The following is a 109390-nucleotide window of genomic DNA, read 5'->3' as shown; positions in this document are numbered from 1 at the left end:
AGGCGCCTGATATCTCTGCAATCCGCGAAGAGTTTATCGAACGGATTGGCCTTGCAACGCAGGCCGACAATCTGCCGCGGATCGCCGGGCGGATCTTCGGTATGATGTTGTTTGATGGCGAAACGGTATCTTTTGGCGATCTTGCCGACCGCCTTGATGTAAGCCGCGCAAGCATCAGCACCAGCGTGCGCTTGCTTGAACTCAAGGGTTTGATCCGACGCACCGCGAAATCAGGTGATCGTCAGGATTATTTCGAGTTGATGCCTGATCCATATACATCGATGATCGAAACGGCACGCAAACGCACACAAACGACCAGAAGTGATATTGCGCAGACGTTGTCGGCCCTGCCGCCCACACATGATGCCAAGCACCGTTTGCAGGGCTGTGCCGCCTTTTACGACGCGCTGGATGCGGGTCTGGACGTCGCCATTCAGAAAATATCGACATCTTCGAACTAACCCATTGGCCCTTTGGGTCGCCAAGGAACCAGCATCATGACCAACACCGCCAACAAGGCACCGGTCGAAACGCCAGCCGCCGCGCCGCAAGACACCGCGCTTAGGTTTGAAGCGGATAGGGGCGCGGCGCGCTCGACTTGGATCGCCCTTGCCCTGGTGATTGCCATCGTTGGCTGGATGGGCAGCGGGTTTGTTCTGCCCTCTGACGACGAAACGGCGACCTTCACGCGCGAGGATCCTGCGCCCTTGGCCGTTGCTGTTGCCATGTCACAGGCCGAGGAGGTGACGCAGTTCTATCGCGCTGAAGGGCAGGCGCTCGCGGATCGTGATACCGGGTTGGTCGCGGAAACCTCCGGTGATATTGCCGAAGTTCTGGTGCGCAGGGGCAGGACGTTGCGGCCGGTGATGTCATCGCCCGTTTCGATCCAGCAGCGAACCAAGCCGAGGTGAACCGTGCTGCCCAAGACCTTGCCACGGCCCAACGTGAATTTGACAATGCATCGGCGCTTTTGGATCGCGGGGTCGCCACCAATGACCGCGTAACACAAGCCCGGGCGGCACTGGCGGCAGCGCAGGCACAGGTGATCGAGGTGCAGCAGGATACCAACGCGCTTGAAATCACCGCGCCATTCGGTGGTCGTATCGAAACGCTTGACCTTGACGTGGGAGAGTATGTCAGCGCTGGCACACAGGTCGCGCGGCTGGTTGATATCACGCCCCTGACTGTCGAAATTCAGGTGCCCCAGCAGTCATTGACCTTGCTTGAGGTCGGACAGCCGGCATCGGTTGAATTTATCACTGGTGAAAAACGCGAGGGTATCGTCACCTTCGTCGGATCGGCCGCGGCCGCGGAAACGCGCACATTTCTGGCCGAGATCGAAGTCGACAACGCCGATGGCGCGATTCCATCGGGTATTTCTGCCCAGGTCGTCATTCCCACAGGGACGGTCACGGCGCATTTCCTTCCGCCGTCGATCGTGTCTTTGAATACCCAGGGTGATCTGGGGATCAAGACCGTTGACAGTGACGCGACGGTCGCGTTTTTCCCGATCGAAGTTGTCGATGCGCAGATTGACGGCGTATGGGTCACGGGCCTGCCCGACAGCGTTGATGTCATCACGGTGGGGCAGGGGTTTGTCAGCGAAGGCGAGGTCGCAGCCCCGCGTCCTGCGGAGATGAACTGATGAACGCCCTCATTGACGCAGCTTTTTCGCGTTCGCGGGTGGTTGTCATGGCTTTGATCATGGTGATGTCGGTCGGTGCCTATGCCTATATCTCTATCCCCAAGGAATCGACGCCGGAAATCCCGCTGCCGCTGTTCTATGTCTCGACGGGTCTGGACGGGATTAGCCCCGGCGATGCCGAACGCTTGCTGCTGGCCCCGCTTGAGTCCGAGTTTTCATCCATCGCCGGTCTCGACAGTCTGAAGTCGGATGCCGCCGAAGGCTTTGCCAGTCTCCAGCTTGAATTCAGCGCCGGCTCTGATACGCAACTCGCGCTTGATAAGGTCCGCGAGGCGGTGGACCGCGCCGAGGGCGAGCTGCCTGATGACGCCTATGACGTGACCGTGACAGAAATCAACACGGCCCTGTTCCCGATTGTCACCGCGATCTTGTCGGGGCCCGTGCCCGAACGCACATTGAATGCTTTGGCCGAAGACCTGCAGGAAGGAATCGAAGGTTTGCCGGGGGTTTTGGAGGCCGACATCGGCGGCGCGCGCACCGAGTTTCTGGAGGTGCTGATCGATCCGACGGTGTTCGAGACCTACAATCTGTCGTTTGACGAACTTATCGGGCAAATCCAGCGCAACAACCGGTTGATCGCCGCGGGTGCGATTGAAACCGGTTCGGGGCGTATTGTTCTCAAGGTGCCGGGGTTGATCGAAGGGCTTGAGGATGTGATGGCGATGCCCGTCAAGGTGCGCGGCAATGCGGTCGTGACCTTTGGCGATGTCGCCACGGTGCGCCGTGCCTTTGAAGACCCAAATTCATTTGCGCGCATCAACGGCCAACCCGCCCTGGCGCTTGAGGTTACGAAACGGTCCGGGGCGAACATCATCGAAACTGTCGCCGAGGTCAAAGCGCTGGTCGCCCAAATGCAGGTAGACTGGCCTGAAAACGTTAAAGTCACGTTTCTGCAGGACCAAAGCAAACAGGTCAAAGACCTGCTAAGTGACCTTGAAGCGAACGTGATCGCCGCAGTGATCTTAGTGATGATCGTCATCGTTCTGGCCCTTGGGACACGGTCGGCGATTCTGGTCGGGCTGGCCATTCCCGGTGCGTTTCTGGCTGGCGTCATTGCCCTTTGGGTGATGGGCTACACGATGAATATCGTTGTGTTGTTTTCCCTTATCCTGGTTGTCGGGATGCTGGTGGATGGGGCGATTGTCACCACCGAACTGGCAGACCGAAAACTGCAAGAGGGCGCCGCACCCAAAGACGCGTATTCCTTTGCCGCCAAGCGCATGGCCTGGCCGATCATCGCCTCCACCGCGACAACGCTTAGCGTATTTTTCCCGCTTTTGTTCTGGTCGGGCATGGTCGGCGAATTTATGAAGTTCCTGCCCATCACCGTGATCCTGACCCTGTTTGCATCACTCTTTATGGCGCTGATCTTTATTCCCGTTGTGGGCGGCTTGATCGGCAAGCGGCAACCCCAATCTGCTGGCGCCAAAGCCGCGCTGCATGCTGCCGAAATCGGCGATCCGCGCGACATGGGCGGTTTTACCGGCCGATATGTGCGCCTGCTGGAATGGGCGATCACGCGCCCGATGGCCACGCTGTTGCTGGCGCTGGCGCTGCTGCTGGGCGGCTTTGGCCTTTATGGCCAATTCGGCAAGGGGGTTACGTTTTTCCCGTCCGTCGAACCCGACTTTATGCAGGTTCAGGTGCGCGCCCGTGACAACTTTTCGATTTTTGAACGTGATGCGTTGGTGCGGGCCGTCGAAGACCGGCTGTTGGGCTACGACGAAATCGCCAGTATTTATGCCCGTTCCATGATGAGTGCGGGGCAGGGCGACGAAGAAACCATCGGTACGCTGCAACTTGAACTGACACCTTGGGATACCCGCCGCACGGCGGCTGAAATCGGCGAGGATATTCGGGCCGATGTTACCGATATCGCCGGAATTGACATACAGGTTCAGACTGAAAGCGGTGGGCCGTCCAGCGGCAAGCCCGTCAACTTGGAAATCACTGGACGCGACCCGCAGGCGCAGCAAGACGCGGTGCGGCAGGTCCGCGATCTGATGGACACGATTGGCGGCTTTACAGATGTGACCGATACGCGCCCCGTTCCGGGTGTGGAGGTATCCATTATCGTCAACCGGGCCGAGGCTGCACGCTTTGGGGCTGACGTCAGCCTGCTGGGACAGGCCGTGCAATTGCTGACCCAAGGCATCACGGTGGCCGATTATCGCCCCGATGACACCGACGGCGCGCTTGATATCCGCGTGCGCTTCCCGCGCGAAGATCGGTCGCTATCTGAGCTGGGCAGCTTGCGGGTGCCGACAGCGGCGGGCCTTGTGCCGATCTCGAATTTTGTGACCTTTGCGCCCACGGATCGCACCGGTGTGATCCGCCGCGTCGATGAAAAGCGCGTCACATCGATCGAGGCGAATGTGGCCCCAGGTTTGCTGGTCAATGATCAGGTGATCGCGCTGCGCACGGCCCTTGAAAACGCCGACCTGCCGGATGGTGTGGCCTATAGTTTTGGTGGCGAGGCCGAGGACCAGCAAGAAAGCATGGTCTTTCTGATTGGCGCATTTGTATCGGCGGTTTTCCTGATGTTCGTGATCCTTGTGGTGCAATTCAACAACTTTTATCAGGCGTTTATCGTGATGAGCGCGATTGTCTTTTCAATCGCTGGCGTGCTGCTGGGCCTGATCGTAACGGGCCGCCCGTTCGGGATTGTGATGGGAGGCTTGGGCGTCATTGCCTTGGCCGGGATCGTCGTGAACAACAACATCATCCTGATCGATACCTACAACAATTTGAAAAAGCTGGGACAGTCGCCGCTCGAAGCGGCCTTGCGCACGGGTGCGCAGCGTCTTCGGCCTGTGGTGCTGACTTCGGTGACGACGGCCTTGGGGTTGATGCCAATGGTGATCGGTTTGAACCTGAACTTCTTTACGCGCGACATTGTTTATGGTGCCCCCTCGACCCAGTGGTGGACCGAATTGTCAGCGGCAATCGCGGGCGGATTGGTCATTGCTACTGTGCTGACTTTGGTCGTGACGCCGGCGATGTTGATGCTGGGGGAACGGCGGCGCAATCGTGCGGGCGTCACAGCCTAGCGCGGCCTCTTTAACTCTGCCCGACTGGCGGATAGGGTCGCGCAAAAGCTGCAGGAAAGTGCCCATATGCCGCCGATCGTCGAGGTGCGAAACCTCAGGAAAACCTATGACAACGGGTTTGAAGCCCTGAAATCCGTCGACCTGGATATCACTGAGGGCGAGATTATCGCGCTGCTTGGGCCCAACGGCGCGGGTAAGACGACGTTGATATCCACGATTTGCGGAATTACGCGGCCAACCAGCGGCACCGTCACGGTGGGCGGACACGATATCTTGACTGCTTATCGGGGCGCGCGAAATCTGATCGGTTTGGTGCCGCAGGAAATCACCCTTGAACCGTTTGAAAAGGTGATCAACACCGTCCGGTTTTCGCGCGGATTGTTTGGCAAGGCGGCTGATGATGCCTACCTCGAAAAATTGCTGCGCCAATTGTCCCTATGGGACAAGAAAGACAGCAAGGTCATGGCCCTTTCGGGGGGATGAAGCGCCGCGTTTTGATCGCCAAGGCCCTGTCGCACGAACCACGCGTCCTGTTTCTGGACGAACCCACGGCAGGCGTCGATGTGGAGCTGCGCAAGGACATGTGGGAGATTGTCGCCGAGCTTAAGAAGACCGGCGTGACGATCATTCTCACAACCCATTACATCGAGGAAGCCGAGGCGATTGCCGACCGGATCGGCGTGATCAACAAAGGTGAAATTCTGTTGGTCGAGGACAAGGATGCCTTGATGGCGCGGATGGGTCAAAAGCACCTGCGCATTGATTTGACCGAACCGCTTGATGGGGTGCCTGCCGCGCTGGCCAAACACGCGATAAAGCTGACTGACGGCGGGAAAACCCTGATCTATGCCTATGATACCTCTCAGGAACGCACGGGCATTACCGCCCTGTTGCAAGACATGCAAAAGGCGGGGCTGCATCTGGTCGATTTGCAGACGCAGCAAAGTACTCTCGAGGATATTTTTGTTGGTCTGGTAAAGGAAGCGCCATGAACTTTCGGGCCGTAAAATCTATCTACGTGTATGAAATGGCGCGATTTTTTCGCACATTGATGCAAAGCTTCATTTCGCCTGTGATTTCTACTGCCTTGTATTTCGTCGTGTTCGGCGCAGCGATCGGCAGCCGGATTGATCAGGTCGAAGGGATCAGTTATGGCGCGTTTATTGTGCCCGGGTTGATCATGCTGAGCGTGATGACCCAAGCCACATCAAACGCTTCATTTGGCATCTATTTCCCGAAATTCATCGGCACCATCTATGAGCTGTTGTCTGCGCCGGTGAACTTTCTCGAGATCACGATTGGCTATGTTGGGGCGGCCGCGACCAAGGCCTTGTTCATCGGGTTGATCATTCTTGGCACGGCGTTCTTGTTTGTCGATCTTAGCATCGCGCACCCTTTCGCGATGATCGCGTTTCTGGTGCTGACCTGCCTGTCGTTCAGCTTGCTGGGCTTTATCATCGGCATCTGGGCGCAGAACTTTGAGCAGTTGCAACTGATCCCGCTGCTGATCATCACCCCTCTCGTGTTTCTGGGGGGGTCGTTTTATTCGGTCAGCATGCTGCCGCCGGTCTGGCAGATCATCACCATGTTCAATCCGGTCGTCTACCTGATTTCGGGATTTCGCTGGGCGTTCTTTGGCACGGCGGATGTTTCGATCGGCCTGAGCCTTGGGGCGATCGGGTTGTTTACAACGCTGTGTCTGGCGGTGATCTGGTGGATTTTCCGCACCGGTTGGCGGATCCGCCAATGACGCGCCGGACGGCAAAGAATATGCATTGTGGGGCGGCTTGCGTCCCTTGTCGCGGGGCGAGTGACCGCCTAAGTGAGGCCCTATGAAACGTTATATCCCATTCGTGAAATCGCCGCCTTTCGTGGCTGTAATCCGCTTGCAGGGGCAAATCGCAACTGGCCCGCGTGGGTTGAACGATACGACCCTTGCGCCCGCGATTGAAAAAGCATTCGCCAGGGGCAAGCCCGCAGCCGTCGCGCTTGAGATCAACTCGCCCGGCGGGTCGGCTGTGCAATCGTCACTGATCGTCGCACGTATTCGGCGGCTGGCAATGGAAAAAGACATCCCCGTATTCGCCTTCGTCGAGGATGTCGCGGCGTCGGGCGGCTATTGGCTGGCAACGGCGGCTGACGAGATTTTCGTGGACCGCGGATCAATCGTTGGATCAATCGGCGTGATTTCAGCGGGTTTTGGGCTGACTGGCGCGATTGACAAAATTGGTGTCGAACGGCGTGTGCACACGGCCGGGAAATCCAAAAGCATGATGGACCCGTTCAAGCCGGAAAAACCCGCAGACGTGAAGCGCCTGAAAGGTCTGCTTGATGATCTGCACGTCTATTTCATTGATCACGTAAAACTACGGCGCGGCGCGCGGCTTGTTGATAACCCGGATCATTTTACCGGTGAAATCTGGGTGGGCGACAAGGCCGTTGAACAAGGTCTGGCCGACCAGATCGGTCATCTTGTGCCGGTCCTAAAGGAACGCTTTGGCGACAAGGTGAAACTGCGGCGTTATGGTGTAAGACGGTCGTTGTTTTCGCGTTTCGGGGCGCAGTTGATTGACGACACCCTGTCCTCGGTCGAAGAACGCGCGGCCTTTGCGCAGTTTGGCCTGTGACGTGATTTTCAAGATCGTCAGCCTCTTTCTGGTTGGCATGGCTGTGTTAGCCATGTTCGGCAAGATCAGGTTTCCCGGGCAGGGACGGCTGGCGGCGGCCAAATGCAAGGGCTGCGGACGCTACCGGATCGGCAAGGGACCATGTTCCTGCGGGAGGGGCCGCAAATGATCATGGACTGGGTGTATACCGGCCTTGGGCTGGTGATCCTTCTGCTTGCCGGTGACAGCCTCGTGAAGGGGGCTGTAAACATGTCTCTGCGGCTGGGTGTGCCTGCGTTGATCGTTTCCTTGACGGTTGTGGCCTTTGGCACGTCAGCACCGGAGTTGCTCATTTCGATCCAGGCGATCATTGAAGATGTGCCGGGGCTGGCCCTTGGGAATGTCGTGGGATCGAATACCGCAAACATCCTGCTGGTCTTGGGTGTGCCGGCCTTGCTGGCGGTGATGCACACCAGCGAATGTGACACCCGCAATAGCTACTTGCAGATGATTGCCGCGTCATTCCTGTTTATCGCGCTGGCGTATCGCGGCGTTTTCGATTGGGTTGCCGGGATCGTGCTGTTGGCTGCCTTGACGGCGATGCTGACGCATGCGGCGCGCGCCGCGCAAAACCACCGCAGGGCCGATCGCGCCGCCGCGGATGATCTTGAAGATGTGGAGGGCGCAGATCCTGATCTGCCCTGGGCCAAGATTATGTTCTATCTGGTTCTGGGTTTGATCGGTTTGCCGCTGGGCGCGAACCTCTTGGTGCATGGGTCCACCAATATCGCGCGCGATTTCGGTATTTCGGAAACGGTGATTGGCCTGACGCTGGTGGCCGTTGGCACATCGCTGCCGGAACTGGCGACAACCGTGATGGCGGCCCTGCGCCGTCAGGCAGATGTGGCGCTTGGGAACGTGATCGGCTCGAATATGTTTAACCTCTTGGGCATCATTGGTATCGCGTCGCTGGTTGGCCCGATCACCGTGGATTCGCAGTTCCTGCGTTTTGATCTGTGGGTGATGCTGGCCGCCTCGCTGATCCTGATCCCGTTTGTTTTCTTTCGGGTGGATATCAACCGCATCTGGGGTATCGCGCTCAGCGTGCTTTACGTCACTTATCTGTTGGTGGTGCTGTGATGCGGGCGCTTGTCACAGGTGCGGGTGCGCGCCTTGGGCGGGCGATGGCGCTTTATCTTGCGGAGCGTGGCTATGATGTTGCGGTGCATTATCATACCTCGGCGAAAGACGCAGATGCCGTGGTTGCTGAAATTCGCGCCTATGGGCGGCAAGCCGCTGCAGTGCAGGCTGATCTGCTGGACGAAGATGCGACAGCGGGTCTTGTTGAAGCTGCCGCCAGCGTCTTGGGTGGTTCGCTGACCTGTCTGATCAACAACGCGTCGATTTTTGAAGATGACTCGATTGAAACCGCAACGCAGGAAAGCTGGAATCGCCACATCGGATCGAACCTGCGCGCGCCATTTGTCTTGACGCAGAAATTTGCCGCGCAAGCGCCCCACGCTGTTGCGGATGAGAATGGTGAACCCATCGCGCAGGCGCTGATCGTCAACATGATTGATCAGCGGGTGCGTAATCTGCGGCCCGACTATGCCAGCTATACAATCGCCAAGTCCGGCCTTTGGGTCATGACCCAGACCACGGCGCAGGCACTGGCCCCCGCGTGCGGGTGAACGCGATCGGGCCGGGGCCGACATTGCAGGGCGCGCATCAGACGACGGCGCAGTTTCAGGCAGAGCGGTCCAAGACCCTGCTGAAGCGGGGCGTAGGACTGACTGACATTACCGGTGCGCTTGGGTACTTCCTTGATTCACCGGCGATCACCGGGCAAATGCTGGCGGTAGACGGCGGACAGCACCTTTCCGGATAACCCCCTTGTCGCCCGAGATTGAGTGACCCAGCGACAAGTTGTGCACCGGAGCCGCTGTATGTCGTAAAACCTTTACAAAAGCTTAATGTTTTCAGTCTCTTGTCAGGCCGCATTTAAAATATCCTTGTGAATCATATAGTTATGATAGTGCCCAAAAAATAGGCAAGGTAACGAAGTCATAATTAAACAAGGGAAAATTCTCGCCGAAACAGTTTTGCCCCCGTAGTTATCCACACAGAAAGTGGATAGGTTTCCACTTGCCCTCGCTGCGATATGGTTGCAGCCCAACGTAAGAATCAGAAACACTCTCATGAGCGACAAAACGATCAGTGAAACGCCGGACGTCCTGACAGGCCATACCCTGATTCAGTCCTATCTGCGCACGCTGGATTCCTCGCCGGGGTGTACCGGATGCTCGACCATGAAAGTCGTGTTTTGTATGTGGGCAAGGCGCGCAATCTGCGCGCGCGGGTCAGCAACTATGCGCGCCTGACCGGACACAGCCAGCGCATCCAGCGCATGATCACTGAAACCCATGCGATGATGTTCTTGACCACGGTGACCGAAACCGAGGCGCTGTTGCTGGAACAGAACCTGATCAAGCAACTCAAGCCAAAATACAACGTGCTGTTGCGCGACGACAAGTCGTTCCCCAATATCCTTGTGACGGGGGATCACGCCTATCCCCAGATCAAGAAACATCGCGGCGCGAAAAAGGAAAAGGGTGATTATTATGGTCCCTTCGCCAGTGCGGGTGCGGTGAACCGGACGCTGAACCAGTTGCAGCGCGCCTTTTTGTTGCGCACGTGCACGGACAGCGATTTTGAAAGCCGTACGCGCCCTTGCCTGTTGCATCAGATCAAGCGCTGCGCGGCCCCATGTGCGGACAAGATATCGCAAGAGGATTATGGCCAGTTGGTGAAGGACGCACAGCGCTTCCTTGATGGTAAATCGACTGAAATGCAGGCCCAGCTTGCCGCCGATATGGCCGCCGCATCCGAGGAGATGGAGTTCGAGCGCGCCGCCGCCCTGCGCGACCGTATCCGCGCCCTGGCTCAGGTGCAGACCGCCCAGGGCATCAACCCCCAAGGCGTGCCCGAGGCCGATGTCATCGCCCTGCATACAGATGGCGGGCAGGCCTGTGTGCAGGTGTTCTTCATCCGCGCCAATCAAAACTGGGGTAACCGCGACTATTATCCGCGCATCAGCGGTGACGAGGATTTGGCCGAGGTCATGCAGGCCTTTGTCGGGCAGTTTTATTCTGATCGCGAACCGCCACGTATGTTGCTGCTGTCGCATGGATTGGACGACACGGATTTGATGTCTGCCGCCCTGTCGGAAAAGGCCAGGCGCAAGGTTGAGATCATCGTGCCTCAACGCGGCGAAAAGGCTGAAATCGTCTATGGTGCCGCGCGCAACGCCCGCGAAAGCCTTGCTCGCAAGATGTCAGAAACCGCCACCCAGGGAAAATTGCTGCAAGGCCTGGCCGATGCGTTTGATCTGATGGCCGCGCCCCGCCGGATCGAGGTTTATGACAACAGCCATATTCAGGGATCCCACGCGGTCGGGGCGATGATTGTCGCGGGGCCGGACGGGTTCGAGAAAAATCAATACCGCAAGTTTGACATCAAAGGCGAAGGGATCACTCCGGGCGATGATTTCGGCATGATGAAAGAGGTGCTGACGCGCCGTTTCAAACGCCTGCTGAAAGAAGACCCCGACCGGCAGTCCGGCACCTGGCCCGATTTGTTGTTGATCGACGGCGGTGCGGGGCAGGTAAGTGCGGTGCGCGAGATCATGACAGAACTGGGCGTCGGCGATGTGCCGATGGTTGGTGTGGCCAAGGGTCTTGATCGTGATGCGGGCAAAGAGGAATTTCACCGCACCGGCAAACGCATCATGGCCCTGCGTCATAATGATCCGGTCCTGTATTTCGTCCAGCGTCTGCGGGACGAGGCGCACCGCTTTGCCATTGGCGCGCACCGTGCCAAACGCAGCAAGGCATTTGGCGCGACTCCGCTTGATGATGTGCCCGGTGTCGGGGCGACCCGCAAACGAGCGTTACTGGCCCATTTTGGGAGCGCCAAGGCCGTGTCGCGCGCCGGTCTTGCCGATCTCAAGGCCGTCAACGGAATTTCCGACAACATGGCGCAGGGTATCTATGACTATTTTCATGAAAAAGGGTAGGTGGTGCGCAGGGCCAATCGGCGGTAGGACTATGACATGACTTGGAACCTGCCAAATATCCTGACCCTGTTGCGCTTGCTAGCGGCCCCGGGTGTTGCGATCATGTTCTTGTATTTCACGCGCCCCTGGGCGGATTGGTTCGCTTTGGTCCTGTTTGTCGTGGCGGCTACGACCGACTGGATCGACGGCTATCTGGCCCGAGCGTGGAACCAGCAAACCAAATTCGGTGCCATGCTTGATCCGATCGCCGACAAGGCGATGGTGGTGATCGCCCTGTTGGTAATTACCGGCTTTTCGGGAATGGACCCGTGGATTTTGCTGCCCGCGACCTTGATCATGTTCCGCGAGACCTTTGTCAGTGGCCTGCGCGAATTCCTGGGCGATACTGCGGGTACCTTGGCCGTGACAAAATTGGCAAAGTGGAAAACAGCGGCGCAGATGACAGCGATTGCCGTGCTGTTTTCAACCGGTGCGTTTGATACCTATTTCCAGATATCCACCGAGGGCATGGATGATGCGATGATCATCGCCGTGCTCGAAGGGATTGAGCCGGACTTGCAAGGTATCTTGTGGAAGCTGAATGGTGCTTTTTATAGCTGGTGGATTGGCATCGTGTTGCTTTGGGCGGCGATGGTTCTGACGGTGCTGACCGGCTTTGATTACTTTCGTAAATCGCTGCCCTATCTGAGAGAGACCGCATGATTGACGTTGTCTATTTCGCATGGGTCCGTGAACGGATTGGCTTGCCCCGCGAACAGGTGGCTACGCGGGCCGCAACCGTGAATGACCTGATCGCTGAACTGCGCGCGCGCGAGGAACGTTATGAGTTGGCGTTTTCGGATATCAGTGCGCTACGGGTTGCCCTGGACCAGACCTTGACTGATTTCGACGCGCCCTTGGCTGGCGTGCGCGAAGTAGCGTTTTTCCCACCGATGACGGGTGGCTGATGGACATTCGCGTTCAAGACGGGGCGTTTGACGGCGGGGCCGAACTTAATGCGTTTACCGCCCGCGCGTCCGGTGCCGGTGCCATCGTCAGCTTTAGCGGGTTGGTGCGTGATGTAACGGACGGTTTGGTTGCGATGACCATCGAACACTATCCGGGCATGACCGAAAAGGCGCTGGAAGATATCGCGCAGCAGGCCGCGACGCGCTGGGCGCTTGCGGATGTGATGGTGATTCATCGCTATGGGCGGCTAGCGGTAGGTGAACCGATCATGATGGTAGCGACCGCCGCACCGCATCGCGCGGATGCCTTTTCGGCGGCAGAGTTTCTGATGGACTACCTGAAATCGCGCGCGCCCTTCTGGAAGAAGGAAGAAACCGACAACGGGGCCGATTGGGTCACGGCCAAAGACGCGGACGAGGATGCATTGAAGCGTTGGTAGCTATCGTGCCAGCGCTTTGCATGACGCGTATTGTGGGCAAGTGACCAAATGGTCGTTGATCAGCCCACAGGCTTGCAGCCAGGCATAGACAATCGTCGGGCCGCAGAACTTGAAGCCCGCTTTTTTCAAATCCTTGGACATCTGGGTGGAAAGGGGGGTGGCCGCCGGAACCTCGGCCATAGTCGCCCAAGTGTTTTGGATCGGTTTGCCATCGGTATAGGCCCAGCACCACGCCGCGAAATCATCCATCTCCAGATAGGCGCGGGCATTGGAGATCGTCGCTTCGATCTTGCCGCGGTGGCGGATGATTCCGGGGTTATCAAGGCAAGCCAGCACTTCGGGCTCGCCCCACTGCGCGATTGTTTCGGGGTCGAAGCCGGCAAATGCCTCGCGAAAGTTGTCGCGCTTTTTCAGGATCGTGATCCAGCTTAGACCCGCCTGAAACCCGTCCAGAATCAGCTTTTCCCACAGGGCGCGGCTGTCGTATTCTGGCACGCCCCATTCGGTATCGTGATAGTCGGTATAGATTTTCTCGCTACCAGCCCAGCCACAACGCTCGCTCATATCGCCCTCCTGCAATCTGCCTACAATTCATCGCAAATCGTGATCCTTTACCAGCCGTTAAGTGCGGGGCGGGGATAACAGTGGCCGACCAGGGGACAACTGCAATGGCCACGTTTGATCTTTCACCGGGTGCGTTGGACGCACAAATGCCGATGGATCCGCTGCAATACGCTGTGGCCAGTCGTGACCGCGACGTGCTCTCGATCGTGCGTAATGCCCTTGAACGGGGCAACACCATGTTGGCGTTTCAACCTGTCGTGCGTGCGGACGATGCCAAACAAGTCGCATTTTATGAAGGGTTGATCAGGGTTCTGGACGAGGGTGGGCGCATCGTGCCAGCCGGGCAATTCATGGGCCAGATCGCCGAAAACGCGCTGGGCCGTGATGTGGATTGTGAAACGCTGCGCCACGGGTTGGACATGCTGCAAGCCAATCCCACACTGCGCTTATCGCTGAATGTCTCGGCCCGCTCGATCGGGGATGCGGCCTGGCGCCGCCGCCTTGACCAGCGGCTTGACCGTGATCCTGCGGTGGCGCACCGTTTGATCCTCGAGGTGGGTGAAACCTCGGCGATGCAACTGCATGAAATGGTCATTCGCTTTATGGAAGAAATGCAGCCCTGTGGCGTGGCCTTTGCGCTGGATGACTTTGGTGGCGGCATGACGGCGTTTCGCCACCTCAAGGATTTCTTCTTCGATATGGTGAAACTTGATCGCTGCTTTGTCAGCGGCATCAACCACTCTCCCGACAATCAGGTTTTGGCCGAGGCGCTGATCACAGTCGCGCATCAGTTTGAAATGTTCGCCGTGGCCCAAGGCGTTGAAACCGCGGCTGAAGCCGAGTTTCTTTCGTCCTTTGGTGTCGATTGCCTTCAGGGCTATCACATCGGTGTCCCGAAGTTTACGCTTTGACGCCTGCGCATGGCGGGTGCACGCCGATGCCGCTGTGAATCACGTTGCCCTGACGTCGCCCACGCCATATGAAAGTTTGCAACGGCGGGTGTGGGGCCCGCACGCTGTGTTGTGCATGCCTCCTCGTCGCCCCTTTGGGTCGCATTCAGGAGGAGTCATCCATGACCAACGTAGTTATCGCATCCGCAGCACGCACCGCCGTGGGCAGTTTTGGTGGGGCGTTTGCCAATACCCCCGCCCATGATCTGGGCACCGCAGTTCTGGCCGAGGTCGTGGCGCGCGCCGGCGTTGACCCATCCGAGGTCAGCGAGACAATTTTGGGTCAGGTGTTGACCGCCGCACAGGGCCAGAACCCGGCGCGCCAGGCACATATCAACGCAGGCTTCCCACAGGAAAGCGCGGCCTGGTCGATCAATCAGGTGTGCGGGTCCGGTCTGCGTGCTGTTGCGCTGGGCGCGCAGCATATCATGCTGGGAGATGCCAACATCGTCGCGGCCGGCGGTCAGGAAAACATGACGCTATCACCGCATGCGCAAAACATGCGCGCCGGTCAAAAGATGGGCGATATGAAGCTGATCGATACCATGATCAAGGACGGCCTTTGGGATGCGTTCAACAACTATCACATGGGCCAAACCGCTGAAAATGTTGCTGAGAAGTGGCAAATTTCCCGCGAGATGCAGGACGAATTCGCGGTTGCATCGCAAAACAAGGCCGAAGCTGCGCAGAAGGCAGGCAGGTTCGCTGATGAAATTGCGGCCTTTACCGTGAAGACTCGCAAGGGTGATATCGTGGTCGATCAGGACGAATACATCCGCCACGGCGCCAATATCGACGCGATGGCCAAAATGCGGCCTGCCTTCGCCAAAGAGGGGACCGTCACAGCAGCCAACGCATCCGGCCTGAACGATGGGGCTGCGGCCACATTGCTGATGTCCGCCGAGGAGGCCGAAAAGCGCGGCATCGAACCCTTGGCGCGGATCGCATCCTACGCGACAGCCGGTTTGGACCCGTCCATCATGGGTGTCGGCCCGATCTATGCATCGCGCAAGGCGCTGGACAAGGCCGGTTGGGCCGTCGGTGACCTTGATCTGGTCGAGGCCAATGAAGCCTTTGCGGCGCAGGCCTGTGCCGTCAACAAAGACATGGGCTGGGATCCGGCTATCGTGAACGTGAACGGCGGCGCGATCGCCATCGGCCACCCGATTGGCGCGTCGGGCTGCCGTGTGTTGAACACCTTGCTGTTCGAGATGAAGCGCCGCGATGCCAAGAAGGGCCTCGCAACGCTGTGTATCGGTGGCGGGATGGGCGTCGCCCTTTGTGTCGAACGCCCCTAACCACCGGGAGGACGCGGGGCCAAGTTTGGGAGGACTTGGCCCCGCAAACTCGTTTTTATCTACGCAATAAAGTTGCGCCCAAAGAATTCAACACATAACATCATTACGAACAGAATTGAGGAGAATACCATATGTCACGCGTTGCACTTGTCACCGGGGGATCGCGCGGAATCGGCGCGGCGATCTCAAAATCACTGGCCGCCGCGGGCTACACCGTCGCTGCGACCTACGCCGGGAACGATGAAAAAGCCGCCGCATTCACCAAGGAGACAGGTATCAAAACCTACAAATGGGATGTGGGCAATTACGAGGCCTGTCAGGCCGGAATCGCGCAGGTCGAGGCTGATCTTGGCCCGGTCGAAGTCTTGGTGAACAACGCTGGCATCACCCGCGATGCGCCGTTCCACCGTATGACCCCGCAGCAGTGGCAAGAGGTGATCGACACCAATCTTTCGGGCCTGTTCAATATGACCCACAATGTCTGGGGCGGTATGCGGGACCGCAAATTCGGGCGGGTGATCTCGATCAGTTCGATCAACGGTCAGAAAGGCCAGTTCGCCCAGGCAAACTATGCTGCTGCGAAGTCCGGCGATATCGGATTCTCCAAGGCCTTGGCCCAGGAAGGCGCGCGCGCAGGCATCACCGTCAATGTGATTTGCCCGGGCTACATCAACACCGAAATGATGAGCACGATCCCCGAAAAGGTGATGAACGAGGTGATCTTGCCGCAGATTCCGGTTGGTCGTCTTGGCGAACCTGATGAAATTGCGCGCGCGGTTGTCTTTTTGGCCTCCGACGACGCGGCCTTTATCACGGGCTCGACGATATCCGCAAACGGTGGCCAATACATGGCCTGATCGCCGCGGCGCTGTCGTTGAAAAGGTCGGCCCGGTTGGGCCGGCCTTTTTTGCTACCACCAGTGAAACATCTGGCGGATGAAGGCGCCGCGTGCGGCATGCGCTTTGGCATAGGCGTTGCGGGTGCGGTGACTGGATGTAATCTCGATCATTCTAGGCTCCTCGGGTTGTGTTTCACTTGCCCTAACATGGGCTGTGACCGCGTCGCTGACAAACGAGACTTCCTTTGTCTTCAGTTAAGTTATACTAAACTGACTATGGCTGATCGGCTTCCCCCTCTGACGGCTCTGCGCGCTTTTGATGCGGCCGCGCGACACATGTCCTTTGCCCGTGCCGCGGATGAATTGGGGGTCACGCCTGCCGCCCTGTCCTTTCAGATCAAATCCCTTGAGGCGCATCTGGGTCGGCCCGTATTTCGGCGTTTGAACCGCGCGGTTGAACTGACCGAAGCAGGGCGCACGCTTGCCCCGGGGCTTTCGGATGGTTTTTCAACCCTTTCAGCGGCTTGGCGCGCGACCAAGCGGTTAAGTGACGAAAGCACCCTCACGGTCACCGCGGGCCCGGCCTTTACCTCAAAATGGCTCGCTCCGCGTATCTACGATTTTGCGCAAACCCACCCCGAGATTGAATTGCGGGTCGCTGCAACATTGCGCCTGATTGATTTTGATCGCGACGAGGTTGATGCAGCGATCCGGTTTGGGCTTGACGAGGGCAAGACCTACTTTTCCGAACCCCTGATCCGCGAGTGGATGACACCGATGATGACGCCAGAGCTGGCCGCACAAATCAAACGGCCCCAAGATTTGCGCGACGCACAGTTGATCCATGACGATTCGACCGCCTTTTTCCAGCAACCGGCCGATTGGGCAGCCTGGGGCCGGGCTGTCGGTGTGGATATTGACGCAAGCCACGGTGCCCGGTTTTCGCAGGCGGACCACGCGCTTGACGCGGCGTTTTCCGGGGCAGGCGTGGTGCTGGGGCGCGTGTCATTGGCGACTCGCGCATTGGAATCGGGGCGGTTGGTCGCGCCGTTTGAAATCGGTTTGCTGACCAAGGCACAGTTTCGGTTTGTCTGCCCGAAAGGCCACGAAAGCCGCCCGCAAGTGGCCGCGTTTCGCGCATGGGTCAAGGCCGAAATCAAGTCGTCCGAAGTCTTCGAGAAAGGTCGCACCCTGATCAAAGCCGAGGATGTCGCATGACGCGCCGCCGCGCCACAGGCTTTGGGTTTTCAGCGGTTTTACTGTGGTCCTTGCTGGCCTTGTTCACCGTTGGGTCGGCCCCCGTGCCGCCGTTTCTGCTAAGCGCATTAAGTTTTGCGATCGCTGGCGCCATCGGTTTGCTGTGGTTGTTTGCAACAGGTGGTTTGCGCCAGATTACGCAGGTTCCGCTGTATGTATACGCCTTTGGCACCTTGGGTCTGTTCGGATATCACGCGCTATATTTTTCGGCGCTTCGCCTTGCCCCGCTGCCGAAGCTGGCTTGATCGCGTATCTCTGGCCGTTGTTCATCGTGCTTTTTTCGGGGTTTTTGCCGGGGGAAAGACTGGGCGTGGGGCATGTGATTGGTGCGTTTGTGGCTTTTGCCGGAGCGGCGGTTATTGTCGGCGCCGAGGTGCGCAGTTTTGAAGCAGACGCCGCGCTTGGCTATGGGCTGGCGTTGTTGTGCGCGTTGACCTGGTCAACCTATTCGGTCGGGTCGCGCCGGTTCGGGGCCGTGCCAACCGGCAGTGTAGCCGTCTTTTGCGTTGCCAGTGCGCTGCTGTCGCTGATTGCACATATCACATTTGAAACAACGGTCTGGCCCGTGAACACGCTTGGCTGGTTAGCCGTGTTGGGGCTGGGGCTTGGGCCGGTGGGCCTTGCGTTTTTTGTCTGGGACATCGGCGTCAAGCAGGGCGATATTCAACTGCTTGGCGTGGCGTCTTATGCGGCGCCTGTCTTGTCAACGATGGTTTTGGTATTGGCAGGGGTGGCGACAGCGCAATGGACACTGGTGGTGGCCGCGCTATTGATTACGGCAGGTGCGGCGCTGGCTGCAAATGCCAGCGCCAAGACATCAACAGGTTAGACGGTGCTAAGCCGCGAAATTTCTTCCTTCAGGTGGAGTTTTTCTTTCTTCATCCGCGCGATTTCAAGATCGTCTGTTGCTGGGCTTCGCTGGGCCAATTCGACGGCCTCGGACAGGGTTTCATGTTTCCGCTTCAGCTCCTGCAAGTGCGAACTCAAGGTCATGGTCGTCCTCCTGTGTTTGGGTTGTGAGCACGGGTATTGCACCACAGATTTCAGGCGCTGTCACGCTGCACGGCAGCAATTCGCCTAACCATATTCTGGCGCAGGATTCCTTGCCAAATTGTTAACCAGACAAGGGCGGAAGGGGTGCGCCGTCGCGCAAAATAGCGCTCAGGTCGGGGGTAAATTCTTTGCGACCGGATCCACCGGTTTCATTGGTATGCATGACAATCGGCGCGGCCATGCGAAACGGGGCGCGCGCGCCCTTGGTGGCTTGCACAATCACCAGATGCGCGTTGCGATCTTGCTGCGGTGTGAAGGCGCGTACGGTGATCGCGCCGAGGCGTGCATCACAGGCGCGCAACAAGTCGGGCAAGCGGTCAATACGTTGGATGATCGTCAGGCAGCCGCGGGGGCGCAGACGGCGCGTCGCCACATCAACCCAGATCGCCAGATCGGTTTCGCCGCGCAGCGCTGTGTCGCGCCCCTTATCCACCGAAGCATGACCAACACCGGGTCGATAATATGGCGGGTTCGCCAGCACATGGTCAAAGCTGCGATTGCGCAGCGCGACGGGCATTTCAGACAGGTTTCCCGTAACAATTTCGGCCTGGGCACCGTTGGATGCAACATTCGCCCGTGCCAGCTCCGCGTAGTCGGGCTGAAGCTCCAGACCGGTTATGTCCAGATCCGGCACGCGCACGCCAAGGCAAAGCAGCGCCGTCCCGACACCACATCCCAGTTCAAGCACATGATCGCCAGCCTTGGCCGGTGTCGCGGCTGCAAGCAGGACTGCATCGACGCCTGCGCGAAATCCGTCTGCAGGTTGTGCAATCGTCAGGCGCCCGCCAAGAAAGGCATCATGCGTCAGACCGCCTGTCATTGCCCAAGGTCGATTCCGTTGTCGCGCATCGCCGCCACGGCCATGAAGTGATCGCGGTCCGCCACCATCAAGCGGCGCGGCAAAATGCCCAAGCTGCCGTCAAGGATGCTCATGTTTACGTCTAATTCGAAGACGTCTATACCTTCGCCGTCTAACAGGGCTTTGGCAAAGGCGATGACCGTGGGGTCGTTGGTGCGCAAAAGTTCTTTCATCCTCTCGATCTAAGGGTAAATCTGCCCCAAGTCGAGCAACTGACGGACCCGTGATGAGCCTTGATACCGCCGCCAGCAAACCGCACGAACGCCTTGCCGCCGCATTGGCCGGGGAGATGGAGGCCGTTAATGCCCTGATCCGCGAACGCATGGCATCCGAACATGCGCCGCGCATTCCCGAAGTGACGGCGCATCTCGTCGAAGCGGGGGGAAAACGCCTGCGCCCGATGATGACTTTGGCGGCCGCGAAAATGTGCGGCTATGATGGCCCCTATCACATTCATCTGGCTGCAACGGTCGAGTTTATTCACACCGCTACCCTGCTGCATGATGATGTCGTTGACGAAAGCAGCCAGCGGCGCGGGCGGCCCACGGCGAACCTGTTGTGGGACAATACCAGTAGCGTGTTGGTTGGTGACTATCTTTTTGCCCGTTCTTTCCAACTGATGGTCGAAACGGGGTCGTTGCGGGTGCTTGATATTCTGGCCAATGCATCCGCCACAATCGCCGAGGGCGAAGTATTGCAGTTGACCGCTGCTAGTAATCTGGCCACGACCGAGGCGATTTATTTGCAGGTTGTGCGCGGCAAGACGGCGGCGTTGTTTTCCGCCGCGATGGAAGTCGGCGGCGTGATCGCCGATGTGTCCGAAGACCGCGTGAAAGCGCTTTATGCCTTTGGCGATGCACTGGGTGTGGCGTTTCAGATTGTCGATGATCTGTTGGATTATCGCGGCACCGATGCGATCGGTAAGAACGTTGGCGATGATTTCCGCGAGCGCAAGCTGACCTTGCCGGTCATCAAAGCAGTCGCTTTGGCAGACGCCGAAGAACGCGCTTTTTGGGAGCGCACGATTGCCAAAGGCAAACAGGCTGACGGAGATCTTGAAACGGCAATGGCCATCCTTGCCCGCCACGACACTCTTGAAGCCACCCGTGTCGCGGCAATGGCCTGGAGCGAAAAGGCGAAAGCAGCACTTGCGCCGCTTCCCGATCACCCGATCAAGGCGATGCTGGTCGATCTGGCTGATTACGTGGTTGCGCGGGTCAGCTGAGCAGCAGCGCAGGCGCAACCCACCAGCCCATTTCCGACACCTGAATGGCGCGCGCGATTGATACCGCGCGATCCATATCCGCAACCAGCCCGATGCATGTGGCACCCGAGCCCGACATCGTTGCGAACTCAACGCCGGGTGTCTTGCGCAGGCGGGCCAGAACGGCCGCGATTTCAGGCGCGATTTTTTCGGCGGCGGGCTGCATGTCATTACGCTGCTGGGCCAGCCAGGCGGTGAATTCCGCGAATTTCATGCCTGTGGGCAGGGGCGGCATGGCCGGGTTCTCTTTAAATTTCAGGGCGCTGAATACACGGTCCGTTGGCACCGAAACGTTCGGATTGACCATGACCATCGCGCAGCTTGGCAAACGTGGCACATCTGACAGCACCTCGCCGATGCCGGTGACGCGCGTGGCTGCGGGCGCGCGCAGGCACACCGGCACATCTGCGCCAAGGGCAAGCGCAAGCGGATCGCGCGCGTCGGGAACAGGCAGGTTCCACATCCGGGCCAGCAGTCGCAGGGCGGCGGCGGCATCGGAGGATCCGCTGCCGATACCGGCGGCATGGGGAAGGTTCTTGTCCAGATGCAGCGCGGCGCCGACGGGCACGTTGTGGCGCGCCCGCAGGGCCTGCGCGGCTTGCAGCACTAGATTGCTGTCGTCGCAGGGAATGCCCGTGGAAAACGGCCCCGACACATCAAGCGACAGGTTACGGGACGGGCGTGCAATCAGGCGGTCCTGATGGCTCGCAAACACGACCAGACTGTCAAGCAGGTGATACCCGTCTGCCTGTTGCCCTGTCACATGCAGGGTCAGATTGACCTTGGCGGGTGCGTATTCCTCAGCCGTCGTCATTTGCAACATGGATCGGGTCGGCACCTTCTTCGATCAGGACGGCGTCAAGCCCGACGTCCAGCTTGCGGCGGATCCTGTCGGCTTCTTCGCTTTCGGGGTCGAACGACAGCGCGCGCTGCCATTGAAAACGGGCCTCTACGACGCGGCCAACGGCCCAGAACACATCGCCCAAATGATCGTTTATGATCGGGTCAACGGGTTCCAATTCGGCGGCGCGTTCCATTGGCGCGACGGCTTCTTCGAAACGGCCAAGACGATACAGCACCCAGCCAAGACTGTCGGTGATCGCACCGCTATCAGGGCGGGCTGCAACGGCTTTTTCGATCATTGCCAGCGCCTCGTCGAGGTTCACCTGTTCTTCGACCATCGTATAGCCAAGGTAATTCAGGATATTGGGGTTGTCCGGTTGCAGCGCGAGGGCGGCGCGCAAGTCGGCTTCGGCGGCGGGCCAGTTGCCCAGCCGTTCATAGGTGATCCCGCGTGTATAAAGTGGCCACCAGCGATCCGCGTGATCGGCGCCATAAAGCGCGAGGGCTTCGGTATAGGCGGTGTTGGCGTCCTGATATCGCCCGTCCGAGCGCAGGGTATCGCCAAGAGTGGTTTTGACAAAAGGCTGGTCGGGATAGCTGCGCGAGAGTTGCTGCAGGACTTCGACGGCGGCGTCGACCTTGCTGTCGCGGCGCAGCACTTCGGCGCGCCCCAGTTCGGCAGCGAAAAAGGCGCTGTCGCCCTGCGGAACGCGGGCATAAGTGGCGCTGGCCAACTCGTAACGACCCAGCCCCTCAAGCAACTGTGCCGACAGGATCAGGGAATCGGAATTTGTCGGGTTCAGGTAGTCTGCAAGGCGGGCGTAAAACAGGGTGTAGCCATCGGCCGATTCACCCTGTAGCGCACCCGCGACCGAAAACATGACTTCGCCAATCCCCTGCGTCGGGGTTGTGACGGCGGTGTAGCGCAATGGCTCTCCCGCCGCGAGGAGGGCGCGCATATCGGCAACGGCCGGGTCAAGCTGCGGGCCGAATGTATCGTCCAGCAGGGTGATGGCATCGGCGTTCCGGTCAAGCTGGCTGAGGATGGTTGCGTGGATCAATGTGATCCGGCGGGTGCGTTGCAAGCCTTGCTGTGGGGGCAGGGAAAAGATCGCATCGGCCCCCTCGAAATCGCCGACCGAGGCCAGCGCAAGCGCCTTGTGATAAAGCCCGAACGCGCGCAGACCCTGTGATTGGGTCACTTCGTCAAAGGCGGTCAGGGCAGCGCGCATATCGCCCTGGCCGACAAAAGCCCAAGCCTGCGCGATCCCGTCCACAAGCGGCCCGACGGAGCGGCCCGATTCCAACTGGGCGAAAACATCGTTCCAACGGTTGTCTTGGGCGGCTGCGGCCATTTCGACCATATGCGCGATCTGGCTGCTAAAACCGGCATCGATCATCTGCTGGGACAAGGCGCGCGCGGCCTGGATATTGCCCAGGCCCAGCTGCGATGCCATCGCGTTTTCCATCAACAGCGGGTTGCCCGGATCGGCTGCAAGCGCGGCCATGAAATATTCCGCGGCGGGAAGATAGTCACTGGCGATTCCGGCCTGACGCGCGGCCAGATATGCGCCGGGGTTTGGCTCGGCCTTGAGGGCGGGGGCCAATGTCACGGCGGTTGAAATCAGGAGGGCGTGGATCGTTCTGCGCGGCACGTGGCATTTCCTAAATCTGGGTGTTCGCGCAGAACCTAGTGCCCAGGCTCTGGCGGGGCAATGCGTTGGTGCGAATTTGGCAGGAAGTCGCGTATGAGCGGCGCGTTCTGGCCGCCCATCCTATGACTTTCAGCTACATATTCGGGTAGTTCGGCCCGTCACCACCCTGCGGGACCGTCCAGTTGATGTTCTGGCTGGGGTCTTTGATATCGCAGGTCTTGCAGTGGACGCAGTTCTGAAAATTGATGACGAATTTGTCGTCGACCACTTCGTAAACGCCAGCGGGGCAGTAGCGCTGGGCGGGTTCCGCGTATTTCGGCATGTTCACGGCCATCGGCACTGACGGGTCTTTCAGGTGCAGGTGCGCTGGCTGGCTTTCTTCGTGGTTCGTCATTGAAAACGACACGTTGGTCAGCCGGTCAAACGACAATTTGCCATCGGGTTTTGGGTAATCAATGGGTGTGTGTTTGCTGGCGTCTTCGGTTGCATCTGCATCGGTCTTGCCATGCTTGAGCGTGCCCAGCAGCGACAGGCCGAACAGGTTGTTTGTCCACATGTCAAACCCGCCCAGACCAAGCGAGGCCAGCAGGCCGTATTTTGACCAGAGCGGTTTGACGTTGCGCACCTGTTTGAGGTCTTTGCCAATCGCACCTTCGTGGATTTCGGTGTCGTAGGCATCGAGCGTGTCACCACCGCGCCCGTCCTGAATGGCGGCAAAAGCGGCCTCGGCTGCGGCCTTGCCTGACAGCATGGCGTTATGGTTGCCCTTGATGCGCGGCACGTTGACCATGCCGGCCGAACAGCCCAGAAGCGCGCCGCCCGGAAAGACGGTTTTGGGCAGGGATTGATAGCCCCCTTCGGTGATCGCGCGCGCGCCGTAAGCTACGCGCTTGCCGCCCTTCAGCAGCTCGGCCACCATCGGGTGATGCTTGAAGTGCTGGAACTCCATGTAGGGGAACAGGTAAGGGTTTTTGTAGTTCAGGTGGACAACAAAGCCCAGGTAGACCTGATTGTTTTCAAGGTGATAGATAAACGATCCGCCACCGGCTTTGCCACCCAGCGGCCAGCCCATCGTGTGCGTGACGGTGCCTTCGCGGTGCTTGTCCGGGTCAATCTCCCAGATTTCTTTCATGCCAAGGCCGTATTTCTGCGGCTGGCTGTCTTTGGCAAGGTCGTATTTCGCGATCACCTCCTTGGACAGGCTTCCGCGCACGCCCTCGGACAGGAACACATACTTGCCGTTCAATACCATGCCGGGTTCATAGGATTCGCCCGGGGTGCCATCATGGTTCTTGCCAAATTCGCCCGCAACCACGCCTTTGACTTCGCCATCGTCGCCATAGATCAATTCGGAACAGGCCATGCCGGGGAAAATTTCAACGCCCATGTCTTCGGCCTGTTCGGCCATCCAGCGACAGACATTGCCCATCGAAACGATGTAATTGCCGTGGTTGTTCATCAGCGGCGGCATGACGAAATTGGGGATACGGATATGGCCCGCTTCGCCCATCATATAGAAATTGTCGGCTTTAACGGGGGTGTTGAGCGGCGCACCCTTGGCTTTCCAATCGGGAATCAGCGCATCAAGCCCGCAAGGATCAAGCACCGCGCCTGACAGGATGTGCGCGCCCACTTCGGAGCCTTTTTCAAGGACAACGACATTGATGTCGGCGTCCAGCTGTTTCAGGCGGATCGCGGCGGACAGACCGGCCGGGCCAGCGCCCACGATCACCACATCATAATCCATCGCTTCGCGTGTCATCTCGGCCATTTGGGCATCCTCCCGATCACAGGGTAATTATCTTTCGTCTGTGGTTATAGGAGAGTGTAAAAAGGGGCAATCGCGACACGACGTTAAAATGTCGTGGCGCGACGTTGTTACGCCATTGCGGGCTGGAACCCGTGTGCCTGGGTTGCGCGGCGGCGCATATAGGCCCAGGCCGCGCCAATCACGATGATCGAGGCATAACCGTCAATCGCATAATGGTAGCCGGAATAGATCGACATGAACAGGATCGCCGCCACAAAGACTGCACCCACCGGGATCAGCAGGCGGCTGCGTTCGCCCATATAAAGCGCGGTCACAAAGGCCATCGCGACGTGGACCGAAGGGAAGGCTGAAATCCCCGAGCCAATCGCCTGTCCACGCTCAACATAAACGTTCCAAAGGCTTTCTTGCAGGTTGCCGATCCACGTGGCTTTCAAGCCGCTGTCGACCAGTGCCGGGGCCAGATCGGCAAAGCGGTCGCCGCCGATCAGGCGGTCGTAATAGACGGGTCCGGCGGACATGCCGGCCAGCGCGATGATATTGCCCAAAACAACCCACCCCACGACATAAAGCACCAAAAAGCGGTTCACGCGGGCGGTATTGCCGTCAATCGCGGCGATGATCACCGGCAGGGCCATCGCGGGCAGGCCCCAGACCGACACATAGACCCAGACCAGTTGATTGGCCGCAAAGCTTTCGGCCAGCGCATGGGTCAAAACCCACGGATCCTGCCCAAAATGCAGGGCCTGATCAATCTGCGCGAAATACGGATCGGCATAGAATGGTACGATATAGGGCAGCGATGTCTTGATCAGGGTAAAGGCGGCCTGAATGAACATGCTGGCGATCATTGCAGTGGCAACCACGCGCGCGCGGCCCAGCATGACCTTTGGGCCAACAACGAGTGTCGTCAAGCCAGCCAATAGCGCCAAACCCAGTGCAAATTGCCCCATCACGATGAAAAACACCTGTGATGATGACATCAGATGGCCCATAATCGACACCCCGTCGTCGCGGAAAACCATGACGATGGCGATAGCACTTACGAAGTAAATCAGCGCAAAGCGCAAGAAATTCTGCATCGGTTCAGCCTGTTTTCGTATTGCGCTTTGCGGTTTGCCGCTATTTGTGCGCCTATTGACAATCGATCTGTGGTTCACGTTATGGACCTAGTGTAAGAATGTTTCTCAATTAGGGCAGATTTCAGGCACCGATATGGAAAAGATACCGATGACCCGCGCAGGGTTCGACAAGCTGGACAGCGAACTTAAGCATCTCAAGTCAGTTGAGCGGCCAGCGATTATCCGTGCGATTTCCGAAGCGCGTGAACATGGCGACCTGTCCGAAAACGCCGAATACCATTCTGCAAAGGAAAAGCAGTCCTTCATCGAAGGGCGGGTGAAAGAACTCGAGGGCGTGATTTCGCTCGCCGATGTGATTGATCCGACCAAGATGTCTGGTTCGATCAAGTTCGGCGCGACGATTCATTTGGTTGATGAGGACACCGATGAGGAAAAGACCTATCAGATCGTGGGCGAATACGAGGCCGATATCGAAAACGGCAAGCTGAACATCAAGTCGCCCTTGGCCCGCGCCATGATCGGCAAGGAGGAGGGCGATAGTGTCGAAGTGCGCACCCCCGGCGGTGATCGCAGCTATGAGATTTTGAAGATCAGCTATATCTAATCGGGTTTGGGGGCTCTTGATTATGGCCAATAGCCAACAAAAAGCAGATGCAGCACTGGGCGCGACGGCGACCCCTGAACGGGCACGTTTTACCGCGGGCGAAATGATTGCGCTTGGGCTAAGCGTGCTGTGGCTGCTGATTGCAGGTATCTATTTCATGTCGATCCCCGCGACTGATCCGGCTGTTGTTGGGGGTGGTCTGGATAGCCTGCGTTTCGTGATAAACCTGATGGCGGTTTTCCTACCCGTGGCGATGATCTGGGTTGCGGCAGCGGCTGCCCGTTCCGCCCGTATCGTGCGCGAGGAATCGCGCCGGCTGCAGGCTGCGATCGACGGGATGCGCCAGACCTATGTGGCGGATCGTCAGGCGCGCGGTGCGGGCATGGAACCTTCGGTTGAGCGCAAGTTGAACGAAATAGCCAAGGCCACGCAAAAGACCGAAACCGCGCTGGCCACTTTCACAACCTCGCGCGATGCGGCGCGCCCTCGCGTCGCGGCGGCCCCGGCCAAGCCCGATGATGGGCCCGATGATCAGGCCGCCCTGGCGCTTGGCACATCTGCCGATGAAATGGCCCCACCTATCGCGCGGCCAGACCTGATCCGTGCCCTGAATTTCCCCGATACCGAAAGCGACGAAGTGGGGTTCGCCGCCCTGCGCCGCGCGCTCAAGGACCGTCAGGCCCGGCAATTGGTGCAGGCCAGCCAGGATATTCTGACCCTGCTGTCGCAAGACGGAATTTACATGGACGACCTGCGCCCCGACCGTGCGCGCCCTGAAATCTGGCGCCGTTTTGCCAAGGGTGATCGCGGTCGCGCGGTGGCTGCCCTGGGGGGGGTGCGTGACCGGTCATGCCTTGCCCTGACTGCGGGGCGGATGCGCGAAGACGCGATTTTCCGCGATGCCGCGCACCATTTTCTGCGCAAATTTGACCAGACCCTGATCACATTCGAGGCCGATGCGACCGACGAAGATATCGCCGCCCTCTCCGAGACCCGCACATCGCGGGCGTTCATGTTGCTGGGCCGCGTGACGGGCGCGTTTGACTAGCACAGATCGCGCACCATCGTCGTCGCGCTGTCAAATCGAAACACATGGCGCAGCACCCCCAGGTCTTGCGTCTTGATCGCGACAAACCCCTGTCGTTCATAAAGCGCGCGCGCCCGCGGATTGGTGTCGATCACATCCAGGCGCACTTCGCTATGGCCGCGGGAGCGCGCCTTGTCGGCAATCGCGTCAAGCAGGGCCGTGCCCACACCTTGGCCGCGCGCAGCTGGTGCTACAAAAATACCGTCCATCAGGAAGCGATCATTTTCGGTGTCCCGTTCAAGGAGCGCCAATAAGGCAACCCGCCACATCGCCCCGACCCAGCCGTAGACCCGCGCCAGATCGCCCATCCCGCCGCCGACCAGCGCACCGGTATGGGTCTTGAACCCCGCAACGCCCAGTAAATCGCCGTTGGCGGTGTGGGCGCAGATCGCATGGGCGGGATCAAGAACAGCCTCGAAGAACTGCAAGGCGCGGTCGCGTGGTCCCATGACACGACCCAGCTTCTGGCCAAAGGCCTCCCAGTAAAGGGCGGCGATCTGGGCGCGGTCCCGTTCGGGAAAGCCGGACGAGATAATCATGCGCAACGTCCCAGCGCGGCGGCGAGGGTCGCGTGGTGCCCGTGGCCCAGGATCCAGCCCTCGACGGGGGCGTTGACATCCAGCATCAGCGCCAGTTCGGACGGGGACACATTGGCAAAGGCCGTTGCCATTGTCGTAACCTGCACCGCGTCCTTTATCGGGTGATCCGTTATACGCGCCGCGACCTGGGGCGCCAAAAGCGAGGGCCAGATTTCGACGAAGGCGATGGGGGTGCGCAAGGGCTCGAATGGCCAAACAGATACCGGAAGGGCGGCACGCAGGCGCGCCAAGACGGGCAAGCCCATCAGGGTCTGTGACCCGACGGCCCCCGCGCCGGCAAGCTGCCACAGTGTAAAGGCTGTGGGTTCCCGCAGTTCGATGACGCGTTTTTCGGCAAAAGGGTTGGCGGTGCGATCCCGGCCCTTGCGCGGCAAATGCGCAATGTCGCGCTTGAGCGGGTTGAACCAGAACGGGCCAACCCCTTGAAACCTTGCGTTGATCCCAGCGGCCACGTCAAAGCGATTGTTGGCCTTTGGCATGTCGGTGATCCGCCCCGCCAGCCAGTCCCACAGCAAGAGAGGATCATCGCTGTTGGTGAGCGCGCGGGCAAATCCTTGGGGATAGCCGAACGGGAAATCAAAGCCGACACAGGTGCGGCGCCCAGCGGCAATTTCGGCCAATAGGGTGTCGTGCAGCCAGCTTTCGGCCAGTTGGCGGTTGCGCATATAAACCGGTGCGTCCGCGGTTTGGCCGCGCCGCGCCGTCGCGATCCAGATGGCGTCTTTCTTTGGTTTGGGGCCGCGATCATTGCCGCCTGACCAGTCAACCATGATGAAACAGTCGAAATCGCTCATACCAGGGTGTTCGCCAGCGCAAGGTCTTGGGGCGTGTTGATGTTGAAAAATGCATCAGGGGTCGTGTCTGGAAAGCGCAGGGTTGCAGCCCCCTGATCCAGGGCCCAACCGCCAAGGCGGCGCTGCCCCGCCATGATGTCGGTGCGCAAACGGTCACGCAGCACCACGGGCCAGATCGCACAGGTCGGGTGACGCCCCGTGGCGGTTTCAGCAATGGCGATCGGGCATCGGCCGCCGCCAGCAAAAGCTGCGGCACAAGATCGGGGGGCAGGAAGGGCGTGTCGGCAGGGACACTGACCACCTGGTCGGCGCCTTGCGCTGCGGCCCAATCAAGCGCAGCAAGGATGCCCGCCAAGGGGCCAACACATCCGTCGATACTGTCGGGAAGGATGGGCAGGCCGAAGGGGGCAAAGGGCGCGCCATCGCCGTTCACGTTCAACGCAAGCTGCGCGACCTGCGGCACGAAACGATCCACCACATGCGCCAGCATGGGCCGCCCGCCAAGCAGCAACAACGGCTTGGTCCGCCCGCCCATCCGGCGCGCCTGTCCACCTGCAAGGATCACGCCAAGGGGTTGCTGCATTTTCGTCCCGTCTGGCCGATTGCCAATCACCGCACGCGGGCCTATCCCGATGCGCAAACAGATTAGGCGCTTGTTATGTTCAAGACCACCGAGAAATCAACCTATTGGGAAGGACTGCGCAACGGGCTGCCTTTCGTTTTCGTTGTCGGGCCTTTTGCAATGCTGTTTGGCGTTGTCGCCAGCGAGGCAGGGATGGGGTTGGCCCAGGTCATGGGGTTCACGGTGATGGTCATTGCGGGCGCGGCACAGTTTGCCGCCCTCCAGATGATCGTTGAGGATGCGGCGCTGGGTATGGTGTTGCTGGCTGCTTTGGCCGTCAACCTGCGCATGGCGATGTATTCGGCCGCCCTTGTTCCCTATCTGGGCAGTGCGCCGCTGTGGCAGCGGGCGTTGATCTCCTATGTAAATTTTGATCAAACCTACGCCGCCAGCGTTGCCAAATACGAGGTCCGCCCACTTTGGTCGGTGACCCAGCGGGTGCAGTTCTTCTGTGGGCTGGCCACGCCGATCGTGCCTGTCTGGATTGCCATGACACTTGTCGGGGCCTTGATCGGCCAGGCGATCCCGCCGGAATGGGCGCTCGATTTCGCGGTGCCGATTACGTTTCTGGGGCTGGTTGGTCCGGCTCTCAAGACGCCTGCGCACATTGCCGCGGCATTGGTATCATCTCTCGTGGCGCTTGCGCTGGCGGGCTTACCATCCGGCACCGGCCTGTTGATCGCGGCGCTGGCGGCGATGATCACCGGTGCGGTCATTGAAACGCGCACGGGGCGGGCCGTGCCATGACCTATTCAAACGCTGAAATATGGATGGTGATCGTGGTCTTGGCGGTTGGCACGTTCTTGATCAGATTCTCGTTTCTTGGGTTTATCGGTGACCGCCCCTTGCCCGACTGGATATTGCGGATGCTGCGCTACACCCCTGTCGCGGTGTTGCCCGCGATGGTCGCACCGCTGGTCTTTTTACCGAACGCTACCACCGGAGAGGTGGAGCCAGTGCGCCTTGTCGCCGCCCTTGTGACGCTTGGGATCGGCTATTGGCGCAAATCGTTCTTCGCGGCCATTGGCAGCGGTGCGGCAGCATTATACTTGGGTCTATGGCTTACTGGCCAGCTCTGATAGCAGCGTCGATTTCGGCGGCGGCGAAGGATTTGTCATCGGCATCGTCTTCGCGATATTCGGTTGTGACAACACCGGGAAGTTCAGCAAACTGATCGTGCAGGTTGTTGGGGAAGAACGACACGGTAAAATCTTCGAAACCGGGCAGTTCGCGCAGGATTTTTGCTGTTGCACGCGTGCAGTTTGCCTTGGGCACGGCACCATATGCCATCACGGCACGCAAGGCCATTTCAGCAACTTCGGGCGACACTTCGATGGTTTGCTGGACCGTGTAATAGGTCACGCGCGAATGATAGGACAAGTAGAACTGTTCGATCCGCGGCGTCACGCCAAAGATCACATCGTTGCGTTCGGGAATGGAGGGATGGGCAAAGGTTCCGGCCGGGTCCCAAAGCACACGCTGGCTAGCATTGATCATCACAGCGGTGTGTGCGCCATTGCCTGTCCCGGTGTTTTTCATTGTGATCAGGGTCAGGGTTGCTGGCCCGGGTTTGCGATAGACGTTGCGCTCCATAAGCTCATCGGGCGCCCAAACGGACTCACCGACGCAGGCGGCCAGCAAAAGAGGGAAAAACAATACAATAAGATAACGCCGCATTAGGTTTCCCCCAACAAAAGTAAAGAATTAGCCATTTACCAAGTAAATGAAAATCAACAGAAAAACGATCGCAATCATCGTGCGCGTCACCATTTTGACGAAACCGTCAAAGGTTTTCTCCTGAACCGAGATATCCATTTCGCCGTGCTTGTGTTCAGCCATCGTGCCGTTCCTTTGTAAATGCCTGCGTTCAAATAGACGATTCAGACGGGGCTGTCACGCTTCACCTGCATCTTGCGCCGATTTGTCGAGGTCATGCGCCAGACGAAAGCCGATCCTGTTTGGCTCGGCCCGATCCACATGTTTGGGGAGGGCGCGCAGCATCACGTTCAACTGGCTGACGTGCTGGATCAGTTGCGTTTTTACGCCGGTGGGGTCGCTGCCGTAAAAGGTGACAATGTCGGGGTCGAAAAACCCCATGCCTTCAATACGGATCACGCCCGCATCGCCACCGGTGAATCCCATCGCGATTTCATGCTGCGCATCCAGCTGTTCTTCGAAATTCTTGATGTAGATAATCAACCGCTCATAGGCCCATTGCGCCGCACTTTTGGCCGCCGTCGGTTTCTTGATTGAGGCGGGCATGTCTTCAACGCTGGGTGCGCATTTGTCCGGGTCGGTGTGAACCTCGTGCACCCGGGGCAGGGCGTCGTTTTCGGCGGCTTCGGCAGCGGTGGCGATGACGTCGTCCATTGTGGTCCTTTCGTGTCAAAGCGGCAGGGCGGTCGTTTCCTTTATTTCCTCCATAACGAAACTTGCGGACACATCCGATAAAGAAATCCGTGATGTAAGGCGTTTATAGAAGGCATCATAGGCCGGCACATCGGCGACACGCACCCGCAAGACGTAGTCCAGATCGCCGGTCATCCGGTAAGCGCTGACCACTTCCGGCATAGCCCGCACCGTGCGGTGAAAGGTATCAAGCCAGTTTGCGTCGTGGCTGTGGGTGCGGATCATCACCAGCACGTGCAGGGGGCAACCGATCTTGACCGCATCAAGTAAGGCCACGCGTGCCGCAATAATGCCTGCCTGCTCCATCACCTTGATGCGCCGCCAGCAGGCATTGCGCGACAGGCCAGCCCTATCGCTGATCTCGTCCACGCTTAGGGTGGCGTCCCGTTGCAGCAAGCCGAGTATTTTTGTGTCTATGCTGTCGATTTTCTGGGTCATGTTGGGATAATGTCCCAATATGTAGTGAAATAGCAATCATATTTGGGACCGCAGTGGGTGTCGCTTGGGCTAGGGTCATCGAAACCAACAGGAGCACCCATGTCAGATAGCAGCCAAACCCCCGACCGCAGCACCGTATTTGCGAGCCTGTTTATGGATCATCCCGCATCCGTCGATGAAACCTATCTGCAGCATATGCGTTTTGCCTTCACGTTTGCGTTCTGGCTTGCGACAGCGGCCGGTGCAGCCTTGGTTCATGCGTTCATACCGGCTTTGTGCGAAACAACTGCCAGCCGTATCCTGAAACGCCTGCACGCACGGATCGAAAACCGCCACGCCCATTAGGCCGTGCGCGCATTCGGCCGCGCAAGCCCTTGTTGCAGGGCAACCACGCAAACCTCGTCAAAGGCGCTGCCGATATCCCCCTCTATGGTCTCAAACACCTTGGCCAGCGGCATCGCCGTGCGATAGGGGCGTTCGGCTGACAGTGCATCAAACACGTCTGCCGTGGTCAGAATGCGCGTTTCAAGGCAGATTTGATCGCCCCGCAACCCATAGGGGTAACCTTTGCCATCCAGCCGTTCGTGATGCGCGCGCCGTAACCCGCAGTGAACGGGCTTTTGGCGTCAATCTCGGCGGCAAAGGCGCGGGCGATGTCATCGAGATAATCCTCGGTTACGGGGGCGCTTTGGCTGGCCGGCGGCAAAGTGAACACGATATCGGCAATATCGGGCCGCGATAGGCTGACCCAAAAAGCTGGGTTCGCGCCCAGTTCGGCCATTGCGACGTCAGGTCCGCCAGTTCGCCGCCGGTGATACCGATATACTGGCCCAGGCGCGTGCCGATATAAGCGCAGCGAATACAATGCCCCTCGGGCTGTCCTTCGGTGATGTCGAGCGCGCGGCTGAGCATCCCAAGCAGGTCTGCACGGCGCAGATCAGGGGGCGCGGGGCGATCACGCTGATAGTATCGGGCGAATGTCATTGCGCCAGACTAGGGGCGCAAGTCTAACGCCCGATTATCGTGCCTGAAACCAGTATGCCCCGTCATCACCAAGGGTTCGCATGGCGCGCCCGGCCTGATGCAGGTGGTTCAGGTGCGCCAGCGACTCCACAAGGGCCAGCCCATATTCGGCCGCGCAGACGCTGCGCTTGAACAGCGGTGCGAAACAATCGCCCGCCCGCTGCGGTGTGACGATATGGGTGATCAGCCGGTCCAACGCACCGTGGTGATTGTCAATCAGCTGCCGCATCCGCGTGGGCAGGCCGGTAAAGGGTAATTTGTGTCCGCCCAGCACCAGTTGCTCGGGCGTGGCGAATTGCACCAGTCTTTCGCAGGCCTCGAGCCATTCGGCCAAGGGGTCGGCCTCGGGTTCGGTCGGGTAAACGCCGATATTGGGGCTGATCGAAGGCAGAAGTTGATCGCCGCCAATCACCAGATCATCGCTCCAGAATGTCGCGTGTTCGGGCGCATGGCCGTTACCCATGTGAATGTCCCAATCTCGCCCGCCCATCGTGAGCGTGCCGCCTTCTTGCAGACGGGTGAAACCCAAAGGCAAGGGGCCACGCAATCGGCAAAGTTGAACGGACGCTCGGCCAGCCGCTGGGCGAGAATGTCCTGGTCCATTCCTGCGCGGCGATAAAAGTCCAGGGTACGTGCGGGGTAGGCGGGTTGTTCGTCCAGCGTCAGCATGCGCGCCATCAGGTAGGGCGTGCGCGGCATGACCAGTTCGGCGCCCTGATCCGCGAACCAACCGGCAAGCCCCACGTGATCGGGGTGATGATGGGTAATCACAACGCGGGTCACAGGTTTGCCCGCCAGCGGCCCGTCAAGCAGCACTTGCCAGATCGCGCGGGTACGTTTCGAGGCAAAACCGGTGTCAATCACCGTCCAGCCGTCCCCATCATCAAGCGCATAGACATTCACATGATCCAGCGCCATCGGCAGAGGCAAGCGCATCCAAAGGATGCCTTTCGCTACTTCGGTTGCCTGCCCTTCGGCGGGTGGGTCATTCCACGGGTATTTGATCACGCGACAAGATCGTCCGGTGTGATCGCCAGCAGCGTGTCCGCCCCTTGGCGCACGTGGGCCAGCAGGCCGGTGTGTTCCGGCAACAGACGTTCAATATAAAACGTGGCAAGGCGGGCGCGGCGCGCGTCACCGGTCATGGCGGCGGCCAGGTGGTAATGCCCGCCCAACACCCGCGCAAAGGCGCGCAAATACGGCACGGCCCCCGCGAAACGGTCGTTCAGATCGTCCTGCGCTGTCAGCCATTCAGTCGTTTCGCGCAGGGTTTCCGCCGCTTGCCAGACGGCGTCTGCCAAAGCGGGGTGGGCTGCCTTGGCGGCTTCCGATCCGGCCTCTATTTCATCCAGAAGGGCCGAGGCCGCATCGCCCCCGTCCATCATCTTGCGCGCGACAAGGTCCATCGCCTGAATGCCGTTGGTGCCCTCGTAGATTGCGGTAACACGGACATCTCGGGCATATTGCGCGGCCCCAGTTTCCTCGATGAAGCCCATGCCGCCATGCACCTGCACACCGGTTTCTGCGACGGCAATGCCGGTGTCGGTGCCGAATGCCTTGGCGATGGGCGTCAGAAATGCTGCGCGCGCCTGCCATGCGGGATCGTCGGACAAATCAATCGCCACGGCACAGGCCATCGCGATGGCACGGGCTGCAAAGGTGTCAGCCTTCATTGTCGCCAGCATCCGGCGCACATCAGCGTGTTCGATAATTGCACCGGTGCCGCCTGCGCGGCCCTGTTTGCGGTCCTGCGCATAGGCCAGCGCGTGCTGATATGCCCCCTCGGCTACACCGATCCCCTGCACGCCGACCCCAAGGCGGGCGTTGTTCATCATCGTAAACATTGCGGCCATGCCGCCGTGTTCCGGCCCGACCAGCCAGCCCGTTGCACCATCATATTCCATCACGGCGGTAGGCGATCCGTGCAGGCCCAGCTTGTGTTCCAGGCTGACCACACGCAGGCTGTTGCGCTCGCCCGGATTGCCATCGGCATCGGGGATGAATTTCGGCACCATGAACAGGCTGATCCCCTTGGTGCCGGGCACGCCGTCGGGCAGGCGGGCCAGCACCAGATGGCAGACGTTTTCGGTAAAGTCGTTGTCGCCCCAGCTGATGTAAATCTTCTGGCCGCTGATCGCATAGCTGCCGTTCCCATTCGGCGTAGCCTTGGAGCGCAGTGCGCCCACATCGCTGCCAGCCTGCGGTTCGGTCAGGTTCATTGTGCCGCACCATTCGCCGCTGATCAGCCTGGGCAGGTAAAGCGCCTTGATTTCGTCGCTGGCGTGATGTTCCAGCGCTTCGATCTGGCCCTGGCACATCAGCGGGTTCAGTTGCAGCGACAGACAGGCGCCCGACATCATGTCGTTCACGGCCGTTGTCAGGCTCATCGGCAGGCCCATGCCGCCGTTTTCCGGATCAGCGGACATGCCGATCCAGCCACCAGTCGCAATCGCGCGGTAGCCATCGGCGAACCCGGGCGAGGTGCGCACAACGCCGTTTTCCAGCACGGCGGGGTGCAAGTCGCCGTTGCGTTGCAGGGGGGCAAGAACCTCGTCGCTCATCTTGGCGGCTTCGGTCAGGATGGCATCGACCATGTCGGGCGTTGCTTCGGCGTAACGTTCGGTCGCGGCGACAGCATCAAAGCCAACCACGTGATCCATCAAAAAACGCAGATCGGTGATGGGGGATTGATAAGCCATGATATACTCCGACACATTCGCGCAGCTTGGAAATCCCGACGGGCGCCGCTATGAGGTTTGCAATAGGGCAAAGTTACGCCAGCCCGCCCGTCCCGCAACCTGAACGCAGCGTCATGACTTTGAAAGAAACCGATATCCTTGCGTCAGACCCCGCAGGACTCGCTGCGGCGGCCAAAGTGTTGCGTGCCGGTGGTTTGGTCGCCTTCCCCACGGAAACGGTCTATGGTCTGGGGCAGATGCGCGAAATGATCGCGCCGTCGCCGGGATATTCGCGGCCAAGGACCGCCCTGCCTTTAACCCCTTGATCGTGCATGTGGCAGATCTGGAAATGGCCGAAACCCTATGCGAATTTTCCCATGATGCGCGCGCGCTGGCGCAGGCGTTTTGGCCCGGGGCGTTGACGTTGGTGTTGCCGATCCGCGCAGATGCGGGGATCGCGCCGCTGGTCACGGCGGGGTTGAAAACTTTGGCGGTGCGGGTGCCTGATCATCCGGTCGCCCAAGCTCTTTTGCACGCATTTGATGGACCGGTGGCCGCCCCGTCCGCCAATCCATCAGGGCGCATCAGCCCGACATCGGCGCGCCACGTTCTGGCAGGGCTGAACGGGCGCATTGATGCGGTCGTCGATGGTGGGACGTGTGGAGTTGGCGTGGAATCCACGATCGTGGGCTGGGATGGCGCGCCGGTCCTGTTGCGCGCAGGCGGCCTCCCGCGTGAAGCGATCGCGGCCTGTCTTGGGCGCGAATTGGCCGACGGACCAGAGGGGGGCGCGCTGACAGCCCCCGGGCAGATGGAGTCGCATTACGCGCCACGCGGGCTTTTGCGCCTGAACGCGACCGATATCCACAACGACGAGGTCTTGTTGGGGTTCGGCCCCGTCGATGCGCCGCTGAACCTGTCACACAGCGGTGATCTCGTCGAAGCGGCAGCAAATCTGTTTGCGATGCTGCATGACCTTGATGCGATGGGCGCGGCGCGGATTGCGGTGTCGCCGATTCCGACCCACGGGCTGGGCGCGGCGATCAATGATCGGCTGGCGCGCGCGGCCGCCCCGCGCGACTAGGCGTTTCCAGCCTCGGCCGATAGCAGCAACGGATCAATTCCCAGCACCTTGAGCGCCGCGCTCCATTTGTGTTCATTCGCGCGCCCGAACAGGATATCGGCAGGGGCGGTGGCGGTCAGCCAGCCATTTTGGGCGATTTCGGCTTCAAGCTGCCCCGGTCCCCAGCCGGAATACCCAAGCGCCAGCAGTGACCGTTCCGGGCCGTTGCCCGCGGCGATGTCTTCCAGGATATCCTGCGTCGCCGTCATGCTGATCGCATCGTCCACCTCCAGCGTGCCGGCCCCCGATTGATAATCCCCGAATGCAGCACGAATCCGCGCTCGTTTTCCACGGGGCCACCAAAATGCACGCGAATGTCGCGCAGGCCTTCGCCGGTGGGGATCTCCAATTGCGCCAACAGGTCGGCGAACCGGACATCGGGGGCGGGTTTGTTCACGATCAACCCCATCGCGCCATCATCGGAATGGGCGCAGACATAGATCACGCTGCGGGCGAAACGTGGATCGCCCATGCCGGGCATGGCAATCAACAACTGACCGGTAAGGGTATCGGTAACGGGTTCCATACGATCAAGATGTGGTGCAGGGCGGCCACGCGCAAGGGGCGTGTGACAGCATTCTCGCCCAAACGTGACTTTCCATCGTGTGGGTTTTGCATGACTAAGGCGCCATGAAACACCTTGCCCTGATCCTTGCCGCCTTTGTCTCATCTGCGGCGCCCGCCCTTGCCCAACAGATAGATGGCGTTGCGGCGTTCGAAATCCTGCCCGGGTGGCGCACGGATCGCGGCACGCATATGGCGGCGGTGCGGATCAGCCTTGCGCCCGGCTGGAAAACCTATTGGCGTGCGCCCGGAGATGCGGGTATTCCGCCGCAATTTCAGTGGGATGGGTCGCAGAACGTCGCGACTGCGCAGTTTCACTGGCCGACCCCGGGCGTGATGAATCAGAATGGCCTGCGTAGCATCGGGTATGACAAAGATGTGGTCATTCCAGTTGAACTGACGGTGCCGGATGCTGGCGCGCCAGCCCGGTTGCGGGGTGGCGTGCTGATCGGTGTGTGTCAGGATATATGCGTGCCGATGTCATTTGATTTTGATGCGACCCTGCCCGTCAGCGGTGCGCGCGACACGGCCATTCTCGCAGCTCTCGCGGATCGCCCGAAAACGCAGGCCGAGGCAGGCATTGGCACGGTAAACTGTGCGATTGCACCGCTTGAGGATGGTTTGCAGATCACCACGTGGATCCCCTATTCGGGTGCGGATGCGGTCGTCATCGAAGCGGGCGACGACGAAGTCTGGGTCTCGGAACCAAGCCTGACGCGCGAGGGTGGCATGATCGTCTCGCAGGCCGATATGATCCACATGGATGGCGGCGCATTCGCGCTTGACCGATCCGAAGTGCGCATCACCCTGCTGTCGCAGGGAAGTGCCGTTGATATTCGCGGTTGCGTTGCCCGCGGCTAGGCCGTTTTGCGCAAGGCAAGGGTCAGCGCGACAGAGGCGAAATAAACCAGCGTCACCCATATCGCGACACTGACCGCGAACAACCCGAATGCAATGCCCGTCCCGCCGTTCAACATGGGCAGCGCGCTGGCAACGGCAGGCAGCGGCGCGCCGGTGATGATCATGGGGGCCATCAGCACGGCGAACAAAGCGGCAGCCCCAAGGGCCGCGATTCCGGCAGGTAAACGGGCGCCCGCGTCACCACTGCGCAGCGCACGGCGGGCGGCGCGAACCTGTTTGTGAATATCCTGCTGCATCGCCATCAATGCAGGCACGACCAGCAGCACGATCACCATCCCGAACCCAAGACCATAAACCAGTGTAATCACGGTCGGCTTCAGGAACTCGGCCTGACTGGACCCTTCATAAAGCAGCGGCGCAAGGCCCAGAACCGTGGTCAGGGTCGTCAGCAAGACGGGGCGCAGACGGTCGCAAGCCCCGTCAATGATCGCCGGGATGAGCCCGCGCGTTTTCGCGTAGTCGTCAATCGTCGTCACCAGCACGATGGAATCGTTGATGATGATCCCTGTCATCCCGATCAATCCGACAATCGAGAACATGCTCATCGGGATGCCCCACAGGTTATGCCCGTAAATCGTGCCGATCAGTCCAAAGGGGATGATCGCCATGACCACCAGTGGGCGCGTCCAGCTTGAGAATATCCAAGCGAGCGTCAGGAAAATGCCTGTCAGCACAAAAATCAGACCGGTGCGCGCGTCATTCAGGAATGCGTCTTCCTGCTCGCTGAGGCCCGACAGATTGGTGCTGACCCCGAAATTCTGCTCGATCTGGGGCAGGATCGTTTCGTTGATCTGTTTGGTCACTTCGGCGGCGCGGTCGGCATCGTCATCGGTGAGATCACCATTGACCGAAATCAGCATGATGCCGTTTTCGCGTCGCACGGTTGAAAATCCGGTGCGCCGGTCCACCGATACGATATCGGCTAGCGGCACGTAATCACCCGTCGCAGTGCGCATCTGGGTGCGCTCAAGGAAATCGGCGGTTAGTTCGCCAGCGGGTAGTTCCACGCGGATAGTCGCACTGCGCGGGCCGTCGGGGTAGGTCGCGGCCTCGATCCCGTTCAGGCGGTCGCGCAGCACACGCCCCAACCCGTCAATCGTAAACCCAAGCGCTTGCCCTTGCGGCGTCAGATCAAGGATCAGTTCCTCTTTGTCATAGGCCAATGTGTCTTCGACGGCAGACACTTCGGGAAACTGTGCAAGCGCGGTCTTCAGCGCCTCGGAGGCGGATTTCAGGGTTTCGGCTGTCGCGCCGTAAAGCTGGATGTCAATATCATCGCCACCCGGTCCGCTGCCCCAACTGCGAAAGCTGACCGTTTCGGCCATCGGATGTTGCACCACCGCGTCTTGCAGGGCCGCGACAAAGGCAAAGCTGGAGTAGGGGCGCAGATCGGCGTCGATCAGTTCGATGGAAATCGCCCCCAGTTGATCGGCGTCTTTAGTGTCGGCCCCTGATAGACCGCGCCCGGAGTTGCCGCCGACTTCGGCAATCACATAATCGATCGGGTTGATACCATATTCGGCCTCGTACTCGGCGCCCAGATCGTTTGTGGCGCGCTGAAGTTCGCGCATCATCGCCAATGTGTCGTCGCGCGTGGCCCCCGGCAGCATCGCGAAATTGCCTGTTACCGAGCCCCGCTCGGGCGCGTTGAAGAACCGCCACTGCACGTCACCCTTGATGAACAAGGAGACCTGACTGGCGAGGATCACGAACACTCCGGCCATCACGGGATAGCGCGCCCGGATCACCCCTGCCATCATCGGGCGGAACAGGTTTTCACGCACCCAGTCAAAACGCCGGTTCACAAAACGCGAAGGCGCGTCATACCACTTGCCACGTGCGCTGGGTGCGAGAGCGTGTGACATGTGATTGGGCAGGATCAGGAAACACTCCACCAGTGACGCCAGCAACACGACGATCACCGTAAAGGGAATGTCGGAAATCAGATCGCCAAACCGCCCGCCAATCGCCACCAGACCGAAAAAGGCGATCACGGTGGTGATCGTGGCGGAAAAGACCGGGCTGAACATGCGGCGCGCTGCGTTCTCGGCGGCCTCGACCGGATCTTCGCCCAGCCGCCTGACGCGATAATCGGCGTGTTCACCCACGACGATGGCGTCGTCCACCACGATCCCAAGGGTGATAATCAGTGCGAAAAGGCTGATCATATTGATCGTCAGCCCCGCCATATACATCAGCGCAATCGCGGCGAACATCGCCACGGGAATACCCGCCGCGACCCAGAACGCGGTGCGCGCGTTCAGGAAAAGAAACAGCAGGCCAACCACCAGCGCGAGGCCCAGTGCGCCGTTCTCCAGCAGGATATTCAAACGATCGGTGATGTAGTCCGCGCGCGTGCGGATCAGTTCAACGGTAACCCCGGCGGGCAGGGTCGCCTGCATAGCCGCGGCAACCTCTTCCACACGCTTTTGCAGTTCAATCGCATCGCCCTTGTCAGAGCGGTCAACGCGGATGGTGATGGCCGGATCGTTGCCAACGAAATAGGCGCGCTCGCGGTCGACGCCTTGCACGTTGATGCGCGCTACATCACCGACAGCCAGGGTCGATCCATCCGCGTTCGTGCGCAGCACGATCCCCGCGATTTCGTCTGCCGCGCGTTTTTCCACGCCCGTGCGCACGCGCGAAGCGCCACTGACGTCACCGGCCGGGTCGGCGTTGACCTCCTGGCCGATTGCAGCCGCAATCTCGGACATGGTGACGTCATGTTGGATCAGCGAAAGCGAGGGCACTTCGATCACCGTGCTGGGGGCGGCGACACCCCGAATTGTGGCGCGGGTGACCCCTGCCGCAAACAGCCGCGTCACCAGTTCATCAGCAAAGCGCCCAAGTTGCTCGGTGCCCACGGGGCCGGTGATAACCACATCGGTAACCCGATCGCTCCAGGCGCCGCGGCGCACGACAGGGTCTTCGGAATCGTCGGGCAGGTTGCCTGTGGCATCGACAGCAATCTGCACGTCCTCGGCGGCCTGCGCCATGTCATAGCCCGGCTCAAACTCAAGCGAAATTGACGCACGTCCTTCGCTGGAACGTGCCGAACTTGCGGTGACTCCATCGACCGACAGCAAAGCGGGTTCCAACACCTGCACAATGGCCGCATCGACGTCTTCGGCTCCTGCGCCCGACCATGCGACTGACACGCTGACGGAGTCGATGATCACATCGGGAAAGAACTGCGCGCGCATTTTTGGCATCGCCGCAATGCCGGCGGCCAGCAGCACGACAAGCAGCAGGTTCGCCGCTGTGCGGTGGCGGGTGAAATACGACAGCAATCCGTCAGCGCGGCCCATCATCAGCTTCCCATCCGGCTTTCAAGGCGGGTGACGACATCCGAGGGAACCTGGTCTTGTTCAAGTTGTGACAGTATCCTTGTCTTTGCCTCGTCGGGCATACGGCTTTCGGTGACAAAGGCCACAAGGCGCGCGCGGCGATCTGCATCAAGCGCAATGGTTTCAGGCTCGGCCGGTGTGGCAGCCACGCCGCCGGGAACGATCGGGTTGACGCGAATACCGGCCCCCAACAGTGGCGAACGTTCGGCGACCACCGACTGTCCGGTCAGTTGCGGCGCGCTGACGATCACATCATTTCCCTGACGGCGCAGCAGGGTCACAGGCACCTCGCGCAGGCGGTTTTCGTCGTCCAGGACCAAAAGCGCCCCATTCGCGGAAATGGCTGTGGCGGGCAGACGGGCGACATTTTCAAGGGCAGGTTCGTCAATCGCGACGGTCACGAAATCGCCGGGGCGAAAGCCCACCGCAGTGTCCAGCGTTGCGAAGATAATCCGCCCTGTCAGCCCGTCACCCACGGCGGCGCCTTCGCGGGTGATCGTGCCGGTCGCGGATAAATCAACACCCGACACATCCAGCGTGACACGCAGGGGCGCACGCAGCAGCGTGCCATCCGCGTTCAGCAGGCGGGCATATTGCGAGGTCGAGACCCGAAACGTGACCTCAAGCTGGGTCGGGTCGATCAGTTGCGCAATCCGTTCGTTTGCGGTGACGCGACCGCCGTCTGTAACGGTGACATCGGCCAAGGTTGCATCAAAGGCGGCGCGGATTTCAGTGTCCGCCAGCGCACGCTCGGCCTCGGCAAGATTGATGCGCACGCGCGACAGGCGGGTGGCGGCAAGATCAATGCGGGCCTCGGCACTGGCGATGGACTGGCGGCGCGACAATACGGCCTGCCGCGCCGTCGACACGGCCAGTTCGGCGGTTTCGACGGCGGCGGTTGACCCAACACCGCGTTGCAGCAAATCACGCTGGCGGGTCAGGGCTGTTTCGCGCAGAAGTATTTGGTCTTCGGCGGCGGTAAGCTCATCCTGCGCCAGCGTCAGGGCCCGGGTTGCATCGCGGCTTTCGGCCTCGGCGTCGCTCAGGTCCGCGGCAAGGCGGTCAAGAGCGGACTGGGCATCCACTGGATCAAGGCGCAGCAGCAAATCGCCAGCCTGCACGGCACCGCCTTCGACAAACGCATCCGCCGTTTCAAGAACCGTGCCGCCGACCGAGGGGCGCAGATCAAGGGTCTTGCGGCTGCGCAATTCGCCGAAGACGGTCAGTTCGGGCGTGATCGTTTCCGGCGTGATCGTCACGACGTTGACCGACAGCACCCGTTCGCGCTGTGGGAAACTGCGTGGCTCGGCGTTGATGCGGGTTTGCACGGCGCTGTAAACCATCTGACCTGCCCAGGCGAAGAGGGCCAGTGTCATCGACAACAGAAAGATGCCGATCATGCTGCGGCGCAAGAATCTCATGTGGTGCCGTCTCCATAGACTTTGAAGTCGCTATATATATACGCGGTTTCGCCCGTTTTAGATGCAATCCCGATGATGTTACGGCACAGCATTCTATTTCCGTCGCTTGTGTTCGTCCAATCTTGGAAAAATCTCGACAAAGTTGCAGGGGCGATGGCGGTAATCCAGTTGCAGCGACAGGATATCATCCCACGCGTCCTTGCAAGCCCCCGTGCTGCCGGGCAGGGCGAACAGATAAGTGCCATTTGCCACCCCGCCGGTCGCGCGGCTTTGCACGGCGCTGGTGCCGATCTTTTGCAATGATACGATGGTAAAGACAGTGCTGAACGCGTCGATCTCTTTTTCATAGACATCGCGGTGCGCTTCGACAGTCACGTCGCGCCCGGTCAGACCGGTGCCGCCGGTCGAGATAATCACGTCAATGTCGGGGTTGTCACACCACACGCGCAGTTGCTCGGCGATTTCGGCGCGTTCGTCCCGCAGGATCATGCGCGCGGCAAGGATATGGCCCGCACCGGTCAAGCGATCCACCAGCGTTTGGCCTGACTTATCTTCGGCCAGACTGCGGGTATCGCTGACCGTGAGAATGGCGATGCGGACGGGCACAAAATCAAGGGTTTCGTCAATGCGGCTCATGTGCGCTCCAATATGGCCAAACGGGCGGCAAGTGCGATGAAGATTGCGGATGTGATCCAACCCAACGCGTGTCCACCACGGGCAAAGCGGCGCCCAAGGCCGCTTGCAAATACCCCAGCCGCGCCGTTGACGAGGAAGCCGCCGATGGCCAGCACCGCGCCGAAAATCAGGAACTGGCCCAGGATCGGCCCCGCGTCAGGCACGACAAATTGCGGCACAAAGGCCAGCACGAACAGGATCACCTTGGGGTTGGTCAGATTGACGGCAAAGCCGGTTGCAAAGGCACGGGCAATCGTCATTGGCGGCGCGGTATCACGGCCCGCACCCGTCTGACGTAGCGCGCGGTAGGCGAGATAAAGCAGGTAAGCCACCCCGACCCAGCGGATCACATCAAATGACCACGGGACGGCGGCAATCACGGCCCCCAAGCCCACCCCCGCCAGTGTCACATGGACCATTCCGCCCGTTGAAATACCCGCACTTGCGGCAATCGCGGCGCGTGGGCCCGAGCGCAAGCCCTGACCAAGGCAAAACATCATATCAGCCCCCGGCGTAAGGTTCAGCGCGAAGGCTGCAGGCACAAAGGCCAGAAGAGTGAGCGGATCAACCACGCAGCTTTGCCTTTAGCGCCAGCAAATCCGCCCAGGCCTCGCGCTTGGCGGCGGGGGTGCGCAGCAGGTGGGCGGGGTGGAACATTGGCAGGGCGGGGCGGCCCAGCACCTCGGCCCAGCGGCCGCGCAAACGGGTGATGCCGGATTCACCCAGCAGGGCATGACAGGCGACGCTGCCCATCAGCACCAAGACGTCGGGGTTTGCCAGCGTGATATGGCGGTGCAGGAAGGGCAGCAGCATCTCGCGGTCGCCGTCATCGGGCGGGCGGTCCTGGGCGGGGCGCCACGGCACGACGGCAGTGGCATAAACGGGCGTCGGTGCATCCGCGAACCCCATGTCAATCGCCGCCAGCATTTTATCCAGAAGCGCCCTATTGCGGCCCGCAAAGGGCAATCCGGCGCGGTCTTCGTCCTTTTCGGGCGGGTCGGTGATGATCATCACGCGCGCGCTTGGGTCGCCATCGGCAAACACCAGATTGCGCGCGCCTTGCTTGAGCGCACAGTGATCAAAACCTGCCAATGCCGCTTGCAACGCGGGAATATCGGCGGCTTCATGGGCCATGCGCATCGCTTCGGCGACGGTATCGACCTTGGGTGCGGCGGGGATGTCGGGAACGCCTGATGCAGCATGTTCTGCGGCCTTCGCGGCTGGTTTGGCCACCTGATCGGGCAGTTCATAGCGATTAACAGGCGTATCAAGCATTGCTTCGGTCGCACCCATTTCGACCTGCCATTCCAGCAGGGCGCGGTTGGTCCAATATGATTGTGTCGAATCCATATGCCAAGTTTAAGTGGGCTGCGCGGGAATGTGCAGCAGATTCTGCGCTGATGCCTTGCCGCGGCGCTGCAGCCTTCCTATAACCCATCAAATTCGGGCAGGAGGCCACATGACATTCCGCGCGACGCATCTGCTGGGGATCGAACATCTGGCCCCTGATGAAATCACCACATTGCTGAATCTGGCGGATCAATACGTTGATCTGAACCGGCGCGAACACAAACACTCCGATGTGCTGGCGGGCCTGACCCAAATCAACATGTTCTTTGAAAATTCGACCCGCACGCAGGCCAGTTTTGAACTGGCGGGCAAACGGCTGGGCGCTGATGTGATGAACATGGCGATGCAGGCCTCCAGTATCAAAAAAGGCGAGACCCTGATTGACACCGCGCTGACCCTGAACGCGATGCACCCTGATTTGTTGGTCGTGCGCCACCCGCATTCGGGGCCGTGGACCTGCTGGCGCAAAAGGTGAACTGCGCGGTGCTGAACGCAGGTGACGGGCGTCACGAGCACCCGACGCAGGCCTTGCTTGATGCCCTGACGATCCGGCGCGCCAAGGGACGGTTGCACCGTCTCAGCATTGCGATCTGCGGCGATATCGCCCATTCGCGCGTCGCCCGGTCCAACATTCTGCTTCTGGGCAAGATGGAAAATCGCATCCGCCTTATCGGTCCGCCGACGCTGATGCCTTCGGGGATAGGTGAATTTGGGGTCGAGGTTTACGAGGACATGCACGAAGGCCTGGCGGATGTGGACGTGGTGATGATGCTGCGCTTGCAAAAGGAACGGATGGATGGAGGTTTCATTCCCTCCGAGCGCGAGTATTACCACCGCTACGGCCTCGACGCTGAAAAGCTGGGGTTCGCCAAGGATGACGCCATCGTCATGCACCCCGGCCCGATGAACCGCGGCGTGGAAATAGACGGCACAATCGCCGACGACATCAACCGCAGCGTCATTCAAGAACAGGTCGAAATGGGTGTTGCTGTGCGTATGGCCGCGATGGACCTTCTAGCGCGCAACCTTCGCGCAGCGCGGCAGGCTGAAACCGGCGGGGTGATGGTGTGACCGACACCATGCACATCGCGGCTGCCGAACACGGGGTCGTGCGGATTTTCGCGGTTGATTTGCCCGCTGATGCGGTGGCCGCGTTTACCCGGGCAACCGATGACGCAAAGGATGGGCATTGGCCGCTTCGGGAAGCCTTGGGCGCAACTATTCTTAACGAGGAATTCATCGAGGTTTTCGATGTGGGTGACCTCGAAGGGGTCGGGCTGGCGGGCTATGTTGAAGAAGGATTGGGCATGCCGAGCGCCGCGGTGCAACCGGACCGCGCCTTACTGGACGGTGTCACGGGCACTGTCCTGATCGTCTTGTCGGCGGCGTTTGGCGGTGCGGAACAGACCCTCACGCCGCGCGCGCCATTGCGTTGGATCGCGACCTATCAGGATGATGTTGAAATACCGGCCATGATCCCGCTGCGCGCCGAAAGCGCGACGGGCGTGATGGCTGGGGGGCGCGCGAAACCGTCTGATGCGGCCATGTCGGGGCGCATCGCGACGATTGTGCTGGTCGTGCTGGCCCTGTTGGTCGTGGCCATGATCTGGATTGGAGGTTAGCGATGTATGAACTGATACCGACCGCCCCGCTTGAAGAGGGCGAAACCGTCATCACCAGTTTCTATCCTGATCGCGGGGCCTATTGGAAAGACCACATCGTGCTGGCCGCCGTAGCGATGGCGATCGGCATGGCCGCGCTGTTTTTCATGGGCAATCCGTATATCTGGACGGGCGCTGTGGGTGGTCTGGCCGCTGTGGCTGTGCGCGCCTTCTATGTGGCGTCGGATGAATTGCAGGTGCGGTGGGATCTGACCAATCGCCGCCTTTTGGGGCCAGGGCAGCGGATCGCGCGGCTGGATCAGATCAGCAGCCTCAAGACCTTTGGCAGCGCGGTGCAGGTTGTGACCAGCACGGGCGACAAGCACCTGCTCAAGTTTCAGGCGGACAGGCCAGCGGTGATGGCAGACATTCGCGATGCGATGGGGCGAAGGAGCTAGATATGGCTGATCAGTATTTCACCAACGCGCGGCTGATCGACCCCGAGGCGGGCACGGATTCCATCGGCTGGCTGCGGGTTGTCGATGGGGTGATCGCCGAAATCGACAATGGCGACGCGCCCAAGACTGGGCTTGATTGTAACGGCAAGTGCCTTGCCCCCGGTATCGTTGATATCGGCGTCAAGGTCAGTGAACCGGGCGAGCGCCACAAGGAGAGTTTCCGCAGTGCGGGCCGCGCGGCGGCGGCGGGCGGTGTCACGACGATGGTCACGCGCCCGGACACGGACCCCGCGATTGATACACCCGAGGTGCTGGAATTTGTCGCTAAACGTGCGCTTGCCGACAGCCCCGTGAAGGTGCTGCCTATGTCGGCCCTTACCAAGGGGCGGGCGGGGCGCGAGATGGTCGAGATCGGTTTTTTGAAGGACGCCGGTGCAGTTGCCTTTACCGATTGTGACCGTGTCGTTGCCGATACCAAGGTCTATATGCGCGCGCTGACCTATGCGCGCAGTCTGGGCGCGCTGGTGATCGCCCATGTGCAGGAGCCGATCCTGTCCAATGGGGCTGCCGTGACAAGTGGCAAGTTTGCCTCGCTGCGTGGCCTTCCCGGTGTCAACCCGATGGCCGAACGTATGGGATTGGATCGCGATATTGCCCTGCTTGAAATGACCCGTGCGCGTTATCACGCGGACCAGATCACGACGGCCCGCGCCCTGCCAGCGCTGGAACGGGCCAAAGCGAACGGTCTGGATATCACGGCGGGTGTCGGCATCCACCACCTGACGCTCAATGAACTGGACGTGGCCGATTATCGGACGTTTTTCAAGCTGAAGCCGCCCCTGCGCAGCGAAGATGACCGGCTTGCCGTGGTGCAGGCTGTTGCCAGTGGGTTGATCGACATCATCAGCTCGATGCACACACCCCAGGACGAAGAAAGCAAGCGCCTGCCGTTCGAGGAGGCAGCGAGCGGGGCGGTAGCCCTTGAAACGTTTCTGCCTGCGGCGCTGCGTCTTTATCATGCGGGGCAGTTGGACCTGCCGGTGCTGTTCCGCGCGATGTCGTTGAACCCGTCGCGGCGACTTGGACTGGAGACCGGCCGTCTGGCTGTCGGGGCCCCCGCTGATCTGGTGCTGTTCGATCCGGACGCGCCGTTTTTGCTGGATCGTGCTAAGCTGCGCTCGAAATCCAAGAATACCCCTTTTGACGGCGCACGCCTGCAGGGGCGGGTCTTGGGCACATGGGTCGCGGGCAAAATCGTGACCGGGGAGGCCTAGATGCCGACAATTGAAAACACCGCGATCGTGCTGACCCTTTGGGCGACAATTGGCTATCTGCTGGGGGCGGTGCCGTTCGGTGTGATCCTTGCGCGTGCGATGGGGCTGGGGAACCTGCGCGAAATCGGGTCGGGCAACATCGGCGCGACGAATGTTTTGCGCACGGGCAATAAAAAGGCGGCGGCGCTGACTTTGCTGTTTGATGCGGGCAAGGGCGCGGTTGTGGTCCTGCTGGCGCGTGCAATGGCGGGTGAGGATGCAGCGCAGATTGCAGCACTCGCGGCGTTTCTTGGCCATTGTTTTCCCATTTGGCTGGGCTTTCGCGGCGGCAAAGGGGTTGCAACCTATATCGGCATCGTGCTGGCGCTGGCCTGGCCGGTTGGTCTGGCGGTCTGCGCCACATGGTTGGCCGTGGCGTTGTTGCTGCGCTATTCGTCGCTTGCGGCCCTGATGGCAGCGGGCATGGGCCCGCTCTGGGCAAGCCTGCTTGGCTACGGAGACTTCTTTTTCCTTGGGATCATCTTTGCGGTGCTGATCTATGCGCGCCACTGGGCGAACATCACAAGGTTGCGGGCAGGGACCGAAACCAAGATCGGTGCAAAAACCTGACCTTAATTATTCTTTTGCTTTTTTTAGGAAATGGGCAATGCTGTGTGCACGCAAGTATGTCTATTTGATCTGAAAGGAATGTATTATGGGGTTTGGGGACGCAATTCGTACCTGCCTGAATAAGTATTTCACCATTCAAGGCCGTGCGAGCCGGTCAGAATACTGGTGGTTTTATCTGTTTGTTTTTCTGGTCGGAACGGTGCCGACGCAGCTTGGCGCAGCCATGCAATCCAATTTGATCACGATCATCGGCGGGCTGATCTCACTGGCGCTGCTTGTCCCGATCATCACAGCGGGCATCCGTCGACTGCACGACAAGGACAAGTCTGGTTGGTGGTTCCTGATCGGCTTGGTGCCAATCGTCGGGATCATCCTGTTGCTGGTCTGGTTCGTGACCGAGGGCACAAAAGGCCCGAACCGGTTTGGTGAAGACCCACTGGCCTAAGCCGGCCAACGGGAAATCTGACAGGCGCGCCCAACCGGCGCGCCTTTTGCGTTAGTAACTGTATTCGCCGTAAATTTGCGTCAGGTCGCCGTTCCAGTCGCCATTGTAGCGCTCCAGCAGTTCGTCGGCTGGTGTCTTGCCCGTCTCGATGGTCTCTTTCAGCGCGTTCAGGAAGTGGGTTTCATCGGGCAGCATGCCACCCGCACCCGGTTTGGCACGGTTGCGCAGACCGATCTCGGAAATTGCCACGGCTTCGCGCGCAAGGTCGTGCATGGAGATGTTGCCCACCTTGGCCTGCAAACCGTCAACGGACGCGGCGACGCGCAGGGCCTCGCGGGTATCGGCGTCCCAACCCTTGACCAGATCCCAGGCAGCGTCGAGCGCCGTTTGGTCATAGGTCAGCCCGACCCAGAACGCAGGCAAGGCACACAGGCGGCGCCACGGGCCACCATCCGCCCCGCGCATTTCGATGAACTGCTTGATGCGCGCTTCGGGGAAGACGGTTGTCAGGTGGTCGGCCCAATCCGAAAGGGTTGGCATTTCGCCGGGCAGGGCGGGCAATTCACCGCGCAGGAAATCGCGGAATGACTGACCCAAGGCGTTGATATATTTACCGTTCCGATAGACGAAATACATCGGTACATCGAGAACCCAATCCGCCCAGCGTTCAAACCCCATTCCGTCCTCGAACACCCAAGGCAGCATGCCTGTGCGGTCGGCGTCCAGATCGCGCCAGATGCGGCTACGCCATGATTTGTGGCCGTTTGGTTTACCCTCGAAAAATGGCGAATTGGCGAACAGGGCGGTGGCGACGGGCTGCAAGGCCAGTGCCACGCGCAGCTTTTGCACCATGTCTGCCTCGCTCCCGAAATCAAGGTTCACCTGCACGGTGCAGGTGCGATACATCATTTCGGTGCCATGCGTGCCGACGCGCCCCATGTAATCGGTCATCAGCTTGTAGCGGCCCTTGGGCATCATATCCATCTGGTCATGGGTCCAGATCGGTGCGGCCCCAAGCCCGATGAACCCCACGCCGATCTTGTCGGCCACATCCTTGACCTCGCGCAGGTGTTCGTTCACTTCGTCACAGGTCTGGTGGATGGTTTCAAGCGGCGCGCCGGACAATTCCAGCTGGCCACCCGGTTCAAGACTGACGTTTGCGCCGTCTTTTTCAAGGCCGATGATATTGCCGCCTTCCAGCACCTCGGCCCAGTTGTAGGTATCGCGCAGGGCGGTCAGCACGGCTTTGACCGACCGGTCGCCTTCGTAGGGCAGGGGTTTGAGCGTGTCTTTGCAATAGCCGAACTTTTCATGCTCGGTGCCGATGCGCCATTTGTCCTTGGGTTTGCAACCCTTTGCCAGAAACTCGGCCAGTTGATCATGGCTTTCGATCGGGCCGCCGCCGGACTGTGGAATGGACATGGGTTTGGCCTCGTGCGCAGATGATAAGGTGACTAGGGGTGATCGTTCCGCGCGCCGGTGTCAATCCGGTGCGGGCCGCTCCGGGCAAACTTAATGCAACTGACGGTGCGCTTTTTGCCATATGGTAAAGCGCGCGTTCTGGGTGGACTGCGCGGCGCTGATTGCCTTTTCGTAATTCACACCCTGCAAGGCTGACAGCGCGTCAAACAAAGTATCGGCCCCCGCCGCATTGCCGGGGATCATCAGCGGGGAAGCGCCATCCACAAAGAAGATCCAGATCAGGTCGCTGCCGATCGGTCCCTGATCGGTGGTTTCGATTTCGATCCGGGTCAGTTGGTCAATCGACACCGCGCCGCCACCAGAGGGGCCGAAATAAGTGATCTGGCGCTCATCCACCTCGACCATGCCGGGGCCATCGTGACCCTGCGGAAAACGGGCGTTGCGCACGGCGATCAGAGTCAGGGCGATGCCCGTTGCGGTGACGATTGCGCCGATGACCTGCCAAAACAATCCGCCGCGCAGGAACAGCCAAGCGCCAAACAGCACAACCACGATCCATACGGCGGTTTCTGTCCAGCGCAGCAGGCCTGCGCGGGCTTCGGGGCGGATAAAGTCAGCCATGCGCCACCTGCGGTGTCTTGAAAAGGTGAAGGGTGAAGTGGCCGATGTGTTCAAAGCCGATTGCGTCGTAGGCCCGTCGGGCGGCGGCGTTTGCGGCGGCAAGGATGGCGCGGGTCACGCCCTTGTCACGGGCTTCTTGCAGATGCAAGGCAACGGCGCGGCGTGCGTAGCCACGGCCTCGCAACGCTGGGGGTGTGTAAACACCGCCGATTTGCACGGTATTGGGCAGGGTGGCGTTAAAGCCGGTCATTGCCACAGGCGCGCCGTCGATCATGAGCGCACGGTGGCTGTCGTTTGCAAGGTAGGTTGTCACATCGCGCGTGCCGATCGCGGCGGCCCTGTCGGGATCAACGCCCAATGCCTCGATCACAAAGGCGGCGCGCCACTGCGCCATTTGTGCAAGGTTGCAAATGGCGAGCGGGACAAGTTGACCGTCACCTTGGGGCACGACAAGGTTGACAAGATCAAGCTGCATCGATGGTTCGCGCCCGTTCAGGCCAGCGTGGGCGTTTTCAAGCCCAAGAGCTGTAATAATGCTGTCGCATTGGTCGCTGTCCCCCGCCAGGCCGATCAGCGCGCGATTGGCGCAAATCTGCGCGATTTCTGGCCAGTTGCCCGACGGGCAGTTGGGCATGACCATGCCTTCGTTGGTGATACACAGCACATCGGTCACATTTCCGGCGCTTTGGGCGATCCAAAACTGCGGTCCGCGCGGGGCGTCACTGTTCCATCCGTGCCGCGCCAGGTTCGACAGGGGGAACATCGCAGTGGCGATGTGCTCCGTCAGGAACACGGTGATTGCGGGCAGATCGGCCTGCAAGGCGGGCCGCATCACCAATCACCCAAGTGCTGTTGCCAGACTGTCAACGCGGCAACGGCGGCGGTATCGGCGCGCAGAATCCGCGGGCCAAGGCTGACGGAATAGGTATAGGGCAGGGCTTGCAGGCGCTTGCGCTCGGCGGCGGAAAACCCGCCTTCGGGACCGATCAGGATCGCCCAGGGGCCGCCGCCGTCGGGTAGGGCTGGGCTTTGGCCCGCCATCCCCTCGTCACAAAACATCACCTGGCGTTCGGGCGGCCAGTGATCAAGCAGCTTGCCCAGTTTTTGCAGATCGGCCACTTCGGGGACAAAGGTGCCGCCGCATTGTTCGGCGGCCTCGGTCGCGTGGGCCTGCAGGCGGTCCTGCCGGATGCGTTCGGAATTGGTGTAATCGGTCTGCACGGGGCAGATGCGCGCCGCGCCCATTTCGGTGGCCTTTTCGACGATGAAATCGGTGCGGGCCTTTTTGATCGGCGCAAACAACAGCCACAGATCGGGGGGCATTTGCAACGGCTTGGTCTGCGCCTCAAGGATCAGTTCAACCCGCTTGCGACTGGCCGCTTCAATGCGCGCCGCCCATTCGCCATCGCGTCCGTTGAAAACCTGGATGACATCGCCCGCACCCAACCGCATCACATTGACGAGATAATGCGCCTGATCCGTGAGCGTGATGCCTTGCCCCGCGCCAAGCGGGGCGTCTACAAAGAGTCGCACAAGTGAAGCCATGGACGGACCATATGACCGACAACGCGCCGATACCAGAGCAGAGCGGACAGGTTTCCGATGCGGTTGCGGGAAACTGGGTGGATCGGTTTGCGCCTGCTGCAACGCGCCCGTTTCTGCGGCTCAGCCGTGCGGATCGCCCGATCGGGACGTGGTTGTTGCTGTTGCCGTGTTGGTGGGGGTTGGCGTTGGCGGCGCTGATGACGGGGCGGTTTGGCTGGTATGATCTGTGGATCGCCGCGGGATCTGCGCTGGGTGCATTCCTGATGCGCGGCGCGGGCTGCACATGGAACGACATCACCGACCGCCAGATTGACGGATCGGTCGCGCGCACGGCCTCGCGGCCCATTCCATCGGGGCAAGTGGGGTGCGGGCGGCGCTGGCGTGGATGCTGGTGCAGACGCTGCTATCCTTGTTGATCCTGCTGACCTTCAACTGGGCGGCCATCACGCTGGGCGCCTTGGCGCTGTTGCCGGTTGCGATCTACCCCTTTGCCAAGCGGTTTACCTGGTGGCCGCAGGTTTTTCTGGGGCTTGCGTTCAATTGGGGGGCATTGTTGGCTTGGACAGCGCACACCGGTGCATTGGGATGGCCTGCGGTGGTTCTGTATGTCGGCGGGATCGCGTGGACCCTCTTTTATGACACGATCTATGCCCATCAGGACGCCGAGGATGATGCGCTGATCGGCGTGAAATCCACCGCGCGCCTGTTTGGTGATGACAGCCGCAACTGGCTGCGCCGATTCCTCGCGGCGACTGTGCTATTGATTGGCTTGGCCGTGATCGGTGCGGCGATAGACCGGTCCGTGCTGGCAATGGTCGTTGCGCTGGGCGGTCCTTGGGCGATGGGCTGGCATCTGGCATGGCAGCTGCGCCATTTCGACGCAAAGGATTCGTCGGGTTTGGTGCGGTTATTCCGTTCGAATCGTGATGCGGGGCTGATCCCTGTGCTGTTTTTTGCCGTTGCGTGGTTCCTATGATTGAACCTTGGCGGCAAGCAGCTTAGGACAACTGCAACCATATAATGTGAATGAACGTCATGCGCCTTTCTTCTCTTGTCATACCCTTGGCCGCTTTTGTTCTGGCCGCCATCGTGTCGGTCTTTGCGGCGCGGGCGACCGTTGCCGTTGTCGAGGATCGCTCGGTCGATGCCGTGCAAGAGGCGTTGCAAGACGCAGGCCACAACTGGGTGACTGTTCTTGGTGACGGTCTACAGGTCATTCTTGAGGGCGAGGCTGCGTCAGAAGCTGTCCGTTTTCGCGCAATCTCGATTTCCGGGTCGATGGTTGATGCCAGTCGCGTGATCGACAACATGAAGGTGGTCGATTCGGCCGGGATCGCCCCGCCTGACTTTTCCGTCGAGATTTTGCGCAATGACAGCGGCGTCTCCTTGATCGGGCTAATCCCTGCGCTGTCCGACCGCGCGGGGATCAATGCGCGGATCAGCGATATCGCGGGAGAAGACCTGCCCGTGACGGACCTGTTGGAGGCGGCGAATTATCCGGTGCCGGAAGGCTGGGATCCGGCAATGAATTTTGCGCTTCGGGCGCTGGCGCAATTGCCGCGCTCCAAGATTTCGGTTTCAGCCGGTGTTGTTGAAATAACCGCGATTTCCGAAAGCGCCGAGCAAAAGGCGCGTATTGAAACAGAGCTGCGGCGCACCCTCCCCGGTGACGTGCGCTTGGATTTGGACGTCACGGCCCCGCGGCCCGTGATTTCACCGTTCACGGTCCGGTTTATCCTAGAAGACGGAGAGGCCCAGTTTGACGCTTGCGCGGTAAGCGCGGACGTGGGTGAGCGCAAGATTATCGCTGCCGCCCGTGAGGCTGGCCTGACAGGGCCGGCAAGCTGCACGCTTGCGCTGGGCGCGCCGTCGCGCACATGGCCCGATGCCGTGGCGCGTTCGATTGCCGCCGTAGGCGAGTTGGGTGGCGGCACCGTCACCCTTTCGGACACCGATATCACGCTTGTTGCGCCCCAAGGCACCGTTCAGGGGTTGTTTGACCGGATCGTCGGCGAACTTGAAAACGATTTGCCGGATGTTTTCGCGCTCGAGGCGATTTTGCCCGCCACACCGGACGCCGCAAGTGCGGGGCCGCCGCAATTCATTGCAACGCGCAGCCCCGAAGGCAATGTGCAGTTGCGCGGCCGGGTGTCGGATGAAACGCTCAATTCGATCGTCGAAAACTATGCGCGCGCCCGCTTTCCCGGAACTCATGTTGATATGGGCACCCGGATTGTCGATGGCATGCCCGCCAATTGGTCGGTGCGTGTTCTTGCCGGGATCGAGGCCTTGTCGCTGCTGACCAACGGGTCCGTCATTGTGGAACCCGACAGCCTTGTGGTGCGTGGCAATACCGGCAATGAGGGTGCAAGCGCGGCGATTTCGCGCCTGTTGATCGACAAGCTGGGCCAGTCGGAAACGTTCGAAATTGACGTGGCATACGTCAAGCAGCTTGACCCGATCGCGGGCCTGCCCACGCCCGAGGAATGCATCGAACAGATCACCGTTCTATCTTCTGAACGCAAGATCACTTTTGAACCGGGATCGGCCACCATCGACGCGGCCGCGCAGTCGCTCGTCGATGATATCGCCGAAGTGCTCAAGATTTGCGCTGATCTGCGGCTTGAGATCGCAGGCTACACCGACAGTCAGGGACGCGAAGAAATGAACCAGCAACTAAGCCAGCAGCGCGCCGAGGCGGTTCTTGCGGCCCTGCGGATGCGCCGTGTGCCGACAGCCCGTTTCACGGCAGTCGGCAATGGCGAAGCTGACCCGATTGCGGATAATGATACCGAAGCAGGCCGCGAGGCGAACCGCCGGATCGAATTCCACCTGATCGAGCCTGAACCGATTGAAGAACAGCCCACCGCGCTGGAAGAAGCCGAAGCGGGCACGCCCGAGGATACCCAAGAACAGCCCGCCGCGCCGACAGAAGCCGATCCTGTCCCGCACGAGGCTACTGTAGAACATGCAGAGACAGGAACAACCGATGAACAGAACTGAGTTTATCATTGCCACGGCAATCATTCTTTTTGTGGCATTCTGTCTGGGGTGGTTCGCAAGCTGGCTGGTGAACCGCTTTACCCGCGTAACCAAAGCCGAGATCGGCGAGCTGGACAAGATGGCGCAGTCCTTGCACGAGGCCGAGGAAACTCGCGATCAGGCGATTACCTATCTGCAACAGCGCGAGGCTGAAATCACCAACCAGCTGTCCCAGACCGAGGCCGAATTGCGCGCCGCTATGGACGGATTGCGTGACGCCCGGCACGAGGCCGAAGAGCTGCGCAATCATATCGAACGGCAGAATGCCTAAGGGGCTGACGGGATGTTTGGCAGGGTCAGGTAGGCCTTGCCATGACATCTAGCGCGCGTAAATGGACTGCGACTGCGCTAGGATTTTGTGCAGGGAAGTCGGCGCGTTGATGGACGATCAACCGGCTACTGCACCCCGGCCAACACCGCCATAATCGCCATCGCGCTTTCGCTGGCCCAGTCCGCGTCGCCTTGCATGCGGGCGATTTCCTGACCCTCGGGGTTCAGGATCAAGGTCACGGGAAGGCCCAGCACGCCCATATCGCGGGCCAGATCGCTGCGCGGATCGCGGTGCAGTGGTAGGTTGGTCACCCCGATTTCATTGAAAAAGCGCTCCATCGCGGGGCGGGGGTTGGGGCCGGTCGCTATGGTGACCACCTCGACCGCGTCACCGCCATAGGCGTCCTGCAGGGCCGATAGTTGCGGCATTTCCTTGCGGCAGGGCGCGCACCAGGTCGCCCAGAAGTTCAGCACCACATACTTTCCTTCGAAGGCGGCAAGGGTCATCTGCTCACCATTCTCCGAGATAAATTCCTTGTCAGACCCGCGCACTGGTTCACTGTGAAAGTTAAGTTTGCGCATATCGCCTTCGCGCAGGTCCGCCAGCGCGGCAATATCAAGGCCTTGCGCCACCGCAGCATTTGCAAGCACGGCAAGGGCCGTATAAAGCAGCGCTGACTTCATTTTCCGTGCCGTCACTTTCAACATGGGACCTCCGATATGACCAAATCCTCGAATGCAATGTGGGGCGGACGCTTTAGCGCAGGACCGGACGCGATCATGGAGGCGATCAACGCCTCGATCGGGTTCGACAAACGCATGGCGGCGCAAGACGTTGCAGGCTCGCGGGCCCATGCGGCGATGTTGGCCGCACAAGGTATCATTAGCAGTAGCGACGCCGAGGCGATTGGGGAAGGCCTCCTCACGGTGTTGTCAGAGATTGAGGGCGGAACATTCCCGTTCCGCACCGATCTGGAAGACATCCATATGAACATCGAGGCGCGGTTGACGGAAATTATCGGCGAACCGGCGGGGCGGTTGCACACGGCGCGGTCGCGCAATGATCAGGTTGCCGTCGATTTCCGCCTCTGGGTGCGTGACCAGTGTGACGCCGCAGACAGCGCGCTTGCCGCACTGATGTCCGCATTGTTGGGGCAGGCCGAGGCGGGGGCAGATTGGGTCATGCCCGGCTTTACCCATTTGCAGGTCGCGCAGCCTGTGACCTGGGGCCATCACATGATGGCCTATGTCGAAATGTTCGCCCGTGATCGCGCGCGGTTCGCCGATGCGCGCGCACGGATGAACCTGTCACCACTGGGATCTGCAGCCCTGGCTGGCACGTCATTTCCGATTGATCGCGATGCGACGGCGGCCGCGCTTGGCTTTGACGGGCCGATGCATAATTCGCTGGATGCCGTGGCGGATCGTGACTTTGCACTGGAATTTCTGGCGGCAAGCAGCATTTGCGCCATGCATCTGTCGCGGCTGTCCGAGGAACTGGTGATCTGGTCGTCAGCACAGTTCCGGTTCGTGAAAATGTCGGACAAATGGTCGACCGGTAGCAGCATCATGCCGCAAAAGCGCAACCCTGACGCCGCTGAACTGATCCGCGCCAAGATTGGCCGGATTTTCGGGGCCAATGTCGCGCTGATGACGGTGATGAAGGGACTGCCGCTGACCTATTCCAAGGACATGCAGGAAGACAAGGAACAGGTCTTTGATGCCGCCGATCACCTGATGCTGGCACTGGCCGCGATGACGGGGATGGTGGGCGATATGACCGCCAACCGCGAGTCGCTGCGCGCGGCCGCCGCCACCGGGTTTTCCACCGCGACCGATCTGGCTGACTGGCTGGTGCGCGAATTGGGCCTGCCCTTCCGCGAGGCACATCACGTCACCGGAACCCTTGTGGCCAAGGCCGAAGCGGCAAATTGTGACCTGCCGGACCTGTCACTCGAGGTCATGAAATCCATACATGAAGGAATCACACAGGCCGTGTATGATGTCCTTGGCGTCGAAAATTCAGTGGCGTCTCGCATGTCATATGGCGGCACGGCTCCGACGCAGGTGCGCGCGCAGATCGCCCGTTGGAAAGAGGTTCTATCATGATGAAACTGTCCGGTTTGATTGTCGCGCTGACCGTGTTGTCAGCTTGCGGTGCCGATGCGCCCCCCATGACGCCGACCGCAAGCGCGGGTGTCAGCGTTGGAACAGGCGGCGTCAGCACGACCGCAGGTATCGGCGCAACCAATGGCACGTTTAGTCTGGGGCTTAACCTGTAACATGTCGCCATTGCGCTTGATCTATCTTGCCCTCGCGATCTGGGGTGCGATCCACCCAATGTACTATTTCGTCACGTGGTTTCAGGCGAATGGCTGGGACATCAAGGCGATGGTCGATGCGTGGCACGTCAATGCGGCCACCTCGGGTCTTGTCTGGGATCTGACGATTGCGGCGATTGCCCTGACCGTCTGGATTTTGTCCGAGGTCGCGGTGCGCCGGAACATGATCGCATTGATCGCCATCCCCGCCACATTCCTTGTCGGCGTGAGCTTTGGATTGCCGCTCTATCTGTTTTTGCGCGCCAAGCCGGTCACGTGAGCCTGCAAAAAGGGTTGGGCCTGCCTGTCGATCTGCTATGAGCGTTGTGTTGCAACGCGAGGCATGTCTGCATGGATCATTTTCTTTATCGTGACGGTGCGCTGTTCGCCGAGGATGTGCCGGTGGCCGAGATTGCCGCCGCAGTGGGCACGCCCTTCTATGTCTATTCCACAGCGACCCTGCAGCGGCATTTTCGCCTGTTCGACGAGGCCTTGAGCTTTGCCGATCATTTGGTCTGCTTTGCGATGAAAAGCCTGTCAAATCAGGCCATTCTGACGCTTTTGGCGCGCGAAGGTGCGGGAATGGACGTTGTGTCGGGTGGCGAATACGCCCGCGCGATTGCGGCGGGTGTTCCGAGCGACAGAATAGTGTTTTCGGGCGTCGGCAAGACCCGTGATGAAATGCGCATGGCTTTGCAGGGCGGGATTCGCCAGTTCAACGTCGAAAGCGAACCGGAAATGCTGGTGTTGAACGGGGTCGCGCTGGAACTTGGTGTTGTTGCCCCGATCACCGTGCGCGTCAACCCGGACGTCGACGCCAAGACCCATGCCAAGATTTCGACCGGCAAGAAGGAAGACAAATTCGGTATCCCGATCACCCGTGCGCGCGAAGTTTACGCGATGGCTGCGACCCTCGAAGGGCTCAAGGTGATCGGCATTGATGTGCACATCGGTTCGCAACTGACGCAGTTGGAACCGTTCGAGGCGGCCTATCGCAAAGTCGCCGATCTGGCGGCGCAACTGCGCGCCGACGGGCACGAGATCACCCGCCTTGATCTGGGTGGCGGCCTTGGTATTCCTTACGAGCGATCAAATTCCGCACCACCCCTGCCAGTCGAATACGGGCGGTTGATCGAGCGCACCGTCGGCCATCTGGGCTGCGAGATCGAGATTGAGCCGGGCCGCCTGATTTCTGGCAATTCGGGCATCATGGTCAGCAAGGTGATCTATGTGAAATCGGGCGAGGACCGCGATTTCCTGATCCTTGATGGCGCAATGAATGATCTGATCCGCCCCGCGATGTATGATGCATGGCATGATATCGTGCCCGTTGTCGAACCTGCCGCAGGCGTGGAGCAGCACCGCTATGATATTGTCGGTCCGATCTGCGAAAGTGGCGACACCTTTGCAAAATCACGGGACATGCCGCCACTGGCTGCGGATGATCTGGTGGCGTTCCGGTCGGCCGGCGCTTACGGCGCGGTGATGTCGAGCGAATATAATTCCCGCCCGCTGATCCCCGAAGTCCTGGTCAATGGGGATCAATTTGCGGTTATCCGCCCACGCCCTACCTTTGAAGATATGATTAATCGCGATAACATCCCTGAATGGTTAGGGTCATCGTGATCCAACCAAGTTAAACGGAGCGGGCAACTGACCCCACGCAACGACCCCTTGTCGCACCTGCGCGTGCCTGTGTTTGCGACACAGGTAGGCATGCTGGCTGAACGCGTGACACAGGCGTTTTGGCCGTTCTGGACCATTCTGTTTGCCACTCTCGCGCCGCTTATGATGGGGTGGCAAGACAGCTTACCTATTGAAATCGTTTGGGGATTTGTTGTTGTGATGGCGCTGGCGTTGATCGCCGCCGCTATTTGGGGCGCGCGCCGGTTCAAGATGCCAAAACGGGCCGAGGCATTGGCACGGGTCGATTCCCGCCTGCCGGGCCGTCCGATTGCAGCCCTTGCGGATCAGCAGGCAATCGGTGCCGGCGATGCCGCTTCGGAAGAAATCTGGCAGGTCCACCTTGAACGTATGGCCGCGCGCAGCCGTGATGCCAAGGCGGTGCAGCCCGATCTGCGCGTTGCATCGCGCGACCCTTACGGACTGCGCTATATTGCGCTGTTGGCGCTGGTTGTCGCGTTCATGTTCGGGTCGCTGTGGCGGGTCGGGTCGGTTGCTGACCTTGGGCCAACAGGCGGGGCCGCGATGGCGTCCGGCCCCATGTGGGAAGGCTGGGTCGCGCCCCCTGCCTACACCGGCAAACCGACGCTTTATCTGGCGGATATTCCGGCAGGCCCTCTGCGGGTGCCCGAAGGCAGCACCATAACCCTGCGCCTTTACGGCGAGGTGGGCACGCTGACGGTGCATGAAACCGTGTCCGGGCGTATGGGCGAGGTCGAAAGTGCCTCTGCGCCGCAACAGGCTTTTGTTGTCGAACAGGCGGGACGTCTGGAAATTGATGGTAATGGTGGCGCGGCATGGGATGTGTCTGTCATCGACGATATCGCCCCAAGCGTTAGTATCACTGCCCCCGTCGAAGCCGATGCAAACGGTGAAATGGCGCAGGCATTTGTCGCTGATGATGATTATGCCGTGGTGTCGGGAACGGCGACGATTGCGCTTGATCTGGACCGCGTTGACCGCCGCTTTGGCCTTGCCGTCGCCCCTGATCCGATTGATCCGTTGATCCTTGATCTGCCGATGCCCTTTACGGGGAGCCGTGCCAATTTCGAAGAAACCCTGATTGATAACCTGAGTGAACATCCGCTTGCGAACTTGCCGGTGACAGTGACCTTCGCGGTGACAGACGCGCGTGAACAGATCGGTGTCGCGGCACCTGAACAAATGATCCTGCCCGGTCGGCGTTTTTTCCGTCCCATCGCCAAGGCCGTGATCGAACAGCGGCGCGACCTGCTGTGGTCGGCTGAAAATGACCGGCGCGTGTTACAGGTGTTGCGCGCGCTGTCCAATCGCCCGGGCGATTTGTTTCGCAATGAAACGACCTATCTACGGATGCGCCATATCATCCGTCAGCTGGTGAATTTTGAAGAATTTGGGATGAATGACGACCAGCGCGACGAACTTGCGCAGGCCCTGTGGGATTTGGCGATCCAGCTTGAGGATGGCAATCTGGCCGATGCCCGTGAACGTCTGGAACGGGCGCAGGAAAGGTTGGCCGAGGCCATGCGCAATGGCGCCAGCGACGAAGAAATCGCCGCCTTGATGGATGAATTGCGCGAGGCGATGGACGACTACATGGCGATGCTGGCGCAGAATGCCGAACCCGCGGAGGGTGGCACCGATCAGCCTGATGGCGGTGACGGTGAAAGCCTTGATGTGTCACGCGCTGAGTTACAGGCCCTGATGGACCGGATTCAGGAACTCATGGAGGAAGGCCGTATGGCCGAAGCCGCCGAGTTGATGGAGCAGTTGAACCAGTTGATGGAAAACCTGACCGTCACCCAAGGTGAAGGCGGCGATGGCCCGCCCACCCCCGGCGAGCAGTCGATGGAAGAGCTGGCCGACACGTTGCGTGATCAGCAGCAGTTGAATGACGAGGCTTTTCGCGACCTGCAAGAACAGTTCAACCCCGGGCGCGGGGAACAAGACGGCAATCAACCACAGCCCGGACAGGGCCAGCAGGGCGAACAGGGTCAGGGCCAAGGTTCTGGCCAACCGCTCGAGGGTGGTGAAGGCGGCCAAGACGGCCAAACCGGCGAAGGTCTTGGCCAGGGTGACCGCCCCGAAGGCGGGGCGCAATCGGGCGACGGCGCAGGCGGTGAGGGCCAGGGCGGCACCGAACAAAGCCTTGCGGACCGTCAGGATGCGTTGCGTCGGGGGCTTGAGCAATTGCGCAGTCGCCTGCCCAGCCTGCCCGGTGAATCAGGCGAGGAAGCGCGCCGCGCGCTGGAACAGGCCGAAGATGCAATGGACGAGGCCGAAAATGCCCTGCGCGATGGCGATCTGGCCGAAGCGATTGACCGTCAGGCCGAAGCGATGGACGCCCTGCGCGAAGGCATGCGCAATCTTGGCCGTGCCTTGGCAGAAAACGATATGGACCAGCCCGACGAAGGGCAGGGCGGCCAGCAGGGCGACGTGACCGAACAGGCGCAAACCGAACGCCGTGATCCGTTGGGGCGCCAGGTCGGCAACACCGGTCAGTATGGATCGGACGAAAACATGCTGCAGGGCGGTGATGTCTATCGCCGCGCCGAAGAGTTGTTGGAAGAACTGCGCCGCCGGTCCGCCGATCAGGCGCGCCCTGATCTGGAGCTTGAGTATCTCAAGCGGTTGCTTGACCGGTTCTAGGCGCTAGGCTTCGGGCGTGCCTTCCATCCGCAAAAGAATATCCTGCATCTTGAGGTCGAGCCAGAGGCGCGCCTGATCGACCAATGCCACATAGCTTGTCAACAGGGAGTCCAGTTGTGGCACAGCAGCGCTGATCTGGGGCGCAAAGATGTAAATCGCGGCGGCAATCGCGGCCACGATCACGATCAGCCAGAACCCGAACCGGAACCCGCGCTTGCGCTGGCGGCCTTCTTCGGCCACCGCTTCGGTCTGGTGGCCACTGCCTTCGCGTTCACTTGATGACCGCAGGGTGGAGTTGATTTCTTCGATATCGGGCAGCAATTCGCGGCGCGATGCGGCAACGGTGGCCGCAGCGGCGGCTTCGGGTTCGCCGCGCAGGCGGGCCATGCGACGGCGCGCTTCTTCGTCGCGTTGGTCTTGGGCGCTGGGGGCGTCATCAAGGCCAAGATCCTGCTGGGTTTCCAGACCGGACTGGGCTTCGGCTTGACGCGCGGCTTCTTCGCGGTCTGCTTCCTCGCGCAGGATATTCGCAACATCGGGGTCAATTTCGCGGCGCTCGGGCTGTTGCGGGGCAGAGCTGTCGTCCTCGGCCTCAACTTCGGGTTCCGGCTCCGGTTCGGGTTCCAGCTCCGGTTCAGGCGTTGGTTCTGGCTCCGGCTCAGTCTCAGGCGCTTGTTCCGCTGCTGGTTCTGCCGCGGGTTCGGGCTCGGCCGAGGGTTTCTCCTCTGGTACGGGCGGCGGTGGCAGGTCAATGCCTTCCTCGGCGGCTTCGGATGCGCCGGGGTGTTCAAACCATGTCTGGCCACAATTGGAGCACTGCACATCGCGTCCAGCTTCGGAGATGACATCATCCGCAACTTCGTATTGTGCCCCGCAATTCGGGCAAATCAGTCGCATATTGTTTCCCTTACGCCCGTTATCATGCAGTTTTCCTGCGGTTGTTTACCATTATTTAGCAGCCAAAGACAGAAGCGCAAAGGAATTGCGACCAGTTGGTGACAGGGTGTGATTGAAACCCGTCACCTTATTGGGCAAAAGGAGGGCAACCAGCAAAGGGGTTTCCTGTGATCGCGCTCGAAAATGTGGCCTATACATACGGCGGCGGAGAGCTGTTTTCCGGGGTTGATCTGTCCCTCGCGCCCGGGTCGTTCCATTTTCTGACGGGTCCGTCCGGGGCGGGAAAGACGACATTGCTGAAACTTTGCTATGGGGAATTGATCGCGACATCAGGGCATGTGCGCGTCTTTGATCAAGATACGCGCGCGATGGATCGCGATGCGATCGCGATGACGCGCCGCCGGATTGGGGTTGTGCATCAGGATTGCCAGTTTCTTGATCACTTGCCACTGGCGGATAACGTGATGTTGCCGCTGACTGTTGCGGGGCGCAGGGCAGAAGGGATCGGCAACCTGAAAGACCTGCTTGGCTGGGTCGGGCTGACCACGCAGGCTGATCAACTGCCGCCGCAATTGTCAGGGGGTGAACGGCAGCGCGCTGCTTTGGCGCGCGCCGTGATCATGTCACCGGATGTCATTCTGGCGGATGAACCTACCGGCAACATTGATTTCGAGATGTCCCAGCGCCTTTTGACGCTGCTGATCGAGTTGAACAAGATGGGCAAGACCGTGCTGATCGCGACCCATGATCTGTCGTTGATCCGCGCGGCCAAGGCGCAGGTCGCAACGCGCGTGTTGCGTCTCAAGGATCGGCGCTTGCAGCTTGCGGGGGCAGACCTATGAAGGATTTTCTGTCCCGTGTCATGGCTTTGCTGGCTGGTGATCCCCAAGCGGATCGCGCCGTGCCGCCCACCGGTTTTACGGCCCGCCTGACGTTGTTCACATCGGCGGCGATGGCGTTTCTTGCGGTCTTTGCCTTGGCGCTGTCACTTGCGACGGGACGGTTGGCGAACCGCTGGGCGGCAGAGCTGGCGCAGACCTCGACTCTGCGGATTTCTGCACCTGCCGATCAGATGGAGGCACAGACCCGCGCGGCGATGGCCGTGCTGGAAACGACCCCCGGCGTGGCCCAAGCCCGTCCGCTGACGGCCGATGAACAGCGTGCATTGCTGGCCCCGTGGTTTGGGCCTGATTTGCCGGTTGAAACCCTGCCTATTCCGCAGCTGATCGAGATCATCGAAGATGGTAACGGCTATGATGCCACGGGTCTGCGCGCGCGCCTGCAGGCCGAAGTGCCCGGTGCGGTGCTTGATGATCACACCCGCTGGCGCGAACCGCTTGTGGCGGCGGCGGGGCGGTTGCGCACGCTTGGGTTCGTGGCGATCCTGTTGATCGCGGCCAGCACCGGCGCGATGATCACGCTTGCGGCGAATGCGGCATTGGCCGCCAACGCGCAGGTGATCCGCGTGATGCGCCTTGTCGGCGCGCGCGATATCTACATCGCCCGCGCCTTTGTGCGCCGCTTTACGATGCGCGCCCTTTTGGGGGCCACCGTGGGGATGATCGCGGGCATTTTTGCCGTGCTGTTGCTGCCCCGCGCCGATGTGGCAGGCGGGTTCCTTACCGGGCTTGGTTTTCAGGGGTGGCACTGGCTTTGGCCTTTGGTCATTCCGCCGTTGGCGGCGATCGTTGCCTTTTTTGCAACCCGCGCGGCGGCCTTGCGCACCCTGAGGGAGCAGTCATGAAATACGCCGTCCAATGGGTGCGTTCGCTGATCTTCAACGTGCAGATGTATGTCGTGATGCTGCCCATCGCGATCATCTATCTGCCCTGGGCCATTGCCTCGCCGCATGGGGCGATTGCCGCCTGTCATGCCTATTGCCGCTGGGTGCGTTGGACGGCGCGTTGGATGATCGGCATGAAGACCGAAGTGCGTGGCGATGTTCCGACGGACGAGGTTCTGGTGGCTGCCAAACACCAGTCGTTCATGGATGTGATCATGATTTACGGGGCCGTGCCGCGCGGCAAGTTCATCATGAAACGGATTCTGATGTATGCGCCGATCCTGGGACAATACGCCTTGCGGATCGGTTGTATTCCGGTTGATCGGGGCAAGCGCGGGCAGGCGATCAAGAAGATGCTGACGGATGTGGCCAATGGCGATGCGATGCCCGGTCAGTTGATCATCTATTCCCAAGGCACCCGCATCGCCCCCGGTGTCAAGGCGCCCTACAAGGTTGGCACGGGCGTCCTTTACAAGGAAATGGCGCAGGACTGTGTGCCTGTCGCCACCAATGTTGGTGTGCTTTGGCCGAAACGCGGTGTGTATCGCGAGCCTGGCACGGCGGTCGTCGAATTTCTGCCACGCATCAAGGCGGGCTTGCCACAGGCGCAATTCATGACCCAGCTCGAGGCGGCCGTCGAGGGGCGCTCGGATGCCCTGATGGCCGAAGCGGGGTTTGATTTCGCCAAGGGTGTCGAACATGCGGACGGTTGAGACGATTGCCGATCTTGAGGCGCTGTATGACGCGCCGTCGCCGAGGTCTCTGACCAAGGTCGCCCACCAGTTGACGCCGCTTTATCGCCGCTGGATCACGGCCGCGCGGTTTGTCGTGGTCAGTACGGTGGGGCAGAGCGGCGCTGATGGGAGTCCGCGCGGCGATGAAGGGCCGGTGGTGCGTATCCGGGACACGCAGACCTTGTTGCTGCCTGACTGGCGCGGCAACAACCGGCTTGATACCCTGCGCAACATCGTCGAGGACGGGCGTATCAGCCTGATGTTCATGATTCCGGGCGAAAACAATGTGGTTCGGGTCAATGGGCAGGCGGTTCTAGCGGTCGATCCGGCGCTGACCGGGCAGTTTGAAAAGGGCGGCAAGCACCCCCGCTCCGTGGTCGTCATCACGATTGACGAACTCTATTTCCAGTGCGCCAAGGCGATCATGCGGTCCAGACTGTGGGCCGTGGCCGAAAAGGCCGATGTGCCCACGGCAGGCGCATTTTTGCGTGAACAGGCGGTCGATTTTGACGCTGATGGCTATGACGCGGCCTATCCGGACTACGCCAAGACGAAGATGTGGTAGCCTAGGCCGCCAGCCCCTTGGCGCCAAGCCCAAGGTATTTCTTACGACGTGCGTCGCGGATTTCTTCGCCGGACTTTCCCTGCATCTCCGCCAGCATGATCTGGATCGCCTTGCCCACGGCGGCGATGCTTTCGGCCTTGTGACGATGTGCGCCGCCCACGGGTTCCTTGATGATGCGATCGCAAACGCCCAATTCCTTGAGGTTCTGGGCGGTGAGGCGCAGCGCCTCGGCGGCTTCGCGCATCTTTTCGGCGTCTTTCCACAGGATTGACGCGCAGCCCTCGGGCGAAATCACCGAATAGATCGAATGTTCCAGCATCGCCACTCGGTTGGCAGTTGCAAATGCGACAGCGCCGCCTGATCCACCTTCGCCAATGATCACGCTGACCAGTGGCACTTTGACCGACAGGCACTTTTCGGTTGCGCGGGCGATAGCCTCAGACTGGCCGCGCTCTTCGGCGCCTTTGCCGGGATAGGCACCTGGGGTGTCCACCAGCGTGACAATCGGCAGGCCGAAGCGGTCGGCCATATTCATCAGGCGGATCGCCTTGCGGTATCCTTCGGGGCGGGCCATGCCAAAGTTGTGTTCAATGCGCGATTTGGTGTCGTTGCCCTTTTCGTGGCCGATGACCATCACCGGCGTGCCATCAAGACGGGCAAGGCCACCCATAACGGCGTGATCGTCGGCAAAGTTCCGGTCGCCAGCAAGCGGTGTGTATTCGGTAAACAGCGCGCCGATGTAGTCTTTGCAATGCGGGCGGTCGGGATGGCGGGCCACCTGACATTTGCGCCAGGGCGACAGGTCGCCATACATCTGGACCATCAGCTCGGCGGCCTTCTTGTCGAGCGCGGCGGCTTCTTTTTCGACGTCAGTCCCTTCGTTGGCGCGGGCAAGGGCGCGTAGCTCCTCGGCTTTGCCTTCGATCTCGGCCAGAGGCTTTTCAAATTCAAGGTAGTTGGTCATGCGTTACGCTCCGCTTGGGCTTGCCCTGATATAAGGCGGCGACGGCGGCAGATGCAACTCACCTTGCGTTTGCACATCAGCGAGCTTGCATTGCGGCGCGTCGGGCGGCAGGATTTGAAGGATAATCAGAATGGAGAGTATTATGCGTTATTTGATAATGGCACTGGTTATGGCGGTCGGTTTTGCCGCGCCCTTGGCCGCGCAAGACATCAATTTTGGCAATAATGATGGCGAATGGGCCAGTGACGGCGAATGCGATGACCGCCGTTTTTATGGCGCAGGCATGGCCGCGACCGTGACATGGGAGTATGTCGGGCAGGATGCCGCAGATTGTCAGACGCTATACGAGGCGGGCGTGATCAAGCTTTGGGATTTGGCTACATCCGTAGCCGCGACCCAGTGTCAGGCGATTGATTTTGGCGATGACAGCGGCGACTACCCGCAGGATGGCGAATGCGATGACCGCCGTTTCGAAGGGCTGGCGGTGGCACATATCCTGTTGCCCGATTATGTGCGCAAGGATGCCAGCGATTGCAGCAGGCTCTGTGCTTTTGGCGTGATCGGGTTGCGCGAATACTAAGACATCGCGCAAGTCAGCAAGATTTGTCGTGTGACGGCGTGCCAGGCTGTTCGCATGCGTGAATACCCTCACATTGACCCTACCAGCGCCCGTATCTTGCGGGTGCTGGATTATGTCTACGCCAATACGGATGGCGATCTGTCGCTGGACCGGCTCGCTGATGTCGCGGCCCTGTCGCGGTTTCACTTTCATCGCGTGTTTCGCGCGATCACCGGTGAAACCGTTGCCCAGGCCGTGCGCCGTGTGCGGATGAACCGCGCTGCAACTATGTTGGTGCAGTCCGAAGATGCCATTGCTGCCATTGCCACCAGTTGCGGCTATCCCAATGGTGACAGTTTCGCCCGCGCGTTTCAGGGCCAGTTCGGCCTGACACCTGCTGCCTTTCGGGCGCGGGGGGCCATGCAGGTTGCACGCACAACCCTGACTGAAAGGACGACGCACATGACCTATCCCGTTGAAATCCGCGATTTGCCGACCCATCGCTTGGCCACTGTTGATCACGTTGGCCCTTATCCCGAAATCCCCAAGGCCTTTGATACGATATCGGCCTTGATGACGGCGCGGGGGCTGTGGCCGCACGGGCAGGGGATGGTGGGTATCTACTTTGATGATCCCGCGACCGTTCCCGCCGCTAAGCTGCGCAGCAAGGCCTGCGTGATCGTCGATGAAGCCTGCGAGATCGCGCCGCCAATGAGCGAATACATCCTGCCTGCGGGCGAACATGCGGTGCTGACCTATACCGGCCCCTATTCCGGTCTGCCCACGGCCTATGACCAGATTTATGGGCAGTGGCTGCCCGAGTCGGGCCGTGAATTGCATGATCTGCCCTGTTGGGAGCGGAGCCTGAATTCGCCGATGGACACCGCCCCGGAGAACCTGATCACCGAGATTTGCGTGCCTTTGAAGCCCGCCTAACCCGCGATCATTTCCGACTGTTTCACGATCACTTCGGCCTGTTTGATGCTGGCGATGTCGACAAGGCGGCCCTTATAAACGGTCGCGCCTTCGCCGCGCGCTTTGGCGTCTTCCATCGCGGCAAGGATTTCGCGGGCTTCGGCCACGGCCTGTGCAGACGGGGTAAACACCTCGTTGGCGAGCGCGATTTGCTTGGGGTGGATGGCCCATTTGCCGACCATCCCAAGGGTCGCAGAACGCCGTGCCTGCGCGCGATAGCCGTCGTCATCGCTGAAATCACCGAACGGGCCGTCTACGGGCAAAACGCCGTGGGTGCGGCATGCGGCAACGATGGCGGCCTGCGCCCAGTGCCACGGATCGGAATAATGGCGGGTGTCGCCGTGTTGCATGTAATAGTTTTCCTGCGTCCCGCCGATGCCGGTCGTCTGCATCCCCATCGAGGCTGCAAAGTCAGCGGCGCCAAGGCTCATCCCGGCCATACGCGGGGAAGCGGCGGCGATGTCTTCGACATGGGCGATACCGGCGGCGGATTCGATGATGACTTCGAATGTGACAGGCTTGCTGCGCCCCGTGGCGCGTTCAATGGCCGTGACCAGCGCATCAACGGCATAAACATCTGCCGCGCAGCCAACCTTTGGAATCATGATTTGATCCAGCCGGTCACCGGCCTGTTCCATCACATCGACCACGTCGCGATACCAATAAGGCGTATCAAGGCCGTTGATCCGCACCGACAGCGTCTTGTTGCCCCAGTCGACGGTATTGATCGCTTCGATCACATTGGCGCGGGCGGTGTCCTTGTCAGAGGGCGCTACGCTGTCTTCCAGGTCAAGGTTGATCACGTCAGCCGCACTCGCCGCCATTTTCGCAAACAATCTGGTGTTTGATCCCGGGCCGAACAACTGACAACGGTTTGGGCGGGCAAGGGGGGCAGGTTGCAGACGGAAGGACATGGCGGGCCTTTCGGGTAATGATGTTTCGTTTCGAGCTGGTGAATGGGTAGAATATTGCGCGTCTGTGCGCAAGGCGTGTTTTGCAGTCGCAGCATTGCAGGCGCGGCATTCTGGCGGGCATCGGGCCGGGGCGCAGGATTTTCGCGCTATAACCATAATTGGCGGGTCAATCATGCAACGAGTCTGTCTATATATGGCGATTTCAGTATGACTTCGTGCTAGTTCGCGCCCAAACATAGCGTGACCCAGAATCGGAGAGAGCCATGATCAAGACGCCTTACCTATTATTCCTTGGCGATGCGCCAGACCAACTGGCTGCAAAGGTTGCCCAAGGGATCAAGGATTGGCGCCCCGATCATGCGGTTGGGCAGTTGCGCCTGCCGGGTTGTGGTGCGGATCTCGGGCTGCCCGACCTGACCTTGCAAGCGGCGCGCACGGCTGGCGCGCAGACGTTGGTGATTGGCGTGGCCAACCGTGGTGGCGTGATTTCGCAAGCCTGGAAAAAAGTGCTCGTGATGGCGCTGGAGGAAGGGTTCGACCTTGCCAGTGGGCTGCACAACCTGTTGCAGGATGAACCCGATCTGGTGGCGGTCGCGCAGGCCTGTGGGCGCAGCCTGCATGACGTGCGTATCCCGTCGGTGAAATATCCCATAGCGAATGGTGTGAAACGGTCGGGCAAGCGGTGTTTGGCCGTGGGCACCGATTGTTCGGTTGGCAAGATGTATACCAGCCTGGCGATGGACCTCGAGATGAAAAAGCGCGGATTGAAGTCTTCGTTTCGCGCGACCGGCCAGACGGGGATTCTGGTGACGGGCAATGGTGTGCCGCTGGACGCTGTCGTGGCTGATTTCATGGCCGGATCGGTGGAATGGCTGACGCCAGATAATGATGCTGATCACTGGGATCACATCGAAGGGCAGGGCAGCCTGTTTCACGTGTCCTACTCGGGCGTGACGATGGCCCTGATCCACGGTGGGCAGCCCGATGCGCTGATCCTGAGCCACGAGCCGACCCGCAAGCACATGCGCGGCCTGCCCGATTACGAACTTCCCGGCCTTGAGGTGCTGCGCGATACGGCCCTTGCGATGGCACGCGTTGCCAACCCGGCCTGTCAGGTCGTCGGGATTTCAATCAATACCCAACATCTGAGCGAGGCCGATGCGATGGCCTATCTGGCCGAAGTCGAGACCCGCATGGGCCTGCCCGCAGTTGATCCGTTCCGGCAGGGGGCTGCGCGGCTGGTGGATGCGCTGATCGCGATCTAAGGTATATGTCTCACGCGTCGGAGCCTCCGGCGGGAGTAGTTTTAAACAGAAGAAGCAAGGTGGTGCGCATGGTCATCAGCGTGAGTGAGGACGTCTTTCGGTTGGCCGAGGTGTTCACCATTTCGCGCGGATCGCGCAGCGAGGCCAAAGTGCTGACCGTGCGGGTGACGCGCGGTGCTGTAACGGGCTGGGGCGAATGCGTGCCCTATGCCCGCTATGGCGAGACGTTGGAGAGCGTTGCTGCACAGGTGCGCGGGTTGCCCGGTGGGATTGATCGGGTTGCTTTACAGGATGCTTTAGCTGCGGGCGCGGCCCGAAATGCGGTCGATTGTGCGCTCTGGGATATTGAAGCGAAACAAGCGGGCAAACGTGCCTGGGAAATGGCTGGACTGCCGGCGCCGCAGCCTGTGATCACCGCCTTTACCCTGTCGCTGGGCGAACCCGATGCGATGGAGGCGGCGGCGCGCAAACACGCCCATCGCCCGCTGTTGAAGATCAAGCTGGGCACGCCCGATGATATGGCGCGTCTTGAAGCGGTGCGCCGTGGCGCGCCAGATGCACCGATCATCGTCGATGCAAACGAGGGTTGGTCCGCCGAGGTTTACAGCGACCTTGCGCCGCATCTTGTGCGTCTTGGCGTGCAGCTGGTGGAACAGCCCTTGCCAGCGGATGCGGACGACATGCTGGCCGAAATTGCCCGCCCCTTGCCGGTGTGCGCCGATGAAAGCTGCCATGACCGCGCCAGCCTGCCTGCGTTGAAGGGCAAATATGATGTGGTCAATATCAAGCTGGACAAGACAGGCGGCCTTACCGAGGCGCTGGCGCTGCGCGATGCTGCCCGCGATCAGGGCTACGGTGTGATGGTGGGCTGCATGGTCGGCTCGTCGCTGGCGATGGCCCCTGCGGTGATCGTCGCGCAGGGCGCGCAGGTCGTTGACCTTGACGGCCCGCTTCTTCTGGCCGAAGACCGACCGGAACCACTGATATATGACGCAGCGGGTGTGCATGCCCCCGCCGCCGCCCTTTGGGGATAGGAGAAAGACCATGAGCCGCACAGTTTACGTCAACGGAGAATACCTGCCCGAGGATCAGGCGAAGGTCAGCATCTTTGATCGCGGCTTTCTGTTTGCCGATGGTGTTTACGAGGTCACCAGCGTGCTGGGTGGCAAGCTGATTGATTTTGCGGGCCACGCCAAACGGCTGGAGCGGTCGCTGAATGAATTGGACATGCGCAATCCGATCAGCACCGATGATCTGCTAGCGGTGCATCGCGAATTGGTGCGCGCCAATGGCATTGTCGACGGGATGATCTATTTGCAGATCACGCGCGGCGCGGCGGCCGACCGTGATTTCGCTTTTCCCGCAGATGAGGTGGAGCCGACGGTTGTGCTGTTCACCCAGTCCAAGCCCGGTCTGGCCGACAGCCCCGCTGCCAAAGTCGGCATCAAGGTGATCAGCATTGCCGATGAACGCTGGGGACGGCGCGATATCAAGACGGTGCAGCTGCTTTATCCATCGATGGGCAAGATGATGGCGAAAGCCGCAGGGTGCGATGATGCCTGGATGGTCGAGGACGGCGCCGTGACTGAAGGCACTTCCAACAACGCCTATATCGTCAAGGGCAACACGATCATCACCCGCCAGTTGGGCCACGAGATCTTGAATGGGATCACCCGCGCCGCCGTGCTGCGCTTTGCCCGTGAGGCGCAGATGAAGGTTGAAGAACGCGCCTTTACAATTGCCGAAGCCCAAGACGCCGATGAAGCATTCATCACCTCGGCCAGCACATTTGTGATGCCTGTGGTCGAAGTGGATGGCGCGGCTGTGGGCACGGGCACACCCGGCCCCGTGGCCGCCCGCCTGCGCGAGATTTATCTGGAAGAAAGCCGCAAGGCCGCCGTCTAGCCTTCGCGGTCGGTGACGTTTTCCTTGAACGCGACGTCGAATGCCGCCTGCTTTTCGGGGCTTGCTTCGGTCTGGTTGGCAGCGCGCCAGTCGTCATAGGGCATACCGTAAAAGGCTTCGCGCCCTTGCGCCTTGTCCATGTCGATGCCGCGCTCGTTTGCGGCTTCCTGATACCAGCGCGACAGGCAGTTGCGGCAGAATCCAGCCAGGTTCATCAAATCGATGTTTTGCACGTCGGGCCGATCCTGCATCAGGTGGTCTCGTAGGCGACGGAATGCAGCGGCTTCGATTTCGAGTTTGGTTTGGGCGTCCATAGCGGCCTCCTTTGGATCAGAGATTGGCACGGATTCGCGCCGCTTGAAGGATCGGGGCGAGCCGTTCGGCCCATGCGATTTGATCCTCGAAGCTGTCAATCAGGTCATTGCGCAGTTCGACCAACGCGTTGGGCCGCCCCGTTTGCAGGGCATGCCGGTCAACCGTGTCGCCGGGCAGGTGGCCTGCGTAGGGTTCGTTATCGCCCACGGTCAGGTCGGTTTCCTGACGCAGCAAGGCAATCAGCGGATCGGGCAGGCGGTCATCACCTTCGTGCAGGATGCCGATCTCCCAAGGGCGGGGCGGGCGCCCGTTCAATTGTGGCGTAAAGCTGTGAACTGACAGGATAATCGTATCCTTTTGCCGCGCCGCCATCTTGGCAATTGCAGTGTGATAGGGCTCGTATAGGGCGCGGCGGCGGCGCGCCAATTCGTTGGCATCGGCGTGCCGGTTGGCGGGAATGACTGTGCCGTCATAGATCTTCATCAGCAAGGTCGGGTCATCCAACCCGCGGTTCGGGTCAATCACCAGCCGCGAGAAATTTGACAGGATCGCAGGGGCGTCCAGCAATGCGGCCAGTGCGTGGGTCACGCCTGCCGCGCCCACGTCATAGGCAATGTGGCGATGCATATCTTCGGCGTGCAGCCCCAGATCGCCGCCATTGATCCAGTCTGGCACGGCATTTGTGGCGTGGTCACATATCACCAGCCATTTCGCGGGGCGATCCGCGCCGACAATTTCAAAAGGTAAGTGAGTCACAGCTGTGTCCGGTGCCTGTCAAGTCCATGTCATTGCGTTTAGAATAGTTGTAGCGGGAAGTGAATTGCGCAATAAGGCGACAACAGCGGCGTTAGCGGTAACGGCGCGCAGCAAGACTTAAAAGGACGATCCAGATGAAACGCTCTCGGAATGTGAAAATCGTCGCGACCCTTGGGCCTGCGTCCAACGACGAAAAGATGATCCGCGCCCTGCACGAGGCCGGCGCAGATGTGTTTCGCCTGAACATGAGCCACGGCGATCATGCGGAAATTCGCGCCCGCCACGCGATCATCCGCAAGATCGAGGATGATCTGGGTAGTCCGATTGCCATTCTCGCCGATCTGCAGGGGCCTAAGCTGCGTCTTGGCGTCTTTGCCAACGAAGAAGAGGAGCTTGAGGTTGGCGCGTCGTTCCGCCTTGATCTGAGCGATGCACCGGGTGACGTGAACCGCGTGCAACTGCCCCACAAGGAAATTTTCGACGCACTCGAGCCCGGCTCGCACCTGTTGGTGAATGACGGCAAGATCAAGCTGCGGGTCAAGGATTGCGGCGCGGATTTCGCCAATTGCGTCGTCGTTGTGGGCGGCACAGTGTCCAATCGCAAGGGCGTGAACGTGCCTGATGTCGTGCTGCCGCTGGCGGCGCTGTCGGACAAGGACCGCAAGGATCTGGAATTTGTCTGCGAGTTGGGGGTCGACTGGCTGGCGCTGTCGTTTGTGCAGCGCCCCGCCGATGTGGATGAGGCCCGCAAGCTGGCCAAGGGGCGCGCCGCGATCCTGTCCAAGATCGAAAAGCCCGCCGCTGTAAAGGCATTTGACGATATTCTGGCCGTGTCTGACGGGATCATGGTGGCACGCGGCGATCTGGGTGTGGAACTGCCCGTGCAGAATGTCCCGCCGATCCAGAAACAATTGGTGCGCAAGTGCCGTGCGGCCGCCAAACCGGTGATCGTTGCCACGCAGATGCTTGAATCGATGATCGACAGCCCGATGCCGACCCGCGCCGAAGTCTCGGACGTGGCCACCGCCATCTATGAGGGCGCGGATGCGATCATGCTCAGTGCGGAAAGTGCCGCCGGATCGTTCCCGATCGAGGCCGTGCAGACCATGAACAACGTCGCGATGGAGGTTGAGGCCGATCCGACCTATCGCGATATCATCGAATCCTCGCGTCGTGCAGATCGTAAAAGCGTGGCCGATGGCATTGTCGCGGCCGCCCGCGAGATCGCCGAGACTGCTGATATCAAGGCGATCTGTTGTTATTCAGAATCTGGAACGACCGCGCTGTTGGTCGCGCGCGAACGTCCGCGTGTGCCGATCGTCGCCTTGACCACGATTCAGAAAACCGCCCGGCGGTTGTGCCTGACATGGGGCACCAATTGCGTCATGTCGGGCGATGTGAACCGCTTTAAGTCCGCGGTGATCGAAGCCGTTCGCGCAGCTGTGTCCCAGGGCGTCGCGACGAAAAAGGATATGATCGTCGTGACTGCAGGTGTGCCGTTCAACACGCCCGGGTCGACCAATATTCTGCGCGTGGCCCCCTGCGAGGAACGTTTGATCTTTGCTGCGGAAACAGAGTAGCCTTTCCCCAACGTAACGGGTGAAAGGTTTTTTTGGGCGATGAATCCTGACGTGATGCTGGTAATCGGGCTGATTGTTGCAGCCTTTTCTATCCCGCCCATCTTGGGCGCTTTTGCCGAGGGGCGCGCGCCCCGCGCTGCCGCCATTATGGTGTTGATTGGCGGCGGGTTGATCGCCCTTGCGGTGTCCCAGAAACCCGGCGGCTACGAGATCAACGAAATCCCTAATGTCTTCGTGCGGGTTGTTGGCCAGTTAATACGCTAAATCCGCTTGCTTTGACTGCCGGTGCATCCTATAGCACCGCTTCAACCCGCGCGTCCGGCCGAAATGGCATGCCGAGTCGCGCGCTCGACCGACCCGAAAGAGGAGACGGAAATGCCGAAGATGAAGACGAAATCGAGCTGCAAAAAGCGGTTCAAGGTGACGGCCTCGGGCCGCATCAAGGCTGGTCAGGCAGGCAAGCGCCACGGCATGATCAAGCGTTCCACGAAATTCATTCGTACCGCGCGCGGCACGACAATTCTGGCCAAGGCTGATGAAAAGATCATCAAGCCTATGATGCCATACGCGCGCTAGGGGGGACGGAACATGCGAGTTAAAGGCGGAACCGTCACCCATCGTCGTCACAAGAAGGTCACTGATGCGGCCAAAGGCTATTATGGCCGTCGCAAGAATACCTTTAAGGTCGCAGCGCAGGCTGTCGACAAGGCGAACCAATATGCAACCCGTGACCGTAAGAATCGCAAGCGCAACTTCCGCGCTCTGTGGATTCAGCGGATCAACGCAGCCGTGCGCAGCCATGACGAGGCGCTGACATACAGCCGCTTCATCAACGGCCTGTCGCTGGCTGGTATCGAGGTCGACCGCAAGGTGCTGGCCGATCTGGCCGTCCACGAGCCCGAAGCGTTTGGCGCGATCGTAAAGCAAGCTCAGGCGGCACTGGCCTAGGGCCAAGGACGCGCGTCATTGAAGAATCAAGAAAGGCCGCCCTTTTGGGCGGTCTTTTTTTGGGCCTCCATTTGGTTCGGACGGGCCTGAAATCAGCGCTCTGTCCCACTGTCTATTGATGTGGGGTCGTGGGGACTTTAGCCTATGCAGGGGTGGGGATTGGCAAGTTCAGGCCCGCGCCCGGTGCCTCGCCCGGCCAGACCGGAAAAAAAATTCGACAACATTGTCGAAATGCCGATCCGTGAATCGTCTGGTATGTAGAGGGTTCGTCCCTCGGCAAAACATCAAAGGAGACCAGCATGCAATATATGTGTCTAATCTATTCCACCGAAGGCACCGGCCCACAGCCGGGAACTGATGATTGGGGCCCGTTCATGCAGGGCTATATGGACTTCACCCAACAGGTGAAGGACGAAGGCAAATTCATCGCCGGGGATGCGTTACAGCCCGTCGCCACGGCGACGACGCTGGCCATTCGCGACGGCAAGACCGAAACCGTCGACGGCCCATTTGCAGAGACCAAGGAACAGCTTGGCGGGTATTATCTGCTGGATTGCGTTGATCTCGATGAGGCGCTGAAATATGCCGCCATGATTCCAACGGCCGAACATGGCCGCATCGAGGTGCGCCCGATCATCGTGTTTGACGCGTAAGGCCCAATGCCAGCGCAGCCCCCTGTTGACAGCGGCGCGACGATCGAGCGTCTGATCCGTGAAGACTGGGGGCGCATCCTGGCCGCGCTGGCGCGTGGGCTGGGGGATTTGCAGCTTGCCGAGGACAGTCTGCAGGACGCGATCGAAACGGCGATGCTGCATTGGCGCCGGAATGGCCTACCGCGGGCCCCGGATGCATGGCTGCTGACAACGGCGCGACGGCGGGCCATTGATCAGATTCGGCGGCGCGCCAACCTTGCCGCAAAACTGCCGGATCTGGCCTATCTGAGCGCGCTGGAAGCGGCCGATGCCGCGGATGCTGCGGCACCGGATGGTGTGGCGGGCCCGGTGCCGGACAAACGGCTTGAGATGATATTCACATGCTGCCACCCGGCGCTGGAGGAAAAGACGCGGATTGCCCTGACCCTGCGCACGCTTGGTGGGCTGACGACGGAGGAGATCGCGGCGGCATTTCTGGATAAACCCGGCGCCATGGGGCAGCGTCTGACCCGCGCCAAGACCAAGATCGCCAAGGCCGGCATCCCCTACAAGATCCCGGAGCCGGAAGATCTTGGCGAGCGCCTTGATGGCGTGATGCGGGTTATCTATCTGATTTTCAACGAAGGTTACCGGGCGAATGCAGGTGACGCCTTGACGCGGGTCGAACTGAGCGACGAGGCAATCCGGCTGGCGCGGATCATGGTCGGGCTGCTGCCAAAGGAGGCGGAACTGCGCGGCCTTCTGGCGCTTTTGCTGCTGCATGATGCGCGTCGCCACACCCGCGAGGACGGGTCGGGCGGATTTGTGCCGTTGGAACATCAGGACCGAAAGCGCTGGGATCGCGGGCGCATCGGCGAAGGGCGCAGCGCTCTGATTGGCCTGCCATTGAACGGGCCCTATCAGATCCAGGCGGCGATCAGCGCGCAACATGTCGCAGCGGCGGCATGGGCGGACACTGATTGGCCCGCCATATCGCGGCTTTACGCGCAACTGGAACAGCACGAGCCCAACCCGGTTGTGCGGATCAATCGGGCCGTTGCCCTGACCTATGCCGGTGATCTGGCTGCGGCCTCGGCACTGTTGGGTAAGGTCGCCGGGGCGGGAGGGATCGAGACCTATCAGCCATTCTATGTCGCAAGGTCCCTGCTTTCGCGGCGTCAGGGAAACCGGGCCAAAGCGATGGCTGATCTGGACCGGGCGATCGAATTGACGCGGTCCCCGCCCGAACGGCGGTTCCTGATTGCCAAACGGACCGATCTGCTGCGAACTTGAGTGCCAGGGCCCGCAGGTTTGTCTCGGCGTTGTTTCGCCGCCTCAGGTTTGGCGCTCCCGCGGCGGGCATTGCTTGAAGTTGTCAGGCGCGCGCGGTAACGAGCATTGTCCAATTCAAGAGGCCCCCAATGGATGAATTGAAGTCCAAATATCTCGACCTGATCGGCAGCGCCGCTGACGAAGCCCGACTGGAAGATATCCGCGTCGCCGCTGTTGGCAAAAGGGGCGAGATTAGCCTGCAAATGCGCGAGCTGGGCAAGATGACGCCCGAAGAACGGCAGGTGGCTGGCCCCGCGCTGAATGCGTTGAAGGACGAGATCAACAGCGCCTTGGCCGCGAAAAAGGCCGCGCTTGGTGATGCCGCACTCGATGAACGCCTGCGCAGTGAATGGCTGGACGTGACCCTGCCTGCGCGCGACCGCCGCGTTGGCACGATCCATCCGGTCAGTCAGGTCTGGGAGGAATGCACCACGATCTTTGCCGACATGGGCTTTGCCGTGGCCGAGGGGCCGCAGATCGACAGTGACTGGTATAATTTCGACGCGCTCAACATTCCAGGCCATCACCCTGCGCGCGCCGAGATGGATACGTTTTACATGCACCGCGCAGAGGGCGATAACCGCCCGCCGCACGTGCTGCGCACCCATACATCGCCGGTGCAAATCCGTCATATGGAAAAGCACGGCGCGCCGACCCGGATCATCTGTCCGGGCCGTGTCTATCGCGCCGATTACGACCAGACGCATACGCCGATGTTCCATCAGGTCGAAGGGCTGGCGATTGACAAAGATATCAGCATGGCCAACCTGAAATGGGTGCTTGAGGAATTCTTTACCGCCTATTTCGGCACCTCCGTCAAAACCCGTTTCCGCGCCTCGCATTTCCCCTTCACGGAACCCTCAGCCGAGGTCGACATTCAGTGTTCGTTCGAAGGCGGCACCGTGAAAGTGGGCGAAGGCGATGACTGGCTTGAGGTGCTGGGCAGCGGCATGGTCCACCCCAAGGTGCTGCAAGCGGGCGGGATTGATCCCGCCGAATGGCAGGGCTTTGCCTTCGGCATGGGCATCGACCGGATCGCCATGCTCAAATACGGCATCCCCGATTTGCGCGCGTTCTTTGACAGCGATTTGCGGTGGTTGCGGCATTATGGGTTTGCTGGATTGCAGGTGCCGACGATCAGGGGCGGGGTGTAACGTGGGTTTTAACCCACCTTACCAACAGGAAAACCAATGACCGACGACATCGAAGACCTTCAGCAAACCTATCCCGGCGCCGGAACGTTCAAGTTCGGCGACAGTGCGGAGTTGTGTCAGCGTCTGATCAAACTGGTCCGTCAGGGCAAGAAGACCGCGACCTGTGGTGCGGCGTCGGATTTCGCGGATGAACCCGAAGCGATGCCGGTTATGGGCCGCTGCGACATCGCCGCCAACTGGGATGGCACGCCCGCGCTGGTCATCAAGACCACCAAGGTTGAAGAAGTCCGGTTTTGTGACGTGACCGAAGACATGGCACTGGCCGAGGGCGAAAACGATACGCTGCTGGGCTGGCGCAAGGATCACAAAGCGTTTTTCAAACGCAATGGCGGCTATGACCCTGAAATGCTGCTGATATTTGAACATTTTACGCTGGTCGAAGACCTGCACGGACGCGCCTTGGAGGCAAAGACATGAAGTTTACCCTAAGCTGGCTGAAATCGCACCTTGAAACAGATGCATCGGTGGATGAAATCACCGAGGCCCTGACTGATCTGGGGCTTGAGGTCGAGGGTGTTGAAAACCCTCTGGCCAAGCTTGATGCGTTTACCCTTGGCTATGTCACCCACGCCGAAAAGCATCCCGATGCGGACAAACTGCGTGTGTGCAAGGTCGACACGGATGAGGGTGAGCTACAGATCATCTGTGGCGCGCCCAATGCACGTCAGGGCATCACCGTGGTCGTCGCCAAACCCGGCGTTTACGTGCCGGGCATCGATACGACCATCGGCGTGGGCAAGATCCGCGGCATTGAATCCTATGGCATGATGGCGTCCGAGCGCGAGTTGGAACTGTCGGACGAACACGACGGTATCATTGAACTGCCCAGCGGCAAGGTGGGCCAGAAGTTCACCGACTGGTTGGCTGAAAATGACCCCTCCAAGGTGGACCCCGTCATCGAAATCGCGATCACCCCGAACCGCCCCGATGCCTTGGGCGTGCGCGGGATAGCCCGCGATCTGGCGGCGCGTGGTTTGGGTGTGATGAAGGACCGCACGGTTGATCCGGTGCCCGCGTCCTTTCCATGTCCTGTCAGCGTGACGATTGATAGCGATACACTGCCGCAAGCCCCCGTTTTTTACGGCCGCGTCATTCGGGGCGTCAAGAACGGCCCCAGCCCTGTATGGATGCAGGATTTGCTGCGCGCCATCGGGTTGCGCCCGATTTCATTCCTTGTCGATGTGACCAATTTTTTCACATATGACCTGAACCGCCCGCTGCACGTCTTTGACGCGGACAAGATCGCCGGGAACACCCTGCGCCTGCATCGCGCCAAAGGGGGTGAAACCCTGATCGGGCTGGACGAAAAGGAATACACCTTTCAGGAAGGCATGACGATCATCTCGGACGCCGAAAAGCCCGAGAGCATCGCCGGTGTGATGGGGGGTCTGGAAACCGGCTGCACGATGGACACGGTCAATGTCTTCGTCGAAGCCGCCTATTTTGACACGGTGCGCACCGCCTATACGGGGCGCGCGCTGAAAATCAATTCCGATGCGCGCTATCGGTTTGAACGCGGGATTGATGCGGCATTCACGCCCGAGGGTCTGGAACACGCGGTGCGCATGATCGTGGACATCGCGGGCGGCGAGGCGTCCGAGGTTGTAATGGCTGGCGAACAGCCCGATTTTGCACGCGCCTACAAACTGGACACGGATCGCTGTTCTTCGCTCGTGGGCATGGACATTCCCGCCGATACCCAACGCAAGACCCTGACCGATCTGGGTTTCGTGATGGAGGGTGACATGGCCCATGTGCCGTCATGGCGCCCTGATGTCATGGGAGAGGCTGATCTGGTCGAGGAAGTCGCGCGGATTGCCTCGCTCACCAAACTGCAAGGCAAGCCATTGCCTCGCGTCCGTGCGGGCGTGCCTGCCCCGGTAATGACGCCCGTGCAGAAACGTCAGCAGATGGCGCGGCGCACCTGCGCGGCGCTGGGTTACAACGAATGCGTCACCTACAGCTTTATTGATCAGGCCTCGGCGGGGCTGTTTGGTGGTGGCGATGACGCGACCATGCTGCAAAACCCGATTTCGTCGGAAATGTCGCATATGCGCCCTGCGCTTTTGCCCGGTTTGTTGCAGGCCGCCGCGCGCAATCAGGCGCGTGGTTTCATGGATATGGCCTTGTTCGAGGTCGGCGATGCCTTTGCGGGCGGTGAACCCGGCGAACAGCATGGCATTGTCACGGGCCTGCTGATCGGACGCACAGGCCCCAAGGATGTGCATGGTGCGGCGCGCGCCGTGGACGTGTTTGATGCCAAGGCCGACTGCGAGGCCGTGTTGGCCGCCATCGGTGCCCCCGCCAAGGTGCAGATCATGCGTGACGGTGATACCTGGTGGCACCCCGGGCGGCATGGCAAGGTCTGTCTGGGTCCGAAAAAAGTGCTGGCAGTTTTTGGTGAAATCCATCCCAAGGTGCTGGCCGCGATGGATGTCAAAGGTCCGGCGATGGGCTTTACCATCTGGCCCGAAGAGGTGCCTTTGCCACGCAACGCCGGTGCCAGCCGCGGCGCATTGGTCGCGCCCGATCTGCAAGCGGTCGAGCGTGACTTTGCCTTTGTGGTCAGCGCCGATGTCGAAGCACTGACGTTGGTCAACGCCGCTGCCGGGGCAGACAAGGCGCTGATCGAAGGTGTGCGCGTGTTTGACGAATTTATCGGGGGTAGCCTTGGTGAGGGCCAGAAAAGTCTTGCGATCACGGTGCGCCTGCAGCCGACGGATGCGACCCTCAAAGAGGCCGATATCGAGGCTGTTAGCGCCAAGATCGTCGAGAAAGTCACTAAGGCGACGGGTGGAACACTGCGCGGTTAACGGGCGACGATTGCCTCGGCCAAAAGATCATACACCAGCCGGATGCGCGGGCTGGTGTGGATTTCGCGGTGGGTGACCAGCCAGATCGGAAAGGTCACGTGCAGATCGTCTGGCATGATCGCCTCCATATCGGGTGCGCGGGCGCCGTGGTAAACATCCATCGGGCAAATGCCCAACCCCGCGCGGGCAAGTTCCCAAGCCACCATGCCGTTTTCGGAGGAGGCCCGAAAGGACTCGGGCGTGACAGGTATATCCATAGCGACCATATAGCTAACCATGCGATCCACGTCGCCAAAGGAGACCCAGTCGTGTTTTGCCAGCTCCGCGCGGGTGGTGGGGCGGCCGCGTTGATCCAGATAGGTTTTTGACGCATAGAAATGCCCGACAGCATCCAGCACAAGGCGCGCCACAAGGTCGGGTTGTTGGGGGCGCTGGTGACGGATCGCGATATCGGCCTCGCGACGCATCAAATCCTGAATGTCGTTGCTTGCGACCACGTCGATCATCAGTTGCGGCGCGGCCTTGCGCAGGGTCGCGACCACCTTGGGCAGAAATGTCACGGCGGTGATGTCGCTGGCCGTGATCCGCACCTGGCCACTGATTTCCGAGCGTTGCCCGCTAGCGGACAGGGCAACGCGTTGCGCCGCCTGCCCCATGTCGCGCGCATGGGGCAGTAACTCGCGGCCCGCATCCGTCAAATCAAGCCGCCGCCCGACCCGTTCAAACAGCATCACGCCCAATTGTTCTTCGAGCGCGGCGACCTGTCGGCTAAGCGTTGGTTGCGTCAGACCCAACCTGCGCGCAGCGGCGGACAGGGAGCCAGAATCTGCCGTCGCCAGAAAGGCGCGCAGATGGGTCCAGTCGGGGGCCGATTTCATAGTATCCATACGAAAATGTATAAGTAACCTGCGAATTTCGTCAATTCCCCGTGGACCAATGCATATGTAGGGTGGTTTCTGAAAGGAGCACACCATGAAAATCGCAAATTACTGGGACAAGCGCGCTCGCAAATATGCCGCTTCCAAGATCGCCGATCAGGCCGCTTATGAATATACCCGTGAACGCACGCGCAGCTACATCAAGCCAACCGATACGGTGCTGGAAATGGGTTGCGGCACGGGATCGACGGCGCTGGAACTGGCCCCCAATGCGGCGCAGATTATCGGCACGGATGTCTCGCCCGAGATGATCAAGATCGCGACTGAAAAGGCACAGAGCGGCAGCGTGACCAATGCCAGTTTCCGCGTGGCATCCGTTGACAAAGCGCTCGACGGGCCGGAACCCGTGGATATCGTCACAGGCTTCAACATCTTTCATCTGGTGCGCGACCGCGAAGACATCTTTGCCGCGATTTCCCGCAAATTGCCCGCAGGTGGGCTATTTATTTCTAAAACGCCTTGCCTGTCCGAACCCTCGACCGGGATCAAGCGTTTTGCTTTTGCCGCGATCATTCCGCCGATGCGCCTGTTGGGTATTGCGCCCTATGTAGGGCGGTTCAGCTTTGCGCAACTTGAAGGGGCGATCCGCGACGCCGGTTTCGATTTGATCGAAGTGGGCAGCTTTCCCGAAATGAGCCGCTATATCGTCGCGCGCAAGCGTTAACCCCACGCGACAAGTGTGTTAGCAACGGCCCGAACAAAGCGGAGAAATCGGATGTTGAATGTATATCTCTCGGGCGAAATCCACACGGATTGGCGTGAACAGATTATCGCGGGGGCGCAGGGACTGGATGTGACATTCAGCAGCCCCGTCACTGATCATGCGGCCAGCGACGATTGCGGCGTGACGATATTGGGTGAAGAACCTGACAAGTTCTGGCACGATCATAAAGGGGCCAAGGTCAATGCGATCCGCACTCGCAAGGGAATCGAGGATGCGGATGTGGTGGTCGTGCGCTTTGGCGAGAAATACAAGCAATGGAATGCGGCGTTTGATGCAGGTTACGCCGCAGCACTTGGCAAGTCATTGATCGTGCTAAGCGGGCCTGACCACCAGCACGCCCTGAAAGAGGTTCACGCGGCAGCGCTGGCCGTGGCCCAAGACCCCGCACAGGTTGTCGCGATCTTGCGCTATGTGCTGACCGGTAGGGCGGGTTAGAACCCGACACTGCGGGACCGCGCAGTTCATAGTGCGCCCCTGTGTTTCAAGCGCGATAGAGACCCCGACGCCGTTGGGCGGGGCGGGGAAAAACAGGATCGCGCCTTGGCGCTTTGCCGACCAGCATGCTGTGGTTGGACACTATGAAAGGTCAGCCCTGCTTGGCCGCTCTGTGTTGTATTTTGACCTAAACGCGCCGCAGATATAAAAAAACCCTCGTTATCTGCGATTTTAGCGCTATCAATGTGCGCACGAGCGCAGCGGGCAACAGACCCGCGCGCAGGTAACACAGTGGGAACAGTGAAATGATTAAAGAATTCAAGGACTTCATCGCTAAGGGCAATGTCATGGACATGGCTGTTGGTATTATCATCGGTGCGGCCTTCACCGCCATCGTCGGCAGCCTTGTGGCCGATCTGATCAATCCGATCATCAGCCTGTTCATGGGCGGCATCGATTTCAGTGGCATGTATGCGTTGCTGGGAGAGGGCGAGTATGCCTCGATCACTGCAGCCGAAGAAGCGGGCGCGGCCGTGTTTGCCTATGGCCGCTTTATCATGGCGATTATCAACTTCCTGATCATCGCGTTTGTGGTGTTCGTGTTGGTGCGCAGCGTCAACAAGATGAAGAAGAAAGAGGAAGAAGCCCCCGCCGCGCCAGCAGGCCCGACGCAGGAAGAGCTTTTGATGGAAATCCGTGACGCCTTGAAAAAGTAAGCGTTGCAATAGGTCCAACCGGAAAGGCCCGCCATGTTGGCGGGCCTTTTCGCGTTTGCGGTGGTCTGATGGCAAATGCGACGATAGGCTTGACCGGGCAAAGGGGACACACCATGAAAATCATTATTATCGGCGCCACTGGTGCCGTTGGCAAAACTGCCGTTCAGGCCTTGTCTGCACGTCATGATATCATCACGGCGGGTCGATCAAGTGGCGACATCAACGTCGACCTCGAGGATTGTGCCAGCATTCAGGCGATGTATGATCATGTTGGCAAGGTCGATGCCGTGGTCTGTGCGACCGGACATGGCCACTTTGGCCCCGTTGCCGACATGACACCTGCGCAATGCATGATCGGGATCAACGCCAAGGCAATGGCGCAGATCAGTCTGGTGCTGGAAGGGATCGGGCATGTCAGTGATGGCGGATCATTCACCCTGACCAGCGGCGTGTTGAACCGTGATCCGATCAGGGGCGGGGCGGCGGCTGCGGCGGCGAATGGGGCGATTGACGGCTTCGTGCGCGGGGCGGCGGTGGATATGCCGCGCGGTTTGCGGATCAACGCCGTCAGCCCCGAAGTTCTCGAGGCGTCACGCGCAAAATATGACGGGTTCTTTCGCGGCCATACGCATGTCAGCGATGAAGCCGTCGCGCTGGCCTACAGCAAAGCCGTCGAAGGCTGCCTGACCGGCCAGGTATTCATCGTCGACTAGGCCCGCCATCGCTGGCGGGCCTGCCTTGTTCAGGATTTCAACGCCAACTGCGGTGACAGCACGTCGATCCCCAGCGCCTTGCCGACGGCATAGTAGGTCAGCTGGCCCGCGTGAACGTTCAGCCCGTTCAGCAGGTGTTCATCGTCTTCACAGGCTTTGCGCCAACCCTTGTCGGCTAAGGCCAGCATGAACGGCATTGTCGCGTTCCCCAAAGCGATTGTAGATGTCCGCGCAACGGCGCCGGGCATGTTCGCCACGCAGTAATGCATGATCCCGTCTACCTCATAGATCGGGTCTTGATGGGTTGTTGCCTTGGAGGTTTCAAAGCATCCTCCTTGGTCAATTGCCACATCCACAAGGGCCGCACCGGGTTTGAGTTCGGCCAGTTGCGCGCGGCTGATCAACTTGGGGGCCGCAGCACCGGGGATCAGCACCGCACCGATGATCATGTCGGCCTCGCGGGCCAGTTCGATGGTATTGCCTGCGCTGGCATAGCTGGTCTTGAAGGTGCCACCATAGACATCGTCCAGATACCGCATCCGTGGCAGCGACCGGTCAAGGACCGTTACATCCGCGCCCATCCCAGCAGCGATACGTGCCGCATGGGTACCGACAACGCCGCCGCCGATCACGACCACACGGGCGGGACCAACACCGGGCACGCCACCCATCAGCACACCGCGCCCGCCATTTGCCTTTTGCAGGGTCCAAGCGCCGACTTGGGGGGCAAGACGCCCCGCCACTTCGGACATCGGCGCAAGCAGGGGCAGCCCGCCATTGCGGTCGGTCACGGTCTCGTAGGCGATGGCGGTGCAGCCTGATTCCATCAGGTCATTGGTCTGGGCGGGGTCAGGGGCAAGGTGCAGGTAGGTGAACAGGATCTGGCCCTCGCGCAGCATCTTGCGCTCGCCTGCCTGGGGTTCCTTGACCTTGACGATCATGTCGGTTGTGTCGAATACCTCTTTGGCGGTGCCGACGATCTTGGCGCCCGCAACGATGTAGTCTTCATCGGGAAAGCCCGATCCAGCCCCCGCCTGTGTTTCCACCGTGACCTGATGTCCGTGGGCAATCGCCTCGGCGGCGGCATTTGGTGTCAGACCGACGCGAAATTCCTGTGGTTTGATTTCTTTGGGGCACCCGATGTGCATTTTATGTCCTCCCTGAACTGGCGCGACTATGGGCGGGGTGGTCTGCAATTGGCATGTGAATGGGGCTGACTTTGGTGGATTTTACGCTTAGAATCGAGCGTGGAATGGCGAAAAAGTCGAAGGATCATGCGTGATATGGAAATTGACCAGATAGACCGCCGAATCCTGGTGGCCCTGCAAAAAGGCGGGCGGATGTCGCACGCCGAGCTGTCGGACAAGGTAAACCTGTCACCATCGGCCTGTCACCGCCGGGTGCAGCGGCTGGAAAAGGACGGGATCATTCGCGATTACGTGGCCCTGCTGGATGCCCGCAAGATCGGGCGCAAAACCACTGTTTTCGTGGAAATCACCCTGTCGGCACAAGCGGATGAAGTGCTGGACGCCTTTGAAAAGGCCGTCGCACGGGTGCCGGATGTGTTGGAATGTCACCTGATGGCCGGGTCAGCCGATTACCTGCTCAAGGTTGTCGCCGCCGATACCGATGATTTCGCCGCGATCCACCGCCGCCATCTGGCCAGCCTTCCGGGCGTGCAAACCATGCAATCCAGCTTTGCCCTGCGCACCGTTGTCAGCACGACGGCCCTGCCGGTTTAGGGCTTAGTTTCCAATCAGACTTCATAGAATCGGTATGGTCGTTGCTCCGAACGCGCCGATAAATGCGTTAAGGACGGCAACTTTCAGGTTTTCTCGTTTTGAAATGTTGAACTTCAGGAGATCGATTGCGCGTTTGTGTTGTTCTAGGACAGCAGCAACGCCAAGATCGCTAATCCCGACGGCACGGATTGCACATAGATGATCCGTTTGCTGACGGTCGCCGCACCATAAACGCCCGCGACGAACACACAGGCCAGAAAGAACAGCGCGACATTCTGGGACCAAGCCGAATCCGCGATGACCAGCGACCAGATCAGGCCCGCTGCGAGGAACCCGTTGTAAAGTCCCTGATTGGCCGCCATGGCTTTGGTCTTCGGGAACAAGTCTTTGCCGAGGCTGGCAAAGACTTTGGGGCCGCGGCTTTCCCATGCGAACATCTCAAACCACATAATATAGACATGCAGGAGTGCGATGAGAGCAATCAGCAGTGTTGCGAGTAGAGCCATGGGATCCTCTTTTTTCCGTTAGGCTATCAGTCGAACCGTGCTGCACCTAACGAAAAACCCCGCGCTATAAAGCACGGGGTTTCCTTAATTCTTCAGTGCCAGAGGTTGCTTAGAGCATCCCCTCACGCTGTGCTTTCTTCCGAGCCAGCTTGCGCTGACGGCGGATGGCCTCGGCCTTCTCGCGCGCCTTTTTCTCGGAGGGCTTCTCGAAATGCTGCTTGAGCTTCATTTCGCGAAAGACACCTTCACGCTGGAGCTTTTTCTTCAGAGCACGAAGCGCCTGATCGACATTGTTGTCACGAACACTAACCTGCATGTGGTTTTCACCACCTTTCTAAGTTGGATTTGCAAGGATTTGCAGGAAGCCGCCGTATAGCAAAGGCTCGGCGTCTTGTCTACACTGGCCACAATCAAGGAGAACGCCATGCCAACCCCCGCGCCTGATCCCGTCAAATCCGTGCTTTTGCAGGCGATCGTGCCGCATGTGCCCTTTGATGGGTGGTCGCAGGCGGCGTTTGACGCGGCGGTAGCCGAATCGGGTGTTGATGCGGGGGCGGCGCGTGCGGCCTGTCCGCGCGGCGCGGTGGATCTGGCGGTTCTATATCACGAGGACGGCGACCGGGCGATGGTCGCGCGCCTAGCCCAGACCGATCTGGCCAACATGCGTTTCCGCGACAAGGTGGCCACCGCGATTCGCTTGCGCCTCGAGGTTGCGGGCGACAAGGAGGTCGTGCGCCGTGGCACCTCGCTGTTTGCCCTGCCACATTTGGCCCCCACGGGCGCGGGCCTGATCTGGGGCACGGCGGATGCGATCTGGACCGCGCTGGGTGACACATCGCGCGACATCAACTGGTATACAAAACGCGCGACCCTGTCGGCGGTTTACGGGTCTGTTGTGCTGTTCTGGTTGGGTGATCAAAGCTTTGACGCGCTGGCTACTGACGAATTCATCGACCGGCGCATCGAAAACGTGATGCAGTTTGAAAAGGCCAAGGCACAAGCGCGCGAGAACCCGTTGTTGCGGCCTGTTCTGGGGCCGTTGGGACAGCTGTTTGGCCATGTCAAAGCGCCGCAGGGTGCCGCCCGCGATGATTTGCCCGGCCACTGGACTCCCCATGACTAAGACGATGCGCGCTGTTGAAATTACCACCGCTGGCGGCCCTGATGTCTTGCAGATTGCTGACCGCTCCATGCCCGTGGCGGGCCACGGTCAGGTTGTGATCAAAGTGGCCTATGCTGGCGTAAATCGCCCTGATGCCTTGCAGCGCGCCGGCCTTTATGCGCCGCCAAACGGGGCGAGTGATTTGCCCGGTCTGGAGTGTTCGGGCGAGGTTGTGAGCCTTGGTGATGGCGTGACCGAATGGGCCCTGGGTGATGAGGTTTGCGCCTTGCTGCCCGGCGGGGGTATGCGGAATTTGTCGCCACACCGGCTGCGCATTGCCTGCCCGTGCCGGGGGGCATGGGGATGCGCGCGGCCGCCTGCCTGCCCGAGACGTTTTTTACCGTCTGGTCCAATGTGTTCATGCGCGCTGGGTTGCGGGCGGGCGAAAGCTTCCTTGTGCATGGCGGCTCAAGCGGGATCGGCACCACGGCAATCCAGCTGGCGCGGGCCTTTGGTGCGCGGGTGTTCACGACCGCCGGATCGGACGAGAAATGCGCGGCCTGCCTCGCACTTGGGGCCGAAGTGGCGATTAACTACCGTGAGGTGGATTTCGTTGATGTGATAAAGGGCGTGGGCGGGGCTGATGTGATCCTTGATATGGTCGGGGGTGACTATATCGCGCGTAACCTGCGGTCACTGGCCGACGACGGGCGGTTGGTGCAGATCGCCTTTCTGCAAGGTCCCAAGGCCGAAGTGAATTTCGCACCGATGATGATGAAGCGGCAGACGATCACTGGATCAACTCTGCGCCCGCAGTCCGATCTGGCCAAGGCAGAGATTGCCCGGCAATTGCGCCAAAAGGTTTGGCCGATGTTGACGGCGGGCAAAATCGCGCCTGTCCTGGATCAGGAATTTGCCCTCGCCGATGCCTGCGCCGCCCACATGCGCATGGAAAGCAGTTCGCATATCGGGAAAATTGTGTTGCAGGTCTGAAAAGATGGGGTGGCTGCACGTAATCGCAAATGCGAGCCCACAGCGTCGGATGCTGCGCAATGAATGTATGCTTGATAAGGGGGATGCTTATCCAGCTTTTCGATACCTCGATAGGCACGCCGCCAAAGCTGAGACCTCAACGCGGTCCGACACCAACCTATAGCTGAGGCCGACTTGCGATCAGGTCAATGAGTGCCGATTTGCCGGAATGGCCCGGGCCTTCGTGCAGGTCAGCGCCGTAGTCTTCAAGGCGAAGGATATCTCAATCGGCAAACCGATCGGCCAGCATGTCACGGGTGTAAAGAAACGCTGACACAGGCGGGCCGTCGGTTCAGTATTCGATCTGTTTGGGTGTGTCGCCCTGCAGCATCAGCACCCCGCCGGCTTTCTGTTCAGGGAGTTCTTGCTTCAAAACATACCGATGCCACGGGATGAAAAGCTGCGTCGCAATCTCCACGACTGCGCCGACAAGAGTGGTTGTCGGGAACTCGCCCGCAGTGACAATCGTGTAAATGCGCAGAACGCCCGCAATCGCCATGACTGAAAATACGATCTGTAAGACTGGGCCAAACGTCTTGATGTTGAAGGCCATCCAGAGGCTTAGCCAAAATACCCCTTTAAACCAGATACCATAAATACGGATTTGCGCGTCGAAATCCGTGGCGATCTATTCGGCGGGCACAAAGTGCGCCGCGCCGGCGAAAGTCGCCAGACGGCCGGTCAGCAAGGGGACAGCATTTGATCTGACCAATATGATTTGAAACAAGCGTATCATGTCATGCCCTTTCAGATGGTGACCCGTCTTTAACGGGCTGCATATTTCACGAGGCTGATGGCCAGCCCGAGGCCCCCGGTTATTCCAGCCCCGACCATAGTTCCTGGGATGTTTCTACCCAAACGCAACGCGATCCGGGCGCCTCGCTCGGGTGATGAATGGCCATCTGAAAGACCACGGCGGTGATCGACCCGCACACGACGCCAAAGGCCGCTTCGTCAGTCGGGTTTTGCGCTGTCATCGGACCATTTCGCATCATGGTGGGACCCGTCGCAGAACGGTTTGTTCTTCGACAACCCGCAGCGGCAGAGCGAGTATTTGGCCCGCGATGCGCCCGCGCCGTTGAACTCGGCCTCGAGCGCCACGTTCGTGACGTGATAGGGGCCGTTCTTTTCAACGGCGATGCCGACATCCCCGGTTGTCATATGTTGGGCGGGCTGATCCCCGACCGAGACGCGCAGTGCGCCCGAGGGACAGGCCGCCATCACATCTATAATCGCGTCAAGCGTGCCGTTTTCGGGCTGGATCCACGGCTTTTGCTTTGGGTTGAACACGGCCACGGCACGGGCCTGGCATTGCGCGGCGTGGGTGCAAAGAACGGGTGTGTAGCTGACCGTGACTTCTACGCCGTTCACTTGGCCGGTGTAATTCACCGGCGTGTTGCGCAGGCGGCTGCGATCCGGCGCGCTGGTGAACCCGACCTTTGTATGGGTTCCGTCGCAGAACGGCTTGTTGGCGGACGCGCCGCAACGACACAGCGCGACCTTGGGCTTGCCGGTCAGGTCCGCCTCAACAGAGCCCTTCAGGTTGGGCGGGTTTTCGACGATCAACGGACCGTCTTGGGCCGGGATGATTTTCGCGAGGTCGGTCATGGCTTTGGCCTTTCGTTGGGGCTGAGGACAGTTCAGGCGTTGCGGTTTGACAACCAGACCCAGAAGCTGAGCAAGACGGCCGAGCCGGAGATAAAGGTCATCAAGGTGCCGGGGAAGAAATTGACGTATCCGGGGAAGTCCACGAACAGCAGGTAGCCAAGGTCGGCCAGACCGCCGACCATGCCGGTCACCCAGATCGCCGTCATGTTGCCGCGCCAGATCAGCAACCCGCCAATGATCGTCGCGACGCCAAACCACAAGAGGTTCCATCCGTGCTGGTTCAGGATGCCCCCGACGGCGGCGTGATACTCGGCCTTCAGCGCCTCGGCGTCGATAGCGTCGGCGATGGCGGCAAAGCCGGACGAGGCGTCGGAAGTCAGCACTATGATACCGGCGAAGGCGTGAACCAGGCCCCAGATCACCCAAAGGACGGTGGCGATCTTCAGAGCGGTAGATTTTGCTTGTGTCATTTTCGAAAACTCCAATGCGCGTCAGAGAGGTGCCAGGTCAGGCCTGACCGAGCAGCTTGCGGTATTTCGCAAGGAATAGGTCGCGGCCCTTCATCATGCGGGTTATCCAATCGCCGCCGGTGAAGGCCATCAGGAAGGCGCTGCCGCGACGCGGCCCCAGCGGGACAAGGATCGGGGCTTTTTCACCCCAAGGCGCGTAAGGCTTGACCTCCTCGATACGTTTGCCGGACGAAAGCGCCTTGAGCGTCTTTTCCAGCCACGGTTTCTGGCGTGAAATCCCAACGATGGTCATGCCGTCGCCGGTGGCTGCCATATCTCCGGCGGCAAAGACGTTGGGCAGGTCCGACGGGCGCAGCCATTCGTCCACTTTCACTCGGTGCACCACGTCCAGCTCGGCCCCCGGCAGGGTTTCGGCAAGCCCGGCAAGCGCACTGGACCCGACGGCGGGGATCACGAGGTCAGCCTCGATGGTCTGCCCGGTCGAAAGCGTCACGCGGCCGCCCTCCGGTGCATCACGCCCTGGCAAGGTATCGGCCCGCGCGCCAAGGATTACTTCCACATCCATCCGCATCAGCTTGCGGTAAAGTGACTTGCCCAGTTTTCCGGGCGTTTGCGGGAATAGCGTCGTATCGCTGGACACGAGCGTGACCGTCTTGTCTGGGTGCGCATGGGCGATCTCACCCGCCAGTTCGGTGCCGACCGCGCCCGCGCCGATGATTAGCACGGTTTTGGCAGCCGTCAGCGCATTGTGCCAGCGGTCGTTGTTGGCGCGCAGTTCTGCTATGTTGCCCGAGGCCGTCCGGAATGGCGCGAGGTTAGCCGATCCGGTGGCCATAACGACATAATCGGCGTCTACTCGCTGCCCATCCGTCAACGTGACACCACCGCCGTCCACCGAGGCCGCTTCGCCCTGCACCACACGGCCGCGCGACAGCAAATCGTCATAGGGGATCAGCGCCTGATCCAGCAGCGCCGGGTCAACCATCGCGCGGATCATGGCGGGGGCGTGGGTAAAATGGCTGGCCCGCTCGATCAGCGTGACATCCATGTCCCGCTCCAGTGATTTGGCCAAATCTGACCCAAGATAACCGCCGCCAACAATGGCGAGCCGTTTGCGATCAATCGCCATATCGGGGCCTCCTCTTAAACGGTTTCCAGGACGAGGCCGTCAAGCGCGTTGCGCAGCGCCTCTTTGTCTTCCGGGCGGTTCAACGTGCGGGTCTCGCCATCCCAGGCCTCGGCCCATTTTCCGATGCCAAGTTTGCCCCGAACGTCCGCGCCAAAGAACGGCGCTATCATCTCTTGACCACCAAGCACGCCAGCGCCCGCGCGCGGGCCTGGCGTCGCGGCCAGCATCACCACCGGCTTGCCCTGCCATAGCTTCATTTCGATCCGGCTCATCCAGTCAAAGATGTTCTTCCATGCAGCCGTGATAGAGCCGTTATGCTCGGCAAAGGATACCAGCACCGCGTCCGCCCTACCGACCTTGTCAAAGAAAGCCTGCGCCTCGGACGGAATGCCGCCCTCGGTCTCACGGTCGATCGAATAAAGAGGCATCTCAAAATCGTTGAGGTCCAGAAACTCGATCTCGGCGCCCGGCAACATATCGGACTTCAGTTGATCGGCGGCGTGTTCGACCAGCGTGCGGTTGATGGACTTGCGGCTGTTTGTGGCCGCGAAAGCCAGTATCTTCATCGGTTTGATCCTTTCTATCTGACCCTGATTGGGGCTTCGTGATCTGAATGCAATCGGTCAGGCGCGACCAACGTAGGCCGGAATTTGGGCCCGGTAGATGAATAGAACCGCAGCCGATAGCAGACCAAGAACGGTGGCCGGGAGGGCCGAGGGTCCAACGACGAACCAATGGGCCAGTACCGCGCCGACCATTGTGGCCCCAAGCAACGCCGCCCCTAAGACTTGGCGGTTTGGCATCCAAAGCAACACGGCGCCGACGATTTCCACGATACCCGTCAGGTACCGGAACCATTGGCCCAGGCCGATCGTGTCATAGGTCGCGACCATCATCTCGACGCCGACGAGCTTGGCTCCGCCGGCGGCAACGAATGCGAGTGTCAAAAGGGCGCGAAGGCCGATCGAAACATATTTCATGGTTTGTCCTCTCAATGTTCATGTCTTGCTGTTTGACCAAATAAATCTCAGCAAATCAAATCGCGCACCAGACATCAAAAAACGCACCTTATGCGCGTTGATGCGACATCCTAAGCCTGATAGTCATAAGGGATGCAGCATTGGACTGAACTCAGAACCGCGCTCATGCTTGCCCGGCACGGGACCGTCAGTGCCGCGGCAGATGCCCTCGGCGTGCATCGCGCGACCGTCAATCGTCACATCGACACGCTGGAGACAGAGTTCCAGACGAAGCTTTTTCAACGGCACGCGCGGGGCTATACCTTGACAGAGAGCGGCCAGGAAATGTTGGAAGTTGCCGGTCGCGCCGATGAAATGTTTACCGATCTGGCTGGGCGCAACCGCGGGCGTTCGGCGACGTTATCGGGTAATCTTATCGTGACCGCGCTGTCCGGCATCGCGCCACTTGTCACATCGGCGTTGCGCGATTTTCATTCGGCGCATCCGCAAACCAAGCTGGAATACGCGGCCATCGCCGACCTTGCCCGACTGGAACATGGCGAGGCCCATGTCGCGTTTCGCGCCGGGCCAAAGCCCGACACCCCTGACTATGTCGTCACTCTCTTCAGGCACATTCGTTTCGGCCTTTACGCCAGCCGCGGCTACATCGGTCGGCATGGGCACCCCACCTTGGACGAACTGACGCGGCACGGTTTTGTCGGTTCCTGCGAACAGCCATCCCGGTTGCCTTTTGCCGGGTGGGTACTGGAGCATGTCGGGGCCGAAAATATCGCGCTCAAAACGACTGACCAACAGGTCGTAAATGCTGCCATCAGAGATGGTATTGGCGTCGGTTTTCTTGCCGAGCATGACGCGTCTGGCGATCCGAACCTCGTGGAAATATCTCCGCCATCGCAAGACTGGTCGGCCCCGATCTGGGTCGTGACCCACGTGGACCTTCACAGGACGGAGAAGGTGCAAAAGTTTCTCGAATACATCAGACGGACTGGGCCAAAAGGTGCAGCACGCTGAGGTAATCGGCCTCCACATGCTCCAAGAATTGTTCGAAATGCAGTAAGAAACTGCGTTTACCGTTCTTGGTCGCAAAGAGTCACGAATAAGGCCTGAGAGGATCTCCAACACGTGACCACGCGCGCAAAGCCGCCGTCCGGCGCGATGTACGAAATGGCGGCTTTGTCCGCCCGGCAGCCGTTCTTTTAACGCAGCGGATCAAACAGAGCGTCGTCGAGCGTGCAATCGCGGATTACATCAGCCCCACAGGTGCGCGGGTCCAGATCGCGGGTCAGGCAGATGCGGACCTCTTGGATTCGCCCAGACCGACAGGTGATCGTGATCATGTCGGCGGTCAGCTGCGGATTATCGCGCAAGAAGGCCTGTTCGATCAGCGCGGCAGGCAGGGTCACTGCACGGTCAAGGTCGCGCAAAACGGCGGGGCGGGTGATCCGGTCATACGCGATGCGGGCGAGGGCGTAGTAATCGTCGGCTGACAGCCCCGAACAACGGCCATGCTTGTTCCATTGATACCATGCCGATCCGCTTGATCCAAATAGCGATGCCTGCGCCGCCGTATCGGCCCGTGACGGGTTGCGCCGCACGGTCGGGCAATAATCGGGCCAGCCGCGTTCATATTGCGGCCAGAGCCCGTGCAGCACCCAGCCAAAATCGGCCCCGTCCTCGCATTGTGGTGAATTGCGCGCATCCCCTTCCAAGGCGCACCAGTTGGGCGACCACGACAGGGACATGACGTAATAGTCAAATTCGCCGGCTGTGCCTTCGGCGCGGGCAAGGGTGGCGGATAACAGCAGCGGTAAAAGAAAGCGTAACATTTTGATCTTTTCACTTTGGGTCAGCGCGACTATATAGCACGCAAGTTCCCCGACAATGAGAACCCGGCCCAAGCGGTCTGCCCGATTAAGGGCGCGGGGAAGGCATGTGTATAGGAGACCGAGATGTCTGATAAACCGATCATGGCGAAAGCCACCGCTGTTTGGCTCTGCGACAACACCACGCTGACTTTCAAACAGATCGCCGATTTTTGTGGCTTTCACGAATTGGAAGTGCAGGGCATTGCCGATGGCGATGTGGCAATGGGCGTCAAAGGGTTTGACCCGATTGCTAACAAGCAACTGACGCAAGACGAAATCGACAAGGCCGAGGCTGATCCGCTGCACAAGCTCAAGCTGGTGCACAACCCCGCCGCCGATGGTGAGGAAAAGCGCCGTGGCCCGCGCTATACGCCACTGTCCAAGCGTCAGGATCGCCCTGCCTCGATCTATTGGCTGGTGAAGTTTCACCCTGAATTGTCCGATGCGCAGGTCTCAAAACTGGTGGGCACGACCAAGCCGACCATTCAGGCGATCCGCGAACGCACCCACTGGAACATCAACAACATCGACCCGATTGATCCGGTTGCGCTGGGCCTTTGCAAGCAGTCCGAACTGGACGCGGCTGTGCAAAAGGCCAACGCCAAGAAGGCAAAAGAGGGCGGCGTGATGTCTGACGACGAGCGCCGCAAGCTGGTCAGCACCGAGCAGAGCCTTGGGATGCCAGACGAACCGAAGATGCCAAGCGCGATTGCGGGGCTTGAGACGTTCACATTGTCTACGGACGTGGATGAAGATGTAGAAGATACATCCGTACCAGATAAAGACACGTTCTTTAACCTGCCCGATGATGACGACGATGACGACGACGCATAAGACTGCCGCGTTGTTTGCGATACAGAAACCCCAGCCTAGTGCTGGGGTTTTTTGTAGCGATCATAGAAACAATCTAGTTCTGCCGTAATTAATCAAATCGCAGCCATTTTCGCGCCACATGGATGGACTTTTCTCGTTCCTGAGAAGTCGGAATGATCGCGATTGAGGAGCAGAGCAGTGTTGCATGACGTGAGAACCTTCAAGGACCCCGCGGTCCGCAAATTAATCAAACAGGAACGGATCAAGGCCGATACGATCGACCTGTTCGGTGAGACCCCGCCCGCTGAACTGATGGCGGACTACCCGCTTGACACCGAAGGGCAGCGCCGCAGCGCGACGATGCAGCAAAAATACGCCAAACGCGGGCGCAATATCGAACGGTGCTGGAACCGCATTCAGCTTTATATGCCCGAATTGCTGATCTCGCAGCCGCAAGATGTGCTTGAACTTTCAACGGCCCACGGTGCCATGCTGGAAATCCTGCGCCACTACGGCCACAACGTGATGGGCACCGATTATGCAAATATGGCCTGGTCCAAGGACGGCGCGGCGATGTCCCAGTTTCGGGCGCTGAATGATCCCGACTTTGAACGCGAATATGATGATCGTGGCAACGCAATTGACCCCGAAAAACCGGATTGGCCCTATCGCCACGTTGTCGAAAGCATTGACTTGCCGATGACCGTCTTTGATGCCGGGCACGCGCCCTATCCGTTTGCGGACAAAAGCTATGACATGGTCATGTGCTTTCAGGCGATCGAACACTACTGCCATCCCAAGGACTGGATGGTCCTGATCGACGAATTCTGCCGGATCAGCCGCAAATCTGTGTTCGTTTTGCTGAATCGGATCATGCCCCAGTTCCGCGAGCGGGAAGACTATAACAACGCGTTCAACGAATTCCGGCATGGCATGCGCAGCTACTCCAAGAATGGATTCATTTGCACAGGGACCTTTGTGCACTGGGATCAGGCGTTGGGGTTCAAACTGACTGCACAGTAATCGCGCCACATTGTTGGTCCGACCAGATTGAAAAGCCCCGCAGCCGATGGCCGCGGGGCTTTGTCGTTTTTGTTGATTGGTGCGCTGCGCGGTTGTGCCCAAGTGATCGGGCGGCAGACATGTGGTAGGGTCGGCGCCTCCGGCGGGAGTGGTTTTGAACAGAAGAAGGGGTGGTCAGGCGCGTTTCTGCTGTCATTTTCTTGGTGATCTGGGGTGGCGCGGTGCAGGCTGTCGAAATTTGCGACGAGCTGTGGTTCACCCGCAATCTCGTGTTTGATCACGCCGGAAACTGTTTTCAATCCCCGCTAGGCCAGGCGATTTTTGATAACTCCGACTGCACGGTGACGGGGGCGGAGCCTGATCCCTCAGAAGCTGGGATCGTCGCTCAGGTGCGCGAGATGGAAGCCAAGTGGGCCTGTGCTATGGACACCACGCGCACAAGCCTGCGCATCCCAAATATTGCGGCGAGGATGCGGATGATTGATCTGCCCGTGGCCATTGGTTTCGAGAGGTCCTGTATCGGCTATCGTGGCCCCGAGATCGCGCTTCACACCGGGCGCCACCAGGACGCGCCGGTCAGCGGTGTGCTGCGCGCAGGTGACGATATTCAATATCGGTTCATTCCGGTCGACGGCTGGACCTTTGTTGATCTGGATCGCGGTGACGAAATGGGCTGGGCCGTGATTCCCGAGATACCGGACCTGCCGTGCGACGGGGTCGCGGGCTAAAGTGCCTTGCGTGCGTTCAGGGCGGCGGTGATCGTGCCCTCGTCGAGGTAGTCGAGTTCGCCGCCAACCGGCACGCCCTGCGCGAGTGATGTCACGGAGACGCCTGGCAGGTTATCAGCGATGTAATGGGCGGTGGTTTGCCCGTCGATGGTCGCCCCAAGTGCAAGGATCACCTCGGTGATGTTTTCGCTGGCGATCCTGTCGCGCAGTTTTGGGATGCGCAACTCTTCGGGGCCGATATCATCAAGGGCCGACAGTGTGCCGCCCAGCACGTGATAGCGGCCTTTGAACACAGCCGCCCGTTCCATCGCCCAAAGGTCGGCGACATCTTCGACCACGCAAATCTGCCCTGTTGCACGTTTTTCGCTTGTGCAGATATTGCAGATATCGCCGGTGCCGATATTGCCGCAGTTCAGGCATTCGCGTGCCGTGGCGCCGACTTTTTGCATGGATTCGGCAAGGGGCGTCAGAAGCCGCCCGCGTTTCTTGATCAGGTGCAGCACCGCGCGCCGCGCCGAACGCGGCCCAAGCCCGGGCAGTTTCGCCATCAAGGCGATCAGGTCGTCGATGTCTTGGGTGCCTTGGGTCATGGGTATGTCACCGCTTCATAACGTCTTGGCGCGGCCCGTCAAAGGGGTTGCCTTTCCCTGCACCACACCAATTTGAAGGACTTGCGTTCAAGCTAGAACGGAAGTTTCATGTCGGCGGGCAGGCCCATGCCTTCGGTCAATTTCGCCATTTCTGACTGTGCGCGGTCTGATGCCTTTTGCTGCGCATCCTTGATTGCCGCCAGGATCAGGTCTTCGACGACTTCCTTGTCATCCGCCTTGAAGATCGACGGGTCGATATCGAGCGCCTTGAGTTCGCCCTTGGCGCTGGCTGTGGCCTTGACCAACCCTGCGCCGCTTTCGCCTGTGACCAGGATGTTGTGCATTTCTTCCTGCAGTTCGGCCATCTTGCCCTGCATTTCCTGCGCTTTTTTCATCATTTTGGCCATGTCGCCCATTTGGCCTAAACCTTTGAACATCTGCTCGTCTCCTGAAAATGTGCGTTTGTAATGAGATACGGTCTGTCCGGGCGCGCGACAAGGGGCGCTAGCTGTCCTCGAAGGGATCCCATTCCTCGTCGACCTCGGGGAGGGCGTCCTCGGCGGCTTCGGTCTCAAGCTCCTTTGGTGAGCGGATTTCGGTAATCTGCGCGGTCGGGAACTGCATCAGGACGGCCTGCACCAGCGGGTGCTTTTCGGCCTTTTCACGCAGGTCGACATCGGCCTTGTCGCGCAGTTCGGCGATGGTGGGTGCGCCGCCACTGCCGGTCACGCTGACGGCCCAGCGATTGCCCGTAAAGGCCTGCAAGCGCGCGCCAAGGCGCTGGGCCAGATCGGGGGCGGCATCGGGCGCCTGTTCAAATTCGATCCGCCCGGGCGCATAGCTGACAAGTTTGACGCCGCTTTCGACGTCGACCAGCAGTTTCGCGTCGCGGTGTCTGCGGATCAGGGCAACCACACTTTCAAACGTCGCAAACCGCGCGAGGCTGTCATCGGTGGCGATGGCAACTGCGGTTTGGGCGCTATGGGCAGAGGGGCCGGATGGGCCGGAGTGGGTGGGTGCCGGCGTCTGGCTGCGCGCCTCGGTGGATTGCCCGGCGCTTGGCGCGGGGCGGCCGCCGCCACCGGACGGGGGCGGAGTTGTGTCTTGCAGCTTGCGCACCAGGTCGTCGGGTGTGGGCAGGTCCGCCACATGGGTCAGGCGGATCACAGCCATTTCGGCGGCCATCATCGCGTTGGGTGCCATCGCCACTTCCTCAAGTGCCTTGAGCAGCATTTGCCACATGCGAGTCATGATCCGCATCGGCAGTTTTTCGGCCATCGCCAGACCGCGGGTGCGCTCATCGGGGCCGATTGTCGGATCGTCGGCGGCATCGGGCGTGATCTTTACCACGCTGACCCAGTGGGTCATTTCTGCCAGATCGCGCAGCATCGCCATCGGGTCAGCCCCATCGGAATACTGGCCTGAGAGTTCGGTCAGTGCCCCGGCCGCATCGCCTTGCAGGATCATGTCGAACAGATCAAGCACGCGGCCGCGGTCAGCAAGCCCCAGCATCGCCCGCACCTGATCGGCGGTGGTTTCGCCCGCGCCGTGACTGATCGCCTGATCCAGCAGCGATTGCGCATCACGCGCCGAGCCTTCGGCGGCGCGGGTGATCAGGGCAAGCGCATCATCGGCAATTTCGGCCCCCTCGGCCGTGGCAATCCGGCGCAGCATCGCGATCATGTCTTCGGGTTCGATGCGGCGCAGATCAAAGCGCTGACAGCGTGACAGGACGGTTACGGGCACCTTGCGGATTTCGGTCGTCGCAAAGATGAATTTGACGTGAGCGGGTGGTTCTTCGAGGGTCTTCAGCAGGGCGTTGAACGCGCCGGTGGACAGCATGTGCACTTCGTCGATGATGTAGACTTTGTAGCGTGCGCTGGCGGCGCGGTAATGCACGGAATCGATGATTTCGCGGATATTGGCAACGCCGGTGTTGCTGGCCGCGTCCATTTCGATCACGTCAACGTGGCGGCCTTCCATGATCGCGCTGCAGTGTTCGCATTCACCGCAGGGTTCAGTTGTCGGGCCGCCCTGTCCGTCTGTGCCGATGCAGTTCATTCCCTTGGCGATGATCCGCGCGGTGGTGGTTTTTCCGGTCCCGCGAATCCCCGTCATCATAAAGGCCTGCGCGATCCGGTCAGCGGCAAAGGCGTTGCGCAGGGTGCGCACCATCGCATCCTGACCAACAAGATCGGCAAAGGTTTCGGGGCGGTATTTCCGCGCAAGAACTTGATAGGCTGGTTTGGGGGCGTCGGCGTTCATGTCGGCTTTCTGGATTCGCGATAGGGGGCTAGGGTATGGCGGAGAAGGGCCAAGGTCCACAGGCATCGCGGGAGTATTGATGGCATCGGATTTCGGGATAAGCGCGCTGCCCGTTTTGGCGGGTGCTTTGGCGATCACGCCGATGCCGGGGCGGGGCGGCAACTATGATGTCGATTTGCGCGCTTTGGTCGCGTGGGGCCCGCAGTTGGTGGTCACGATGACGCCGCTGGCGGAACTGGCCGCGCAGGATATGCCCGATGATCTTGCCGCGCGCGGGATCGGCTGGGTGCATCTGCCGATTGCGGATTTCGGCGTGCCGTCGGGTGTTGATCCTTGGGGCGCTATTGAGGCGCAGGCCTTGGAGGTTCTGCGCAGCGGCGGGCGCGTGCTTGTCCATTGCCGTGCGGGGTGTGGCCGGTCAGGCATGGCCTGTTTGCGGATCATGGTTGCCGCCGGAGAGGACGGGCGCACCGCGCTGCTACGTCTGCGCGCGGTGCGCCCGTGCGCCGTGGAAACGGGCGAACAGATGGATTGGGCGCTGGGTGGCTAGGTGTTTTCCGCTGGTTGGCATTGATTGCGAAGTTGGTGCGGCGGCCTGCGCAACGCAAACGCCATCACGACTCGTTACCGCGTTTGGTGTGCTTTGCGCTCAGCACGCTGCGATACATCTTACCCAGCTTTTTATTGCGGGCACGGGCCTCGGCCACGGATTCACTGTTGTATTCGTCCTCGCGCAGCAGTTTTTGCCAGCGCGCAAGGCGATCCGCGTCAATCGTTCCCGCGGCGATTGCCGCCTGAATGGCGCAACCCGGCTCGCTTTCATGGGCGCAGTCGTTGAATTTGCACTCCTGCGCCAATTCGCTGAGGTCACCAAATACAGCGTCGATCCCTTCGGCCGCGTCGGTCAGGCGTAACTCGCGCATGCCAGGCGTGTCGATCAGCCAGCCGCCTGCAAGGGTCGGGCGCAGGGCGCGGCTGGTCGTGGTGTGGCGTCCCTTGGCATCATCTTCGCGCATGCCCTGGGTCGCGTCCTCGATCCCTGTCAGCAGGTTTTGCAACGTGGTCTTGCCCACGCCGGACGATCCGACCAGCGCGAGGGTCTGGCCGTTCCTGCACCACGGATAAAGGCGTTTGGCATCCTCGGGATCGCGTGCATCAATTGCGATGACGGACGCGAGCGCCGATAGATCCTGCGCGCGATCAATGTAGCTGTCCACATCGGCGCATTCGTCCGCCTTGGTCAGCACGATCAGCGGCAAACAGCCCGCCGCCCCGGCCATCGCCAGATAGCGTTCAAGGCGGGCAACGTTGAAATCTGCGTTGCAACTGGTGACAATCGCAAGCGTATCGACGTTGGCCGCAATCAATTGCCGCATCGCTACTTCGCCCGCGGCGCGGCGCGACACTTCGGTCTGGCGGTGCAGCAGGCGGGTGATCACTGTGCCGTCATGCAGCACCCAATCACCCACCGCATAGTTGCCAGCCTGTTGGGGGGGCAAAAGCGTGGCGATCCCTTGGGGGCCAAGCACGGTCACGCTGGCGCGATGCACAGCGGTGACACGCGCAGGTGTTCCAATGTCGTCCGCATCGCGTTGGGCTTCAAAGAAAGGGGACCAGCCAAGGCTGGCCAGCGTCAGGTCTGTCATTGTGAGTGCCGTCGATCAGGAAAAAGGATCAAAGCGGGCAAAGGCGCGTGTCCTTCAGGAATGCGCCAAATCCGGTAAAGGGGATACTGATGCAATCATGGTGATCCTCCTGACGTGGCGTTTGCGCAAAGGGCGCGAGGTGAGAGGCTGGACATCGACCCAAGCGGGGCTCGTTGTGGCTGCTTCCTTCCGGACCTGACCAGGTTGGCGAGGCGCTTGCCCGCGCCAACCTCTCGCCCCTCATATAGGGGGGCGGGGACGGTGGCGCAAGGGATGCTAGGCGTCGTCGCGCAACCCGCCCGGGCAGAAAAGCCGTGCATAGGCCCCGTAACAGGTCACGGCCTTGCCAAAGCCGCTGGCGCGCACTGTGGTGAACAGCTTTTGATCGCTTAGCCTCACATCCATCCCCTGGCGCAACATCTGTGCGCAGGCAGGCACATCCGATTTGCACAGGGCCAACAGAACGACCGCCGCCGGATCATTCACATCGTCAAGCTGGCCATCGCTGATCGCGCCTTGCAGCATCGTGTCGATCTGCGCCTCGATACCGTCGGCGCTTGGGTTCGTCATGTATGCGGCAATTGCGGCCAGAACGACCGTCAGGAACAACAGCTTTTTCATGTCACGCGCCTTTGCTTTGGTACTACGCCCGCTTTTTGCCCCTAAGCGGCGTCAAAGCGCAATGCATATTGGGCAAAGCCGTTTGTAGCGGGGCCAAGATATGTGATGGCGCGGTCTTTGATGGTGTTCACGAACCGCCTTGCGTGCGGGCTGCTTTCAAACTGCGCGGCTGTGTCGGGAAGCGGGCGAAAGCGCCATGTCGCGGCAGGATCGCGGGGTGCGTCAGTGCCGTCACGCAAATGATCAAGCAGGGCATCGCGGATACTGGACATGCCCTGCGCGATCACGGTGCCGCCCAGTGCCCCCTGAAAGCCGCCGCCGCCGCCCGCGCGGTAGCTATTGGTGATCACAAGATATGTCTGATCATTGGAAACGGGCAGGCCATCCAGCCGCAGGTCGCGGATGCGCCGCGCGGCCGGGTTGATTTCGACGCCCTGCGCGTCAAAGCGCGATGGGGCGGTCGGGTCGATTTCATAGGTCAACCCGTCAATCACATCAAAGTTGTAGCTGGGAAAGCTGGGGTCAAGCAGCGGTTGATCCGTCACGCCTCGTGTGATTCGCGCAAAAGCACCTGCCGCGCGTTCCAGCCAAAGGTGCAGCTGCGCGCCGGTAATTTCCAGCAAGGACAGCGTGTTTGGATAAAGGTAAAGATCCGCGACATTGCGCTGTTCCAGCGGACCAGCGGGGATGTCGACAAAGTAATTCGGCCCGCCGCGCGCGCCCACTTTAAAGGGCGCAACTGCTGACAACACCGGTTGTCCCGCGCGTGGACCGTTTGCAAGGATCGCGGCTGCGGCCTTGCGTTGGGCCTGTGCGACGATCCTGATCGTGATGTCGTTGGCGACCATCGCAAAGTAGCTTTGCAGCGGTACCGGGGTGGCTCCGATGGGCTGGCGCACACGGTCTACCGTTGCTGCGTGGGCGGCAAGAGCGGCGTCGCGCACCTGTGCGTCACAGGCAACCAACCCGTGAACGGTATCTGATCGCGGATCGCGGCGCGCAATCGGAACCGCACGCACGGTATCATGTATAATTTGCCAGCGGCCTTTGTCAAAGCTGAGCGTCAGGTCGACAACCCCCAAGTGCGACCCGTTGAATCCTGCCATCACCGCTGGTTTACCGTGGAGGTGCCCCTTTTCGGGATCAATCGCATCGGTTTTAGCAAATTGATTGCTGGGGAACACCAGATGCGTGTGCCCTGCCAGAACCACGTCGATTCCGGCAATCGCGGCCAGCGGCACGGCGGCATTTTCCATCATGTTGGTTTCGCCCTGTGCACCGATGCCTGAGTGGCAAAGCGCGATGATGATATCTGCCCCGTCAGCCTTGATCTGCGGCACCACGGCGCGGGCCGTTGCAACGATATCGCGCGTGCTGACACGGCCCGCGAGGTGCTGGCCGTCCCATTGCAGAATTTGGGGTGGTGCCGCGCCAATCACCCCGATCCTGATGGGGTGCGCCTGACCGGAATCGTCCGTCAGCATCCGGTCCAGTATCAGATATTGCGGCAAGAGCGTTTCATCCTGCGCGGGCGTGGCCCCGAGGGCGCGAACGACATTGGAACAGGTCACTGGAAAATGCGCCTGCGCCAAGGCATCGCGCAGGAATTCCAGACCAAAGTTGAACTCGTGATTGCCCAGCGTCGCGGCGTCATAGTGCAATGTGTTCATCGCCGCGATTGCCGGGTGAATATCTGTGCAACCAGCGCTATTTTGTTGCGCCACAAGATCGGACAGAGGTGTGCCCTGTAAAAAGTCACCATTGTCAAACAGCAGGCAATTGGGAACCTGCGCGCGCATCTGACGGATCAGGCTGGCCGTGCGCGACAGGCCCACGCCGACGTCTGGCCGGTCAGTGTAGTAGTCGTATGGAAGAAGATGCACATGCAGGTCGGTGGTTTCGAGGATGCGCAGGGTCGTGGTGGTCAAAAGGTGCCTCGCCGATGAAGGGCAGGATTTCGGAAATTCAACCTTAGGGTGAATGGGCCCGAATGCAAGTTCGCTGCTGCGTTCGATTGCGCCTTTTCCGCCTGCGTGGCAGTTGTGGCGCATGAGACACGCAGAAACGGTAACATTTGGCGGCGCAGCGCTTGATCGTGCGGGGCCCCTGCGCAGTGACCCGGCGGCGCTGGATCGCATGCGCGCGCAATCTTCTGCCCGGGCGATGCTGATCTGGCGCGGCAAGCCGTTGGTGTATGAAGACGGGGCGCTGGCTTTGCTGCCGCTTGATCACGCCGTGATGGCCGATGCCGGAGTCGATCAGGTGTTCCTGGGGCTTGATGACGGAGCGGCGCTATTTGCCGCTGATTTGTCGGGCTGGGTGCCGGACGATCTGGATGACAGCACCCTGAACCAGTTTCTGGACCCCAGCGAACAATGCCACCCCGCATTGCCCGCTGATCACCGCTTTGCCGAATTGCGCGCCGTGATGACCGGGCTGACCGCGCGCGAGGCTGAGCTCGCCGCGATCGCGCGCGCCGTCTTTCAGTGGCACCTGAGCCATCGGTTTTGCGCCAGTTGCGGTGCCGAAAGTGTCATGGCCGCGGCCGGTTGGCAGCGCGATTGCCCCCGTTGCGGTGCGCATCATTATCCACGCACGGACCCCGTTGTCATCATGCTGATCACCCACGGGAATTCGGTGCTTTTGGGGCGCTCACCGGGGTGGCCGGAGGGGATGTATTCCTTGCTGGCGGGGTTTGTCGAACCCGGTGAGACCATCGAGGCAGCGGTGCGCCGCGAGGTGTTTGAAGAATCGGGCGTGCCTGTTGGTGTGGTGTCATATCTTGCCAGCCAACCCTGGCCGTTCCCCGCGTCACTGATGCTGGGCTGCCGTGGTGAGGCCCTGGGGCGCGACATCACGATTGATCCTGCAGAAATCGAGGATGCACTATGGGTCACCCGCGAGGAGATGTTGCAGATTTTCGCTGGTCGTCATCCTCTGATCAAACCCGCGCGGGAAGGGGCGATCGCGCACTTCTTGTTGCGTAACTGGCTTGCGGATGATCTTGAATAAGGCGACAAATGCATGAAACGGGCCACGCCCTACAAAAACAGGCAGATCAGGCATGAAATTCACGACCAAGGAAGACATCGAAGCGCCGATTGAACATGTATTCAAAGAGGTGTCCGACTTTCACAGTTTTGAAAGATCGGCGCTGCGCCGTGGTGCTGACATCAAACGGGTCGATACCCATGCGACAGCGCAGGTTGGTTCGGCGTGGGATGTGTCGTTCAAATATCGCGGCAAGGAGCGTCGCTTGCGTGCGACCCTGGCCGGGCTTGAAGCCCCTAACGGGTTCACCGCCGAGATTGCATCCAAAAGCATTGACGGCGTGACCCAGATCGACCTCGTGGCCCTGTCACGCAGCCGCACCCGGCTGAGCGTTTCAGTAGAACTGACCCCTAAGACGCTTGCGGCCAAATTGCTTGTGAAATCACTGGCCCTTGCCAAGGGGAACATGAACAAGCGCTTTGCCTTGCGGGTTGCCGATTTCGCCGAAGACGTCGAAGAACGCTACGCCTAGACCGCGCAGCGCCTATTTGTCGCGCGTGATTTCGTGGCGGCGCGTGGCAGACGGATAAACTCCCATCACATGCAGGTGGTCGGTAAAGTAATCCAATTCGTCCAGCGCCAGTTGCACGTTGCGGTCATCGGGATGGCCTTCGATTTCGGCGTAGAACTGTGTCGCCGTGAAATGCCCGCCAACCATGTAGCTTTCGAGTTTGGTCATGTTTACGCCGTTGGTCGCAAAGCCGCCCATCGCCT

115 protein-coding genes, 1 other RNA gene and 11 pseudogenes (2 of these 127 cut by a window edge) are annotated in these 109390 nt (G+C 60.2%); 72 read left to right on the top strand and 55 right to left on the bottom strand.

All coding sequences use genetic code 11. From position 1 onward, the window contains the following. From FTO60_RS14575 to FTO60_RS14515, 13 genes and pseudogenes are all read left to right on the top strand, one after another. Positions 1-461 carry the 3' portion of a GbsR/MarR family transcriptional regulator gene (locus tag FTO60_RS14575; RefSeq protein ID WP_148056637.1) on the top strand. Its footprint begins 7 nt before the window's first position, so only the last 461 of its 468 coding nucleotides appear in the window; the start codon falls outside the window, past its left edge; its stop codon occupies positions 459-461. A gap of 36 nt (positions 462-497) precedes the next feature. Then, the gene (locus tag FTO60_RS17920; protein ID WP_254696821.1) at positions 498-911 is read left to right on the top strand and encodes a hypothetical protein; all 414 of its coding nucleotides are present in this window, start codon (positions 498-500) and stop codon (positions 909-911) included. Then, positions 872-1645, top strand: a complete 774-nt coding sequence (locus tag FTO60_RS14570; protein WP_254696957.1) for an efflux RND transporter periplasmic adaptor subunit — start codon at positions 872-874, stop codon at positions 1643-1645. Before FTO60_RS17920 ends, FTO60_RS14570 begins: the two co-directional genes overlap by 40 nt. Then, the gene (locus FTO60_RS14565) at positions 1645-4755 is read left to right on the top strand and encodes an efflux RND transporter permease subunit (RefSeq protein ID WP_148056636.1); all 3111 of its coding nucleotides are present in this window, start codon (positions 1645-1647) and stop codon (positions 4753-4755) included. The genes FTO60_RS14570 and FTO60_RS14565 overlap by 1 nt, the downstream gene beginning before the upstream one ends. A gap of 66 nt (positions 4756-4821) precedes the next feature. Further along, a pseudogene (locus FTO60_RS14560) lies at positions 4822-5747 on the top strand (ABC transporter ATP-binding protein). Next, positions 5744-6505 (top strand): ABC transporter permease, encoded by a 762-nt coding sequence (locus FTO60_RS14555; protein WP_148056635.1) that lies wholly within the window; start codon positions 5744-5746, stop codon positions 6503-6505. Before FTO60_RS14560 ends, FTO60_RS14555 begins: the two are co-directional and overlap by 4 nt. 82 nt (positions 6506-6587) lie before the next feature. Then, on the top strand, positions 6588-7382 hold the full coding sequence (locus tag FTO60_RS14550) for a S49 family peptidase (RefSeq protein WP_148056634.1): 795 nt from the start codon (positions 6588-6590) through the stop codon (positions 7380-7382). Between the two features lie 165 nt (positions 7383-7547). Beyond that, positions 7548-8501, top strand: a complete 954-nt coding sequence (locus FTO60_RS14540) for a calcium/sodium antiporter (protein ID WP_148056632.1) — start codon at positions 7548-7550, stop codon at positions 8499-8501. Continuing rightward, positions 8501-9249 (top strand): annotated as a pseudogene (locus FTO60_RS14535) (SDR family oxidoreductase). Before FTO60_RS14540 ends, FTO60_RS14535 begins: the two are co-directional and overlap by 1 nt. A 310-nt stretch (positions 9250-9559) precedes the next feature. Further along, a pseudogene (gene uvrC, locus FTO60_RS14530) lies at positions 9560-11436 on the top strand (excinuclease ABC subunit UvrC). 36 nt (positions 11437-11472) lie between these two features. Then, complete coding sequence (gene pgsA / locus FTO60_RS14525) at positions 11473-12138, top strand: CDP-diacylglycerol--glycerol-3-phosphate 3-phosphatidyltransferase (RefSeq protein WP_148056631.1); 666 nt, start codon at positions 11473-11475, stop codon at positions 12136-12138. Beyond that, the gene (gene moaD, locus FTO60_RS14520; RefSeq protein ID WP_148056630.1) at positions 12135-12383 is read left to right on the top strand and encodes a molybdopterin converting factor subunit 1; all 249 of its coding nucleotides are present in this window, start codon (positions 12135-12137) and stop codon (positions 12381-12383) included. Before pgsA ends, moaD begins: the two co-directional genes overlap by 4 nt. Continuing rightward, a complete protein-coding gene (locus FTO60_RS14515) occupies positions 12383-12823 on the top strand; it encodes a molybdenum cofactor biosynthesis protein MoaE (protein WP_148056629.1) in 441 nt (146 codons plus the stop codon). The genes moaD and FTO60_RS14515 overlap by 1 nt, the downstream gene beginning before the upstream one ends. Here FTO60_RS14515 and FTO60_RS14510 read toward each other — a convergent pair whose 3' ends face one another. Next, positions 12824-13387, bottom strand: a complete 564-nt coding sequence (locus FTO60_RS14510) for a DNA-3-methyladenine glycosylase I (protein WP_148056628.1) — start codon at positions 13385-13387, stop codon at positions 12824-12826. It lies immediately after the preceding gene. A 104-nt stretch (positions 13388-13491) separates the two neighbouring features. Between FTO60_RS14510 and FTO60_RS14505 the strand changes: the two genes are divergently transcribed. The 5 genes and pseudogenes from FTO60_RS14505 (at position 13492) to FTO60_RS14485 (ending at position 18559) form a co-directional block, all read left to right on the top strand. Then, positions 13492-14298: an EAL domain-containing protein gene (locus FTO60_RS14505; protein ID WP_148056627.1), complete on the top strand. Its 807-nt coding sequence runs from the start codon at positions 13492-13494 to the stop codon at positions 14296-14298. A 161-nt stretch (positions 14299-14459) separates the two neighbouring features. Further along, the gene (locus FTO60_RS14500; RefSeq protein ID WP_148056626.1) at positions 14460-15635 is read left to right on the top strand and encodes an acetyl-CoA C-acetyltransferase; all 1176 of its coding nucleotides are present in this window, start codon (positions 14460-14462) and stop codon (positions 15633-15635) included. Between the two features lie 131 nt (positions 15636-15766). Then, the gene (phbB, locus tag FTO60_RS14495) at positions 15767-16492 is read left to right on the top strand and encodes an acetoacetyl-CoA reductase (RefSeq protein ID WP_148056625.1); all 726 of its coding nucleotides are present in this window, start codon (positions 15767-15769) and stop codon (positions 16490-16492) included. Positions 16493-16749: 257 nt separating this feature from the next. Further along, a complete protein-coding gene (locus FTO60_RS14490) occupies positions 16750-17691 on the top strand; it encodes a transcriptional regulator GcvA (protein WP_148056624.1) in 942 nt (313 codons plus the stop codon). Further along, positions 17688-18559, top strand: a pseudogene (locus FTO60_RS14485) (DMT family transporter). Before FTO60_RS14490 ends, FTO60_RS14485 begins: the two are co-directional and overlap by 4 nt. On the opposite strand, the gene FTO60_RS14480 reads toward FTO60_RS14485, so the two are convergent. The 3 genes from FTO60_RS14480 to FTO60_RS14470 all read right to left on the bottom strand — a co-directional run bounded on the left by FTO60_RS14480 (position 18556) and on the right by FTO60_RS14470 (position 19815). Then, the gene (locus tag FTO60_RS14480; RefSeq protein ID WP_148056623.1) at positions 18556-18723 is read right to left on the bottom strand and encodes a YdcH family protein; all 168 of its coding nucleotides are present in this window, start codon (positions 18721-18723) and stop codon (positions 18556-18558) included. The pseudogene FTO60_RS14485 and the gene FTO60_RS14480 sit on opposite strands and share 4 nt — an antisense overlap. A gap of 121 nt (positions 18724-18844) precedes the next feature. Beyond that, positions 18845-19603 (bottom strand): tRNA1(Val) (adenine(37)-N6)-methyltransferase, encoded by a 759-nt coding sequence (locus FTO60_RS14475; RefSeq protein WP_148056622.1) that lies wholly within the window; start codon positions 19601-19603, stop codon positions 18845-18847. Beyond that, the gene (locus FTO60_RS14470; protein ID WP_148056621.1) at positions 19600-19815 is read right to left on the bottom strand and encodes a DUF2007 domain-containing protein; all 216 of its coding nucleotides are present in this window, start codon (positions 19813-19815) and stop codon (positions 19600-19602) included. Before FTO60_RS14470 ends, FTO60_RS14475 begins: the two co-directional genes overlap by 4 nt. A 53-nt stretch (positions 19816-19868) precedes the next feature. Here FTO60_RS14470 and FTO60_RS14465 point away from each other — a divergent pair, with 53 nt between their 5' ends. Further along, positions 19869-20867 (top strand): polyprenyl synthetase family protein, encoded by a 999-nt coding sequence (locus tag FTO60_RS14465; protein WP_148056620.1) that lies wholly within the window; start codon positions 19869-19871, stop codon positions 20865-20867. Here FTO60_RS14465 and FTO60_RS14460 read toward each other — a convergent pair. The 4 genes from FTO60_RS14460 to FTO60_RS14445 all read right to left on the bottom strand — a co-directional run bounded on the left by FTO60_RS14460 (position 20860) and on the right by FTO60_RS14445 (position 26254). Beyond that, complete coding sequence (locus FTO60_RS14460) at positions 20860-21720, bottom strand: 4-(cytidine 5'-diphospho)-2-C-methyl-D-erythritol kinase (RefSeq protein WP_148057173.1); 861 nt, start codon at positions 21718-21720, stop codon at positions 20860-20862. The two genes, FTO60_RS14465 and FTO60_RS14460, sit on opposite strands and share 8 nt — an antisense overlap. Next, positions 21707-23404 (bottom strand): tetratricopeptide repeat protein, encoded by a 1698-nt coding sequence (locus FTO60_RS14455; protein WP_148056619.1) that lies wholly within the window; start codon positions 23402-23404, stop codon positions 21707-21709. The genes FTO60_RS14460 and FTO60_RS14455 overlap by 14 nt, the downstream gene beginning before the upstream one ends. 133 nt (positions 23405-23537) lie before the next feature. Further along, positions 23538-25175 (bottom strand): electron transfer flavoprotein-ubiquinone oxidoreductase, encoded by a 1638-nt coding sequence (locus FTO60_RS14450; protein ID WP_148056618.1) that lies wholly within the window; start codon positions 25173-25175, stop codon positions 23538-23540. 107 nt (positions 25176-25282) lie between these two features. Then, positions 25283-26254: a phosphatase PAP2 family protein gene (locus tag FTO60_RS14445; RefSeq protein ID WP_148056617.1), complete on the bottom strand. Its 972-nt coding sequence runs from the start codon at positions 26252-26254 to the stop codon at positions 25283-25285. Positions 26255-26387: 133 nt separating this feature from the next. Here FTO60_RS14445 and greA point away from each other — a divergent pair, with 133 nt between their 5' ends. Both greA and FTO60_RS14435 read left to right on the top strand, forming a co-directional pair. Next, a complete protein-coding gene (gene greA, locus FTO60_RS14440; RefSeq protein ID WP_148056616.1) occupies positions 26388-26858 on the top strand; it encodes a transcription elongation factor GreA in 471 nt (156 codons plus the stop codon). A 22-nt stretch (positions 26859-26880) separates the two neighbouring features. Then, positions 26881-27906 carry a hypothetical protein gene (locus FTO60_RS14435; RefSeq protein ID WP_148056615.1) on the top strand — a complete coding sequence of 342 codons (1026 nt, stop codon included), beginning with the start codon at positions 26881-26883 and terminating at the stop codon, positions 27904-27906. Here the strand turns inward: FTO60_RS14435 and FTO60_RS14430 are convergent. From FTO60_RS14430 to mobA, 3 genes and pseudogenes are all read right to left on the bottom strand, one after another. After that, a complete protein-coding gene (locus FTO60_RS14430; protein ID WP_148056614.1) occupies positions 27903-28484 on the bottom strand; it encodes an N-acetyltransferase in 582 nt (193 codons plus the stop codon). The two genes, FTO60_RS14435 and FTO60_RS14430, sit on opposite strands and share 4 nt — an antisense overlap. Beyond that, positions 28481-29338 (bottom strand): molybdopterin guanine dinucleotide synthesis, encoded by an 858-nt coding sequence (locus tag FTO60_RS14425; RefSeq protein ID WP_148056613.1) that lies wholly within the window; start codon positions 29336-29338, stop codon positions 28481-28483. The genes FTO60_RS14430 and FTO60_RS14425 overlap by 4 nt, the downstream gene beginning before the upstream one ends. Continuing rightward, a pseudogene (gene mobA / locus FTO60_RS14420) lies at positions 29335-29921 on the bottom strand (molybdenum cofactor guanylyltransferase MobA). Before mobA ends, FTO60_RS14425 begins: the two are co-directional and overlap by 4 nt. 75 nt (positions 29922-29996) lie before the next feature. Here mobA and FTO60_RS14415 point away from each other — a divergent pair. Both FTO60_RS14415 and FTO60_RS14410 read left to right on the top strand, forming a co-directional pair. Beyond that, positions 29997-30707, top strand: a complete 711-nt coding sequence (locus FTO60_RS14415; RefSeq protein ID WP_148056612.1) for an AzlC family ABC transporter permease — start codon at positions 29997-29999, stop codon at positions 30705-30707. Then, complete coding sequence (locus FTO60_RS14410; protein ID WP_148056611.1) at positions 30704-31039, top strand: AzlD domain-containing protein; 336 nt, start codon at positions 30704-30706, stop codon at positions 31037-31039. Before FTO60_RS14415 ends, FTO60_RS14410 begins: the two co-directional genes overlap by 4 nt. On the opposite strand, the gene FTO60_RS14405 is transcribed toward FTO60_RS14410, so the two are convergent. Genes FTO60_RS14405 through FTO60_RS14390 form a run of 4 tightly spaced genes read right to left on the bottom strand, consistent with a single transcriptional unit; the run spans position 31023 to position 32807 of the window. After that, positions 31023-31637 carry a hypothetical protein gene (locus FTO60_RS14405; protein ID WP_148056610.1) on the bottom strand — a complete coding sequence of 205 codons (615 nt, stop codon included), beginning with the start codon at positions 31635-31637 and terminating at the stop codon, positions 31023-31025. The genes FTO60_RS14410 and FTO60_RS14405 overlap by 17 nt on opposite strands. 27 nt (positions 31638-31664) lie before the next feature. Further along, positions 31665-31799: an aa3-type cytochrome c oxidase subunit IV gene (locus FTO60_RS14400; RefSeq protein WP_148056609.1), complete on the bottom strand. Its 135-nt coding sequence runs from the start codon at positions 31797-31799 to the stop codon at positions 31665-31667. A gap of 54 nt (positions 31800-31853) precedes the next feature. Further along, positions 31854-32330, bottom strand: coding sequence for a DUF6173 family protein (locus tag FTO60_RS14395; RefSeq protein ID WP_148056608.1), 477 nt, complete (start codon positions 32328-32330; stop codon positions 31854-31856). Positions 32331-32345: 15 nt separating this feature from the next. After that, complete coding sequence (locus FTO60_RS14390) at positions 32346-32807, bottom strand: Lrp/AsnC family transcriptional regulator (RefSeq protein ID WP_148056607.1); 462 nt, start codon at positions 32805-32807, stop codon at positions 32346-32348. Between the two features lie 99 nt (positions 32808-32906). Between FTO60_RS14390 and FTO60_RS14385 the strand changes: the two genes are divergently transcribed. Next, positions 32907-33152 (top strand): DUF6356 family protein, encoded by a 246-nt coding sequence (locus FTO60_RS14385; protein WP_148056606.1) that lies wholly within the window; start codon positions 32907-32909, stop codon positions 33150-33152. Here FTO60_RS14385 and FTO60_RS17915 read toward each other — a convergent pair. The 5 genes and pseudogenes from FTO60_RS17915 to FTO60_RS14370 form a co-directional block, all read right to left on the bottom strand. Further along, on the bottom strand, positions 33149-33358 hold the full coding sequence (locus tag FTO60_RS17915) for an HD-GYP domain-containing protein (protein ID WP_368074254.1): 210 nt from the start codon (positions 33356-33358) through the stop codon (positions 33149-33151). The two genes, FTO60_RS14385 and FTO60_RS17915, sit on opposite strands and share 4 nt — an antisense overlap. After that, on the bottom strand, positions 33319-33588 hold the full coding sequence (locus FTO60_RS17910; RefSeq protein ID WP_254696820.1) for a hypothetical protein: 270 nt from the start codon (positions 33586-33588) through the stop codon (positions 33319-33321). The genes FTO60_RS17915 and FTO60_RS17910 overlap by 40 nt, the downstream gene beginning before the upstream one ends. Next, positions 33483-33791, bottom strand: coding sequence for a hypothetical protein (locus FTO60_RS18050; protein WP_368074253.1), 309 nt, complete (start codon positions 33789-33791; stop codon positions 33483-33485). Before FTO60_RS18050 ends, FTO60_RS17910 begins: the two co-directional genes overlap by 106 nt. 34 nt (positions 33792-33825) lie before the next feature. Continuing rightward, positions 33826-34838, bottom strand: a pseudogene (locus FTO60_RS14375) (MBL fold metallo-hydrolase). After that, positions 34835-36529: an acyl-CoA dehydrogenase gene (locus FTO60_RS14370; RefSeq protein ID WP_148056605.1), complete on the bottom strand. Its 1695-nt coding sequence runs from the start codon at positions 36527-36529 to the stop codon at positions 34835-34837. The pseudogene FTO60_RS14375 and the gene FTO60_RS14370 overlap by 4 nt, the downstream one beginning before the upstream one ends. Before the next feature lie 113 nt (positions 36530-36642). On the opposite strand from FTO60_RS14370, the pseudogene FTO60_RS14365 reads away from it, so the two are divergent. Beyond that, positions 36643-37592 (top strand): annotated as a pseudogene (locus FTO60_RS14365) (L-threonylcarbamoyladenylate synthase). On the opposite strand, the pseudogene FTO60_RS14360 reads toward FTO60_RS14365, so the two are convergent. Beyond that, positions 37589-38157: pseudogene (locus FTO60_RS14360) on the bottom strand (YqgE/AlgH family protein). The pseudogenes FTO60_RS14365 and FTO60_RS14360 sit on opposite strands and share 4 nt — an antisense overlap. A gap of 104 nt (positions 38158-38261) precedes the next feature. Here FTO60_RS14360 and FTO60_RS14355 point away from each other — a divergent pair. Continuing rightward, positions 38262-39056, top strand: coding sequence for a protein-disulfide reductase DsbD domain-containing protein (locus FTO60_RS14355; RefSeq protein WP_148056604.1), 795 nt, complete (start codon positions 38262-38264; stop codon positions 39054-39056). Here the strand turns inward: FTO60_RS14355 and FTO60_RS14350 are convergent. The 5 genes from FTO60_RS14350 to FTO60_RS14330 all read right to left on the bottom strand — a co-directional run bounded on the left by FTO60_RS14350 (position 39053) and on the right by FTO60_RS14330 (position 45909). Next, complete coding sequence (locus FTO60_RS14350; protein WP_172623902.1) at positions 39053-42427, bottom strand: efflux RND transporter permease subunit; 3375 nt, start codon at positions 42425-42427, stop codon at positions 39053-39055. The two genes, FTO60_RS14355 and FTO60_RS14350, sit on opposite strands and share 4 nt — an antisense overlap. Beyond that, positions 42427-43884: an efflux RND transporter periplasmic adaptor subunit gene (locus tag FTO60_RS14345; RefSeq protein ID WP_148056603.1), complete on the bottom strand. Its 1458-nt coding sequence runs from the start codon at positions 43882-43884 to the stop codon at positions 42427-42429. Before FTO60_RS14345 ends, FTO60_RS14350 begins: the two co-directional genes overlap by 1 nt. 93 nt (positions 43885-43977) lie before the next feature. Next, complete coding sequence (moaB, locus tag FTO60_RS14340) at positions 43978-44520, bottom strand: molybdenum cofactor biosynthesis protein B (protein WP_148056602.1); 543 nt, start codon at positions 44518-44520, stop codon at positions 43978-43980. Beyond that, positions 44517-45131: a LysE family translocator gene (locus tag FTO60_RS14335; protein ID WP_148056601.1), complete on the bottom strand. Its 615-nt coding sequence runs from the start codon at positions 45129-45131 to the stop codon at positions 44517-44519. Before FTO60_RS14335 ends, moaB begins: the two co-directional genes overlap by 4 nt. Further along, on the bottom strand, positions 45124-45909 hold the full coding sequence (locus FTO60_RS14330; protein ID WP_148056600.1) for a uracil-DNA glycosylase: 786 nt from the start codon (positions 45907-45909) through the stop codon (positions 45124-45126). The genes FTO60_RS14335 and FTO60_RS14330 overlap by 8 nt, the downstream gene beginning before the upstream one ends. 109 nt (positions 45910-46018) lie before the next feature. Here FTO60_RS14330 and FTO60_RS14325 point away from each other — a divergent pair. The 6 genes and pseudogenes from FTO60_RS14325 to FTO60_RS14300 all read left to right on the top strand — a co-directional run bounded on the left by FTO60_RS14325 (position 46019) and on the right by FTO60_RS14300 (position 50296). Continuing rightward, positions 46019-46980 (top strand): annotated as a pseudogene (locus FTO60_RS14325) (aspartate carbamoyltransferase catalytic subunit). Beyond that, a complete protein-coding gene (locus tag FTO60_RS14320; protein WP_148056599.1) occupies positions 46977-47531 on the top strand; it encodes a hypothetical protein in 555 nt (184 codons plus the stop codon). Before FTO60_RS14325 ends, FTO60_RS14320 begins: the two are co-directional and overlap by 4 nt. Positions 47532-47533: 2 nt before the next feature. Further along, complete coding sequence (locus tag FTO60_RS14315) at positions 47534-47968, top strand: hypothetical protein (RefSeq protein ID WP_148056598.1); 435 nt, start codon at positions 47534-47536, stop codon at positions 47966-47968. A 2-nt stretch (positions 47969-47970) separates the two neighbouring features. Continuing rightward, positions 47971-49242 carry a dihydroorotase gene (gene pyrC, locus FTO60_RS14310; protein WP_148056597.1) on the top strand — a complete coding sequence of 424 codons (1272 nt, stop codon included), beginning with the start codon at positions 47971-47973 and terminating at the stop codon, positions 49240-49242. Next, positions 49243-49851 carry a glycerol-3-phosphate 1-O-acyltransferase PlsY gene (plsY, locus tag FTO60_RS14305; protein ID WP_148056596.1) on the top strand — a complete coding sequence of 203 codons (609 nt, stop codon included), beginning with the start codon at positions 49243-49245 and terminating at the stop codon, positions 49849-49851. A gap of 85 nt (positions 49852-49936) precedes the next feature. Next, a complete protein-coding gene (locus tag FTO60_RS14300; RefSeq protein ID WP_148056595.1) occupies positions 49937-50296 on the top strand; it encodes a DUF805 domain-containing protein in 360 nt (119 codons plus the stop codon). 51 nt (positions 50297-50347) lie between these two features. Here FTO60_RS14300 and FTO60_RS14295 read toward each other — a convergent pair whose 3' ends face one another. The 4 genes from FTO60_RS14295 to FTO60_RS14280 form a co-directional block, all read right to left on the bottom strand. Beyond that, complete coding sequence (locus tag FTO60_RS14295; RefSeq protein WP_148056594.1) at positions 50348-51718, bottom strand: glutamate--cysteine ligase; 1371 nt, start codon at positions 51716-51718, stop codon at positions 50348-50350. 90 nt (positions 51719-51808) lie between these two features. Continuing rightward, a complete protein-coding gene (locus tag FTO60_RS14290) occupies positions 51809-52339 on the bottom strand; it encodes a hypothetical protein (RefSeq protein ID WP_148056593.1) in 531 nt (176 codons plus the stop codon). Next, positions 52332-53171: a GNAT family N-acetyltransferase gene (locus FTO60_RS14285; RefSeq protein WP_148056592.1), complete on the bottom strand. Its 840-nt coding sequence runs from the start codon at positions 53169-53171 to the stop codon at positions 52332-52334. The genes FTO60_RS14290 and FTO60_RS14285 overlap by 8 nt, the downstream gene beginning before the upstream one ends. Beyond that, positions 53171-53884 (bottom strand): 16S rRNA (uracil(1498)-N(3))-methyltransferase, encoded by a 714-nt coding sequence (locus tag FTO60_RS14280; protein WP_148056591.1) that lies wholly within the window; start codon positions 53882-53884, stop codon positions 53171-53173. Before FTO60_RS14280 ends, FTO60_RS14285 begins: the two co-directional genes overlap by 1 nt. A gap of 11 nt (positions 53885-53895) precedes the next feature. Here FTO60_RS14280 and ubiA point away from each other — a divergent pair. The 3 genes and pseudogenes from ubiA to FTO60_RS14265 all read left to right on the top strand — a co-directional run bounded on the left by ubiA (position 53896) and on the right by FTO60_RS14265 (position 57197). After that, a pseudogene (gene ubiA / locus FTO60_RS14275) lies at positions 53896-54860 on the top strand (4-hydroxybenzoate octaprenyltransferase). A gap of 59 nt (positions 54861-54919) precedes the next feature. Continuing rightward, positions 54920-56887: an OmpA family protein gene (locus tag FTO60_RS14270; RefSeq protein WP_148056590.1), complete on the top strand. Its 1968-nt coding sequence runs from the start codon at positions 54920-54922 to the stop codon at positions 56885-56887. After that, positions 56874-57197, top strand: coding sequence for a hypothetical protein (locus tag FTO60_RS14265; RefSeq protein ID WP_148056589.1), 324 nt, complete (start codon positions 56874-56876; stop codon positions 57195-57197). The genes FTO60_RS14270 and FTO60_RS14265 overlap by 14 nt, the downstream gene beginning before the upstream one ends. Positions 57198-57322: 125 nt before the next feature. Here the strand turns inward: FTO60_RS14265 and FTO60_RS14260 are convergent, their stop codons facing one another. Further along, on the bottom strand, positions 57323-57904 hold the full coding sequence (locus FTO60_RS14260) for a TlpA disulfide reductase family protein (protein WP_254696819.1): 582 nt from the start codon (positions 57902-57904) through the stop codon (positions 57323-57325). Between the two features lie 12 nt (positions 57905-57916). On the opposite strand from FTO60_RS14260, the gene argH reads away from it, so the two are divergent. The 5 genes from argH to FTO60_RS14240 all read left to right on the top strand — a co-directional run bounded on the left by argH (position 57917) and on the right by FTO60_RS14240 (position 63828). After that, positions 57917-59305: an argininosuccinate lyase gene (argH, locus tag FTO60_RS14255; protein WP_148056588.1), complete on the top strand. Its 1389-nt coding sequence runs from the start codon at positions 57917-57919 to the stop codon at positions 59303-59305. After that, positions 59302-59478 (top strand): hypothetical protein, encoded by a 177-nt coding sequence (locus tag FTO60_RS17760; RefSeq protein ID WP_172623763.1) that lies wholly within the window; start codon positions 59302-59304, stop codon positions 59476-59478. The genes argH and FTO60_RS17760 overlap by 4 nt, the downstream gene beginning before the upstream one ends. A gap of 1 nt (position 59479) precedes the next feature. Then, on the top strand, positions 59480-59797 hold the full coding sequence (locus FTO60_RS14250; RefSeq protein ID WP_148056587.1) for a DUF2834 domain-containing protein: 318 nt from the start codon (positions 59480-59482) through the stop codon (positions 59795-59797). Between the two features lie 71 nt (positions 59798-59868). Next, complete coding sequence (gene lysA, locus FTO60_RS14245) at positions 59869-61143, top strand: diaminopimelate decarboxylase (RefSeq protein WP_148056586.1); 1275 nt, start codon at positions 59869-59871, stop codon at positions 61141-61143. A 48-nt stretch (positions 61144-61191) separates the two neighbouring features. Beyond that, positions 61192-63828, top strand: coding sequence for a DUF4175 domain-containing protein (locus tag FTO60_RS14240; protein ID WP_368074252.1), 2637 nt, complete (start codon positions 61192-61194; stop codon positions 63826-63828). Between the two features lie 3 nt (positions 63829-63831). On the opposite strand, the gene FTO60_RS14235 is transcribed toward FTO60_RS14240, so the two are convergent. Beyond that, the gene (locus FTO60_RS14235; protein WP_148056584.1) at positions 63832-64725 is read right to left on the bottom strand and encodes a zinc-ribbon domain-containing protein; all 894 of its coding nucleotides are present in this window, start codon (positions 64723-64725) and stop codon (positions 63832-63834) included. 167 nt (positions 64726-64892) lie between these two features. Here FTO60_RS14235 and FTO60_RS14230 point away from each other — a divergent pair, with 167 nt between their 5' ends. The 4 genes from FTO60_RS14230 to FTO60_RS14215 are packed head-to-tail and all read left to right on the top strand — an operon-like array spanning position 64893 to position 67807. After that, entirely contained in the window at positions 64893-65567 is a 675-nt protein-coding gene (locus FTO60_RS14230; RefSeq protein ID WP_148056583.1) for a cell division ATP-binding protein FtsE, read from the top strand. Further along, a complete protein-coding gene (locus tag FTO60_RS14225; RefSeq protein ID WP_148056582.1) occupies positions 65564-66469 on the top strand; it encodes an ABC transporter permease in 906 nt (301 codons plus the stop codon). The genes FTO60_RS14230 and FTO60_RS14225 overlap by 4 nt, the downstream gene beginning before the upstream one ends. Next, positions 66466-67221, top strand: a complete 756-nt coding sequence (locus FTO60_RS14220) for a 1-acyl-sn-glycerol-3-phosphate acyltransferase (RefSeq protein ID WP_148056581.1) — start codon at positions 66466-66468, stop codon at positions 67219-67221. The genes FTO60_RS14225 and FTO60_RS14220 overlap by 4 nt, the downstream gene beginning before the upstream one ends. Then, entirely contained in the window at positions 67208-67807 is a 600-nt protein-coding gene (locus FTO60_RS14215; RefSeq protein WP_148056580.1) for a pyridoxamine 5'-phosphate oxidase family protein, read from the top strand. The genes FTO60_RS14220 and FTO60_RS14215 overlap by 14 nt, the downstream gene beginning before the upstream one ends. A gap of 1 nt (position 67808) precedes the next feature. On the opposite strand, the gene FTO60_RS14210 is transcribed toward FTO60_RS14215, so the two are convergent. Further along, entirely contained in the window at positions 67809-68771 is a 963-nt protein-coding gene (locus FTO60_RS14210) for an acetyl-CoA carboxylase carboxyltransferase subunit alpha (RefSeq protein WP_148056579.1), read from the bottom strand. Between the two features lie 142 nt (positions 68772-68913). Here FTO60_RS14210 and FTO60_RS14205 point away from each other — a divergent pair, with 142 nt between their 5' ends. Continuing rightward, complete coding sequence (locus FTO60_RS14205; protein WP_148056578.1) at positions 68914-69351, top strand: hypothetical protein; 438 nt, start codon at positions 68914-68916, stop codon at positions 69349-69351. A gap of 54 nt (positions 69352-69405) precedes the next feature. Then, positions 69406-70266, top strand: a complete 861-nt coding sequence (locus FTO60_RS14200) for a GyrI-like domain-containing protein (RefSeq protein ID WP_148056577.1) — start codon at positions 69406-69408, stop codon at positions 70264-70266. Here the strand turns inward: FTO60_RS14200 and FTO60_RS14195 are convergent. Then, positions 70263-71219 carry an L-malyl-CoA/beta-methylmalyl-CoA lyase gene (locus tag FTO60_RS14195; protein WP_148056576.1) on the bottom strand — a complete coding sequence of 319 codons (957 nt, stop codon included), beginning with the start codon at positions 71217-71219 and terminating at the stop codon, positions 70263-70265. The two genes, FTO60_RS14200 and FTO60_RS14195, sit on opposite strands and share 4 nt — an antisense overlap. Positions 71220-71482: 263 nt before the next feature. On the opposite strand from FTO60_RS14195, the gene dgcN reads away from it, so the two are divergent. The 3 genes from dgcN (at position 71483) to FTO60_RS14180 (ending at position 74389) form a co-directional block, all read left to right on the top strand. Continuing rightward, the gene (dgcN, locus tag FTO60_RS14190; RefSeq protein ID WP_148056575.1) at positions 71483-72484 is read left to right on the top strand and encodes an N-acetyltransferase DgcN; all 1002 of its coding nucleotides are present in this window, start codon (positions 71483-71485) and stop codon (positions 72482-72484) included. A gap of 68 nt (positions 72485-72552) precedes the next feature. Beyond that, positions 72553-73518: an N-acetyl-D-Glu racemase DgcA gene (dgcA, locus tag FTO60_RS14185; protein ID WP_148056574.1), complete on the top strand. Its 966-nt coding sequence runs from the start codon at positions 72553-72555 to the stop codon at positions 73516-73518. 10 nt (positions 73519-73528) lie between these two features. Beyond that, positions 73529-74389, top strand: coding sequence for a D-amino-acid transaminase (locus FTO60_RS14180; RefSeq protein ID WP_148056573.1), 861 nt, complete (start codon positions 73529-73531; stop codon positions 74387-74389). Here the strand turns inward: FTO60_RS14180 and FTO60_RS14175 are convergent. Together FTO60_RS14175 and FTO60_RS14170 are read right to left on the bottom strand one after the other, a co-directional pair. Next, positions 74386-74703, bottom strand: a complete 318-nt coding sequence (locus FTO60_RS14175; protein ID WP_148056572.1) for a DUF1244 domain-containing protein — start codon at positions 74701-74703, stop codon at positions 74386-74388. The genes FTO60_RS14180 and FTO60_RS14175 overlap by 4 nt on opposite strands. Positions 74704-74719: 16 nt before the next feature. Further along, complete coding sequence (locus FTO60_RS14170) at positions 74720-75460, bottom strand: N-formylglutamate amidohydrolase (protein ID WP_148056571.1); 741 nt, start codon at positions 75458-75460, stop codon at positions 74720-74722. Between the two features lie 134 nt (positions 75461-75594). Here FTO60_RS14170 and pyk point away from each other — a divergent pair, with 134 nt between their 5' ends. From pyk to pheT, 9 genes are all read left to right on the top strand, one after another. Continuing rightward, positions 75595-77040, top strand: a complete 1446-nt coding sequence (gene pyk, locus FTO60_RS14165; protein ID WP_148056570.1) for a pyruvate kinase — start codon at positions 75595-75597, stop codon at positions 77038-77040. A 39-nt stretch (positions 77041-77079) separates the two neighbouring features. Next, the gene (locus tag FTO60_RS14160; RefSeq protein WP_148056569.1) at positions 77080-77304 is read left to right on the top strand and encodes a hypothetical protein; all 225 of its coding nucleotides are present in this window, start codon (positions 77080-77082) and stop codon (positions 77302-77304) included. A gap of 111 nt (positions 77305-77415) precedes the next feature. Beyond that, positions 77416-77616 carry a 50S ribosomal protein L35 gene (rpmI, locus tag FTO60_RS14155; protein WP_148056568.1) on the top strand — a complete coding sequence of 67 codons (201 nt, stop codon included), beginning with the start codon at positions 77416-77418 and terminating at the stop codon, positions 77614-77616. Positions 77617-77628: 12 nt separating this feature from the next. After that, the gene (gene rplT, locus FTO60_RS14150; RefSeq protein ID WP_148056567.1) at positions 77629-77988 is read left to right on the top strand and encodes a 50S ribosomal protein L20; all 360 of its coding nucleotides are present in this window, start codon (positions 77629-77631) and stop codon (positions 77986-77988) included. A gap of 299 nt (positions 77989-78287) precedes the next feature. Continuing rightward, a complete protein-coding gene (locus FTO60_RS14145; RefSeq protein WP_148056566.1) occupies positions 78288-78641 on the top strand; it encodes a YciI family protein in 354 nt (117 codons plus the stop codon). Positions 78642-78647: 6 nt separating this feature from the next. Further along, complete coding sequence (locus tag FTO60_RS14140) at positions 78648-79913, top strand: RNA polymerase sigma factor (RefSeq protein ID WP_148056565.1); 1266 nt, start codon at positions 78648-78650, stop codon at positions 79911-79913. A 128-nt stretch (positions 79914-80041) separates the two neighbouring features. Beyond that, a complete protein-coding gene (gene pheS / locus FTO60_RS14135) occupies positions 80042-81106 on the top strand; it encodes a phenylalanine--tRNA ligase subunit alpha (protein ID WP_148056564.1) in 1065 nt (354 codons plus the stop codon). A gap of 36 nt (positions 81107-81142) precedes the next feature. Continuing rightward, positions 81143-81583, top strand: a complete 441-nt coding sequence (locus FTO60_RS14130) for an ASCH domain-containing protein (protein WP_148056563.1) — start codon at positions 81143-81145, stop codon at positions 81581-81583. Then, positions 81580-83979: a phenylalanine--tRNA ligase subunit beta gene (gene pheT / locus FTO60_RS14125; RefSeq protein WP_148056562.1), complete on the top strand. Its 2400-nt coding sequence runs from the start codon at positions 81580-81582 to the stop codon at positions 83977-83979. The genes FTO60_RS14130 and pheT overlap by 4 nt, the downstream gene beginning before the upstream one ends. On the opposite strand, the gene FTO60_RS14120 is transcribed toward pheT, so the two are convergent. Beyond that, the gene (locus FTO60_RS14120) at positions 83976-84866 is read right to left on the bottom strand and encodes a LysR family transcriptional regulator (RefSeq protein WP_148056561.1); all 891 of its coding nucleotides are present in this window, start codon (positions 84864-84866) and stop codon (positions 83976-83978) included. The two genes, pheT and FTO60_RS14120, sit on opposite strands and share 4 nt — an antisense overlap. 85 nt (positions 84867-84951) lie before the next feature. Between FTO60_RS14120 and FTO60_RS14115 the strand changes: the two genes are divergently transcribed. The 4 genes from FTO60_RS14115 to FTO60_RS14100 all read left to right on the top strand — a co-directional run bounded on the left by FTO60_RS14115 (position 84952) and on the right by FTO60_RS14100 (position 87505). Beyond that, the gene (locus tag FTO60_RS14115; RefSeq protein ID WP_148056560.1) at positions 84952-85581 is read left to right on the top strand and encodes a bifunctional 2-polyprenyl-6-hydroxyphenol methylase/3-demethylubiquinol 3-O-methyltransferase UbiG; all 630 of its coding nucleotides are present in this window, start codon (positions 84952-84954) and stop codon (positions 85579-85581) included. Positions 85582-85632: 51 nt separating this feature from the next. Then, complete coding sequence (locus FTO60_RS14110) at positions 85633-86076, top strand: YtoQ family protein (protein ID WP_148056559.1); 444 nt, start codon at positions 85633-85635, stop codon at positions 86074-86076. Between the two features lie 305 nt (positions 86077-86381). Beyond that, on the top strand, positions 86382-86792 hold the full coding sequence (gene mscL / locus FTO60_RS14105; RefSeq protein WP_148056558.1) for a large conductance mechanosensitive channel protein MscL: 411 nt from the start codon (positions 86382-86384) through the stop codon (positions 86790-86792). Between the two features lie 113 nt (positions 86793-86905). Next, positions 86906-87505, top strand: coding sequence for a short chain dehydrogenase (locus FTO60_RS14100; protein WP_148056557.1), 600 nt, complete (start codon positions 86906-86908; stop codon positions 87503-87505). A 29-nt stretch (positions 87506-87534) separates the two neighbouring features. On the opposite strand, the gene ald is transcribed toward FTO60_RS14100, so the two are convergent. Further along, complete coding sequence (gene ald, locus FTO60_RS14095) at positions 87535-88653, bottom strand: alanine dehydrogenase (protein ID WP_148056556.1); 1119 nt, start codon at positions 88651-88653, stop codon at positions 87535-87537. A gap of 135 nt (positions 88654-88788) precedes the next feature. Here ald and FTO60_RS14090 point away from each other — a divergent pair, with 135 nt between their 5' ends. Then, positions 88789-89247: an Lrp/AsnC family transcriptional regulator gene (locus tag FTO60_RS14090; protein WP_148057170.1), complete on the top strand. Its 459-nt coding sequence runs from the start codon at positions 88789-88791 to the stop codon at positions 89245-89247. A 143-nt stretch (positions 89248-89390) separates the two neighbouring features. Here FTO60_RS14090 and FTO60_RS14085 read toward each other — a convergent pair whose 3' ends face one another. Together FTO60_RS14085 and rpsU are read right to left on the bottom strand one after the other, a co-directional pair. Next, positions 89391-89753, bottom strand: a complete 363-nt coding sequence (locus tag FTO60_RS14085; protein ID WP_148056555.1) for a DUF1304 domain-containing protein — start codon at positions 89751-89753, stop codon at positions 89391-89393. A gap of 109 nt (positions 89754-89862) precedes the next feature. Beyond that, positions 89863-90069 (bottom strand): 30S ribosomal protein S21, encoded by a 207-nt coding sequence (gene rpsU, locus FTO60_RS14080; protein ID WP_009159816.1) that lies wholly within the window; start codon positions 90067-90069, stop codon positions 89863-89865. 108 nt (positions 90070-90177) lie between these two features. On the opposite strand from rpsU, the gene FTO60_RS14075 reads away from it, so the two are divergent. Both FTO60_RS14075 and FTO60_RS14070 read left to right on the top strand, forming a co-directional pair. Then, positions 90178-90876: a COQ9 family protein gene (locus FTO60_RS14075; protein ID WP_148056554.1), complete on the top strand. Its 699-nt coding sequence runs from the start codon at positions 90178-90180 to the stop codon at positions 90874-90876. Continuing rightward, a pseudogene (locus FTO60_RS14070) lies at positions 90869-91848 on the top strand (NAD(P)H-quinone oxidoreductase). Before FTO60_RS14075 ends, FTO60_RS14070 begins: the two are co-directional and overlap by 8 nt. A gap of 331 nt (positions 91849-92179) precedes the next feature. Here FTO60_RS14070 and FTO60_RS14065 read toward each other — a convergent pair. The 6 genes from FTO60_RS14065 to FTO60_RS14040 all read right to left on the bottom strand — a co-directional run bounded on the left by FTO60_RS14065 (position 92180) and on the right by FTO60_RS14040 (position 96074). Then, entirely contained in the window at positions 92180-92515 is a 336-nt protein-coding gene (locus tag FTO60_RS14065; RefSeq protein ID WP_148056553.1) for a DUF4345 family protein, read from the bottom strand. A 326-nt stretch (positions 92516-92841) separates the two neighbouring features. Then, positions 92842-93495: a CDGSH iron-sulfur domain-containing protein gene (locus FTO60_RS14060; protein ID WP_148056552.1), complete on the bottom strand. Its 654-nt coding sequence runs from the start codon at positions 93493-93495 to the stop codon at positions 92842-92844. 32 nt (positions 93496-93527) lie between these two features. Beyond that, positions 93528-93965 carry a hypothetical protein gene (locus FTO60_RS14055; protein WP_148056551.1) on the bottom strand — a complete coding sequence of 146 codons (438 nt, stop codon included), beginning with the start codon at positions 93963-93965 and terminating at the stop codon, positions 93528-93530. A gap of 37 nt (positions 93966-94002) precedes the next feature. Next, positions 94003-95094 (bottom strand): NAD(P)/FAD-dependent oxidoreductase, encoded by a 1092-nt coding sequence (locus tag FTO60_RS14050; protein WP_148056550.1) that lies wholly within the window; start codon positions 95092-95094, stop codon positions 94003-94005. Positions 95095-95108: 14 nt separating this feature from the next. Beyond that, on the bottom strand, positions 95109-95660 hold the full coding sequence (locus FTO60_RS14045; RefSeq protein ID WP_148056549.1) for an NADPH-dependent FMN reductase: 552 nt from the start codon (positions 95658-95660) through the stop codon (positions 95109-95111). A 57-nt stretch (positions 95661-95717) separates the two neighbouring features. After that, complete coding sequence (locus FTO60_RS14040; RefSeq protein WP_148056548.1) at positions 95718-96074, bottom strand: DoxX family protein; 357 nt, start codon at positions 96072-96074, stop codon at positions 95718-95720. Between the two features lie 132 nt (positions 96075-96206). Between FTO60_RS14040 and FTO60_RS14035 the strand changes: the two genes are divergently transcribed. Continuing rightward, positions 96207-97085, top strand: a complete 879-nt coding sequence (locus tag FTO60_RS14035; RefSeq protein WP_148056547.1) for a LysR family transcriptional regulator — start codon at positions 96207-96209, stop codon at positions 97083-97085. Between the two features lie 185 nt (positions 97086-97270). On the opposite strand, the gene FTO60_RS14030 is transcribed toward FTO60_RS14035, so the two are convergent. Further along, entirely contained in the window at positions 97271-97900 is a 630-nt protein-coding gene (locus tag FTO60_RS14030; protein ID WP_148056546.1) for a ribonuclease T2, read from the bottom strand. 123 nt (positions 97901-98023) lie between these two features. On the opposite strand from FTO60_RS14030, the gene FTO60_RS14025 reads away from it, so the two are divergent. From FTO60_RS14025 to FTO60_RS14015, 3 genes are all read left to right on the top strand, one after another. Then, on the top strand, positions 98024-98773 hold the full coding sequence (locus FTO60_RS14025; protein WP_148056545.1) for a DUF1013 domain-containing protein: 750 nt from the start codon (positions 98024-98026) through the stop codon (positions 98771-98773). A gap of 189 nt (positions 98774-98962) precedes the next feature. Next, positions 98963-99775, top strand: a complete 813-nt coding sequence (locus FTO60_RS14020) for a class I SAM-dependent methyltransferase (RefSeq protein WP_148056544.1) — start codon at positions 98963-98965, stop codon at positions 99773-99775. A gap of 170 nt (positions 99776-99945) precedes the next feature. Beyond that, the gene (locus tag FTO60_RS14015) at positions 99946-100503 is read left to right on the top strand and encodes a DUF4453 domain-containing protein (protein WP_148056543.1); all 558 of its coding nucleotides are present in this window, start codon (positions 99946-99948) and stop codon (positions 100501-100503) included. On the opposite strand, the gene recR is transcribed toward FTO60_RS14015, so the two are convergent. The 3 genes from recR to FTO60_RS14000 form a co-directional block, all read right to left on the bottom strand. After that, on the bottom strand, positions 100500-101093 hold the full coding sequence (gene recR / locus FTO60_RS14010; RefSeq protein ID WP_148056542.1) for a recombination mediator RecR: 594 nt from the start codon (positions 101091-101093) through the stop codon (positions 100500-100502). The two genes, FTO60_RS14015 and recR, sit on opposite strands and share 4 nt — an antisense overlap. 92 nt (positions 101094-101185) lie before the next feature. Continuing rightward, positions 101186-101530: a YbaB/EbfC family nucleoid-associated protein gene (locus tag FTO60_RS14005; protein WP_148056541.1), complete on the bottom strand. Its 345-nt coding sequence runs from the start codon at positions 101528-101530 to the stop codon at positions 101186-101188. A gap of 67 nt (positions 101531-101597) precedes the next feature. Beyond that, entirely contained in the window at positions 101598-103358 is a 1761-nt protein-coding gene (locus tag FTO60_RS14000) for a DNA polymerase III subunit gamma/tau (protein ID WP_254696818.1), read from the bottom strand. A gap of 79 nt (positions 103359-103437) precedes the next feature. On the opposite strand from FTO60_RS14000, the gene FTO60_RS13995 reads away from it, so the two are divergent. Continuing rightward, complete coding sequence (locus FTO60_RS13995) at positions 103438-103908, top strand: protein-tyrosine phosphatase family protein (RefSeq protein ID WP_148056539.1); 471 nt, start codon at positions 103438-103440, stop codon at positions 103906-103908. A gap of 64 nt (positions 103909-103972) precedes the next feature. Here FTO60_RS13995 and rsgA read toward each other — a convergent pair whose 3' ends face one another. The 4 genes from rsgA to FTO60_RS13975 form a co-directional block, all read right to left on the bottom strand. Beyond that, a complete protein-coding gene (gene rsgA, locus FTO60_RS13990; protein ID WP_148056538.1) occupies positions 103973-105004 on the bottom strand; it encodes a ribosome small subunit-dependent GTPase A in 1032 nt (343 codons plus the stop codon). A 137-nt stretch (positions 105005-105141) separates the two neighbouring features. Continuing rightward, an RNA gene (ffs, locus tag FTO60_RS13985) (signal recognition particle sRNA small type) lies at positions 105142-105240 on the bottom strand. A 40-nt stretch (positions 105241-105280) separates the two neighbouring features. Further along, positions 105281-105625: a hypothetical protein gene (locus FTO60_RS13980; protein WP_148056537.1), complete on the bottom strand. Its 345-nt coding sequence runs from the start codon at positions 105623-105625 to the stop codon at positions 105281-105283. 41 nt (positions 105626-105666) lie between these two features. Next, positions 105667-107553 carry a bifunctional 2',3'-cyclic-nucleotide 2'-phosphodiesterase/3'-nucleotidase gene (locus tag FTO60_RS13975; RefSeq protein ID WP_172623901.1) on the bottom strand — a complete coding sequence of 629 codons (1887 nt, stop codon included), beginning with the start codon at positions 107551-107553 and terminating at the stop codon, positions 105667-105669. Positions 107554-107674: 121 nt separating this feature from the next. Between FTO60_RS13975 and nudC the strand changes: the two genes are divergently transcribed. Together nudC and FTO60_RS13965 are read left to right on the top strand one after the other, a co-directional pair. Beyond that, entirely contained in the window at positions 107675-108637 is a 963-nt protein-coding gene (gene nudC, locus FTO60_RS13970; RefSeq protein ID WP_148056535.1) for an NAD(+) diphosphatase, read from the top strand. A gap of 52 nt (positions 108638-108689) precedes the next feature. After that, the gene (locus FTO60_RS13965) at positions 108690-109148 is read left to right on the top strand and encodes an SRPBCC family protein (protein ID WP_148056534.1); all 459 of its coding nucleotides are present in this window, start codon (positions 108690-108692) and stop codon (positions 109146-109148) included. A 12-nt stretch (positions 109149-109160) separates the two neighbouring features. Here the strand turns inward: FTO60_RS13965 and FTO60_RS13960 are convergent, their stop codons facing one another. Next, positions 109161-109390 carry the end of a prephenate dehydratase gene (locus FTO60_RS13960; RefSeq protein WP_148056533.1) on the bottom strand. Its footprint extends 622 nt past the window's final position, so 230 of the gene's 852 nt are visible here — the last part of the coding sequence; its start codon lies off the right edge, out of view — the gene reads right to left on this strand; its stop codon occupies positions 109161-109163.

Source organism: Octadecabacter sp. SW4 (assembly GCF_008065155.1).
Classification (GTDB): domain Bacteria; phylum Pseudomonadota; class Alphaproteobacteria; order Rhodobacterales; family Rhodobacteraceae; genus SW4.
The sequence above is the reverse complement of the archived record's forward strand: the minus strand, read 5'-3'. Positions and strand labels throughout refer to the sequence as shown.

Excerpts from the sequence above, each read along its gene's own strand:
- FTO60_RS14405 (WP_148056610.1), bottom strand. The coding sequence starts at position 31,637 with ATGCGGCGTTATCTTATTGTATTGTTTTTCCCTCTTTTGCTGGCCGCC.
- FTO60_RS14050 (WP_148056550.1), bottom strand. The coding sequence starts at position 95,094 with ATGGCGATTGATCGCAAACGGCTCGCCATTGTTGGCGGCGGTTATCTT.
- FTO60_RS14270 (WP_148056590.1), top strand. The coding sequence starts at position 54,920 with ATGCGCCTTTCTTCTCTTGTCATACCCTTGGCCGCTTTTGTTCTGGCC.
- rsgA (WP_148056538.1), bottom strand. The coding sequence starts at position 105,004 with ATGACAGACCTGACGCTGGCCAGCCTTGGCTGGTCCCCTTTCTTTGAA.
- ald (WP_148056556.1), bottom strand. The coding sequence starts at position 88,653 with ATGCACATCGGGTGCCCCAAAGAAATCAAACCACAGGAATTTCGCGTC.
- FTO60_RS14480 (WP_148056623.1), bottom strand. The coding sequence starts at position 18,723 with ATGACCTTGAGTTCGCACTTGCAGGAGCTGAAGCGGAAACATGAAACC.
- FTO60_RS14085 (WP_148056555.1), bottom strand. The coding sequence starts at position 89,753 with ATGGCTCTACTCGCAACACTGCTGATTGCTCTCATCGCACTCCTGCAT.
- FTO60_RS14500 (WP_148056626.1), top strand. The coding sequence starts at position 14,460 with ATGACCAACGTAGTTATCGCATCCGCAGCACGCACCGCCGTGGGCAGT.
- plsY (WP_148056596.1), top strand. The coding sequence starts at position 49,243 with ATGCCGACAATTGAAAACACCGCGATCGTGCTGACCCTTTGGGCGACA.
- moaD (WP_148056630.1), top strand. The coding sequence starts at position 12,135 with ATGATTGACGTTGTCTATTTCGCATGGGTCCGTGAACGGATTGGCTTG.
- FTO60_RS14210 (WP_148056579.1), bottom strand. The coding sequence starts at position 68,771 with ATGACCAACTACCTTGAATTTGAAAAGCCTCTGGCCGAGATCGAAGGC.
- FTO60_RS14370 (WP_148056605.1), bottom strand. The coding sequence starts at position 36,529 with ATGGCTTATCAATCCCCCATCACCGATCTGCGTTTTTTGATGGATCAC.
- FTO60_RS14055 (WP_148056551.1), bottom strand. The coding sequence starts at position 93,965 with ATGACACAAGCAAAATCTACCGCTCTGAAGATCGCCACCGTCCTTTGG.
- FTO60_RS14395 (WP_148056608.1), bottom strand. The coding sequence starts at position 32,330 with ATGGACGACGTCATCGCCACCGCTGCCGAAGCCGCCGAAAACGACGCC.
- FTO60_RS14490 (WP_148056624.1), top strand. The coding sequence starts at position 16,750 with ATGGCTGATCGGCTTCCCCCTCTGACGGCTCTGCGCGCTTTTGATGCG.
- FTO60_RS14265 (WP_148056589.1), top strand. The coding sequence starts at position 56,874 with ATGAACAGAACTGAGTTTATCATTGCCACGGCAATCATTCTTTTTGTG.
- FTO60_RS14260 (WP_254696819.1), bottom strand. The coding sequence starts at position 57,904 with ATGTTGAAAGTGACGGCACGGAAAATGAAGTCAGCGCTGCTTTATACG.
- FTO60_RS14450 (WP_148056618.1), bottom strand. The coding sequence starts at position 25,175 with ATGGCCGAGATGACACGCGAAGCGATGGATTATGATGTGGTGATCGTG.
- FTO60_RS14515 (WP_148056629.1), top strand. The coding sequence starts at position 12,383 with ATGGACATTCGCGTTCAAGACGGGGCGTTTGACGGCGGGGCCGAACTT.
- FTO60_RS14000 (WP_254696818.1), bottom strand. The coding sequence starts at position 103,358 with ATGAACGCCGACGCCCCCAAACCAGCCTATCAAGTTCTTGCGCGGAAA.
- FTO60_RS14100 (WP_148056557.1), top strand. The coding sequence starts at position 86,906 with ATGAAAATCATTATTATCGGCGCCACTGGTGCCGTTGGCAAAACTGCC.
- mscL (WP_148056558.1), top strand. The coding sequence starts at position 86,382 with ATGATTAAAGAATTCAAGGACTTCATCGCTAAGGGCAATGTCATGGAC.
- FTO60_RS14005 (WP_148056541.1), bottom strand. The coding sequence starts at position 101,530 with ATGTTCAAAGGTTTAGGCCAAATGGGCGACATGGCCAAAATGATGAAA.
- rpmI (WP_148056568.1), top strand. The coding sequence starts at position 77,416 with ATGCCGAAGATGAAGACGAAATCGAGCTGCAAAAAGCGGTTCAAGGTG.
- FTO60_RS14130 (WP_148056563.1), top strand. The coding sequence starts at position 81,143 with ATGACCGACGACATCGAAGACCTTCAGCAAACCTATCCCGGCGCCGGA.
- FTO60_RS14475 (WP_148056622.1), bottom strand. The coding sequence starts at position 19,603 with ATGACAGGCGGTCTGACGCATGATGCCTTTCTTGGCGGGCGCCTGACG.
- FTO60_RS14425 (WP_148056613.1), bottom strand. The coding sequence starts at position 29,338 with ATGAGCGATTTCGACTGTTTCATCATGGTTGACTGGTCAGGCGGCAAT.
- phbB (WP_148056625.1), top strand. The coding sequence starts at position 15,767 with ATGTCACGCGTTGCACTTGTCACCGGGGGATCGCGCGGAATCGGCGCG.
- FTO60_RS14400 (WP_148056609.1), bottom strand. The coding sequence starts at position 31,799 with ATGGCTGAACACAAGCACGGCGAAATGGATATCTCGGTTCAGGAGAAA.
- FTO60_RS13995 (WP_148056539.1), top strand. The coding sequence starts at position 103,438 with ATGGCATCGGATTTCGGGATAAGCGCGCTGCCCGTTTTGGCGGGTGCT.
- FTO60_RS14315 (WP_148056598.1), top strand. The coding sequence starts at position 47,534 with ATGTATGAACTGATACCGACCGCCCCGCTTGAAGAGGGCGAAACCGTC.
- FTO60_RS14445 (WP_148056617.1), bottom strand. The coding sequence starts at position 26,254 with ATGCAGAATTTCTTGCGCTTTGCGCTGATTTACTTCGTAAGTGCTATC.
- greA (WP_148056616.1), top strand. The coding sequence starts at position 26,388 with ATGGAAAAGATACCGATGACCCGCGCAGGGTTCGACAAGCTGGACAGC.
- FTO60_RS14350 (WP_172623902.1), bottom strand. The coding sequence starts at position 42,427 with ATGATGGGCCGCGCTGACGGATTGCTGTCGTATTTCACCCGCCACCGC.
- pheT (WP_148056562.1), top strand. The coding sequence starts at position 81,580 with ATGAAGTTTACCCTAAGCTGGCTGAAATCGCACCTTGAAACAGATGCA.
- FTO60_RS13965 (WP_148056534.1), top strand. The coding sequence starts at position 108,690 with ATGAAATTCACGACCAAGGAAGACATCGAAGCGCCGATTGAACATGTA.
- FTO60_RS14415 (WP_148056612.1), top strand. The coding sequence starts at position 29,997 with ATGTTCAAGACCACCGAGAAATCAACCTATTGGGAAGGACTGCGCAAC.
- FTO60_RS14235 (WP_148056584.1), bottom strand. The coding sequence starts at position 64,725 with ATGCGACTGATTTGCCCGAATTGCGGGGCACAATACGAAGTTGCGGAT.
- FTO60_RS14510 (WP_148056628.1), bottom strand. The coding sequence starts at position 13,387 with ATGAGCGAGCGTTGTGGCTGGGCTGGTAGCGAGAAAATCTATACCGAC.
- FTO60_RS14220 (WP_148056581.1), top strand. The coding sequence starts at position 66,466 with ATGAAATACGCCGTCCAATGGGTGCGTTCGCTGATCTTCAACGTGCAG.
- dgcN (WP_148056575.1), top strand. The coding sequence starts at position 71,483 with ATGATCAAGACGCCTTACCTATTATTCCTTGGCGATGCGCCAGACCAA.
- recR (WP_148056542.1), bottom strand. The coding sequence starts at position 101,093 with ATGACCCAAGGCACCCAAGACATCGACGACCTGATCGCCTTGATGGCG.
- moaB (WP_148056602.1), bottom strand. The coding sequence starts at position 44,520 with ATGAGCCGCATTGACGAAACCCTTGATTTTGTGCCCGTCCGCATCGCC.
- FTO60_RS18050 (WP_368074253.1), bottom strand. The coding sequence starts at position 33,791 with ATGACATTCGCCCGATACTATCAGCGTGATCGCCCCGCGCCCCCTGAT.
- FTO60_RS14345 (WP_148056603.1), bottom strand. The coding sequence starts at position 43,884 with ATGAGATTCTTGCGCCGCAGCATGATCGGCATCTTTCTGTTGTCGATG.
- FTO60_RS14540 (WP_148056632.1), top strand. The coding sequence starts at position 7,548 with ATGATCATGGACTGGGTGTATACCGGCCTTGGGCTGGTGATCCTTCTG.
- FTO60_RS14435 (WP_148056615.1), top strand. The coding sequence starts at position 26,881 with ATGGCCAATAGCCAACAAAAAGCAGATGCAGCACTGGGCGCGACGGCG.
- FTO60_RS14110 (WP_148056559.1), top strand. The coding sequence starts at position 85,633 with ATGTTGAATGTATATCTCTCGGGCGAAATCCACACGGATTGGCGTGAA.
- FTO60_RS14090 (WP_148057170.1), top strand. The coding sequence starts at position 88,789 with ATGGAAATTGACCAGATAGACCGCCGAATCCTGGTGGCCCTGCAAAAA.
- FTO60_RS14295 (WP_148056594.1), bottom strand. The coding sequence starts at position 51,718 with ATGTCCATTCCACAGTCCGGCGGCGGCCCGATCGAAAGCCATGATCAA.
- FTO60_RS14140 (WP_148056565.1), top strand. The coding sequence starts at position 78,648 with ATGCCAGCGCAGCCCCCTGTTGACAGCGGCGCGACGATCGAGCGTCTG.
- FTO60_RS14385 (WP_148056606.1), top strand. The coding sequence starts at position 32,907 with ATGTCAGATAGCAGCCAAACCCCCGACCGCAGCACCGTATTTGCGAGC.
- FTO60_RS14410 (WP_148056611.1), top strand. The coding sequence starts at position 30,704 with ATGACCTATTCAAACGCTGAAATATGGATGGTGATCGTGGTCTTGGCG.
- FTO60_RS14060 (WP_148056552.1), bottom strand. The coding sequence starts at position 93,495 with ATGACCGACCTCGCGAAAATCATCCCGGCCCAAGACGGTCCGTTGATC.
- FTO60_RS14250 (WP_148056587.1), top strand. The coding sequence starts at position 59,480 with ATGTCGCCATTGCGCTTGATCTATCTTGCCCTCGCGATCTGGGGTGCG.
- FTO60_RS14035 (WP_148056547.1), top strand. The coding sequence starts at position 96,207 with ATGCAGCATTGGACTGAACTCAGAACCGCGCTCATGCTTGCCCGGCAC.
- FTO60_RS14160 (WP_148056569.1), top strand. The coding sequence starts at position 77,080 with ATGAATCCTGACGTGATGCTGGTAATCGGGCTGATTGTTGCAGCCTTT.
- FTO60_RS14195 (WP_148056576.1), bottom strand. The coding sequence starts at position 71,219 with ATGTCCTTCCGTCTGCAACCTGCCCCCCTTGCCCGCCCAAACCGTTGT.
- FTO60_RS14215 (WP_148056580.1), top strand. The coding sequence starts at position 67,208 with ATGCGGACGGTTGAGACGATTGCCGATCTTGAGGCGCTGTATGACGCG.
- lysA (WP_148056586.1), top strand. The coding sequence starts at position 59,869 with ATGGATCATTTTCTTTATCGTGACGGTGCGCTGTTCGCCGAGGATGTG.
- rpsU (WP_009159816.1), bottom strand. The coding sequence starts at position 90,069 with ATGCAGGTTAGTGTTCGTGACAACAATGTCGATCAGGCGCTTCGTGCT.
- FTO60_RS14390 (WP_148056607.1), bottom strand. The coding sequence starts at position 32,807 with ATGACCCAGAAAATCGACAGCATAGACACAAAAATACTCGGCTTGCTG.
- FTO60_RS14045 (WP_148056549.1), bottom strand. The coding sequence starts at position 95,660 with ATGAAGATACTGGCTTTCGCGGCCACAAACAGCCGCAAGTCCATCAAC.
- FTO60_RS14565 (WP_148056636.1), top strand. The coding sequence starts at position 1,645 with ATGAACGCCCTCATTGACGCAGCTTTTTCGCGTTCGCGGGTGGTTGTC.
- FTO60_RS14205 (WP_148056578.1), top strand. The coding sequence starts at position 68,914 with ATGCGTTATTTGATAATGGCACTGGTTATGGCGGTCGGTTTTGCCGCG.
- pyrC (WP_148056597.1), top strand. The coding sequence starts at position 47,971 with ATGGCTGATCAGTATTTCACCAACGCGCGGCTGATCGACCCCGAGGCG.
- FTO60_RS14175 (WP_148056572.1), bottom strand. The coding sequence starts at position 74,703 with ATGGACGCCCAAACCAAACTCGAAATCGAAGCCGCTGCATTCCGTCGC.
- FTO60_RS14280 (WP_148056591.1), bottom strand. The coding sequence starts at position 53,884 with ATGGCTTCACTTGTGCGACTCTTTGTAGACGCCCCGCTTGGCGCGGGG.
- FTO60_RS14040 (WP_148056548.1), bottom strand. The coding sequence starts at position 96,074 with ATGAAATATGTTTCGATCGGCCTTCGCGCCCTTTTGACACTCGCATTC.
- FTO60_RS17920 (WP_254696821.1), top strand. The coding sequence starts at position 498 with ATGACCAACACCGCCAACAAGGCACCGGTCGAAACGCCAGCCGCCGCG.
- FTO60_RS14120 (WP_148056561.1), bottom strand. The coding sequence starts at position 84,866 with ATGGATACTATGAAATCGGCCCCCGACTGGACCCATCTGCGCGCCTTT.
- FTO60_RS14505 (WP_148056627.1), top strand. The coding sequence starts at position 13,492 with ATGGCCACGTTTGATCTTTCACCGGGTGCGTTGGACGCACAAATGCCG.
- FTO60_RS14470 (WP_148056621.1), bottom strand. The coding sequence starts at position 19,815 with ATGAAAGAACTTTTGCGCACCAACGACCCCACGGTCATCGCCTTTGCC.
- FTO60_RS14550 (WP_148056634.1), top strand. The coding sequence starts at position 6,588 with ATGAAACGTTATATCCCATTCGTGAAATCGCCGCCTTTCGTGGCTGTA.
- FTO60_RS14145 (WP_148056566.1), top strand. The coding sequence starts at position 78,288 with ATGCAATATATGTGTCTAATCTATTCCACCGAAGGCACCGGCCCACAG.
- FTO60_RS14465 (WP_148056620.1), top strand. The coding sequence starts at position 19,869 with ATGAGCCTTGATACCGCCGCCAGCAAACCGCACGAACGCCTTGCCGCC.
- nudC (WP_148056535.1), top strand. The coding sequence starts at position 107,675 with ATGAGACACGCAGAAACGGTAACATTTGGCGGCGCAGCGCTTGATCGT.
- FTO60_RS14430 (WP_148056614.1), bottom strand. The coding sequence starts at position 28,484 with ATGATTATCTCGTCCGGCTTTCCCGAACGGGACCGCGCCCAGATCGCC.
- pheS (WP_148056564.1), top strand. The coding sequence starts at position 80,042 with ATGGATGAATTGAAGTCCAAATATCTCGACCTGATCGGCAGCGCCGCT.
- FTO60_RS14285 (WP_148056592.1), bottom strand. The coding sequence starts at position 53,171 with ATGCGGCCCGCCTTGCAGGCCGATCTGCCCGCAATCACCGTGTTCCTG.
- dgcA (WP_148056574.1), top strand. The coding sequence starts at position 72,553 with ATGGTCATCAGCGTGAGTGAGGACGTCTTTCGGTTGGCCGAGGTGTTC.
- FTO60_RS14460 (WP_148057173.1), bottom strand. The coding sequence starts at position 21,720 with ATGACGACGGCTGAGGAATACGCACCCGCCAAGGTCAATCTGACCCTG.
- FTO60_RS14300 (WP_148056595.1), top strand. The coding sequence starts at position 49,937 with ATGGGGTTTGGGGACGCAATTCGTACCTGCCTGAATAAGTATTTCACC.
- FTO60_RS17760 (WP_172623763.1), top strand. The coding sequence starts at position 59,302 with ATGATGAAACTGTCCGGTTTGATTGTCGCGCTGACCGTGTTGTCAGCT.
- FTO60_RS14075 (WP_148056554.1), top strand. The coding sequence starts at position 90,178 with ATGCCAACCCCCGCGCCTGATCCCGTCAAATCCGTGCTTTTGCAGGCG.
- pyk (WP_148056570.1), top strand. The coding sequence starts at position 75,595 with ATGAAACGCTCTCGGAATGTGAAAATCGTCGCGACCCTTGGGCCTGCG.
- FTO60_RS14555 (WP_148056635.1), top strand. The coding sequence starts at position 5,744 with ATGAACTTTCGGGCCGTAAAATCTATCTACGTGTATGAAATGGCGCGA.
- FTO60_RS13980 (WP_148056537.1), bottom strand. The coding sequence starts at position 105,625 with ATGAAAAAGCTGTTGTTCCTGACGGTCGTTCTGGCCGCAATTGCCGCA.
- FTO60_RS14225 (WP_148056582.1), top strand. The coding sequence starts at position 65,564 with ATGAAGGATTTTCTGTCCCGTGTCATGGCTTTGCTGGCTGGTGATCCC.
- rplT (WP_148056567.1), top strand. The coding sequence starts at position 77,629 with ATGCGAGTTAAAGGCGGAACCGTCACCCATCGTCGTCACAAGAAGGTC.
- FTO60_RS14355 (WP_148056604.1), top strand. The coding sequence starts at position 38,262 with ATGAAACACCTTGCCCTGATCCTTGCCGCCTTTGTCTCATCTGCGGCG.
- FTO60_RS14180 (WP_148056573.1), top strand. The coding sequence starts at position 73,529 with ATGAGCCGCACAGTTTACGTCAACGGAGAATACCTGCCCGAGGATCAG.
- FTO60_RS14030 (WP_148056546.1), bottom strand. The coding sequence starts at position 97,900 with ATGTTACGCTTTCTTTTACCGCTGCTGTTATCCGCCACCCTTGCCCGC.
- FTO60_RS14115 (WP_148056560.1), top strand. The coding sequence starts at position 84,952 with ATGAAAATCGCAAATTACTGGGACAAGCGCGCTCGCAAATATGCCGCT.
- pgsA (WP_148056631.1), top strand. The coding sequence starts at position 11,473 with ATGACTTGGAACCTGCCAAATATCCTGACCCTGTTGCGCTTGCTAGCG.
- FTO60_RS14025 (WP_148056545.1), top strand. The coding sequence starts at position 98,024 with ATGTCTGATAAACCGATCATGGCGAAAGCCACCGCTGTTTGGCTCTGC.
- FTO60_RS14290 (WP_148056593.1), bottom strand. The coding sequence starts at position 52,339 with ATGGCTGACTTTATCCGCCCCGAAGCCCGCGCAGGCCTGCTGCGCTGG.
- FTO60_RS17910 (WP_254696820.1), bottom strand. The coding sequence starts at position 33,588 with ATGGCCGAACTGGGCGCGAACCCAGCTTTTTGGGTCAGCCTATCGCGG.
- argH (WP_148056588.1), top strand. The coding sequence starts at position 57,917 with ATGACCAAATCCTCGAATGCAATGTGGGGCGGACGCTTTAGCGCAGGA.
- FTO60_RS14330 (WP_148056600.1), bottom strand. The coding sequence starts at position 45,909 with ATGGATTCGACACAATCATATTGGACCAACCGCGCCCTGCTGGAATGG.
- FTO60_RS14200 (WP_148056577.1), top strand. The coding sequence starts at position 69,406 with ATGCGTGAATACCCTCACATTGACCCTACCAGCGCCCGTATCTTGCGG.